This is a genomic window from Paenibacillus sp. IITD108 (genome assembly GCF_036541265.1).
GTDB lineage: Bacteria > Bacillota > Bacilli > Paenibacillales > Paenibacillaceae > Pristimantibacillus.
Genome location: NZ_JAZHCT010000008.1, coordinates 115,344 through 228,185, shown reverse-complemented (window position 1 = coordinate 228,185; position 112,842 = coordinate 115,344). Strand labels below are relative to the sequence as shown.

The 112,842-nt window shown below is 44.3% G+C and carries 87 protein-coding genes and 1 rRNA gene (1 of these 88 cut by a window edge); 15 read left to right on the top strand and 73 right to left on the bottom strand.

Going from position 1 to position 112,842, the window contains the following annotated elements; translation table 11 throughout:
* From V1L65_RS10000 to V1L65_RS09950, 11 genes are all read right to left on the bottom strand, one after another.
* A 16S ribosomal RNA gene (locus V1L65_RS10000) occupies positions 1-78 on the bottom strand; the annotation flags it as partial.
* 1,331 nt (positions 79-1,409) lie between these two features.
* Entirely contained in the window at positions 1,410-2,738 is a 1,329-nt protein-coding gene (locus V1L65_RS09995; protein ID WP_331698994.1) for an LLM class flavin-dependent oxidoreductase, read from the bottom strand.
* Positions 2,739-2,769: 31 nt separating this feature from the next.
* Positions 2,770-3,228, bottom strand: a complete 459-nt coding sequence (locus tag V1L65_RS09990; protein ID WP_331698993.1) for a DinB family protein — start codon at positions 3,226-3,228, stop codon at positions 2,770-2,772.
* 52 nt (positions 3,229-3,280) lie between these two features.
* Positions 3,281-4,453: an amidohydrolase gene (locus tag V1L65_RS09985; protein ID WP_331698991.1), complete on the bottom strand. Its 1,173-nt coding sequence runs from the start codon at positions 4,451-4,453 to the stop codon at positions 3,281-3,283.
* 18 nt (positions 4,454-4,471) lie between these two features.
* Positions 4,472-5,488 (bottom strand): LLM class flavin-dependent oxidoreductase, encoded by a 1,017-nt coding sequence (locus V1L65_RS09980; protein WP_331698990.1) that lies wholly within the window; start codon positions 5,486-5,488, stop codon positions 4,472-4,474.
* Positions 5,489-5,511: 23 nt separating this feature from the next.
* Positions 5,512-6,264, bottom strand: coding sequence for an amino acid ABC transporter ATP-binding protein (locus tag V1L65_RS09975; RefSeq protein WP_331698989.1), 753 nt, complete (start codon positions 6,262-6,264; stop codon positions 5,512-5,514).
* Positions 6,261-6,971 carry an amino acid ABC transporter permease gene (locus V1L65_RS09970; RefSeq protein ID WP_331698988.1) on the bottom strand — a complete coding sequence of 237 codons (711 nt, stop codon included), beginning with the start codon at positions 6,969-6,971 and terminating at the stop codon, positions 6,261-6,263. Before V1L65_RS09970 ends, V1L65_RS09975 begins: the two co-directional genes overlap by 4 nt.
* Positions 6,968-7,753, bottom strand: a complete 786-nt coding sequence (locus V1L65_RS09965) for an amino acid ABC transporter permease (RefSeq protein ID WP_331698987.1) — start codon at positions 7,751-7,753, stop codon at positions 6,968-6,970. The genes V1L65_RS09970 and V1L65_RS09965 overlap by 4 nt, the downstream gene beginning before the upstream one ends.
* A gap of 34 nt (positions 7,754-7,787) precedes the next feature.
* The gene (locus tag V1L65_RS09960) at positions 7,788-8,651 is read right to left on the bottom strand and encodes a transporter substrate-binding domain-containing protein (protein ID WP_331698985.1); all 864 of its coding nucleotides are present in this window, start codon (positions 8,649-8,651) and stop codon (positions 7,788-7,790) included.
* Between the two features lie 19 nt (positions 8,652-8,670).
* Entirely contained in the window at positions 8,671-9,177 is a 507-nt protein-coding gene (locus tag V1L65_RS09955; protein ID WP_331698984.1) for a GNAT family N-acetyltransferase, read from the bottom strand.
* Positions 9,178-9,288: 111 nt separating this feature from the next.
* Entirely contained in the window at positions 9,289-10,173 is an 885-nt protein-coding gene (locus V1L65_RS09950; RefSeq protein WP_331698983.1) for a LysR family transcriptional regulator, read from the bottom strand.
* A gap of 360 nt (positions 10,174-10,533) precedes the next feature.
* On the opposite strand from V1L65_RS09950, the gene V1L65_RS09945 reads away from it, so the two are divergent.
* Complete coding sequence (locus V1L65_RS09945; RefSeq protein ID WP_331698982.1) at positions 10,534-10,962, top strand: SRPBCC family protein; 429 nt, start codon at positions 10,534-10,536, stop codon at positions 10,960-10,962.
* Positions 10,963-11,420: 458 nt separating this feature from the next.
* Here V1L65_RS09945 and V1L65_RS09940 read toward each other — a convergent pair whose 3' ends face one another.
* The 14 genes from V1L65_RS09940 to V1L65_RS09875 form a co-directional block, all read right to left on the bottom strand.
* Positions 11,421-12,098, bottom strand: a complete 678-nt coding sequence (locus V1L65_RS09940; protein ID WP_331698981.1) for a ThuA domain-containing protein — start codon at positions 12,096-12,098, stop codon at positions 11,421-11,423.
* Between the two features lie 156 nt (positions 12,099-12,254).
* Positions 12,255-13,127 carry a Gfo/Idh/MocA family protein gene (locus tag V1L65_RS09935; protein WP_331698980.1) on the bottom strand — a complete coding sequence of 291 codons (873 nt, stop codon included), beginning with the start codon at positions 13,125-13,127 and terminating at the stop codon, positions 12,255-12,257.
* On the bottom strand, positions 13,124-15,346 hold the full coding sequence (locus V1L65_RS09930) for an alpha-galactosidase (protein ID WP_331698979.1): 2,223 nt from the start codon (positions 15,344-15,346) through the stop codon (positions 13,124-13,126). The genes V1L65_RS09935 and V1L65_RS09930 overlap by 4 nt, the downstream gene beginning before the upstream one ends.
* 15 nt (positions 15,347-15,361) lie before the next feature.
* Positions 15,362-17,746, bottom strand: a complete 2,385-nt coding sequence (locus V1L65_RS09925) for a glycoside hydrolase family 95 protein (protein ID WP_331698978.1) — start codon at positions 17,744-17,746, stop codon at positions 15,362-15,364.
* Positions 17,743-18,699, bottom strand: coding sequence for an aldo/keto reductase family protein (locus tag V1L65_RS09920; protein ID WP_331698977.1), 957 nt, complete (start codon positions 18,697-18,699; stop codon positions 17,743-17,745). Before V1L65_RS09920 ends, V1L65_RS09925 begins: the two co-directional genes overlap by 4 nt.
* Positions 18,696-20,561, bottom strand: a complete 1,866-nt coding sequence (locus V1L65_RS09915; protein WP_331698976.1) for a cache domain-containing sensor histidine kinase — start codon at positions 20,559-20,561, stop codon at positions 18,696-18,698. The genes V1L65_RS09920 and V1L65_RS09915 overlap by 4 nt, the downstream gene beginning before the upstream one ends.
* Complete coding sequence (locus tag V1L65_RS09910; RefSeq protein ID WP_331698975.1) at positions 20,558-21,580, bottom strand: response regulator; 1,023 nt, start codon at positions 21,578-21,580, stop codon at positions 20,558-20,560. The genes V1L65_RS09915 and V1L65_RS09910 overlap by 4 nt, the downstream gene beginning before the upstream one ends.
* Positions 21,581-21,797: 217 nt before the next feature.
* Complete coding sequence (locus V1L65_RS09905; RefSeq protein ID WP_331698974.1) at positions 21,798-23,402, bottom strand: extracellular solute-binding protein; 1,605 nt, start codon at positions 23,400-23,402, stop codon at positions 21,798-21,800.
* Positions 23,403-23,514: 112 nt separating this feature from the next.
* A complete protein-coding gene (locus tag V1L65_RS09900) occupies positions 23,515-24,384 on the bottom strand; it encodes a carbohydrate ABC transporter permease (RefSeq protein WP_331698973.1) in 870 nt (289 codons plus the stop codon).
* A gap of 16 nt (positions 24,385-24,400) precedes the next feature.
* Positions 24,401-25,354 carry an ABC transporter permease gene (locus V1L65_RS09895; protein ID WP_331698972.1) on the bottom strand — a complete coding sequence of 318 codons (954 nt, stop codon included), beginning with the start codon at positions 25,352-25,354 and terminating at the stop codon, positions 24,401-24,403.
* 9 nt (positions 25,355-25,363) lie between these two features.
* A complete protein-coding gene (locus V1L65_RS09890) occupies positions 25,364-25,555 on the bottom strand; it encodes a hypothetical protein (protein WP_331698971.1) in 192 nt (63 codons plus the stop codon).
* Positions 25,539-26,561 (bottom strand): glycoside hydrolase family protein, encoded by a 1,023-nt coding sequence (locus tag V1L65_RS09885; protein ID WP_331698970.1) that lies wholly within the window; start codon positions 26,559-26,561, stop codon positions 25,539-25,541. Before V1L65_RS09885 ends, V1L65_RS09890 begins: the two co-directional genes overlap by 17 nt.
* Entirely contained in the window at positions 26,548-28,545 is a 1,998-nt protein-coding gene (locus tag V1L65_RS09880; RefSeq protein ID WP_331698969.1) for an alpha-L-fucosidase, read from the bottom strand. The genes V1L65_RS09885 and V1L65_RS09880 overlap by 14 nt, the downstream gene beginning before the upstream one ends.
* A 725-nt stretch (positions 28,546-29,270) precedes the next feature.
* Positions 29,271-33,824, bottom strand: coding sequence for a discoidin domain-containing protein (locus V1L65_RS09875; protein ID WP_331698968.1), 4,554 nt, complete (start codon positions 33,822-33,824; stop codon positions 29,271-29,273).
* A 275-nt stretch (positions 33,825-34,099) separates the two neighbouring features.
* Here V1L65_RS09875 and V1L65_RS09870 point away from each other — a divergent pair, with 275 nt between their 5' ends.
* Together V1L65_RS09870 and V1L65_RS09865 are read left to right on the top strand one after the other, a co-directional pair.
* On the top strand, positions 34,100-34,957 hold the full coding sequence (locus V1L65_RS09870) for a metallophosphoesterase family protein (RefSeq protein WP_331698967.1): 858 nt from the start codon (positions 34,100-34,102) through the stop codon (positions 34,955-34,957).
* Position 34,958: 1 nt separating this feature from the next.
* Entirely contained in the window at positions 34,959-35,732 is a 774-nt protein-coding gene (locus V1L65_RS09865) for an endonuclease/exonuclease/phosphatase family protein (RefSeq protein ID WP_331698966.1), read from the top strand.
* 695 nt (positions 35,733-36,427) lie between these two features.
* Here the strand turns inward: V1L65_RS09865 and V1L65_RS09860 are convergent.
* The 18 genes from V1L65_RS09860 to V1L65_RS09775 all read right to left on the bottom strand — a co-directional run bounded on the left by V1L65_RS09860 (position 36,428) and on the right by V1L65_RS09775 (position 64,983).
* Positions 36,428-37,684 carry a Gfo/Idh/MocA family protein gene (locus tag V1L65_RS09860; RefSeq protein WP_331698965.1) on the bottom strand — a complete coding sequence of 419 codons (1,257 nt, stop codon included), beginning with the start codon at positions 37,682-37,684 and terminating at the stop codon, positions 36,428-36,430.
* A 90-nt stretch (positions 37,685-37,774) separates the two neighbouring features.
* The gene (locus V1L65_RS09855) at positions 37,775-39,448 is read right to left on the bottom strand and encodes a response regulator transcription factor (RefSeq protein WP_331698964.1); all 1,674 of its coding nucleotides are present in this window, start codon (positions 39,446-39,448) and stop codon (positions 37,775-37,777) included.
* A 23-nt stretch (positions 39,449-39,471) separates the two neighbouring features.
* Positions 39,472-41,205, bottom strand: coding sequence for a sensor histidine kinase (locus tag V1L65_RS09850; protein ID WP_331698963.1), 1,734 nt, complete (start codon positions 41,203-41,205; stop codon positions 39,472-39,474).
* Between the two features lie 38 nt (positions 41,206-41,243).
* Complete coding sequence (locus tag V1L65_RS09845) at positions 41,244-42,128, bottom strand: carbohydrate ABC transporter permease (protein WP_331698962.1); 885 nt, start codon at positions 42,126-42,128, stop codon at positions 41,244-41,246.
* 40 nt (positions 42,129-42,168) lie between these two features.
* Positions 42,169-43,074 carry an ABC transporter permease gene (locus V1L65_RS09840; RefSeq protein WP_331698961.1) on the bottom strand — a complete coding sequence of 302 codons (906 nt, stop codon included), beginning with the start codon at positions 43,072-43,074 and terminating at the stop codon, positions 42,169-42,171.
* A gap of 124 nt (positions 43,075-43,198) precedes the next feature.
* Positions 43,199-44,866, bottom strand: a complete 1,668-nt coding sequence (locus V1L65_RS09835; protein ID WP_331698960.1) for an extracellular solute-binding protein — start codon at positions 44,864-44,866, stop codon at positions 43,199-43,201.
* A 518-nt stretch (positions 44,867-45,384) separates the two neighbouring features.
* A complete protein-coding gene (locus V1L65_RS09830; protein WP_331698959.1) occupies positions 45,385-47,103 on the bottom strand; it encodes an extracellular solute-binding protein in 1,719 nt (572 codons plus the stop codon).
* 23 nt (positions 47,104-47,126) lie between these two features.
* A complete protein-coding gene (locus V1L65_RS09825) occupies positions 47,127-48,725 on the bottom strand; it encodes a response regulator transcription factor (protein WP_331698958.1) in 1,599 nt (532 codons plus the stop codon).
* Entirely contained in the window at positions 48,700-50,502 is a 1,803-nt protein-coding gene (locus V1L65_RS09820; RefSeq protein ID WP_331698957.1) for a sensor histidine kinase, read from the bottom strand. Before V1L65_RS09820 ends, V1L65_RS09825 begins: the two co-directional genes overlap by 26 nt.
* Positions 50,503-50,841: 339 nt before the next feature.
* Entirely contained in the window at positions 50,842-53,547 is a 2,706-nt protein-coding gene (locus V1L65_RS09815) for a family 78 glycoside hydrolase catalytic domain (protein ID WP_331698956.1), read from the bottom strand.
* Positions 53,548-53,619: 72 nt separating this feature from the next.
* Entirely contained in the window at positions 53,620-56,574 is a 2,955-nt protein-coding gene (locus V1L65_RS09810; protein ID WP_331698955.1) for a hypothetical protein, read from the bottom strand.
* 62 nt (positions 56,575-56,636) lie between these two features.
* The gene (locus V1L65_RS09805; RefSeq protein ID WP_331698953.1) at positions 56,637-59,795 is read right to left on the bottom strand and encodes an S-layer homology domain-containing protein; all 3,159 of its coding nucleotides are present in this window, start codon (positions 59,793-59,795) and stop codon (positions 56,637-56,639) included.
* 21 nt (positions 59,796-59,816) lie between these two features.
* On the bottom strand, positions 59,817-61,163 hold the full coding sequence (locus V1L65_RS09800; RefSeq protein WP_331698952.1) for an ABC transporter substrate-binding protein: 1,347 nt from the start codon (positions 61,161-61,163) through the stop codon (positions 59,817-59,819).
* Between the two features lie 57 nt (positions 61,164-61,220).
* On the bottom strand, positions 61,221-62,063 hold the full coding sequence (locus V1L65_RS09795) for a carbohydrate ABC transporter permease (RefSeq protein ID WP_331698951.1): 843 nt from the start codon (positions 62,061-62,063) through the stop codon (positions 61,221-61,223).
* 11 nt (positions 62,064-62,074) lie between these two features.
* On the bottom strand, positions 62,075-62,974 hold the full coding sequence (locus tag V1L65_RS09790) for a carbohydrate ABC transporter permease (RefSeq protein ID WP_331698950.1): 900 nt from the start codon (positions 62,972-62,974) through the stop codon (positions 62,075-62,077).
* 131 nt (positions 62,975-63,105) lie between these two features.
* A complete protein-coding gene (locus V1L65_RS09785; protein WP_331698949.1) occupies positions 63,106-63,264 on the bottom strand; it encodes a hypothetical protein in 159 nt (52 codons plus the stop codon).
* A gap of 107 nt (positions 63,265-63,371) precedes the next feature.
* Positions 63,372-63,503 (bottom strand): hypothetical protein, encoded by a 132-nt coding sequence (locus V1L65_RS09780; RefSeq protein WP_331698948.1) that lies wholly within the window; start codon positions 63,501-63,503, stop codon positions 63,372-63,374.
* Positions 63,504-64,041: 538 nt separating this feature from the next.
* Entirely contained in the window at positions 64,042-64,983 is a 942-nt protein-coding gene (locus V1L65_RS09775; RefSeq protein WP_331698947.1) for an NAD(P)/FAD-dependent oxidoreductase, read from the bottom strand.
* A 192-nt stretch (positions 64,984-65,175) separates the two neighbouring features.
* Here V1L65_RS09775 and V1L65_RS09770 point away from each other — a divergent pair, with 192 nt between their 5' ends.
* Positions 65,176-67,068 (top strand): S-layer homology domain-containing protein, encoded by a 1,893-nt coding sequence (locus V1L65_RS09770; RefSeq protein ID WP_331698946.1) that lies wholly within the window; start codon positions 65,176-65,178, stop codon positions 67,066-67,068.
* Between the two features lie 229 nt (positions 67,069-67,297).
* Here the strand turns inward: V1L65_RS09770 and V1L65_RS09765 are convergent, their stop codons facing one another.
* Together V1L65_RS09765 and V1L65_RS09760 are read right to left on the bottom strand one after the other, a co-directional pair.
* Positions 67,298-67,585, bottom strand: a complete 288-nt coding sequence (locus V1L65_RS09765) for an AraC family ligand binding domain-containing protein (protein WP_331698945.1) — start codon at positions 67,583-67,585, stop codon at positions 67,298-67,300.
* A gap of 124 nt (positions 67,586-67,709) precedes the next feature.
* Positions 67,710-68,474 (bottom strand): alpha/beta hydrolase, encoded by a 765-nt coding sequence (locus V1L65_RS09760; RefSeq protein WP_331698944.1) that lies wholly within the window; start codon positions 68,472-68,474, stop codon positions 67,710-67,712.
* 134 nt (positions 68,475-68,608) lie between these two features.
* On the opposite strand from V1L65_RS09760, the gene V1L65_RS09755 reads away from it, so the two are divergent.
* Positions 68,609-69,214, top strand: a complete 606-nt coding sequence (locus V1L65_RS09755; protein WP_331698943.1) for a class I SAM-dependent methyltransferase — start codon at positions 68,609-68,611, stop codon at positions 69,212-69,214.
* A gap of 94 nt (positions 69,215-69,308) precedes the next feature.
* Here V1L65_RS09755 and V1L65_RS09750 read toward each other — a convergent pair whose 3' ends face one another.
* From V1L65_RS09750 to V1L65_RS09730, 5 genes are all read right to left on the bottom strand, one after another.
* Positions 69,309-69,611 (bottom strand): MTH1187 family thiamine-binding protein, encoded by a 303-nt coding sequence (locus V1L65_RS09750; RefSeq protein WP_331699000.1) that lies wholly within the window; start codon positions 69,609-69,611, stop codon positions 69,309-69,311.
* A 106-nt stretch (positions 69,612-69,717) separates the two neighbouring features.
* Entirely contained in the window at positions 69,718-70,233 is a 516-nt protein-coding gene (locus V1L65_RS09745) for an SRPBCC family protein (protein ID WP_331698942.1), read from the bottom strand.
* Between the two features lie 157 nt (positions 70,234-70,390).
* Positions 70,391-71,083, bottom strand: coding sequence for an aspartate/glutamate racemase family protein (locus V1L65_RS09740; RefSeq protein ID WP_331698940.1), 693 nt, complete (start codon positions 71,081-71,083; stop codon positions 70,391-70,393).
* A gap of 38 nt (positions 71,084-71,121) precedes the next feature.
* A complete protein-coding gene (locus V1L65_RS09735) occupies positions 71,122-72,492 on the bottom strand; it encodes a DHA2 family efflux MFS transporter permease subunit (protein WP_442955684.1) in 1,371 nt (456 codons plus the stop codon).
* Between the two features lie 159 nt (positions 72,493-72,651).
* Positions 72,652-73,083 (bottom strand): MarR family winged helix-turn-helix transcriptional regulator, encoded by a 432-nt coding sequence (locus V1L65_RS09730; RefSeq protein ID WP_331698938.1) that lies wholly within the window; start codon positions 73,081-73,083, stop codon positions 72,652-72,654.
* A gap of 148 nt (positions 73,084-73,231) precedes the next feature.
* Between V1L65_RS09730 and V1L65_RS09725 the strand changes: the two genes are divergently transcribed.
* A complete protein-coding gene (locus tag V1L65_RS09725; protein ID WP_331698937.1) occupies positions 73,232-73,747 on the top strand; it encodes a MepB family protein in 516 nt (171 codons plus the stop codon).
* 314 nt (positions 73,748-74,061) lie between these two features.
* Here the strand turns inward: V1L65_RS09725 and V1L65_RS09720 are convergent, their stop codons facing one another.
* Both V1L65_RS09720 and V1L65_RS09715 read right to left on the bottom strand, forming a co-directional pair.
* Positions 74,062-74,472 carry a hypothetical protein gene (locus V1L65_RS09720; RefSeq protein ID WP_331698936.1) on the bottom strand — a complete coding sequence of 137 codons (411 nt, stop codon included), beginning with the start codon at positions 74,470-74,472 and terminating at the stop codon, positions 74,062-74,064.
* A 204-nt stretch (positions 74,473-74,676) separates the two neighbouring features.
* Positions 74,677-75,273: a xanthine phosphoribosyltransferase gene (locus V1L65_RS09715; protein WP_331698935.1), complete on the bottom strand. Its 597-nt coding sequence runs from the start codon at positions 75,271-75,273 to the stop codon at positions 74,677-74,679.
* Positions 75,274-75,469: 196 nt separating this feature from the next.
* Here V1L65_RS09715 and V1L65_RS09710 point away from each other — a divergent pair, with 196 nt between their 5' ends.
* Both V1L65_RS09710 and V1L65_RS09705 read left to right on the top strand, forming a co-directional pair.
* Complete coding sequence (locus V1L65_RS09710; protein WP_331698934.1) at positions 75,470-75,895, top strand: MerR family transcriptional regulator; 426 nt, start codon at positions 75,470-75,472, stop codon at positions 75,893-75,895.
* Positions 75,896-75,950: 55 nt separating this feature from the next.
* Positions 75,951-76,157, top strand: a complete 207-nt coding sequence (locus V1L65_RS09705; RefSeq protein ID WP_331698933.1) for a hypothetical protein — start codon at positions 75,951-75,953, stop codon at positions 76,155-76,157.
* 579 nt (positions 76,158-76,736) lie between these two features.
* Here the strand turns inward: V1L65_RS09705 and V1L65_RS09700 are convergent.
* From V1L65_RS09700 to V1L65_RS09675, 6 genes are all read right to left on the bottom strand, one after another.
* Positions 76,737-80,738 (bottom strand): S-layer homology domain-containing protein, encoded by a 4,002-nt coding sequence (locus tag V1L65_RS09700; RefSeq protein ID WP_331698932.1) that lies wholly within the window; start codon positions 80,736-80,738, stop codon positions 76,737-76,739.
* 267 nt (positions 80,739-81,005) lie between these two features.
* Entirely contained in the window at positions 81,006-81,890 is an 885-nt protein-coding gene (locus tag V1L65_RS09695) for an NAD-dependent epimerase/dehydratase family protein (RefSeq protein ID WP_331698931.1), read from the bottom strand.
* Positions 81,891-82,567: 677 nt separating this feature from the next.
* Complete coding sequence (locus V1L65_RS09690; RefSeq protein WP_331698930.1) at positions 82,568-83,722, bottom strand: MFS transporter; 1,155 nt, start codon at positions 83,720-83,722, stop codon at positions 82,568-82,570.
* 117 nt (positions 83,723-83,839) lie between these two features.
* On the bottom strand, positions 83,840-84,706 hold the full coding sequence (locus V1L65_RS09685; protein WP_331698929.1) for an AraC family transcriptional regulator: 867 nt from the start codon (positions 84,704-84,706) through the stop codon (positions 83,840-83,842).
* An 82-nt stretch (positions 84,707-84,788) separates the two neighbouring features.
* Positions 84,789-85,352 (bottom strand): general stress protein, encoded by a 564-nt coding sequence (locus tag V1L65_RS09680; protein ID WP_331698999.1) that lies wholly within the window; start codon positions 85,350-85,352, stop codon positions 84,789-84,791.
* A 20-nt stretch (positions 85,353-85,372) separates the two neighbouring features.
* The gene (locus V1L65_RS09675; RefSeq protein WP_331698928.1) at positions 85,373-86,260 is read right to left on the bottom strand and encodes a LysR family transcriptional regulator; all 888 of its coding nucleotides are present in this window, start codon (positions 86,258-86,260) and stop codon (positions 85,373-85,375) included.
* A gap of 117 nt (positions 86,261-86,377) precedes the next feature.
* Between V1L65_RS09675 and V1L65_RS09670 the strand changes: the two genes are divergently transcribed.
* Both V1L65_RS09670 and V1L65_RS09665 read left to right on the top strand, forming a co-directional pair.
* Entirely contained in the window at positions 86,378-87,556 is a 1,179-nt protein-coding gene (locus V1L65_RS09670; protein ID WP_331698927.1) for an MFS transporter, read from the top strand.
* Between the two features lie 243 nt (positions 87,557-87,799).
* A complete protein-coding gene (locus tag V1L65_RS09665; protein ID WP_331698926.1) occupies positions 87,800-88,366 on the top strand; it encodes a beta-class carbonic anhydrase in 567 nt (188 codons plus the stop codon).
* Positions 88,367-88,556: 190 nt separating this feature from the next.
* On the opposite strand, the gene V1L65_RS09660 is transcribed toward V1L65_RS09665, so the two are convergent.
* From V1L65_RS09660 to V1L65_RS09645, 4 genes are all read right to left on the bottom strand, one after another.
* Positions 88,557-89,468, bottom strand: coding sequence for a polysaccharide deacetylase family protein (locus tag V1L65_RS09660; RefSeq protein ID WP_331698925.1), 912 nt, complete (start codon positions 89,466-89,468; stop codon positions 88,557-88,559).
* 199 nt (positions 89,469-89,667) lie between these two features.
* Positions 89,668-90,912, bottom strand: coding sequence for an MFS transporter (locus tag V1L65_RS09655; RefSeq protein ID WP_331698924.1), 1,245 nt, complete (start codon positions 90,910-90,912; stop codon positions 89,668-89,670).
* 200 nt (positions 90,913-91,112) lie between these two features.
* Complete coding sequence (locus V1L65_RS09650) at positions 91,113-92,216, bottom strand: glycerol dehydrogenase (RefSeq protein WP_331698923.1); 1,104 nt, start codon at positions 92,214-92,216, stop codon at positions 91,113-91,115.
* 105 nt (positions 92,217-92,321) lie between these two features.
* Positions 92,322-93,218 carry a LysR family transcriptional regulator gene (locus V1L65_RS09645; protein WP_331698922.1) on the bottom strand — a complete coding sequence of 299 codons (897 nt, stop codon included), beginning with the start codon at positions 93,216-93,218 and terminating at the stop codon, positions 92,322-92,324.
* Positions 93,219-93,319: 101 nt separating this feature from the next.
* On the opposite strand from V1L65_RS09645, the gene V1L65_RS09640 reads away from it, so the two are divergent.
* Positions 93,320-93,499, top strand: coding sequence for a hypothetical protein (locus tag V1L65_RS09640; protein ID WP_331698921.1), 180 nt, complete (start codon positions 93,320-93,322; stop codon positions 93,497-93,499).
* 36 nt (positions 93,500-93,535) lie between these two features.
* Complete coding sequence (locus V1L65_RS09635) at positions 93,536-93,670, top strand: hypothetical protein (RefSeq protein ID WP_331698920.1); 135 nt, start codon at positions 93,536-93,538, stop codon at positions 93,668-93,670.
* A 136-nt stretch (positions 93,671-93,806) separates the two neighbouring features.
* Here the strand turns inward: V1L65_RS09635 and V1L65_RS09630 are convergent, their stop codons facing one another.
* A complete protein-coding gene (locus V1L65_RS09630) occupies positions 93,807-94,475 on the bottom strand; it encodes a Gfo/Idh/MocA family protein (protein WP_331698919.1) in 669 nt (222 codons plus the stop codon).
* Positions 94,476-94,719: 244 nt separating this feature from the next.
* Between V1L65_RS09630 and V1L65_RS09625 the strand changes: the two genes are divergently transcribed.
* Entirely contained in the window at positions 94,720-96,147 is a 1,428-nt protein-coding gene (locus tag V1L65_RS09625; RefSeq protein WP_331698918.1) for an extracellular solute-binding protein, read from the top strand.
* Between the two features lie 390 nt (positions 96,148-96,537).
* Here V1L65_RS09625 and V1L65_RS09620 read toward each other — a convergent pair whose 3' ends face one another.
* The 4 genes from V1L65_RS09620 to V1L65_RS09605 form a co-directional block, all read right to left on the bottom strand.
* Positions 96,538-97,671 carry an SGNH/GDSL hydrolase family protein gene (locus V1L65_RS09620; RefSeq protein WP_331698917.1) on the bottom strand — a complete coding sequence of 378 codons (1,134 nt, stop codon included), beginning with the start codon at positions 97,669-97,671 and terminating at the stop codon, positions 96,538-96,540.
* A 91-nt stretch (positions 97,672-97,762) separates the two neighbouring features.
* Positions 97,763-98,419, bottom strand: a complete 657-nt coding sequence (locus V1L65_RS09615; protein ID WP_331698916.1) for a GAP family protein — start codon at positions 98,417-98,419, stop codon at positions 97,763-97,765.
* Positions 98,409-99,185, bottom strand: a complete 777-nt coding sequence (locus V1L65_RS09610; protein ID WP_331698915.1) for a MerR family transcriptional regulator — start codon at positions 99,183-99,185, stop codon at positions 98,409-98,411. Before V1L65_RS09610 ends, V1L65_RS09615 begins: the two co-directional genes overlap by 11 nt.
* Positions 99,186-99,213: 28 nt before the next feature.
* Positions 99,214-99,360 (bottom strand): hypothetical protein, encoded by a 147-nt coding sequence (locus V1L65_RS09605; RefSeq protein WP_331698914.1) that lies wholly within the window; start codon positions 99,358-99,360, stop codon positions 99,214-99,216.
* A gap of 222 nt (positions 99,361-99,582) precedes the next feature.
* Between V1L65_RS09605 and V1L65_RS09600 the strand changes: the two genes are divergently transcribed.
* Positions 99,583-100,245: a DUF4097 family beta strand repeat-containing protein gene (locus V1L65_RS09600; RefSeq protein ID WP_331698913.1), complete on the top strand. Its 663-nt coding sequence runs from the start codon at positions 99,583-99,585 to the stop codon at positions 100,243-100,245.
* A 53-nt stretch (positions 100,246-100,298) separates the two neighbouring features.
* Here the strand turns inward: V1L65_RS09600 and V1L65_RS09595 are convergent, their stop codons facing one another.
* From V1L65_RS09595 to V1L65_RS09570, 6 genes are all read right to left on the bottom strand, one after another.
* Entirely contained in the window at positions 100,299-102,425 is a 2,127-nt protein-coding gene (locus V1L65_RS09595; protein WP_331698912.1) for an alpha-galactosidase, read from the bottom strand.
* A 42-nt stretch (positions 102,426-102,467) separates the two neighbouring features.
* Entirely contained in the window at positions 102,468-103,292 is an 825-nt protein-coding gene (locus tag V1L65_RS09590) for a carbohydrate ABC transporter permease (protein ID WP_331698911.1), read from the bottom strand.
* Positions 103,292-104,164, bottom strand: a complete 873-nt coding sequence (locus V1L65_RS09585; RefSeq protein ID WP_331698910.1) for a carbohydrate ABC transporter permease — start codon at positions 104,162-104,164, stop codon at positions 103,292-103,294. Before V1L65_RS09585 ends, V1L65_RS09590 begins: the two co-directional genes overlap by 1 nt.
* Before the next feature lie 106 nt (positions 104,165-104,270).
* On the bottom strand, positions 104,271-105,644 hold the full coding sequence (locus tag V1L65_RS09580) for an ABC transporter substrate-binding protein (protein WP_331698909.1): 1,374 nt from the start codon (positions 105,642-105,644) through the stop codon (positions 104,271-104,273).
* 214 nt (positions 105,645-105,858) lie between these two features.
* Entirely contained in the window at positions 105,859-110,193 is a 4,335-nt protein-coding gene (locus tag V1L65_RS09575) for an S-layer homology domain-containing protein (protein WP_331698908.1), read from the bottom strand.
* 25 nt (positions 110,194-110,218) lie between these two features.
* Entirely contained in the window at positions 110,219-111,592 is a 1,374-nt protein-coding gene (locus V1L65_RS09570; RefSeq protein ID WP_331698907.1) for an ABC transporter substrate-binding protein, read from the bottom strand.
* 193 nt (positions 111,593-111,785) lie between these two features.
* Between V1L65_RS09570 and V1L65_RS09565 the strand changes: the two genes are divergently transcribed.
* Positions 111,786-112,842, top strand: partial view of a sensor histidine kinase gene (locus tag V1L65_RS09565; RefSeq protein ID WP_331698906.1) — the 5' portion only. Its footprint extends 773 nt past the window's final position; the window shows 1,057 of its 1,830 coding nt (coding positions 1-1,057); its start codon is at positions 111,786-111,788; its stop codon lies beyond the right edge, outside the window.

Below are 112,842 nucleotides of genomic sequence, written 5' to 3'. Positions count from 1 at the left end.
AATTACACTCCGCTCGACTTGCATGTATTAGGCACGCCGCCAGCGTTCGTCCTGAGCCAGGATCAAACTCTCCAAAAAAGTTTGAAAGCTCATTTCGTTGCTAGCATCATTTCGGAAAACGGGGTTTTCCTAATGATGTGTATTGCTTATCTATTCATCCGAGGATGAATAGGGCATTTCACTCGTTGTTCAGTTTTCAAAGAACAAAATTCTTCGTTTGTCGTTCGCCTTATCTCTCAGCGGCGACTTTTATAATATATCACATCTGCCTATCTTATTGCAAGTACTTTTTTAAAAAAATTTTAAATTCTTTTTTTGAAAGCTTTATTTATGTACCTGCTCGAATCGGCGAACTCTAATGTAACATAGACTTTATAGCGAGTCAATACTTTATATTAGAAATATGTAAACTTTGTTCTAATCATATCGAATATTGTAGTTTAATAGAATAGGGAGGTGTGATTAGGCAGAGAAGCTGTCCCATAGACAGTCAATAACCTGCAGGCGATGATAATGAAGTGGCTGTTGCGATGATACGAAAGAAAGACAAGTACTTTGCAGCAATGGCAAACTTTGTTTTGTGGAATCGGAACGAGCAAATATATGCTAAAGCTAACTACATTTCCTCAGACTGTTGAAAAGCTCTACAACGGCTTAATAGTCTGCATTAAGGACCACCTAGAGCGGAAATCGAGATGCTTTCACTTTTTAACGAATCCTGAATACGCTATTTCGCATAAAATGCCTTTTTTGAAATTCTAATGCATCACAGAGACGCAATCTGTGAACAAATGGTCCTTTGGGCAGCGTTTTATACCCAATAAGCACGCTACGATTCGTTACATTTTCAAAACAAGCTTTTTCGGTGTAATAACGATACTAGGATTCGTTAGAGTTTCCAAACTACTTTTTCAACAGCCTGATTTCCCGTACTTAGTTTTAAGAAATTCAGCTTTTTTGTGATTCTAAGGGGAAAAACTGCATTTAGTTTGGTGCGTTTCGCATAATATAGGGTAATTCTATAATACTAGATGCATGAAATACATGTAGAATCGTTTATTCGATAAAAAAGCAGAATCTAGATGCATAAAATGTACTTAGCTATCACGAGCGCTTGCCCATTCTTCATATTACTTTTTCATCAGACTGAAGGTTTACTCCTAACGGTTGCCACAGACGTTAATCATGCGAAAATGAAGCAATAAATTTTCTAACGGTTGCCATCGCGCTTAATACCGTTTAAATCACTGATTTCTTCGAAAAATGGCACAATAACGCTCATGGCAACCGTTCTAGTTTCGAATCGGCTAAAATAAGCGAATTAGCAGCACTTGCAACCGTTAGAAAAAACCACCGTCTTTACTTATATATAATAGAAGAACTTTAGAGTCTCATCTAAATGCTACGTTTTAGCTTCCGGCCTGCACCCGTGAATAGCGATTTTCCGGAAATGGCAGTCCTAAATTGCCACGCAGCGTATCGCTCTCATATTCCGTTCGAAACAATCCGCGCTGCTGCAATAGCGGTACTACCTGATCCACAAACTGCTCAAGACCGCCTGGGTATGCTTCAGTCAGCATAAAGCCATCGGCTGCCCTTTGCTCAAACCAAAGCTGGATTTGGTCTGCGATTTGTTCGGGAGTACCTACAAAGCTTCCTCTTGGTGTTGCGCTGCGAAGCGCCACTTGACGCAAGGAAAGCCCCTTTTCCTTGGCCTCCTGCTTTATTTTATCCGTACCGCTCTGGAAGCTGTTCTTTCCTAAATCGCCAAGCTCCGGGAACGGCTCATCCAGCGGATATTGCGAAAAGTCATGATGCTCAAAGTATCTGCCCAAGTAATGAAGCGCATTTTCTATCGTAACAAGGCTGGCTATCTCTTGGTACTTGCGCTCCGCCTCTTCAAGCGTGTCCCCAATAATAGGGCCGATGCCCGGGAATATAAGCACCTCGTCAGGATTGCGGCCGAATGAAGCGGCTCTTGTCTTTACCTCATTATAAAATTGCCTCGCTTCCCCTATCGTTTCATGCCCGGTAAATACAGCATCCGCTTCCTTTGCAGCATAGTTTTTGCCTACCTCAGAAGCTCCTGCTTGGAAGATGACAGGCTGCCCCTGCTTGGAACGGGCAATATTAAGCGGTCCTTTTACAGAAAAGAACTCCCCTTCGTGGTTAAGAGCGTGCATCTTTTGAGAATCAAAGAATACTCCGGCTTCCTTGTCACGAACAAATGCATCGTCCTCCCAGGAATCCCATAGACCGCGGGTTACCTTCAAATACTCAGTTGCGATCCGATAGCGCTTATCGTGATCCGGATGCTCCTTTTTGCCGTAATTAAGCGCTGAGCCTTCAAGGGGAGATGTAACGACGTTCCAGCCGGCACGGCCTCCGCTGATCACATCAAGCGATCCAAACTGGCGCGCAACGGTAAAAGGCTCGCTATATGATGTCGAAAGAGTCCCTACTAAGCCAATGTTGCGGCTGACAGCTGCCAATGCGCTAAGTATCGTCAGCGGCTCGAAACGATTAAGAAAGTGTGGAATCGATTTTTCATTTATATATAACCCATCCGCTATAAATATAAGATCAAGCTTGCCTTCCTCTGCTTTCTGCACCCAAGACTTATACAATTCAAAGTTTACACTGGCATCTGTCTTCACATCAGGGTGACGCCACATGGCCATATTGCCGCCTACTCCATGAAGCAGCGCGCCCAGCTTTAATTGCCTTGCTTTCGCCATGCTCTCTCTCCTCCTTGAATTTTTCTTTTTTTTAAAGCTGACTTTTAATACGGCTGATCTGTCCCAAATGATTTTGAACATGAGCGGCGAAGCCATCAATAATAGAAGCTACACTTACTTGATCTCCCTTGAAATTAGCAGCGCTCTTGTTCCAATCCTCCTCGCCTAATCGAGCAAAAAGCAAGCTATTGTATTGAAGCAGGCTATTATACACCGACAGTACATCTTCTGCTTTCCCCTCATTGGCGTATTGCCCGCTCACCCACGCATCTTGACCAAAGATGGGCAGACGATTTTCAGTAGCAGCAAGCACATCCCTTGCTCTGAAGGAAATAACGATGCTATGATCCACAAGATGAGTAAGCACCTCTAAGATACTCCAGCTTGCTGGTGCAGGCTTCCATTTCAACTGCTCTTCAGATAAGTTTTGGATAGCTGCTGTTAATTGACTATAGGTGTTCAAATAGCTGTCGATCCGCAAATGACTCATATGACTCCTCCAAATCTAAAATTCATAACTGCCTGCCGTAAAAACACACGCCTTAAGCGTTTCCTGCATTATGACGCGAGTTCAAATAGCCCACTGCGATCTGGGAAAGATAAGCTGCGCTAAACGGCAACGCGCGCTCATCCACATCAAAAGCGGGATGATGCCATTCCTTGCTGCCGGATGTACCAAAGAATACAAATAAGCCCGGCACTTCTTTCTGGTAGACGGCAAAATCCTCGCCGGCAGGCGACGGTACCGGCCTTACAATTTCCAGGCCAATTGCAGCAGCTGCCTCATCTGCTAACTTGACCAGCGACCAATCATTGACTACAGGAGGCGGCCCCTCCGTCCAGCAAATCTCGGCTTTTGCTCCCAGGGCAGCTGCCACTCCTTCTGTTACCTGCACAAAACGGGCAAGTACATCTTCGCGGACCTTCTCATCAAATGTACGGATAGTGCCATCGAGCAGCGCCGTTTCGGGAATTATATTCCATGATGTTCCGCTATGAATTTTGGTAACACTAATGACAGCACTTTGCAAAGCACTAACGTTGCGGCTGACGATGGATTGCAGCGCTGTAACGATATGCGAAGCCGCTACGATCGGATCGACGCCGGACTCTGGTACGGCAGCATGCGAGCCCGCTCCTGTTATACTGACGGTAAACCCATCAGCAGCTGCCATAAGCGGACCGCCGGCAATGCCAATCGTTCCTACGGGAAGATCAGGCTTGTTATGCAGCCCAAAAATGGCTTCAACTTCGTGCAAGGCACCACTTCGAACAACCTGCCTTGCCCCTGATGCTTTCTCTTCCGCAGGCTGAAATATTAGTCTGACTGTTCCATTCAGCTGCTTTTCCTGCTGTTTTAGCATATAAGCGGCGCCAATTAAGGAAGCAGTATGGTAGTCGTGGCCGCAGGCATGCATTTTGCCTGGATAAACTGACGCATAGGGCAATTCGGTTTCTTCTTGTATGGCTAGTGCATCGATATCCGCACGAAGAACGACGATCGGTCCGCCCAGCTGACCGCCAATTTCTGCGACTACTCCAGTCTTTAAGCCATAATCCACGACTCGTATACCTTCACTCTTAAGCAATGAAGCTATATAGGCTGTCGTTTCTGTTTCTTCATTAGAAAGCTCAGGATGCTGATGCAAATGACGTCTTATCCTAGTTAACTGTTCGCTGAACGCCTCTGACTTGAGAATGGCTGCTTGATTCATAAAGCTTCCCCGCTTTCTTTACTGACTTACGGCCGCTTCTTTCAATGCCTCGCTAAGCAGCTGAAAAGAATGAAGCCGTTTCTCGTAAGGAGTTACATTCGTGGTCACAATAAATTCCTCTACATCGAATGCCTTCTGAAGGTCAAGCAATTGCGTGCGTATCGACTCCTTGGTCCCTTTCACAACGGAAGCTCCCAGCTCTTCAATGGTATATTCCTCGCTGCTTTGAATACCAAATTCCTCGGCCTGCTCGCGAGTAGCAACCGTGAGCTTTTTGCCGCTCATAAGCACAATGCGATACAGCTTTAGAGCACTTGCCAGCTCAGCAGCCTCCTCCTCACTGTCCGCGGCCAGCAAAGCAAGAGCAACTATAGCCAGAGGCTGATTGCCGGAAGCTGAATTGAATTTTTCGCGGTAAGTACGAATAGCTTCCTCCGCAATTACTTGATTGCCATTTATAAATAGAGAAAACACATACGGCAATCCCAGCTCGGCTGCAATTTCAGCGCTGCTTACGCTTGCGCCAAGCAAAAATAATTCAGGAGCCACTGCCGGAACAGGGCCAGCCTTCAGCCCAGCAAGCGGATGACCTTCCTCCAGCCTGTTATGCACATATTTCTCAAGCTCGATAATTTTCTCTGTCAATTCAGCCTGATCGACAGCCCCCAGCTGCAGTGCCTGAGTGCTGCGCGGCAGCCCGCCCGGAGCGCGGCCAATGCCAAGATCGATCCGGCCTGGAGCGAGAGAGGAGAGCACATTGAAATTTTCGGCTACCTTATACGGACTGTAATGCTGCAGCATCACGCCCCCCGATCCGACCCGGATCCGCTCCGTTTTAGCAAGCAAGTAGGAGATTAAAACCTCCGGTGACGATCCTGCCACTTGCTCCGAGTCATGATGCTCCGAAACCCAAAAACGGTGAAAACCCAGCTGTTCACTTAGCTGTGCCAGACCAACCGTATGGCGGAAAGCTTCCTCCGCAGTTTCCCCCGGATAGATCGGACTCTGATCTAATACACTAATCGTTATAGCCATGGGATTGCCTCTCCTCCTGTATCCTATATGGAATAATTTAATTCTGGCGTAATACGTTTTAGAAATTGCTTCGTACGCTCCTCCTGTGGATGGTTAAATACTTGCTGCGGCGTACCTTCCTCAACAATTACTCCGCCATCCATAAAAACGACGTGGTTGGCCACATCGCGGGCAAAGCCCATCTCATGCGTCACGACGATCATCGTAATGCCTTCCTTGGCAATTTTGCGAATAACGGCCAGCACCTCGCCTACCAGCTCAGGGTCAAGCGCCGAGGTCGGTTCATCGAATAAAATGACCTCCGGCTCCAGCGCCAATGCTCTGGCAATGCCGACACGCTGCTGCTGGCCGCCTGACAGCTGGCTCGGATAAGCATCCAGCTTGCTCCCAAGACCTACCTTCTCCAGCACAGCTGCACTTTGCTTTCTTGCGTCTTCCTTGGAGAGCTTTTTCACAGTAACCAGACCCTCCATTACATTTTCTAGCGCAGTTTTATGACGGAATAAATTATATTGCTGGAATACCATCGCCGACTTTTGCCTCAGCTGATGAATTTCCTTGCGTTTGGCCAGCCTGCAATTCAATTTGAAATCACCGATTGCGATTTCCCCGCTCCCTGGCTTCTCCAAATAATTAACGCAGCGCAGCAGCGTCGTCTTGCCCGAGCCGCTCGGCCCAAGAATAACAACGACTTCCCCTTTGGCAACATTCAAATTAATATCCCTTAGTACTTGATGGCGTCCAAATGATTTGGCAATATTCGAAAGCTTAATCATGCTACCCCACCCCGATTGTAAAGATTGATCCTTTTTTCTAGCCATGCCGTCATACGCTCAATTAATAAGGTAAGCCCCCAGAAGATCGCAGCAGCCGCCAAATAGGATTCGAAAAACTTCCAGTTGGTCGATGCCACGATTTGCGCCTTGGCATTAATATCTATGACCGATACGGTAAAAGCGAGCGTGGACCCGTGCAGCATGCCTATGACGGAATTGGACAGGTTCGGCAAGCTCGCGGCGATCGCTTGTGGAAAAACAATGCGGCGCAGTGCCTGCCAAGTCGTCATCCCAATAGAATGTGCCGCTTCCAGCTGCCCCTTATCTACTGCCAGCAATCCAGAACGGACTACCTCAGACATATAAGCCCCGGCCGTAATCGAGAATGATATATAAGCAAAGCCGATCATAGGTACAGATACTGAGCGGAAGCTCCAGCCGAAATATTCAGCAAGCCCGTCGATGAGCACTGGCAGTGTAAAATAGATAAGCAGCAAATGCGTCAGCATCGGCGTTCCGCGAATGAAGGTTACATAGCTTGCTGCCAGCGTGTTTAAAAAAGGAACTTTGTAAATTCGCACAAAAGCAATTACCGTCCCGATCATAAAACCTGCGGTTATAGAAACAATAGTAATTAATAGCGTCGTTGGCACAGCGCCAAGCAGTTCAACAAATGCTGTCCAAATAAATGAAGGATCCAGCTTCATAGGCTTGCTCCTCCTTTGCTTGATTGCAAATCTGCTATAATTCGGCGAAACGATCGGCTTTTAAATTTATCTAGCCAGCTGCGCGATGCATAATCTATTCGTTCATGACGCAGCAACCGCCGTTCTGCCGCAAGCAGCAGCCGCTCGAGAATAAAGCTGATAGCGAGATAAATAAGGGCAAGCGCCAGATAAGCTTCAATAAAATGCTGTGTCAAAGTGCCAAGCGTCTGCGCCTTGCCTGTCATTTCCATAACCCCTAGCGTAAAGGCAAGCGAGGTATCCTTTAGCAAAGCAAGTAATAGATTGGAAAATACCGGTACAGCTATAGCCAGTGCCTGCGGCAGCACCACCCGCGTAAAAGCCTGCGGCCCTGTCATTCCCATCGCATATGCCGCTTCAACCTGCCCCTTATCAACCGCAAGCACAGAAGCGCGAATCATCTCAGACATAAAGGCTCCTGTATGAAGCCCATAGGTCAAAACAACAAACAGCAGTACGGGCGCTCTTGTCACATCCAGATGGAGCAGCTTCAGCACCTCAGGCAATCCGTAATAAAATAAAAACAGTTGAATAAGAATAGGCGTTCCGCGAAAAAAAGATATATAAACCTCTGCGGCTGTCTTTAATACCGGCACCTTATACAGTCGGGGAAGGGCAATGAGAAAACCGACGATAACAGCAACAGCAAGCGAGCCGCCAACTATTACCAGCGTTGTGCTTAGCGTAGACAGCAGCTTTGAAAAAGAATAGAACACAAAGCTCCATTCAAACGGCTTCCCCATTAATCAACCCTCCCCTCATTTTTACGAAAATCATTTATTGAGCTGTGTCCGCAGTCACATCCGCCCCAAGCCATTCCGTGCTTAGCTTGCCAAGCGTGCCGTCTGCCTTCAGTTCTTTAATTACGCCATCGACAGCGTCAGCCAGCTTCTGGGACGCTTCATCATCCTTGCGGAAAACATACAATATATCTGCGGAAGAAAGCTCCTTCCCGGTTGTTTTCAGCTTGCTTTCCGGATCAATAACCGGAAGCACGAAGTCTGCAAGCAAAGTTGCTTCCACGCGCCCAGTTGTAACCTGGCTTACCGTATCATTAGCTGCACCGTTCGAAAAAACGACGTTTATGGCGTTATCATTTTCTTTGTTATAGTTCTCCAATATTTGAGCTTGCGCGCTTGTTGCGCCTACAAGCACCTTCTTGCCCTTCAGGTCATCCAGTGATTGAATGGAATCATTGTCCTTAGCGACAACAATCCGGTTTCTCCAATGAGCATACGCCTCTTTATTAAATAAATACTTTTGCTCACGCTCAGGATTTTTTTCCATGACGTGGGCCAGCAGGTCAATTTTTTTCGTTTCCAAGCTAAGCAGCAGGTTGCCGAACTCCATCGTCTGGAATTCAAACTCATACTGCGGCAATCGCTCATCGATAATTTTTAGAAGCTCGACATCAAATCCAGTCAGCTTGCCGTTTTCGTCGAGAAAGCATACTTTCGGAAAACCTGTGCCAGTTCCTATAATGATTTTGCTTGGCTTTTCAACTTGGCCTGATCCATTATCCGATTTGCTGGATGCCGTTTGAGACGGGCTTTTTTCATTGCCTTTATTGCCGCTTGCGCCGCATCCAGCAATCGCAGCCGCTATTATCAAAGTAAATACCAGTACAATTGTCCTCTTCATCCTGCTATCCCCTTATCTTTTATATTGTGCTTGCTTCGCATATGAGCTGTTTCTTCATTAAATATAAAATGCCATCATCCGGATGGGGCATGATCTCCAAAATACGCTCATAGCCTCTCCGCTCATACATTTGGACAAGGAATGGATGCTTCTCAGCTGTAGCAAGCGTAACCGCCGAAGCGCCAAGCTTGCCGCGAATGACATGCTCCTCCACCCAGCTTAACAGCTTGCTGCCTAATCCCCGGCCCTTGTAATCCGGGTCCAAGGCAAACCATTTCAGAAATGGATGCTCTGTCAGCTGCTTCACTTCATCCTGCCTGGATAGCGTGACAGTTGCTACAATATCGCCTGCGTATTCCAATACATAACAATCGTTGCTCACAATGTTGTCCTCAACAACAGCCACATCAGCAGTTGCTGCCGGCCAGTGAAGACCAAGCTCTCTGATTAACTGATAGGCGCGAAAAATAATATCCTGCAGTTTCTGCGCGTCCTTCGGATCTGCCAATCTAAATACTTCGCTCATCATCCACCTCCAATTTGTATAATACCTATAGATTTAGTTGGTTTTATTGTAATTAACTTTATCACCACATTCGTCTGTGCGCTAATAGAGTTTTTCTATTCCACCATAGTATTAATCAATCTCGCTGCCGCTGGACTCATGCTCGAGCAGAGCAGTAATATATTCCGCATTTTCGCCATTAAGCGCAATAAGACTCGTTCTTAATGAAATGCCCGCAGTCTCCGAAATCGAAATTGGAATTAATCGGCCTGCTTTAACTTCATCCTGCACGCTAAGCGCAGGCAGGAAGCAAATGCCTGCCTTCTGGACAACAAGTTTCTTGGCTGTCTCCAAATTATCCACCTGATACACGATTTGAGGCGGCTGCTCCAAGCTTTTGAACACGCGCTGCAGCCTCATCCAGTCCAAGGAGCCGCATTCAAAAAATACGAGAGGCTCAAACTGAATATCAAGAATAGATGCATGGCCAGCCTTAGCTAAGGGGTGACCTTCGTAAACATACAGCGAAATCGGGTCTTCATAAAATAAGTAAGATTGGAAAGCGGGATTCATCACTTTACGAATAAAAGCCACATCAATTTCCTTAGCTTTCAATTTTTCAATCAAAACGTCGGTAGGCTCGGTTGTCACTTTAAATAGCATATGGGGATATTTTTGCTTAAGATGAGTCAGCAATTGAGGCAATAAGTAATTAGATACAGAAACCGTGCTGCCAATTTTCAGCTCATGCAAAATTCTGGCCTTGGATTGCAGCTGATGCTTTCCTTTTTGAAAGGTTTGCAATATTTGCTGAGCGTAGGGAAGAAACTGTCTTCCTTTATCCGTCAAGCTGACCTGCTTCCCGAGCCGGTCAAACAGCACACTGTCCAGCTCACGCTCCAGCGACTGGATTCTCGCTGATACAGTAGGCTGAGAAATAAACAGCACCTCCGCCGCTTTGTTGAAGCTGCCATAGTGATTAATGTAGACAAAGGCCTCAATATTTTCGATGTTCACTTTTATTCCCCCATTCATCCATTATTTTTAAACTAATAATTTCTATAGGATTACAATGAATTGTAAGCGCAAAGCTTTTATACTTTGCGGTAATTGTGTATTTATATTATTCATATGCACATTTATTGTCAACGCATTTCATCCTAACTTTTGGACGTTTGTGCAGTGAATGGGTGAATTTTAAATATCTTCAACCTTAATTTGGCTTGGTTTCGTTATAGACAACAAGGAATATAAGAATACCTCATCGAATAAGAAAAATATGTTACTGCAACCTAGCAACCCAAAAGAAACTATTATATTCATCTTATGTTTTATTAAGCATCAAACATAAAGATTGCAGTTAGAAAGGAGTAAGACATGGCAAATATCGAGCACTTGCAAACCGTTCATGTTCCGGCGTCGAAGGTGTATGAAGCTTTAACCACCGCTGAAGGACTGTCGGAAATATGGACCAATGAACTCATTGTTAATAATCAGATTGGCTTTGTTAATGAATTTCGATTTGGCAGCAATGACACAACTAAGATGAGAATAGAGGAATTGATTACTAATCAAAAAATCGTTTGGCAGTGTATAGATTCAGATCCAGAATGGATTGGTACGATTATTTCCTTTGATATTCAAGAGAAGAACGGGAAGTCTTTTATTACTTTGCGCCATACGAACTGGAAAGAAGTAACGCCATTTTATCGCTCCTGTAACTACAACTGGGCTATTTTCCTTTATAGTCTCAAGTCCTATTGTGAAGATGGCGATGGTATCCCCTATCAAAAACGTAAGTTTTAATCATTAGCATAGTCTAACACGCGCCTTTCCAAAGACAACGGAGTCGTTTATCCTTGTTTCGCGGTCACACGTTCCGCTATTTGCCTAATAACCGTCATTTTTTCATTTTCGCGGTCACATATTCCGCTATTCGGGTCCAAATGAGGCTTTTTCTGCGATTTATAGATCAATAGCGGAACGTGTGTCACTTTACTGTCTCGAAACTGCGATTTTGGTCATAATAACGGAACGAGTGACCAGCTAGCTAGGGATGCTGCCCCTTTTCAGTCCCAATCTTGCATTATCCCTTTTGCTTACAAATGGTTGCCACAATGATTGACATTCTCCTCAACAGTATTACCTCTTCACAAACAGCACTCAAAAAAAGGCAGCCAGCAAACCGGGATAATTGCTGTCCAAAATGCAATCGTATCGCCGCTTGCTGCTGCCTTATCTCACACTTTATCTAATCTAGCTATCTACTGCTTCCTTTTTCCTGCCCAATCCACAGCATTCGCAATTGCCTTCCTAATGTCAGCGTTCCAATAGGTTGGGTGAGTTTCATGCCCAGGCCGGAAATAAAAGACCCGGCCCCAGCCTCTGTAGTAAGCGCAGCCGCTGCGCATCACCTCGCCGCCTGTGAACCAGCTGACAAACACAAGCTCGTCCGGAGCAGGAATATCAAAGTGCTCACCGTACATTTCCTCCTGCTCCAGCTCGAAATATTCGCCCAAGCCTGCTGCAATAGGATGTCCCGGGTTGACGATCCACAATCTTTCCTTATCATCGGCTTCCCGCCACTTAAAGCGGCAGGTCGTGCCCATCAGCTTCTTGAACAGCTTGCAGCCTGCAGCTGAATGCAGCGCAATAAAGCCCATGCCGTCCAGTACGCGTCTATATGCGCGCTCGACTACCTCATCACTTACTTTGCTGTTCAGTATATGTCCCCACCAAATAAGCACATCGGTCTGATCCAATACTCCCTTCGTCAACCCGTGCTCAGGCTGATCAAAGGTAGCTGTAGTAATCGTATATTCACCATTGCTCAGCAGTCCCTCTGCAATTGCTCCATGGATGCCATTCGGATAAATGCTGCGAACTTCGGGTGCCGTCTGCTCATGCCTGTTTTCATTCCAAATTGTTACTCTTAAAGCCACAAGCCTGCTTCCTTTCTACTATTATATGATCTTCTAGATAGTCGCCTATATGATCTGCCAGGTAGTCGCTTATATAATCTGCTAGATAGCCACCCATTTGCCCTGCTCTGCTGATCTCTCAGCTCCATATACTAATGCCTCTGTTTTCAAATATTCTTAGGCCATCGTTTCGGGTACAGGACCGCCCTGCAAATAGTTAACGAATTGCTCCAAACAATTAGGATGCTGTATATCAGTGAAATCATTGACTTTTACGGTTTCTTTTCCGCTTGCCTTCAGAATCAGGCCATCAGCGCCGAGACTGACCGTTCCGTCATCTCCTTCCAAGGTCCAATAGCCGTGCCATGGCGTTTCCTTTGCTTTTGCATGAACCCTCGCCGTATAGACAGCTGATATATCCCCGCTCAATTCTACTAAAATATGAATATGTTCGTTATCCAGCGGTTTTTCTGCAAAAACCTTCAAGCCTTCCTGCCCCGTCAAAAAGCGCAGCAAATCCATATGATGCACAACGATGTCATGGAGTAGACGGACATCATAAGTTCTTCCTTCCAGCCCGTTTCTGCCAAATTCAATATGAACGGCTTTCAGCTTTCCGATAGCGCCGTTGTCCAGCCAGTTTTTCAGCTTCCGCATCCGTGCCTGGTTGCGATAGTTCTCCGCTATCATAAATGGTACGCTGCACTGCTCAGCAATTGCTGTTATTTGCACACTTTCATAATAATTGTAGGAAATAGGCTTCTCGCTTAATACAGGCAAACAGTGCTGAAAAGCTGCCTTATTTACTGCAGCATGAATATGCGGAGGGGTTACATTAATGATGAATTGCGGCTTTTCTTTTTGAATAGCCTTCTCTAGAGAAGTATAGAAGGGCGGCGCCGCTTCAACGCTATAAGCAGCCAGTTTATCCTTCATCGCAATATTCGTATCAACGACTGCCAGCGATAATTTGCCAAAGCGCTGCACGATGCGATACCATCCGAAGCCAGCCTCACCCAGCCCTACAAGAATAGCCTTCATTTCCTTCATTCAGGCACCGCCTTAAACCGCCACATCCCGCTTTTAAAATCACCCTTGTCTCCAGGAATCGTAAGCCCGTAGTGCATCAGCTCGTCGCCGCCACATACAAACTCCACCGGCACCCTTTCCGGATCTGCGAAGCCAGCTTCTGTAACGCTGTATTTCTGATTAGGGTCAAGACCCTTCATTTGTATGCGGACAATCGGGTCATTAGCTGTTTTCAAAACGCGAAACCACATGCACACAGCTTCCGTTTGCAGCTCATTTACAAATATCCATGCGGTTTCATTGCTTTCAAAAGGACTGCTCAGCCTGTAGAAATCACCTTGCTGCACGAGCGGCCGTATCTCTTTGTACAGCGCCACCTGCGTCTTCATTTGCGCTTTTTCCTGGTCGTCAAGCTTTGTTAAATCCAATTCATAGCCGAAATTGCCTGACATGGCCGCATGACCGCGCACTTCCAGCGAAGTCAGCCTTCCTACCTGATGGTTGGGAACATCTGATATATGAGCGCCGATACTGCTGACCGGATAAACGATGCTTGTCCCGTACTGAATTTTTAGACGTTCAATAGCATCGGTATTGTCGCTTGTCCACGTTTGCGGCATATAGTAGAGCATTCCCGGATCAAAGCGCCCTCCGCCTCCAGAGCAGCTTTCAAACAAAATATGAGGATAAGCAGTCGTCAGCTGCTCCATAACCTCGTACAAGCCAAGCATATAGCGATGCGCCGTTTCTGCCTGCCTGTCAGTAGGCAGCAGCGCCGAACCGATTTCCGTCATGTTGCGGTTCATATCCCATTTCACATAGCTGATCGGTACATTGGTCAATATGTCTGATACCATTGCCACGATTGCTTCCCGCACATCCTTGCGTGAGAAATCGAGCACAAGCTGCTGCCGCGCCTCAGTACGCTCATAGTTCGGCACATGCAAGCACCAATCAGGGTGCTTGCGGTACAGCTCGCTGTCGGGAGAGACCATCTCCGGCTCAAACCATAGCCCAAACTGCATCCCCTGCTGCTTAATACGGTCTGCCAAGCTGGCAAGCCCGCCCGGCAGCTTGCCTTGATGCACCGTCCAATCGCCAAGCGAGCTCGAGCTATTGTCACGCGCTCCAAACCAGCCGTCATCAAGCACGAACAGCTCAATGCCAAGCTCGCCCGCTGCCTCTGCAATACTCGTAATTTTCTCTTCATTAAAATTAAAAAAGGTAGCTTCCCAGTTGTTCGCAACGATCGGTCGCAGCTGGTCACGATATTCCCCTCTGCACAGCCTTGTACGGTACAAGCGGTGATAGGCGCGCGACATCCCGCCGGTGCCTTGGCTAGAATAGACGAGCACAACCTCCGGCGCTTGAAAGCTTTGGCCCGGCTCCAGCAGCCAATTGAACTGAAAAGGCTGAATGCCCATGACAACTCTTGTTGTCCGGTACTGATCAACCTCAACCTGTGCGCTAAAGCTTCCGCTATATACCAGGCTGAAACCATACACCTCCCCAGCATCCTCATCCGCTCCTTTGGATAGCAAGGCTATAAACGGATTGAATGGATGGCTGCTCGAGCCGCGCCTGCTGTCAATCCCCTGAATACCCGGCGCCAAGCTGCGGCGGTCTAAATTTCTCTCGCGCGACCAGGCTCCCGACAGCTGCAGCATATCAAATCCGGAATGGGCGAAATCAACGCTTACGCTAAGCGCCTGCTCCAACGTCATGTTCGATTTACTGCGATTTTCATATCTGACAGACCTGGCAATCGCATTATGCTCATGAAATAAGCTGTAGCTCAGCCATACTGCTAAGCCTGAATGCTCATCAAACAGCTCCATTTCCAGCGTATCCGCCTCATGATCGGCCTCCGAATAAGTAGCAGGAAGTCCATCAAGCGACGGTTTTCCTTGCAAAATACGATAGGAACGGTACGTCAGCCTCGTAATCCCGGTTCCATTTGCAAGCCGCGCAGCATATACTGGCTGGCGTGAATCACCGTAGCCATAGCCGGGAAACTCCTGCATTAGCGTATCAAAGGATCGTTTGCGATTGCCGGCAAAAGGCGGGCTGAACGAGGAACGCGTCCGGTACTGCACCAAATGCTCAGCATTCATATCATGAAGTTTTGCGCCCCAATATACATGCTCTAGAATGCCCTCTTCTACTACTCGAAAAATATAACTGCTTTTGCTGCCCTGCAAATGAAAGAGCATCCGCTGCTCATCCACTATTATTGCCATCTGTGATCACCCACTTCATTCATTAGCTATCTGAACCGTATAGCATAAATTTGCAGCTAAACTCCATTTATAAAGCCAGCTCGCGCCGTCTGCACTCTCTATTCCTTTCAAAGCTTGACCGCCCGAAATCATAGTCTGCTCTGCCCTATCTCCTGCCGGTATATTTGTCAGTGCGCTATCGAGCGAAATATACAATCTTTCAGCCGAACGCATACAAATTTCACGATCTTCTGTTCCAGTAATAGAGGCTTTCATTAGCTTATTGTTAGACCATTTTATATCCACAGTTAAGCCGCCTCTTGCCCTTAATCCAGTTACAATGCCGCAGCTCCATTCGGCAGGCAACGCCGGCAGCAGCTGCAGCTCCTCCTTATGGGATTGCAGAAGCATTTCAGCAATAGCCGCCGCACCGCCAAAGTTCGCATCGATCTGAAAAGGAGGATGCTCGGCAAACAAATTAGGGTTTGTGGACAGGCTTAATAAGGCACGCAAATGCCGATGAGCCTCCTCACCTTCATGTAAACGAGCCCAATAATTCACGATCCATGCCCTGCTCCAGCCCGTATGGCCGCTTCCTGCAGCAAGCCGCTGCTCCAAAGTTGCTTGCGCGGCATTAGCCAGCTCAGGCGTATGATGCTTAGTTATTAATTCACCTGGATGCAGGGCGAACAAATGTGAAATATGGCGATGCCCCGGCTCCGGCTCCTCATATTCCTGCTGCCATTCGAGCAGCTGGCCACTAGAGCCAATCTGTGGCCTTGGAAGCTTGCTAGCCACCTCATGGACGCTCGCAATAAACGTTTGGTGTTCTACTGTTGCTTTCAGCAAGCCCTCATCTTCCAGTTCTCGCGCAGCTTCTAGCACCGCAACGAACAGGGACTGAATAAGCTGCGTATCCATAGCGGGCCCCATGCATAAATAACCAACTTCACCGTTAGACAGCATATATTTATTTTCAGGCGACACGGAAGGGCCGCTTACATATTGCCCTGCAGCATCCATCGTTACATAATCAAGCACGAATTGCGCAGCTTCCTTCAAAACAGGGTACGCTCTATCGTTCAAGTATGAGCGATCAAGCCCGTAACGGTAATGCTCCCACAAGTGCAGCGCCAGCCATACGCCGCCCATCGGCCACGTATTGGCGCGCACGATCATGCCGTTAATGTTCGTGTCCGCCCAAATATTTGTATTATGATGGACTACGAAGCCTCTGCAGCCGTAAAGCTCCGACGCTGTCCTGCGCCCGTTCTCGCATAGGCGCTCTACGAAATCTATGAGCGGCTCATGGCATTCCGCTAAATTTCCTGCTTCTGCAATCCAGTAATTCATTTGCAAATTAATATTTATCGTATAATTGCATTCCCAGGGCGGTTGGTAATTATCGTTCCAGATGCCTTGCAAATTGGCAGGCAGCGTGCCTTGCCGCGAGCTGGATATTAGCAAATATCTGCCGTATTGAAAATATAATGCCTCGAGAGAAGCATCCGCTTCCCCTGCCTGAATCCGCCGCAGCCGCTCATCCGTCGGCAAGCTTTCGATATACTCCTGCTTTTCCCCGAGCTGCAGCGATACACGGCTGAACAAGCGGGCGTAATCGGCCAGATGATCCCGCTTCACTTGCTCATAGCCCTTTTGAATCGCATCGCTCAATTGCTTCTTCGCTCGTGTTACCGGGTCCGCATGGCGGAACGATGTTGCTGCCGCTATATAAATCGTGACGCTATCGGCGCCCTCAACCGATACAAAATCACCGGTCAGTTCTGTTTGACCGCCCTCGGCAGCAACGCGAAAGGCCGCCGCATAGATGACGCCTTCAGGACCGCATTGCCCGCTCATAACAATGCCATCCTGTCCGATCGGCTGCGAGCCAGGATCAAATGGCCTGCGGCTTAATTGGCTGTAAAAGGAGACAGCGCCTGGCTGATCACAAGTTAATCGGATAACGAGCACCTGATCAACAGCAGAAATAAACAGCTCTCTGCGATACACTTTGTCATCAATCTGATAGGATACCGAAGCTGCAGCTTTTTCCAAATCAAGACTTCGCTCATAGTCCGACACTTTACCGTTCTGACCGGTAAACCACATATTGAAATTGCCAAGCGGCTGAAAAGGCCCCGCATATTTGGGTATGGGAGTAAAGGCCTTCCTGGCAAGATGCTGTGCTTCTGCAATCTTGCCCTCCATAACTAGCTCCTTCACGCGCGGCATAGCCGCTGCAGCATCCGGATTGCTGCGATCCAGCTTGCCGCCATACCATACAGAGTCTTCATTGAGCTGGATAAGCTCCTCTTCAACCTTGCCGAACACCATTGCGCCTAATCGACCATTGCCGAGCGGCAAAGCTTCCGTCCAGCGCGCTGCGGGCTGGCGATACCATAAACGGTTAGCCATCATATTTTCCCCTGCAAAATCTGTTCGATTTCATACTGGTCATCCAGACTTAACTCAACACCTGCCGCTTTTACATTCTCATCGATTTGCTCCAGCCGGGATGCACCAATAATGCAGCTTGCCACGTTGCTTTGGCGTAAAATCCATGCCAATGCCAGCTGCCCCATTGTCAATCCGTTGCGCTCTGCAATAGGAACCAGCTTCTGGACGATGTTCAAATTAGTTTCATTGAGAAAACGCGGCATAAACTTATTCGACTGGGGGTCGGTGGCGCGCGAGCCTTCCGGCAAGGCTGCTCCTGGCTTATATTTGCCCGTAAGCACGCCCTGTGCCAGCGGCGAGAATACGACCTGGCCAATGCCTTCCCGCTCGCTGAGCGGAATAACGTCCTTTTCAATATCTCTTACAAACATACTGTATTGCGGCTGATTGGATATAATGCGATCGAGATTGAATTCTTTTGCAATCGAAACTGCATCAGATAGCTGCAAAGCGCTCCATAAGCTAACGCCTGCATATAATATTTTGCCCTGCGTAATTAAGTCATCCAGTGCGCGCAGCGTTTCTTCCACCGGGGTTTCCGGATCGAACCGATGACATTGATACAGATCAATATAATCCATGCCAAGTCTTTTTAAGCTGGCGTCGCATTGCTCGATAATATGCTTGCGTGATAAGCCGCGTGAATTGGGCCCTTCACCCATTGGAAAAAACACCTTAGTCGCAAGCACGTACGAATCGCGACTATATTTGGAAAGCGCCTTGCCGACAACCCGCTCCGCAGCGCCATCCAAATATTGATTCGCCGTATCAAAAAAATTAATGCCATGCTCTACAGCCCGGTCAATGACCGCTTCTGCCTGCAACTCCGCAACTGAGCCGCCGTAGGTTAGCCAGCTGCCCAGCCCGATCTCGCTAATTTTCAATCCGGAATGGCCAAGTCTTCTGTACTTCACAGCTTCTCCTCCTCAGATCGATGCTGCAATCGCTTCGGCTTGATCGGCATCGATGCGATTGGCATCATCATCGTCATTTTCGTACCTTCTCCATGCTTGCTCTCTATTTTCAGGCCACATTGCTCGCCAAAAACCATTTGAATTCTGCGATGAACGTTGGCAAGGCCGATGCCTCCGGTCCATTCCAAAGACTCGCTCATCTCATCGCTATTCTCCTTATGCTGCAAACGCTGCTCCAATAGCCGCAGCTTCTCCTCGGATATGCCTGCACCATTGTCCTCGACGCTAAGCCAGAACATGCCGTCCTGCTCGCCGGCATCGATTCGGACCCAATGATGCTCCTCTATGCTATCCGGGAAGGCATGCTGGAATACATTTTCGATCAGCGGCTGAAGCGTCAGACGCACCATCTTTCTCAACAAATATTGCGGCGGAATAGCTACATCCAGCTCAAACTCCCGCTCCGTGCGGTGCTTCAAAATAACCATATAGTTAAGCACATGGTTCAGCTCATTGGCTACCGTTATTTCCTCAATATTCGTCTGTACCGAGTAACGCAGCATATAAGCCATTGACTTCACAATTTCTTGAATTTCATCTGAATCCTGAATCGCCGCATAACACGTTATCGTCTCCAGCGTGTTATATAAAAAATGCGGATTAATTTGCATTTGCAGCGATTGAAATTCTGTTTTCTGCCTGACGTACTGGGCTTCCTTCTGGCGCAGCTCGCTCTCATACACCTGCTCCACCAATTCCGACAGCCTGCGCACCATGACATTATAGCGCTCCATAAGCTCGCTTATTTCGTTGCGGCGCTTCGGCAGCGGAATCGTGAACCAGTTTCCTTTCTCCGTATACGTCATACCGCGTTTCAATACTTTAATAGGGCGCGTAATAGAGCGTCCGAATTGATAGGATATCCATAGTGCAAATATTAGGGTCAAAACCGCAATCTGTATCGTTGTCATGCGAATATTGGAAATCGGCTTCTTCAAATCGCCGACTGGAACCGAAGCGACAAGGCTCCACTGCGTATGATTGGATGTGCGCTTGACATACACCCTCTCCTCGCCTTCCTCATCGATGTCCGTAAACGAAAGTACAGCCGGATCAGACAATTGCACGCTTAATGAGCTATCGATCTGCTGCCCCATTTTGCTGCTTTGCGGGTGATATACAATTCGGCCGCGCTCGTCTGTAATAAAGAAATAACCGTTCTCTCCCAGATCGATGCCATGCCATAGCGTAGACAGCTCATCGGCGTTAATTTCAATGGCCAGCACGCCCCGGTACTCTGGCGAGGCCAAGCCCTTGATTTGCCTGGCCAGCCTGACGACATGATTGTTGCTGCTTGGAAATATACTGCTTGTGACAAAGCTGACGCTGCCATCCTTTTTCGTAATATCCAGCAGCTCCCGCAAATGACTTTGCACCGTTTTAGCAGAAAAGGTTTCGACATTCATACCGTTATTAAACCCGTAAACCCCATTCCCGCTAAAGCTGATCGCATAAATCGAATTGACCTCGAGATCGCGGATAAAGATCGGGCTAAACCCCACGTCCTTCAATTCATTACTGTAATGATAGTAGTCATAGGGATCCGGTGAAGACGGCAGATCGATAAATTTTTTCATGTTTCTATCCGTTAGTAGCGACAGCATCGAACGCTCATAAGCCATTACGTACAAATCGGTATGATTAAGCGCATTGTTGACGATCTGCTCCAGATGCTGATCATTCAATGTCTCCAGCTCCTTGGAGGATTTGGAGTACGTAAAGAAGCCAAGCGATATAAGCGACAGGGAAATAACAACAAGAAAGTAAAAAAAGAGCTGGCTGACCAGTGAGCCTCTCATCATTTGATGCCTATCATTTGCCGATACTCGGAAGGAGTATAGCCTGTCGTCTTTTTAAACATTTTTGCAAAATGCGGATAATCCTCGTAGCCGACTGTCGCTGCTATGTCTACGATGCGGATATGCGGAATCGCCAGCAATTCTTTCGCTTTAATCATCCTTGTTTTAATGCGGTACTTCACAAACGTTTCATTGCTCATTTTTTTGAACATGGCGCTGAAATAGGTCGGCGTAAAGCCTGCCATCTCAGCCACCTCGACAAGTGAAATATCCTCCGCCAAATGCTCATCGATATACATTTTTATTTCTTCCAGAGGGTTTTTGTAATAGCCTGTTCGCTGCTTCGTCAGCTCGTCATATAGAAACTGCAAATATTGCGATATATATTGTATAATTTCCGCTTTCGTGCGAGGGGTGCTGTTAGTTAAAGGAATTGTCTGTGCTTCAAAGCCTTTTTCCTGCAGCCTGCCCTTCAGCAATCCAAGACAATCCTGTATTAAGGTATTAAGCTGCGCAGCATTTAATGAAGACGTTTCGATCATATGAATCCAGTAGGAATTAAGGGAATCCAGCTCCTGCTCGTGAAGCAGCCAGATGCTTTGCTCTGCCCGTTCGATCCATGCCAAATAAGGCGATAATGAAATAACTTCATTCCCGCGCTGATCAATCAGGTCGCCGATAATTTTATTCAAGTCAGCCGAAGTAAGCGGCTTTAGCAAATAATGCTTCACACCGTAAGTAACACATTTTTGGGCGTAAGCAAAATCGTCATAACCGGATATCACGACCATTTGAATATGCTTATAGTGTTGGTGGATATGCTCACAAAGCTCCAAACCGCTCATTTTGGGCATGCGAATATCAGTAAGCACAATATCCGCCTCAGCTTCCCTCAGCATTTCGATGGCTTGCTCCCCGTTGCTCGCCGTGCGGATTTCAGTAATTGAGAATCTCTTTTGATCGACCATTTTGACAAGCCCTTTTCTAATGACTGGTTCATCGTCTACAATTAAAAGCCGCATAACTTCCTCCCCCTATTCTCAAACTCGTACAAAACAAGGATAAACGGCTTTCGCCGATCCTAAATATAGGAACATGTATAAAGTGAAAACTTATACTGTCCTATAATTAAAAAAAACGGTTCTATTCCGATGCCGGCAGAGGAGCCGATATCGGAATAGTCGCGTATTTTCACTTAGTGAGAACGTTTACATTCAAGTTATTTCATTATACAATAATTTATTGCTTTCTGCCCTGATAAACGACGCCGTCATTGTTGCGGTAGCGCTCTGTCGCTTCCTTAATAATTTCATTTCCGCCTTTTTTCTTCCATTCCTCGATTACCTTTGGCCAGTCGGATACAGGAGCCTTGCCGTAAATAATTTTAATAATGTTATCTACGATAAACTTCGAAGCAGTGTCGCCGCCAGCTGCCAGATCTGGATATTTGTTATAGCTCTCAAGGTTTGGATTAAAGACGATTGTGCCTACCCCTTCTTTGGAAAGGATATTGTCAAAGCCAGCAATGAGGTCCGGGCCATCCGGGTTAAGCTCAACGAACTTCTTATTATAGGTCAGCTCATGCACGAACCATAGCTGTGATTGGCGGAAGCCTTGCTCATCCACGCCGCCTTCTGTCTCAGGAAGCTTGTAGTTGATTTTGTCGCCTTCCTTCGTATAATTCTCACCTTCGATCCCGAAAGTAAAGAACATATCCGCTTCTTCTGTCAGCATCCAGTCAAAAAACTTAATAATTTCAATTGCTTTTTCTTTAGGTACTTTGCTGTTGATAAAATATGTTGTGGAGATTGGCGATGCAAGCAAATGTCCGCCTGCGCCTTCATAGCCTGATGGTGAAGGCACAATATCAATTTTAGCATTTGGATCCGCTTCTCTTGCTTTTGATCTCCAGTTGAGCAAACCATCTGCATTGGAAGTCCACATGCCTGCCTTGCCCGCTGATAGATTGCGATTGTAGTCCGCTTGCGTTACCGATGCAAAGTCAGCTGGAATGAGGCCTTCGTCGTACATCGTTTTATACGCTTCCAAAGCTTTCGTCATGTTCTCGACATCGAAGAATTTCGGCAATACTTCATCTCCGACAACTTCCAGCTGGTAAGGCATAACATCATAAGCGCCGAAGAACGTGTCCGCATATTTGAAATTCTCACGGTACTGGTACGGATTCTCTACGCCAAGCTTCTTGAATGCGCGCAGTACGTCCATATACTCATCAACCGTTTTTGGAAGCGGCAGTCCCGTCTTCTCCAGCAAATCCATTCTTAGGAAAGTAGCACGTCTAGCCGGATTTTCCAGCCAGGAAGGAATACCATAAATTTTGCCATCATGCTTCACGTACTCCCAGGCATCCTCTGTCACTTGTGCCATCAGGTTAGGCGCATGCTCCTTGAGCAAGTCATCCAGCGGCATGAACACGCCTGCTTCAACTGAGCCGGACATAGACGGAGTAGTCGGTCCTCCGCGCAAATTGCCCACTACATCAGGAACGGTGTTGCCGGCAAAAATCAAGCTCATCTTCTGATCAAATTCCTTGTGCGGAATCGGAATAATATCAAGGTCTGTGTTCGTCAGCTTTTCAAGCTCCAGCACCCACTTGTCCTTGTTAATATCCGCTGAAGATTCGAAATACTTATTTCCGCCTGTTGAGAAAGAGATTGAAAATTTGGTAGGCTCTTTCTTCTGATCAGTAGCCTCCGGACTAGGGTTGCTTGACTCAGACGGATTGTTGCTTGCCGCCGGCTTAGGATCGGCTTTGCCGCCGCAGCCTGCCAGCAATGTCGCAGACAGCACCGCTGTAAGCGCAATACTCGTTATCTTTTTCATACGATCTCCCTTTCTTATTGTGCAAATAGTGTAAGAGCGCTGCTCTTGTTACTAGATTAAATTAATCCTATTTTTAGCGGTATTGGTAAAATTATTATCTATCTGTGTTCTTTTACGATTTTATAGATCCTATTAACATCCCTTTGATGAAATACTTTTGCAGAAACGGATAGACCAGCATAATAGGCAGTGTTGCCACCACAATAACAGCCATCTTCATCCCCTCAGGCGAAATATTAAGCAGCGAATTGAAAGTGTCCATTTCTCCGAACTGATCGGTAATTACGATCTCCCTGAGCCGCACTTGAAGCGGATACAATGCACGTGTATTGATATAGTATAATGCGGATGAATACGAGTTCCAATGAATGACGGAATAAAATAATCCCATCGTCGCCATAACCGGTTTAGACAGCGGCAATATAATGCTCCATATTAGGCGCAGCTCGCCGCAGCCGTCAATTCTTCCCGAATCGACAAGCTCGTTAGGCAAATTCAAGAAAAAGGATCGCATAATGAACAAATTGTACGCGCTGATCGCACTAGGAATAATAAGTGCCCATAAGGAATCGAGCAGCCCCAGTGAACGTACGAGCAGATAATTCGGAATAAGCGGAGCGCTAAAAATAAACGTAATCAGCGCCATCAGCAAAATGTATTTTCTGCCGATATATTCAGGGCGCGATAGCGGATAGGCAAGACTCGCCGTTGCAATCAAATTGACGAATGTTCCACCTACCGTTACAATGACGCTTACGACAAACGCACGCCATACCGAGGAATCCTGAACAACGACTGCATAATTGTCCCATGTAAATTGGACAGGCAGTATGCCGACCTTGCCTGCATTGATCGCAAGATCACTGCTCAGCGACTGAGCGACAATATGCAGCAGCGGCAGCGCCATACCTAATGAAATGATCGTTAAGAAGATGTAATTGAAAACTTGAAATACTTTTTCACCACTTGTCAACTTTTGCATCTATTGTTCACCTGCCTTAGTAGAGAGATTCGCCGGTTGTTTTCTTGCTCAGCATGTTGCCGATCATAACAAGGGCAAGCCCGATAATGGATTTGAACAGCCCAATTGCTGTTGTAAAGCTGTATTGCTTATCTAATAGACCTGCTCGATAAATATACGTATCCAATATCTCACCATTGGATGAGTTCAAGGAATTCAAAAATACATAGACACGCTCAAAGCCAAGATCAAGGAAGTTGCCGATGTTTAGCAGGAATAAAATAACGATAGTCGGTAAAATAGACGGAATCGTAATTGCAATTGTTTGCTTCCAGCGGTTCGCACCATCGATTCTTGCTGCCTCATACATTTCTGGATTTATTCCAGCCAAAGCAGCTAAATAAATAATGGTACCCCAGCCTGATTCCTTCCAAATGCCAGAGCTAACAATAATCGACCGAATATAGGATTCTTCACCAAGAAAATAGATTTTACTTAAACCAATCGCTTCCATTATTTTGTTAACAACGCCGGTAGTAGGAGACAGAAGACCGATTGCGATCCCCCCGATAATGACCCAGGATAGAAAATGCGGCATATACACAACGGTTTGCAGCAATCGCTTATAAAAAATTAGCCGGACTTCATTTAATAACAGTGCTAAAATAATTGGAATCGGGAAAGCAAATACTAGATTGTACAAGCCTATTAATACGGTATTTACGAAAATTTGCATAAACTCGTCATACTCAAACATGCGTTGGAAATGCTCCAGCCCTGCCCATGGGCTGTTCATAAGTCCTTTGAACAAATTATAGTTTTGGAAAGCCATTACACTTCCGCCAAGCGGAATATATTTGAACACGATAAAATAAAGAATGCCGGGAATCGATATAAAATAAATAGCTTTGTATTTACGGAATATCGTCCACATTTCCCGCCTTGTACGAGCGTACTTAATGCGATCTGATGCTTGAATTTTACTAGCCATGGCTGCCTCCTAATTGAAAGAATTGATGCCTACCGTATTCAGCCAGCGCTTGGCAATCAAAGCGTGGCCGGCCAATGTAGGATGTACGCCGTCCGGCGCTAATTGCTCGTATGATGCCTTGTTAGCTGCTTCTGAGAATGCATCGTCAAGCTGCACTACGCCGATAAACAATATGACCTCATGATCATGAATCTCCATCATTCTTCTTCCCTTCCAGCGGAATAACCATGTTCCAGGTTTCCGTGCAATCATGAAATCCGTTGCTGCCATCTGAAGTAGCCGCGAAAAGATGTGTCGGCTCGCCATTCTCAAAATAGAGAAATGGCCTTTCCAAATTTCCCATTAGCCGCGTGCTGCCATCATCCCATTCGATCAAACGAGAATATGCTCGTTCTTTGTCGTCGATAAACCAATGAACGCCATCTGCAGATTTGGCGTGTACGCCGCTATATTTCTCGCCGCATATACTTCCGTCCATATCTTTGGCAATCATCTCAAATCCATTGCCCGACTTCCAAATAAATGGATCCTCAATATGATATTGCGGAGGAAAGATCGGCTCCTCACTAATGGTGCGATAAGGTCCTCCATAATGCGGCGCCTTTGCTACTCCGATCGTCATTTTGCCATGACGGTTGCCTTCGTATCGGCGCGCCTTGTAGATTAACAGCACCGAGCCATCCTCCTGAATGCACGGCGCCGGATTCGAGGTCAAATAGCTGTCGAACTTGCCTGGCCGGACATCTACTATCGGCTGATCGCTTCGCTCCCAAGGTCCAAAGATACTGGATGAAGTGGCTATTCCGATTCGTTTATTGGAACGGGCTACTATCGTAAGCGGATCATCTAGCTTGAGCGAGGCGTCTGGCTCTGGCAATGGATGAGTTGTCCCCATGTAAAAGAGAACATATTTATCGTTGTACTTGACGATATGCGGATTATGAGTGCTGCGTCCGTCCCAATACTCAGCTCCCCGCGCAGGCAGTACAGTTTCCTCATACACATATGGCCCTTCAATCGTATCCGATGCTGCGCGAACAATTTCAGAGGCGACAAGCCAGCCGGGATGCATAGGCAGGCTTGTCGGCCAGCGCGATGCAAACATATGATAGCGGCCATCCTCGCCCCGTATAACCGATCCGCACCATACCCAGTAGCCTTCCATGCGAAAGCCGCCATTTACAGGCGCCGGTTTAAAGCGAAACATGCTGCATCTCCTCCTTCTTTACCTGCTTCAAAGCAACGGCTGCCAAATTCAGTAAATACTGTCCAGGAATATGCACAGGCCGAATCGTAAGTGTATAGATGCCGGGCTCATGGAATTGAATAGTGCCAATGTCCTCTTGGCGGAATTCGTAGGCACCGCCAGTGTTGGTTGTAACGGCGGTCAATTGAGCTGTTTGTGCAGCAGTTTGGATGGATAATTGGTCGGCTGACCGTTCAGCGGTTCGTTCGGCTAGTCGGTCAGCAGTTTGTTCGGCTGCTCCGAGTGGTAGCTTACCTTCTTCATGACTAGCCGACTCTTCAGTATGCTGACCCGTTGCTTTACCAGCTGTACTTTCTGCTGTTTGCCTCACTATTTCCAGACAATATTTTGCGCCTGCATTTTCCTCATCAGCCCCATAGTTGACTTGAACTGAATAAGAACCGGGAGAGGCAACGCGAATTTGCCATGATATTTTGTCTTGTTCACTCGCCCAATTGGTTATATTTTCTCTGCCTTTCTTGCCGGTATCGAGGCGCAGCGAAGGACCTTCCAGCTCTCCATCAAAAGCAGCAAGCGTATTGGATTGAGACTCTATTAATCTTGGGATTGGATTAGCCAGCAGTTCGCCTTCAAAACGAAGTCTGATTACAACGATTTCGCCATTAGAACGTCGTTCAGACTCTAGCAGCTTAACTAGCCAGTCCTGATCATTGAGCCGCTCATACTCAAGCTCCTCCGCCGCAGCTCCGCAAAAAAGCTCCATTTTCACAATCGAATTCCTAATGCCTGGCACGATTAGTTGGCCATCACTTGGCCATTCAAATAGATGCAAATACAAAAGCTTTTCCTGCAGCTTAGCTGTGCATCTCCCCCATTGCGGCTTGCCAATCGGACTTGCCGTTGTGCCATAAATGCTTTCGCCATTCACACTAATCCATTGACCGATTGCTTCGAGCAGCTTCGTTGATTGAGCATCAAGCTGACCACTTCCCATAGGACCTATATTCAGAACATAGTTACCGTTCATGCTAACGACATCTATCAGGTGGCGAATTAGCTCATTGGCGCTTTTCCAATTATGATCTGAGTGGCGATAGCCCCATGAGTCATTTAATGTATGGATCGATTCCCAGTCTTTTCGTGTAACCTTTACACTTAGCTGGTTGTCGCCAGGATTGCCATAATCGCCAAAACCGTCGCCACGCACCCGTTTGTTAATGAGGCAGCTTGGCTGAAGCCGATGAACAAGTTCAATAAATTGATGCCCTTGCTCATCGGAAATCTTATGTCCGCAGTCAAACCACATAATGCCAACATCGCCATACCGGGTCAGCAGCTCCTCGACTTGAGGAAATGCCTTTTCTCGCAAATACCGTTCATAGCGTTGACGCTTATCTTCATCGTCAATCCATGATTCAAGCGAATCCCACGCGCCGATATTGCCCGGGTAATCAAGCGTATTGCCTTGCGAATCAGGATGATGCCAATCCATCGCGTGCGAGTAGTAGATACAAAGCTTGATGCCTTCCTTTGCGCAGGCGTCTGCCAGCTCCTTAACAGGATCGCGTCCAGTGTTCGCCCATTTTGTAACGCTGTAATTTGAAACCTGCGAATCATACATGGCAAAGCCATCATGATGCTTAGCTGTCATAATGATGTATTTCATGCCGGCTTGCTTCGCCAGCTGTACCCAATGTTCCGCATGAAATGAGGATAAATCCATGCTTGCCGCTACTTGCTCATAGTCACGAAGCGGAATCTTGCCCCTTAACTGAATATGCTCGGCATATGTCGCTTCAACTTCTTTGCCGTTCCACTCTCCGCCCAGCACTGAGTATGGTCCCCAATGAATAAACATGCCGAATCGCGCTTCTCTCCACCACTGCATGCGAGGATCGCACTCGTCGGTTTCATTTAGGACAGTCTGCGGCATTTGTCTCGCATCGGCTTCTGCATTGTCGAGCAGCATATCCTCAGCTTTCATTCCGCTCACTCCTTCTGATGCTTAATAAGCTATCTATTGTTTCGATTAAAATCTTTAGACGTTACAATAGCTAGACAAAGGCGGACGCTATCGCTTCTCCAGCTCCAACCTTGCCCTCCGTTTTTTCTCAAATGATTATTTTTTAACGGTTGCCACGAACGCTATTCAAGCTAAAATAGCGGATTAATTTTTCTAACGGTTGCTATCGTGCTTAATTACCCAATAAACCGTTGATTTCTTCGAAAAATGGTACAATAACGCTCATGGCAACCGTTAGCGCAATTTTAACAAAGTAAGACGCTGTCCAAGGCTGTCGTGTTCACTAATGGTTATCACATTGAAACAACATCCTCGTATTTAAGGAGAGGTTACATTTGTTACTGGGATAGTTACTGGAATTTCAGCAATTACAGTAGATTCATCAGTTTCAGTAGTCCATCAGCTAAAGCTATTCCAGCAGGTAGACCAGTTTCATAAGTTCCATCAATTTCAGCAGTTCAGCAATTCCATCAGTCGCAACGGTTTCATCAGAAGCAGTATCATCGGAAGTAGTCATAGTCGTAAAAGTAGCTATTTAGGTACAAAAAAAAGAATTCGCTCTCCTGAATGTAATGAACCGACAAGCTTGCAGTCTATCAGTCGTTACATTCATTATAGGAGAACGAATTCGTCATCAAGTAGAGTGATAATTAAGATGGGTATGTGCTTTTTTATGAATTTATTTTTTATTTATTTATAAATTCCATGTAAGCCAGCAGACGCATAGCAACTAGCGCAAATTCCCCGCGATTCATTTGGTTTTTTGCCATGAACGGATTTGCAGTATCGCTGCCCAGCACATTGATTGCACCAAGCTGGCACACTGCATCTTTAGCCCATGAAGCCGCGTTCTGACCGCTAGCACAGGCTGCATTAGATGCGGCGGGCTGCTCGATTTGATTCATTTTTTCCATCAGCAGCAGCGCGCGATGTAAAATAACAGCTGCTTCTTCCTGGGTAACGGCTTGATTTGGCCTGAAATCACCATTGCTGTAGCCTTGGATCAGGTTATGGGATGCAGCAGCGGCTACATCGCCCGCATACCATGCTTGGTCAGCTACATCTGCAAACGACACGCTGTTTTCACTCATCTTAAGATTGAGCATGCGTACGACAAGCGCTGCCAGCTGCGCACGAGTCACAGCATGATCCGGGGCGAATATATTTTCTGACTTGCCATGCAGTATTCCTTTGTTCGCAAGTAATCTAATCGCTTGCTCAGCGCGATGACCTGCAAGATCGGCAAATGTTTTATTCTGTGTGATTAGCATGTAATTATTGCTGTTCGCCCGACTAATCCGTACCTGCCAGCCTTTATCCGTCTTTTCAAATATAGCCGGTATAAACTTAATCACGTTCGCGGCCGAATCAAATGCTGCAATTGTCGAATTAGATGGATCCAGTGCAATATCGCCAAGCAAGATTGTAAGACTTCCGTTATCTAACAAATCGATACTGCGACCGTCAGAAGAAGCGCTGAATTGTACAAGCAGCAAGCTTCTATTAGAAGTGAATTGATTTGCGGCCGCAAATGCCGACATCTGCTCTTGAACAGCAGCGGATACTTCTTGAATACGAAGCTGATAAATAATATTATCCGATTGCATTTCATTTGCAGCTCGCTGCAATGCACGGCTGTCGATTGGCAGCTCTACTGCACCAAACGGCGTTATGGCTTGAATACGCGGCTGGGCAACTCTTTCTTGCAAATACTTAACGACTGCTGAAGAAAGCTCAATGATTAAGTTACCTTTATCAGCTGACGCATCGATAGATAAAGTGCCCTCAACCAAATGCTTTTTGGCATATGCTTCAATTGCTTCTTGATTTAATGTGAGCGTAGTCTCATAATCGCCTTGCTTGCGGGCGATGCCTTGCGGTTCTGTAACGACATACGAGCCACCGTTGCCGCCATGATGCCCCCCTTCAGTTGTGCCATCCGGATTATCAAGAGAGCCTCCTCCTACTGCCTTTTTCGCCATTTTGATTTCAGTCGCTGCATAGCTGATTTGCAGCTTTTCAGCCAGCTGCTGTACATATAAGCTTTCCGGGCCATTCACGCTAGTGGTTGCATATTCCCAATAGCCATTGCTGCGCGGGCGCGGATCATACTCGTTAGGAACGAGCGCTTCAACCACTTTCCCAATATTATGAGGCTCATGTCCGATTACATAGTTTTGCGCGGTTGGCGGCTGCTGCGATACTAATCCGCCCTTCGTATTCCACGATACATAATTGGCGCCTGACCAGCCATGCCCGCTTCCAAGCCACGCACGATCGCGAATGTTGATTCTCGCATCGACGTTGTCGAATAATCCGCCAACAGACCAGCGGTGATGGGGCTCACTTGTATTGTATTCTTTTACTGCCAGGCTATCGTATACAACGTTAGGTCCTTGTACGCGGCTGTCGTACACAAATGCATGTCTAGACGTTTCTGCATAAATACGCTGTACAAAGTTAAGCTGTCCTTGAATAAATAAGCTGTACCTGCGGCCGCCGGTAATGATGCTGACCATGTCGTATACTTCCGCATCCTGTACCGTGACCCATTTTGCTTCGCGCCCAATTTGGACTAGCGCGTAAGATAGATGGTGACCAGAAACATTGCGCACCCATGCATTCTTTACAGCATTCAGCATAACAAAACGTTCCGCATGATCTTCATCGGCAAAATAAGGCTCATCTAAAAACTCGTTGTCCATTTGAGTATCTGTAATGGAAGGATCATATTCGGATACGGCGCGAATCTTTTCGATACCGATATTTTCGATCCGATTTACATCCGTATACTTATAAAGCTGTCCGCCTCCCCACTTGCGTTCAATCGCATTAGCAAGCGGTGCATCAATCGTAATCGTGTTGCCTTCTATCTTTGTTATAACTCGATCAAAATCAAGATTGAACGGCGTCCATTGCAGTGTTCCGCTCGTTGTGCCCGGGCGCATATAAATATGATCCATACCTATTTCGTGAATCCAATCTTCATTACCCTGACGTCTTATCATAACGGTATCGCCAACCTGATATTGGCTTGCATCCTCTACACGGAAAACAGTTGCGCCAGATGGCACATACAAATTGCTAATCTCAGTCTTAGTATTTTCAACTAACACTGGAGCAGATTTAGGGCCTACTTCAATCAGATTTCTCCGACTGGTTCCTGTCCCCAGCAAAATCGTGCCATCCTCGTCCTCACCCATTCCACGCAGCACGACGCCACTTTGATTAATATAAAGCGTGCTCGCAATTTCAAACGTTCCTACCTTCAGAACAACAGCACCGCGGAAGCCATTCGCATCAAGCGGCATAGCCGATACTTGATCGATGGCTGCTTGAATGCGGGCCGTATCATCCCCAGGCCCAGGCTCGACTACTACCTTCGCCTGCACATCTGGCAATGCTGTTCCTCCAAGCCCCTTATAGCCTACATTGGAAAAGTCGATAATCTGATTGCCTTTGTAATCGGGCACATAGACCATTTTGTCAGCGCTGTTCAAATAAGCGATCTTGCTTTGCCCCGCCGGCACATCTCCTGCCTCCATAACCGTAAAATAAAAGGAGTCATACACGGGCTGCAATGCCGGATTGTTATTTTGGCTGTTTGGCTCGATCGTCAAATGAATTTCGTAGCTGCCTTTCTCCATAACATTTCCAGGTATTGCAATCGTATAATTCGTTGTACTCTTCGTTAATGGAATATCGTCAATTGCAATATCAACCGGCACGCCATCACGCAGCAGTTGTGCATAAAGAGTCCCATTTACATTCGACTGTACCGATACTTCCGGATACTGTGCACCAGGCGCAATAACGGCTGGCTCGCCAATTGCGACCGCCATCGTTGGATGAGTCAGCGACGTATTAGCGACGATGGCTTCCTTCAAAAACTTCTCCTCATCCTCAACCACCACCCAAAAATCTGGTGTCATCAGTATTTGATCGCCTACCAATATATAAGCATATACACGATTGGCTCCTGACTTTAAAGCTGTAACCATGCCTGACTGGCTGATCGATATCGAGCCTGAGGACCCCACGAATGATCTCCTTACACCTGTCAGCTCATTCTCCTGGCCTCCTGCAAGCTTGCCCTTCAGCTGCAAGTCAAAGGCCTGCCCCTTTTGCAGTACAACTTGCTCATTTAAAGCGTAAGGAGTCCCATCCTCCTTAACCAAATAAATGCTCTCCAAATCTTGCGGAGCCGGTACTACGCCTGTTGTATGATACACTTCAAATTCCGCCACCTGAAAATTTGATGTAGCTGCGAGATCGACATTCAGCTTAATATGCGATCCGGACACAGCATCGAAAATGACATCCTCAATGCCTTGAATCGGTCTGACATTGCGGTCCCGGACTAACGCCTCCTGCCAGTTCACGCCATCATTCGAATATAAAATTTGATACTTGTCAATTGCTCCGGCATTAAAAGTAATAACAATATGATTGAACGTAACGGTTTGCCCCAAATCAACGCTCATCCAAACATTTTTATCATCTTCGCGGTCTGTTTTTTGCGGCTGCCAAACCGTCGTAGCATTTCCGTCAAAAGCATATTCCGCCTTTGCCGATGACAAATCGCTGCTTCGCTTCACATTCGTTTGCCCCAGCACCAAATTGCCCGTCAGCGGTTCCGGTTGCGGTTCAGGTTCGCCTGTGCCAGGCTCTTCTGATTCTGTTAAAAAGGCTTGCAGCTCATAATACTGAGTATCATTCGGGGCACTTCCCACGTTAGTGTTCGGAACCATTGAAAAATCAACTCGCATATACAAAGCTGTCACCTCATCAAAAGCAGCTGCAATTGTCTTCGCAGTGCTGCTTGAGCCGGAATAGGCTTGGTCATAGGCAACATTCCAATCTTCGCCGTTACTGGAATATTGGATTTTAATATTTGATATATACCTGTCCCTGTTTACATGAATGCTCACCTTATCGAATTTCTTTGGAGCCTCAAGCTTAACCGCAATCCAAACATTCAGATCATCCAATCGATCCGAAGCAAGTGCAGACCAGTAAGATTCCGTACCTGCACTTAATATATTAGCCGCCCTTCCATTTGAAGTGTCGCTGCTCTTATCGTGAATGGTCGCCCCTTCCAATACATTTACTGGTGAAGCTGAGCTTGCTGATCCCTCCTCTGCTGCAGCAGCTTGACTGGAAAAACCTGCTGATACAAGCTGTCCTGCTATTAAAAAAACGAGACAAATCACAAAAAACTTTGATCGGTAACTCTGCAAAATAAAGCACATCCTTTCCTAGTATTTTGGAATCGCTTTCAACCCTACTTTAAATTGTAGACACAACCTGTTATGCAGTATATGGAATAACTTACGGTCCACCTGTTGTAACTTACGCTAAAGAGATCTCAACTATCGTGTTAGGCAGTGCCGCGTTCAATATGTCTACCAATCTATTTTCAACAGATAAATAAGTGTTTAAGACATTTCATACTCGTGAGGATATGATAAAATTGATAGAATGACAGCTTATAAACTACAGGAGATGATATAACGTGGCCAAGTTTTTATTTTTAACCGATACGCATATCGGCGCTTCGCCAATTGGTTTTCATCAGCAGCCGGCATACCCGGAGCATATGGAGCAGCTTATACAGGAAATTAAAAAACTGGCAGAGCAAGGGGAAATTGATTTTGTGCTGCATGGCGGCGATATGGTGGACAAATGTACAGAAGAAACATTAAAGGAAGCTGCGCGCCTGTTCGATTTGCCTGTTCCTGTCTATCTTTCACTTGGCAATCATGATCTTGATTGCGAGGATGCGCTGGATAAATGGCTTCGTATTACACCGCAATTTTTTATCGGCAACAAACCGCAGTATACGATCGATGGTGGGGACTGCTTCATTCATGTCGTTCCTAATCAATGGGAGCCCGGCTATTCCTACTATTGGAAAAGCGCGCAAGATGTATTTTTTGAAGAGGATCAGTTGCTGCAATTGGATTCTGCTCTTGAAAAATATAGGCATCAGCCACAGCTGCTGTCCATACATAATCCGATCTATGGCGTACCGATGGAGCAGAGCGGCAAGGATCAAATCATTCATGGTGTATCGGACGAATTTTCAAAGTTGGTGCTGGGCCGCTTGAGCCGTTTTCCTAGCATTAAAGGTGTGCTGTCAGGACATAACCACATCAATACGTTAAAGCAAACGGAGCAGGGCGTTTTTGTAACGGGCAGCGCCTTCTCTGAGACTCCTTTTGAATATAAAATTGTCGAGCTGACGCAGCACTCGCTTTCAGTCGAAACGAGGACGCTCAGCATCCCGGTATCCTTTGAGCCTGTCTATAATGAAGAAAAAAGCTATGTTCAAGGACAAGAACAGCATCGTGCATGCACATGGAGGTTTTAAAATGAAAATCATACAGTATAATGTGCTGGATGGATGCCAGGAGCCCGGGCGGCTTTCCCTGCTTAAAAATTGGATAGCCAATCAGCAAGCGGACATTGTAGGGTTTAATGAATTAAATGATTGGACGAAGGAATCACTGGCTGACTTTGCCGAGCAGACATACTTTTCCTATTCCTATCTGTTTGAAGACCAGCCCAGCAAATATCGCATAGGCCTTATGTCCAAAACGCCGATTGAGTATAAAGGCTGCTTAACGGAGCATTTTTGGCACGGTGTGATCCACGTCAAAACAGCAGGCATTAACATTATGATTACACATCTGTCTCCTGCCGAATCGGTGTCGAGGGAAAAAGAAGCTGCGTTAATAGCCGCTCATATGGTCAATATGCAAAACGAGCCAGCCCTGCTGATGGGAGATATGAATACATTGTCTGCTCATGACAGCAGGTATTATACGGAAGCGAATATGCTGCAGCTGCTGAATGGCAATGAAAAGCTGAGCTTGAAGTTCTGCCATCATGGAACGATCAACTATAAGCCGATGCAAATATTGCTCGATTCCGGACTAACGGATGTGGGTACGAGCCACGGCTTCCAGCATTCCGTTCCGACTCAAATGAATGAGGATGCAATGCATGCAGCCAAATTGCGGCTTGACTATGTTCTTATCAATAAAGCTCTTTTGCAGCGGAATCCTGCCGCATCCATTTGCTATGATCAAGAAACTGATCTTATCTCGGACCATTATCCGATAGTGTGCACTTGGAGCAGCTAGGCGTGCCAGTAACCCGGAAGCTTGGGGCTAATGACGAAAAGTGTGTCCGTAAAAGTAACGCTAATGATGAGAAGTGTGTCTGCAAAGTAACCCTATCGCTATTGATCGAACGTGTATCTGTAAAAGTAACCTGGTCAGTGGTTCCGCTATTTCGCTTAAAATGCTCCATTTGGCCGACTAAAGTGACAGACGTTCCGCTATTGCACAAAAAATTCGTAAAAAAGGGCAGCAAATACGCCAATAGCGGAACGTGTGTCCGCGAAAATTGAAAAACAGCGGTTTTGGAGCAAATAGCGGAACGTGTGTCCTCGAAACTTGGAAAATAGGAGACTCGGGGTCGAATGTGGAACGTAACATATGCGAAACTTGGCAAATGATAGTTTGGGGCCGAATGAGGAACGCGTATCTACGAAACTTGGACATCTGCTGTTTATAGCGGTTCTGCTCTAGAGATGAAAAATGCTCCCCTCATGGGAGCATTTCACATTTGAGAAAACTACACAGAGAAGAATGGACAAATAGACGTGGGCAGGGTATCCACTGGAGGAGCGATAGCGTCCGCCTTTGTCTGCGCGAAATATCCGCTAATCTGTTGATTTCAACAAAAATTTGGCGAAGACAACAGCGGCCGCAAGGGATACCCTGCTAACGAGAAATTAATTTGTCCTACTCAAATGCTTGCCTTTCACGAAAGCTTATCCATTGAACTCCGAAAGCTTAATGCTTCTGCCCGAATCAAGACGGGACTGCTCTGATGCAAATGCGATCAAGTGACTTTGCAAGGAAGCGGTCGCAGAAGTGAGTCCATGCCCCGGATTTTCCTCGAATTTGCGCACATTTTGCAGGAAGGAGCGGACCATGCGATGATCGCCGCCGCCGTGGCCGTCACCCTTCACGCTGCATTTGATTTCGATCTCTTCTCCGCTTACATAGCGGTAGAGCGTAAACGACCCCTTATCCATATCTCCGATAATTTCGCCTTCGGTTCCCATTACCTGTACGCGGCGTGTTCCGCTTTGGGTAAGACCGGACATAATAAATGAAGCGTTGGCGCCATTCGCAAACTCCATATTAACAATTTGATGGTCTACCACATTGTTATCGCAGCGGTATACGCAGCGTCCAAAAGGCCCTTCCTTCATCGCGCGGATAATCCCCTCTTGGGTAAGATCACTGGTCATGTAGCGCGCCCAATTATCCGCCGGCTGCTCCAGATACATTTTAATGCCAGAAAATGCACACTCCCGCTCCACCGCACAACCGTCGATACAGCGTTCAGTAGATCCAACAGGCGCATTCTTGGGCCGGAAGTGCATTAAAGAACCGAAAGAGCTTACAGTCGTACAAGGCTGATCCATTAGCCAAGAAATAATGTCAAGATCATGGCAGGATTTTGCCAAAATCATTGGACTGGATTCCTCGGATTTGCGCCAGTTGCCGCGCACATAGCTATGGGCCATATGCTGATAGCCTACATTTTCGGTAAGCTGAATCGTCGCAACCTTGCCCAGCTCACCATCCTCGATACATTTCTTAATGCCCGACCAAAACGGAGAGTAACGAAGCACATGCGTAACAACAAGCAGCCGTTTATGGCGAAGCGAGGCTTGCTCCAGCTCCACACATTCCTTAAGATCAGGGGACATCGGCTTCTCCAGCATGACATGATAGCCCAGCTCCATCGCCTTCATAGCCGGAATATAGTGCATTCTGTCCAAGGTAGCGATAATCATAACATCCGCTATCTTTCCTTGCTCGAAAGCTTTATCCCAAGAGTCGTATACAAATTGTTCATCGATGTTATGCAGCTTGGCAAAGCTCTCCCGTCGTTGTTGATCCGGCTCGGCCACTGCTACAAACTGCAGCTCGTTAGGAAACTTCTCGGCATAAGGTCCATAAATAAATCTGCCCCTGCTTCCCGCACCAAGCAGCACAGCTGTCAATTTCTTCAATGTGTTTCCCTCCAAATACATGTAGTACTATTAATTGTACTTGCGGGCAGAGAGAAGAAAAATAGATCATTGCTTACATTCCATATACAATTATTGACCTTTGCTTGATGCATGGCTGCGCATCGACCGAAAATCCTGGGGCGTCATCTCGTTTTGCTTTTTGAAAAAGCGGATAAAGGCCAGCCCTGAGTTATAGCCCAGCTTGAACGCTATTTCATTCACCTTTAGTGAGCTGTTAAGCAGCAAATCCTTGGCGATTACATTACGATAATCATTCAAATACTTCGATAAGCCTATACCGGTCATTTGCTTGTATAAACGAGACAGGTAAGAAGGATTCAAGCTGACGTGATCTGCAATGGCTGTCAAGGAAATATCGCCGGACATATTTTCTTCAATATATTTATGAACCTTATTAATGACTTCTGCAGGCAGCTCTGTCCCTTTCAGCGTTTGCCATTCCAAAAAACTGTTGGCAATTTGCCAAAAATCATCCACAAGCTCATCCCATGAGACTGAATCGCTTTGCCTGAACAGCAAATCCAAATCCATGTGCGTATTCAAATATTCGCGCAATTCATTATTTTTATGAAGATAGGACAAAAATACAGCCGATAACGAGTGATACAGCTCCACCTTGCGTTCACTTGAGGTTTCAGCAGAGCTCCATATTTGTGTAAGCTCCGAAAACAGCTGATTGAATTGCTCATGGTGATTGTTTTCCAAACAGCTGGACAGCAGCTGAATACGAGCCTGCAAATAACTGTCATTATAGCTTTTGTCGGCAGTTTCTGACTTTTTAATATCGGCATCAGTCATTATCACTTCATGAAACAAGCCATGTCCTTGCGTCAGCCCGTATTTCAGTGTATAAAACCGGTCAGAAAGCTCCTTCCACGGCACAGTTTGGCTGCCAAGCATAAAGGATACCGACAGACTTAACAGTCTGCTGCAGGTAGATTGAATCGTTTCCAGTATGCCGCTTGTGAACCGATGTGTACGGCCCCATGCTGGTGATGTATGATCAGACAGCTCTTGAGCTGCCTTCGGCTGAATAATCCATACGATCTTGCTCATTTCAAAAACAAGGGAAAAGGAGCGAACATGAGCGCTTAAGTATTCATCTCCGACATTTTGAAAAGCATAGGCTAGAAGCGCTTTGTCAGGCGCTGTGACCATTTCCTTCCAAGCATCAATTCTGCCGATCAGCAAGTATACAGGCAAATTGACATCAAGCGGAATGTCCATCTCGGCAAAGGCTTCCCGCAGCTGCTCCTCCGTAAGCTGGCGGCCCTGAAACATTCCCCACATATATTCTTTTTGCAAAGAAGGCAGCGCCTTTCTCATCTTGGACTGAGCACGTATTATCATTTGCGCCTGATCCTGTTCCTCCTCGATCTTTTTAATGGCTCTTTCTACTGCATCTACAATTTTGTCATCGCTTTCCACTTTGAGCAAATAATCAAAGGCTCCTAATGTTATAGCACTTTTCGCATAAGAAAAATCATTATAGCCGGTCAGGAAAATGACCTTGCAAGCAGGCCACTGCTTTTTAATTTCCTCTAAAAGCTCAATGCCCTCGATGCCTGTCATTTTAATATCAGACAGCACGACATCAATCCGGTACAAGGCAAGCAGCTCCAGTGCTTCCTCACCAGAATAAGCCTTCATGACTTCCAAATCCAAATGCTCGGTTTGCTCGAACAGCTCCAGCATACCGTCTACAATAACAGGCAAATCATCAACAACCAACAATCTGTACACGGCATTTCCTCCTCAGTTCATGCTCAATTCATGCTCAGCTTTATAATGACTTGCAAGCCTCCCAGCTCCGAACGTGCCAAAGTTATACCAAATCCCTCTCCATAACGAAGCTGAATTCTGCGATGCACATTGAGAAGCCCTGTCATCTCTTCCAATTGGTTTGCCCCGTAACGAATACGCTTATCAAGCGCTTCTATCTGTTCATCGGTCATGCTTTCTCCGTTATCTTCTACAAAAATATAGAATGCATCATCCGATTGTTTACTGTGCACCCACAGCTCGCCGGCGCCAAGCATGTTGCCAAGCGCGTACTTATACGCATTTTCAATAATCGGCTGCAAAATTAAGCGCGGCACTACAATCGGCCCATCTTCCGCCTCGAACAGTACATCGATCCGGTCACCGTAGCAAATCCGCTGCATCTCCACATAAGTGCGGGAATGGCTGAGCTCCTGCTCAAGCGTAATGTCATCGTCGTTATCCCTTGTAATAAATTGAAAGTATTGCCCGATATATAAACAAAATTGATAAGCCTTCTCCTTCTGCTTATCGGATTTAATCAGACGGCACAGTACAAAAAAGCAATTATATAAAAAATGAGGATTAATTTGTGATTGCAGACGCTTCAGCTCTGACCGCTGATTGCGTATTTGCTGCTCGTAATTCTCCTCTATCAGTGTTTTCAAAGATTTGACCGTATCATTAAAAGCTTGATACAAATAGCCGAATTCATCCTTGCCGCTGCTGGCTACAATTGGCTCCAGCCTGTTTTGCTGAATTTTTCTGAAGGAATGAACGAGCCTCATAAGCGGACGGTAGATAAGCCTGATTAAGAAATAAGCAAAAAATAATACAATTAGCACAGCCAGCGCGCATGCCCACCAGAACAGCTTCTGATAGACCTGCAGCGAGCCCAGTATCATATGCTCTGGAATGCTCGTAATGACATAAGAGTTCCATACCGCTGAATATTTATATACCGTCAGAAAACGCTTCCCATCATAAGTTACTGTTTCATATCCCTCATGATCCTCTTTGAGCTGCTTGCTCTCAGCCAGCTGCTTCATTTGCTCATATAATCCAGTATCGTAGCCGCTTTTTATTTCCCAGCCGCGCTCCAGATTGAAGAGCGCCGTCTGTCCGCCCCGGCTGTTGCCGATTTGCGTAAGTGTCTCTTTAATTTTATTATCCGAAAGCTCTACACCGACAATATATAGCGGATCCTTCGCTTTGCCGGCAGGATACTGCATCGTAATAAATATTTTTTCATGCCAATAAGTAAACGGTTCTGTATAAAGCCTTTTGTTAGGCTGCATGGCCTCAAATTCAACCTCGTCCATAGACGGTTCGTAACCGGCGCTTAGTATCGTTCTAGAAAGCAGCGGGACATAAGCCTTTGCTTCACGAATAAAAGGACTTGAGTTTTTCATCAAATCCAGTCGGTGCTGTATATCTAATATTTTGCGCGACCTTTCGTAGGAGCTCATCTCTCCACCTGTAGCCGCAAGCTCCATCAAATCACGGTCCATCACATAAATAGGCAAATACCGGTTAATACGATCTGCTTCTTTATCTAGAGAATCCAAATAAAAGCGGGTCGTATTCATAATGGAACCGGATATTTCATTTCTTATATTTTTTGCTCCCTGTTCATTAATCATCCATGTGATCGCCATAAGCGGAAGCAAGGCTGCCAAAAAGGCAGCCATAATTTTTTTGAATATAGAGGAGTCCGTTAAAAAGAATACACTTTTCATGTCTCATTCTCCTATGCGAAGAGTTAGGGAACTTTATCTTATTCCTTTACGCTTCCCATTACAATCCCCTTAATAAAAAACCGCTGTAAAAATGGATAGACGATCAATATCGGAAAGGCTGCAACGAAAATTTGCGCCGCCCGGCTTGTTCGGTCCGAAAGCTTCAGCATCAGCTCTACATTTTCCGACTTAATAAAACGGAAGTCCATTTTGATAATAACCGTTTGCAGGAAGGTTTGAAGCGGATAATTTTCAGGATGATTCATATACAGCATACCGTCAAACCAGCTATTCCAATGCCCTACCATCGTAAACAGTCCTGTAGTCGCAAGCGCAGGCAACGACAGCGGTACATAAATTTTCCAAAGTGTAGTAAAATGTCCGGCTCCATCGATCCGTGAAGATTCCTCAAGCTCTTTGGGCAAATTACGATAAAAATTCAACAGCAAAATGACGTTAAAAACATTGATCGCAATCGGCAGCACCAACGCGCCCAGCGAATCGATAAGTCCAAGGTTCTTAATAGTCAAATAAGTCGGAATAAGTCCGCCGTTAAACAAAATCGTAAATACAAAAATCCATGCGTAAACCGTTCTCATACGCAAAGCGTTCGTATCCTTAGACAAAGGATACGCTGTAATAATGGTAAGCGCCATACTCAAAATAGTACCAATTATTACACGCTGAATCGAAACACTGAAAGCCTTCAAGTATTCAGGCTTCCCGAACACGTTATCGTAAGCAGCCGTCGTGAATTCAACCGGCCATAATGCTACCTTTCCCGCTGCTGCAGCAGGGCCGGAGCTGAATGAAATTGCTAATATATGGATAATAGGCATTAAACAAAGAAATGAAATAAATGCTAAAAATAAAAAGTTGCAAGCTATAAAAACTTTTCTCCCAAACGTAGGTTTAATCGCCACGATGTTTCTCCTTTCTGTAGCCCCGCTGTTCTAACCGCGATTAGAATATGCGGTAATTCGCTATCCGGTAAGCCATTACGTATGATACGGAAATGAATATAAAGGATACGACTGATTTCAATAAGCCGACAGCTGTTGCAAAACCGAATTGAGCTTGCTGAATACCCATTCGATAAACAAACGTATCGATAATATCGGCACTTTCATACACTGGGGCGCTGTACAGGTTGAAAATTTGATCAAAGCCGGCGTTGAGCACGTTACCGATATTTAACGTCAGCATCAAAATAATAATCGGCATCATCCCAGGCAGCGTCACATGAAAGGTTTGCTTCAGGCGTCCAGCACCGTCAATTTGTGCCGCTTCATAAAGCGTTGGATTAATACCTGTCAATGCCGCCAAATATACAATCGTTCCAAAACCGAATTCTTTCCATACATCCGAAGCGACCATAACATAAGGAAACCAGTTATTATCTCCCAGAAAGAAGATTGGCTTGATTCCGAAAAAACCGAGCAGCTGATTAAAAACGCCCGAAGACGGGGATAAAATATCAACCAAAATACCGCTCAGCAAAACCCACGACAGGAAGTGAGGCAAGTATACCAACGTTTGGAACGTCCTTTTAATCCACTCTCTGCGCAATTCATTAAGTAAAATCGCGATTGTGATCGGTACGAACAACCCCGCAATTATTTTCATAACAGCAATATATACCGTATTGAAGAAGATACGGCCGATATCCGGATAATCCATCAATAACTTAAAGTTTTTCCAGCCTATAAAGGGAGATCCGAATAAGCCTCTATTCGGTACATATTTCTGAAAAGCCATGATAATGCCTGACATCGGCACATAGCTAAAAATTATAATAAATGCCAAACCTGGCAGCAGCATCAAATGAAGCGGCCATTCCCTCTTCCATAGGCGTGCTAATCCATTCATACCTTTCACCTCGCTGATTCACTTGCATGCTAAGCATTTTGTTACTTTGTTGCTCCGCGCCAGATTGCTTTTTGAAAAAAGGAGGGATTGCATGAAACCAATCCCTCCCCGGCTCTGTCATCTGCTATTTAACCGATTTGTACCACTCGTTAACTTCCTTGGTAATTTCATCGCCGCCAAGCTTTTTCCACTCTTCAACAAACTTATCAAATTCGTCAACAGACACTTGGTTCATTATAATTTTGAAAAATACTTCATCACGTTTTTTAGTTAAAATTTCTTGGCGGTCGGCCATCGTTGGAGTAGGCGCGCCATAGAATTTGTTTTGCAAATATTGCTTATTCTTTTGAATTTCTGGCGCAAGCGAGAATGCTCCCTTTGGACCGGAGATCAAAATTTCCCACCACATAGATGCATCGCCGTTCAAATATTGCATCGCGCGGGCATAACGTCCTTTTTGATCTGTCGTTTCAAGAATGCTTTCATCTTTATTCTCAATTGCTTTAGGTAAAATTTCACCGTTATTATCAATCTGTCTGCCTACGCGAAGCGGATTGAGCAGCCAGTAGTTAGCGCCTTTCTCCACACGGTCTTTGCCATATTCATAAACTTTCTGATCCTCTGTAGGATTTAGAGTCATTTGAACCCAGTGGTTAAGCAAACGGATAACGCCTTCAGGATGTTTAGCTTTTTTGGAAATGACATAATATTCGTCAACGCCAATACCAATTTGGTTTAATGTAGGGTTATTGTCTGCAGAAGGGATCGGGAATGCGCCCCATTCTTGAACAACCTTGCCGTCTTTAACTGCGCCTTGTGCCAGCTGTGCCGGCGTCCAGGAAGCTCCAAATACCATACCGATGCTGCCGTCGTAAATAAGCTCAGCTGCTTTCTCAACATCTTTTACTGCGAATTCAGGGTCAATCAAGCCTTTTTTAAACCACTCCTGCAAAGCTGCAAGCGCTTGTTTCGTTTCAGGCTGAATATCACTGTTCATCAGTCCGCCATTGCCATCTTCCATCCAAATGTTTTCGTAGGCATGGTAACCGTTCAAAAATGCTTTAAGCCCTGTTACGCCAGTTTCATTGCTGAATGGATTTTTGCTTACTGCAATACCGAAAGCTTCTTTTGTACCGCCAGGGTTTTTAGCTTTGAACGTCTCGGCAATTTTCATAAAGTCGTCCATCGTTTTAGGCTCAGGAAGATTAAGCTCCTTCAGCCAATCTGTGCGAACAAACAAGGTTTGATATTGGAATGGATTGTAGGAGCTTGGAATCCCCATCATTTTTCCGTCAAAAGTAGCTGTTTTCATTTGCATGCCGCCGTCCATCGTCAGAAACTTTTTTGTTTCTTCCGTTGCATGCTCGTTATAAAGCTCTGTCAAATCCATGATCATATCAGCTTCAGTAAGCTCTTTAAGCTGTGTAGCATTGACTAGCAAGAAATCCGGAAGGTCATCGGATGCGATTGTAATTTTTACTTTTTCTTTAAATTGGGTTATATCGGCCACCCATTTATTTGTAATTTTTACGCCAATATCTTTTTCGTAAGCATCATAAACCGAGTTTTTGTCAAAGCTTTCCCCTTCATCAAACTTCAAGTAAGGATCGCTTGGCGAAACCGTTGAAACCTCTAATACTTCATTGCTGCTTCCCGTATCTGTTGTTTGAACCGGCTCCTTGGATGTCCCCGGCGTGCTGCTTGGCTCAGGCGTTGTTTTGCTTCCGCAGCCTGTAAGCGCTAAGGTCAGCGCCAAAGAAACAATCGCGAGTGCCTTTTTGCTCTTCAACATATTACCCCTCCATCATGTTTGTTGTAGTTTTCGCTGCAAACTGTGCAGCTGCCTTTCATATTTCTAGTATAAAAAGTAGTCCCCGGCTCATCTAGATACTAGTTTTTACTTTCGTATACACCTGTTGACACACGGTTTCAGTATACACAAAAACACACGTATATTGCTTGATGCCCTGTCTATAAGGAATCGACAACTTTGCTAGATGGTCAGACGTTCCGTTATTACGCCTAAAACCGTAGTTTTGAGGTGGCAAAGTGACAGACGTTCCGTTATTGATCCATAAATCGCAGAAAGTGCCCCATTTGGAGCTGTATAGCGGAATGTGTGACCGCGAATTTGAGAAAGTGGCGGTTTTTAGGAAAATAACGGAACGTGTGACCATGTCCATTCCTTGTGAGCAAGATTTGGTAAGCAAAAGAAGAGGGTAACAGAGAGCAAGTTTGGGACTGGAGAACAATTTAAAAAAAAGCGTGCCCCCAGGTTGACTTATCAACCTTGGCGGACACACTTCTTTTCTAGGATCCTTGCATCGAATCATGCCATTCATTTACTTCCTTGGTGATTTGGCTGCCGCCAATTTCCCACCAATCGCGAACAAATTTATCAAAGTTTTCGATAGGATCTCCCATAATAATTTTCGTAAACACTTCGATTTCGATCTTTTCTAAAATTGTATTTTTCTCAGCCATCGTCGGAGTCGGCAACCCATAAAACTCGTCGTAAACGAGTAAATCATCCTTTAGATATTGATTAATGACTGAAAATGACCCCTGTTCGCCAAATACACGTTCATAGGCCCACTCCATCGCTTCGCCTGTTCCATTAAGATGAGCTTGAATACTGTTGTAGGTATGCAATTGCTCCATATTCAGCTTCGATGTATCTTTTGTTCGCAGCGCTTCCGTTACTTTTAAATAAATGTCCAGATTTTTTCGTGATGGCCATGCTTGCACAGCCGCGTAGTTATGATGTTCAATTCCATTGCTGGAATACAGCTTCTCAAATTGCTCAAACGTTGTATGATCGCCCCATATCCGTTCTACAAACAAATTCAGCATTTTAATAAGCGCTTCTGGATGGGCGGCCCCTTTATTCACCACATAATACTCTGTAGTTGCCGCTTTAATTCCCGGACGCGCCGGCTTGCCGTCAGCCGAAACAAGCGGATACGCCTGCCACTGAATCGTCCTGTCGTGTTCCTTGCTGGACAAGATCGGCCATAACGGATTCCACATTTGCCCAAAAACAATTCCATTATTTCCTGCTGCTGCAGCTTCCGCCGCCTTCGCCATATCCTTAACCCCAAATTCCCGATCCATTTGCCCCTGCTTGTACATTTTTTGCAGCTGCAGCAATGCCGTTCTTACTTCCGGCTGAATGCTTCCATACACAAGCTTGCCTTTGTCATCTTTAATCCAAAACATTGGATAGGCATGATAGCCATGCATAAATCCTTCATATCCGCCATAACCGTCGATCAAATCCTTCGTTAATATTAGCCCTACCGTATTTGTTTGCTTATTTCCATCAGGATCAAATTTTGAGAAAGCTGCTGATATTTTGATGAGATCATCCATTGTTTTCGGCTCCGGCAGCTTCAGCTCTTCCAGCCAGTCTGTACGCACCCATACTAAATGGGCATAGTCGATAGCTGACTGGGTATTCGGAATGGCCATCAGCTTGCCGCCAAAGGTTGCGGATGGAAGCGAGGTTGGATTCTGTGCCAAAATCTCTCTCGTTAGCGGCGAAGCATAGCTTTCGAATATTTCGGTCAAATCCATAATCATGTCTGCTTCAATTAAACGTTTGAGCTGATTAGCATTCACAGCAAAAAAATCAGGCAAATCTCCTGAAGCAATCGATATATTCATCTTCTGCTCTCCGGAATGATGACTGACTACCCATTTATTTTTCAAGTTAATGCCAAGCGAATTTTTGTAATCCTCATACCAGACATTGTCATGAACGGACTGCCCCTCAGGAAATACAATACTTTCCCCCAAAATACGAACCGTTGATATTTCGATAGGCGGGTCATATTTGCCTAATGGATCGGCGGGGCCATTGCGTTCTTCGTCGGGCGTCTTTATCTCATTATCCATGTTGTGCTCAGCTTCCTGATCACTCCTGTCAGGCTCCTTCTCCTTATTCTCTTCCTTCGTGCAGGCATTCAAGACAAATAACATTAATATTGCGAGTATAAAGAGATTTCTTGATATGATTCGATAGGTCATTATGCTTACTCCTCCTGCCTGTTCTACTTAAGAGAATCGCGGAATTCCTGCGGCGTCATATTGACCATTTTCTTTATAAATCTCGTGAAATACGGTGGTGAATAGAAGCCTACCGCGCTTCCAACCTCATGTATTTTCAAATAGGGCTGACGAAGCAGCTCTCTGCATTTGTTAAGTTTTACTTCATTAATATATTCAGACAAACTGATGCCCGAGCTAATCTTGTAGAGCCGGGATAAATACGATGGATTCAAATGCACGATCTCAGCAAGCTGCGTCAACGACAGATCCCCATCAAGATGCTGCTCAATATATTGATTGATTTTCTCAACGACTCCCATTGTACGTTCAGCCAGCTCTGTTTGCTTCATCTCAAACAACTGATTGGCTGCCTGCTGCAGCTCCAGCATGACTGCATCCAGCTCCGGCTCGCGTGTGTGCAACAAGGCAAAATCAAGATTTATATCGAGTCCCCATCGATTCGTATAGGATAGCAGCAACGAACAAGTTGTGTAGTACATTTCGAGCTTTCCTGAGAAATTGGATGAAAATAAAGCAAACATTTCTGAGTAGACTTGATTAAATTGCTGCTGCTGGCCATTCTCCAGACAATCCGCAAGCAAAGCGAGCTTTTTAAGCTGTCTCCGCACATCACTTTCCTTTTCCTCATCTGTTAGCTCTGATGAACTTAGCGTACTGCTGTCATCCGTCAGCAGCATTTCCTGATGATGCCCAAAGCCTAACCCTAACAATTTTCTCAACCGGTAATAGACAAGATGCATCTCCTCCCATTCCACCGGCTTGCTGCTGACTACAAAGGAAACCGATAGCGCTAGCAGCTCTCTGCACGTATTCTGAATGGTTTCCAGTATGGCCAGCATAAATTGGCCCGAGCGTTCGCTTCGGATATACCAAAGCAAATTTCGTGAATCGATTAAGAGCTGCTGGCATACTTGCGAAGATGCGCCCTGGAAGTATTCTGCTGCAATGTTTTGTACGGCAAATAAAAGCAAGGTGCGGTCTGCATAGGAAAGCTTGTCCTCCCAATGATCAACTCTTCCGATGACCAGGTAATACGATGTGCCCAGATCGAGCTCGATTTGCAGCTCCTGCATTTGGCTGCTCTTCAGCTGGGCTGCTGTAATATCTCCTTCCAAATGAGGCAGCAAATATTCTTTCTGCAGTACAGAAAGCGCCATATTCAGCCTCTCACGCGCCTGCTTCATAAAGTGATGGCTGCGCATATCCTCCTTGAGCGCTTCAATTGCTTTCTCTACAGCACCGACAATCGCTTCGTCATATTCGGTTTTAAGTACATAATCAACACTGCCGCTGCGCAGTGCGGCCTGGATATAGTCAAAATCATCGTAGCCTGTCAAAAAGATAAATTTGCAGTATGGCCATTGCTTCCCTACAGCCTGCTGCAATTCAATGCCGCTCGTATGCGGCATGCGTATATCGGATAATACGATATCGATCTTAGTGCGATTCATCCATTCCATTGCTTCTATTGCTGAATAGGCTTTAAAAAGCTCCAGCTCAAGCTCAGGCATTTCATGAAATAGTTCAATCAAGCCGTCCACTATATACGGTTCATCATCCACAATCAAAAGACGCCACATGGTCCTCTCCACCTTTCAATGGTATACGGATATTCACTTGAAAACCGCCGAGCCTGCTGCGCATACATTGAAGCCCCCACTGCTCCCCGTATTTGATTTGAAGCCGGCGATGAACATTGATCATGCCCGTTGTTGCGGCATCGGCATCATTCGTTCGCAGCATCTGGTTAATATCTGTGATCGCTTGATTGGTAAGATCATCCCCATTATCTTCTACTATAATTTGCAAATATTCCTCGAACATCGTAAACGAAACTATAATTTGACCATCTGCAAGCTTATCCTCCAAACCATGGTTGAATGCATTTTCAACAATAGGCTGCAGAGTTAGCCGCGGAATAATCAAGTGCTCGCAGGAATCGGGGACTTCCTCTATGTGCACAGTAATCCGATTCGAGAAGCGCAGCGCTTGAATTTCTCCATACGTTCTCGTCATTTTTATTTCAGTCTGCAAATTTACATTCTCATTATGATCGCGTGTTATATATTGAAAATATTCACCTAAATATCTGGTGAATCGCGTCACATTATCATAATCTTGAATTTTGGCCATCCGATAAATAATAAAAAAGCTGTTATACAAAAAATGAGGATTGATTTGCGATTGCAGCTGCTTCAGCTCAGAGGATCTTGCACGATATTTCTGCTCATATACTTCATGAACTAAAACATTCAAATGGTTGACCATGTCGTTAAACCGGACATATAAATAGTTGAATTCATTGGAAAAGCTATATTTCAAATGGACGCGCAAATTGCCGATCTCAACCTGCTTAAATGCAAATAGAAGACTTTTGAGAGGCCTATGTATCATTCGGTAAATGAAAGAAGAGAAAATGATAATAACAAATAATGATGAAATGGTTAACGCCCAGTACCATAAATTGTACTGCTTAATAGGACCTAAAATCTCGCGTTCGGGGGCATAAGTAATCAGAACGACTCCAAATTTTTCCGATATTCTGGCTGTAGATAAATACGTTTCTCCGCCAACAGTAAGTGAGTCAACAGCATCATATGCTGCTGCCTCCCCTTTCTGTTTGGTGTACATTTTCGTAAACGGGTCAATCATCACCTCTTGCCCGCTGGAAACATGCCAGCTGCCGTCATCGCTGATCAGAAATGCCCCGCCTTGCCCGCTGCCCACAAATTTAAGCAGTGATTCCACAATACGTGCTTTTGATAGTTCGATACTGATCATAAAATTCATTTTTGTTTTCTCGGTAAATACGGAATCCGGATATGGCGATGACACCATTAAAAATAGCTTGTCCTCCCAATGTACAAGCGGCGACAATTCGTTCTTTTTTGCAGCGAGCAGCCCCTTATACTCGTCTTGCAGCATCCGGTCATAATATTCGCGCGAAGTAGACGAGATGGATATGGAGCGATCGATATCCGGGATATGCGCACTTGCCTGTTCAATGTATGCACTGGATGTCTGCAACAGCTTCAATCGATTGGTCACTCTAATAACAGCTTGTATTTTCTCGATATCCGACATAGCGGCAGATGCAATGGAAAGCTTCCCTAAATCCTCATCCTCAAGGTACTCCATCTTAATCCCATTAATACGCTCAAACTCGGTTTCAAGCGAGCTCAAATAATATTCGACCCTCGATAGCATCGAATTGGAAATTTCTTTTCGGACGTTAATGGAGCCTGAATAATTCATACTCAAGCTTAAGGTGAATAAAGGCGCAAGAACAATAAGAAAGGCCAGCACCAGCTTCGTATAAATGGACATTTCAGGAACCTTCATCTTGAAACGCTTCATTGTATAGGCCACCTTGTCTTGAAATGTTATCCCGACTATAATTTAGGCTCAAAACAGAAATCAGTGCTTAACGAATCCTGATTTCGTTACAGCCCCTAAAAGGTGCCGTTTTGAAATCTAACGAATCCTCACGGCCTTATTTGCCCCAATATCACTCAGAAGAGAGTAAAATGCACTCCTAACGAAACCAGTCTTCGTTAGAATCTAAAATAGATCGAATTTCGTAGAATAAGGCTTCTCTGCTTCGTTAGAAATCGCGCGACATCAGTCAAGCGCTGACTATAAGATTGAACTATGATTTATGTGCATATAATACCATAAAGTAAAGGCAAACCGATTCTAATCGCCTGTAGATACAAAATTATATACCCCTGGACCTGCTTCAAATACGGCGTAGCCGTCTTCATCCTTCACGTAATTCGCTCTTGCCGATGACTCAACGACCTGCCCAAACAGCTTAGGAACAAAAATAATGGCCAATGTATGGCTTGGAATTTGGACGGTCAACTTAAACCGGCTATTACCCTGCTTCCAGCTTGCATGCAGCTTCCCTGCAGGAATACGGATAGCGGCGGCGGCGGCTTCCAGCAAGCGAGGCACATAAGGCTTAATTTGCACTTTACGATAGCCCGGCTTCAGCATCGATATGCCAGCAAGCTTCCTGTAGAACCAATCGTCTATCGAGCCAAACATATGATGATTGCGCGAACGTCCCTGCTTCTCCCATGTTTCCCAATGCGAAGTAGCGCTCTGTTCGATCCAATAGCCCCAGCTAGGATAGGTAGACTGATTGGCAATCTCATAGGCCAGTTCATGATGACCATTATCGGACAGCACATGCAAAATAAACTTTGTGCCGATAATTCCTGTGTCCAAATGGCCATTGCATTGATTCTGAATATGATCTACCAAATTTTGCAGCACAGCAGCTTTCTCTGTATTTGGAACAAGTCCGAAGGCAAGCGGCAAAATATTTGAGGTTTGCCGATATCCCGCTGCAATCTCTGTCTCATACACTTGAGCATGTGGATTATAAAAATTAGCATGAAACGCCGTACTCAGCTTTGCTCGAAGATCGGCAAAATAAGTCTGTTCCTCTTTTCGATTCAACAGCTCTGCCATCTTTACGAACGTATCTGTCATTTTGAAGCAATAGGCCGTCGATACTAGACTTGCCCCCTCCGGGCTGTTGCCTATGCTTGGACAAGCCTCGCCTGCCGGAGCGAACCAATCTCCAAGCCCCTTTTTCATAATGCCTTGCTCCAAATGTGTTTCCATGTATAATAAATAGCGTTTCATCGCAGCAAAATGTGTTTCCATCATTCGGACATCGCCGTAGCTTTCATAGCAGTACCAGCATATTTCAAAAAAAGCAGCATCCCATGCGGGCACCGGCCCCTTTACCAAATCCCAGCCAAAGGTCGACTCTTCATATCCCCATCCGCTAGTCGGAACGATCGGGGCCAATTCCCCTTGCTCCGTAATCGATTCCTCTATATCGCGCATCCACTTGGTATAAAAAGCGGCCATATCGTAATTATAGATGGCAGCCTCCGCAGAGAGCATGGCATCTGCCGTCCAGCCGTTTTTTTCATAAACAGGCGTATCCGTCGGAATACTGTGCAGATTATTAACGATCGACATGATTGAGTTATGATGAATCGCATTCAATCTTTCATTCGAACATGTGAACGACCCGGTATGCGCTACCGAGGAATAAACATGCTTTGCTGTCAATGCTTCACTCTTTAATTCGCCTGGATATCCCTTCACCTCTACAAAGCGGAAGCCTTTGTAGCTGAATCTGGCTTCCCACTTCTCGACGCCTTCCCCGCGCAATATATACTTATCCCGCTGCAGCACCCCTTCGATATCAGGATGCTCGACATGGATTCGGCCGCTCCCGTCCAATTCCTCGCCATAGCACAGCTCAACCGCCGTTCCCGCACTGCCTTGTACCTGCAAGGCAGTCCAGCCTGTCAACATCTGGCCGAAATCAACTAAGTAATGCCCTGCTCCCAATTTGGTGATTGCTGATGGCGTAAAGGTGTTCATTACTTTAATTGGAGGCAGCATTTGTGCGCTCAGTCTTCCTCTCGGCTCTCTTGCGATCCGAGCCTGCTTCCACAAGGAATCATCAAAACCGGCCTGCCATAAATTCGCTATTTCTTCCCTTGCATCATAAATTTCGCCTGCCAGCAAACAGTCCGACTGAAGCGGACTATCTGCTGTTTTCCAGCTTTCGTCGCTGCCAATTAGTTGCGTTGTTCCATCCGCATATGCGAGATGAAGCTGTACAATGCCCACCGGCTCATCATGCCACGGAGATTGCTCCCACCGCCATACATCCTTTGTCAGCTGTGAGAACCTGCCTCTGCCGAGCAGCATGCCGATAACATGGGTTTGGGTCGCAGCAGTATGGCTGTTTTCAACGAAAGCCTCGGTCACATCATATGCCGTGTATAGCACGGTCTTCTCATAGTTGGTTACGCCTGGGTCAAGGACATGGTCCCCTATTTTTATACCATTCATAAAAAGCTCGTAATAACCTAATCCGCTAACGAAGACTATAGCCTTTTTAACAGGCCTGATCGTCGTAAACGCTTTACGCAAATAAGGCGCAGCATAAGCTGGCCTTTCCTCTTGACCTTCATGAAGATTCTCAGAAGCCCCGGCTGCTGTTATCCATTTCGCCTGCCAATCTTCCTGCACAAGCAACCCCATTGTCCATGAAGATATTTGGCTGCAGACTGTCTCCTCGCTGCCCGCAAACCATACTTTCACCTTCCAATAGTACGTTGCAGCGGACTGAAGCTTCTTCCCGTTATATGGGATTTGATTGTGGCGTGAGGACTCGATTATCCCACTGTTCCACATATCTGCATAGTCTTCCTCCAGCAGCTTGGCAGTCGTCGCAACATAAATTTGATAAGCTCTCTGGCGGACCTCCGATCCTGCCTCCAGCTGCCAGCTTAGCCTTGGACTGAGCGTATCTATAGCAAGCGGTTCAGTCAAGTATTCCGTTTGCAAGTTTATAATGATCATCTAAATTAGCCTCCTAAACTAAAAAAGAAAGCCTGATTTCTACATCTGCTAGAAATTCAGGCTATTTCTTTATTAAGGAATCGGTATAGGATTCCCTGTTCCAATTTCGTAAATATGAACGGACAGAGGCGCAAACGTATCGCTGAATTGATTGCCTGACCAGGACAGCGAACGTCCCTCATTCCAAACATGAATTGGCGATCCGCTGATGTCTGGTGCTGTAAAAGCAGCTTGGCGGGATTGCGTGCTGTTATTCACGGCGATTACATAGGTATTGCCATTATAGTTCTTAGTCATCACATGCAGCCAATTCTGTGCCGGATAGCTTACCTGCGGCGCTTGAGCTTCCGAAAGTATGACAGGAGACATATTTTTCAGCTCCTGTGCAACTGCCTTGACATTGTCCAAAAGCTCGCCATAAGTTTTGCCGCTTGCATCCTGCTTTAAATCAAACAGCGAGTAAAATAAAATCCCCTTTGCCCCTTCCGTAATATACTGCCAGGACATATTTTGCATTTCTTGTTTGGTTGGCGGTCGTACAGCTCCCCATTCCGGTTCGTAATTGCCCAGGTTATGTGCCTGAACAACTGCCCACTGACCTTTTTTCAACAAATCCGCTGTTATTTCTTTTTGCATGGAACCAACTGCACTTAAATCGTCGGTTGTCTTCCCATACACCGGATACAAATCAAACCCAAATATATCGGTAGTATGATGAATCGTAAAAGGATCTGGCTTGCGGAAATCAACCACATAGGCCGGGTGATTCGGGTCTGATTCCAGCACGGCCTGATAGTGGGCCCGCAGACGATTATCCGTCAGCGTCTCATCGCTTAAATACCAGGCTAACAACGCCGGATGATCTTTGTAGTCCTGCACATGCTGTTTAATAAAGTGCACCTCATCCTCCTCCGATTGAATAAAGGAAGGAGTAAATGGAAAATTGTAAAAGAAGTCTTTTAATGAGAAAATGACATTCATTCCATAATCATGGGCCAGGTCAAGCTCCGCTGAATTTGGATAACCGTAAGGCATAATCGTATTGATCGCACTGCCTTGCAAATCATCCAAATCCGATTGAGACGTATGATCCGTATAGATGCCTATTGGAAAAAACAACTCCCCGTCCTTCCAGAACCTTCCGAAATCATCAATATAGGATTCTGGCAGCTCCAAGGCTGTATTCACTTTAGTAATCGGCCATTTCTCAGAATAGCGATAACTGCCCTCGCCTGTTCGTTTCGCAGCAATGACTGCTGTATATTTTCCAGCAGGCAAGTTTGCCGTATCGAGAACAGCTTGGATATTTAATTGTCCCGAAAAAACTTGCTCCGCCACAACCTGATTACTCGCATTTACCAGTTGAGCAACCGTCGTATAGGAAGCGGCAGGTATGCCCGTTGCCCCTCTTGTCACCACTTTAACCTGTGAATTACCCCCAGGAATCAAGTAGCCGCGATAATTGGGCGTATCCAGCTTAGAAGTAAATAACGGCGGGCGGGATTCTGTGACAACCAGATCGTCAAACCACATCGTGCCCTGGCCGCCATATGCAAAAATCGTAATTTCAATCTCCGCTGCATTTTCATTCGCTATAAGTGTCGGAAGCTTTAAATGCTGCCAATTATTTAATGTATTAAGCGGATTATTATTTTTTTGCTCGATTACATTAGCGTTCCCGTCGAGGAAGCTGATCCGCACCATTGCTCCAGCCCATAGGCCTGACAGCTGCGATGTTTTGATCCATGCGCTCACATCATAAGCATAGCCAGGCTTTGCCGGCAAACGGATCGACGGGCCTGCTCTTTCGGCGCCTTCCTGTCCGGGGTTGTTAGGTCCCTGCGGCGTTACATACTTCAAGGATCGCAGCCCAGTATACTTCTCACTAGTATCATAAGTTGTCGCGGACATCAGCCAAGCCGAGTCTTGTGTATCTTCGAAGGAGGTCGAATAAATCGTCCTGGTCTGCGGTGGAACAGATTCAGTAACGACCAGATGATCGAACCACATCGTACCCTGACCGCCGTATCCAAACAATGTAATTTGAACCTCCGCTGCATTTTCAGCAGCGGTAAGGGATGGCAGCTGCAAGTTTTGCCAATTGCCCAGCGTGTTAAGCGGGTTATTATTTTTCTGTTCAATGACTTGATTGTTGCTGTCCAGAAAGCTTATCCGCACCATCGCACCGGACCAATCTCCGACCAGCTGCGTCGTTTTGATCCAGACGCTGACATCATAAGCATAGCCCGGTTTTGCCGGTATACGAATGGACGGCCCCTCTCGCTCTGCTCCCGGCTGACCTGGTGTGTTAGGTCCTTGCGGCGTCACATACTTTAGCGATTTTGCTCCTGTATACTTTTCACCAGTATCATAGGATGACGCTGCCATGAGCCAAGCAGCGTCATTGCTGTCCTCGAAAGAAGATTCATAGGCAATCTTGATGGCATCAAGCGGCGGGGCTGTTTCTGCGATAAGCAAATCATCGAACCAGATCGTTCCCTGACCGCCGTATGCAAACAGTGTAATTTCAACTTCGGCCGCACTTTGCGAAGCAATAACAGTAGGAAGCTTCACTTTCTGCCATTTGTCTTCTGAATTAAACGGATTGTTATTTTTCTGCACCAGCACATTGCCAGAGCTGTCGAGCATACTTATTCGCACCATAGCCCCAGCCCAAAGACCGGATAATTGCGTCGTTTTTACCCAGACGCTGACATCGTAGGCATCTCCAGGGTTTACGGGAAAACGGACGGATGGACCTGATCTTTCAGCGCCCTGCTCCCCGGGGTTGTTCGGGCCCTGGGGAGTAACATATTTTAGCGACTGCGTTCCGGAGTGCATCTGGCTGGTATCGTAGGATGAAGCGCTCATCAGCCAATCCAAATCATTACTATTCTCAAAAGAAGTTTCATATAAAGTGCTAATCGTATTTGCATAAACAACAGGAGCTTGATTCGCAAACAGGGAATAGAGAGAAGCTTGCAACATGACAAGTGCGCAAATCGCGATACTCAGTTTTCGTATCATTATACCTTCACCTCTTTATCGAATGGGAATCACTATTATTCAGCATGATCCAGCACAGCTTATTATGAATTAGAAAGCAATCTTAAAAGAACTACAACACTTTCTGCACGAGTTAATCGATCGTTTGGCGCAAATCGGTTGCCGTCACGGCCTTCTATGAGACCAAGCTGCTGGACGGCTTGCACAGCCGCCTTAGCCCAGGAAGGAATAGCGTTGTCGTCAGCAAAGCCTGTGGCAGACGTCTCGGCCTCGGTTAATTGCAATGCCCGGCTTAGTATAGCAGCCATCTCGGCTCTTGTAATTACTTCATTAGGACGGAAGCTACCATCGGCATAACCGTTAATAATTCCGGCATCAACAGCTCTGGCGATAGCTGGTATTGCCCAATCGCCTATCTTCTGCTTATCGGTAAAGGCGAGCTTGCCCTCTTGATTAAAGTGCTTCAGCTGATTCATGAGCATAACGATGAACTCGGCCCGCGTTGTGCTGCCATCCGGCTTGAAACTGTTATCCGGGTATCCTTTTACGATTCCCGCATGAACCGCTTGTCGTATAGCTGCCTCTGCCCAGTGCCCTTTAATATCTGATAGAAGCTTCCCAGCATCATCGGGAATCGGATCAGGTTTCTCTTTTGTTATTCTATTAATAATGATATAGAACGATTTTTTAGTTTTGTCTTCTGCTTCTACAACGAGCTCAAACTTATTTTGTCCTGGAGCAAGCTCTACCCGGCCGCCTTCTTCAAGCTCCTTGCCCTGCAAAGTTATTTTTGCTGCGGCATGTGATGGAATTGCCGAAATCTCAGCATAATCCGACTCTGTTTCTGCATAGTATTCATTTCTTTCTGTACTGAACGATGGAGTCAATGTTAGCTCCTTCTCATCAACAACTACTGCAATGCTCTTCAAATCAGCATTTCCTGATGGTATCCAGCCGACCCCGCTGCTGCTCGGAACCCGTAAAGTAGTTGCTTCCTTGGACAGTCCTCTGCTTTCATTGTCATGCGTATTTACTGCCGTTACGGTAAACGTGTACGTTGTATTTGCAGTAAGACCGCTGACAACAAATTGCTGCTCGGCACCGCTCACTTCGCCTTTTTGCTTGCCATCAACATAAATGCGATACGAAGCAGCATCATTTTGAGCTTCCGGCCAGGACAGCTTGACGCTGGTTTGGTTTACATCCGAAATCGTCAGCGAACTTTCAGCTTCCCATTCCGGTACTTCAGGTCCGGGTATGGACTCCCCTGTACCAATTTCATAAATATGGACTGCTAGCGGTGCAAGAGTATCGGTGAATTGATTGCCGTTCCAATCAAGTGCCCGATCCTCATTCCATACTTGAATTGGCATGCCGCTTGCCTCTGCTGCCGTAAAAGTTGCCGACTGCTCTTGCTTGCTGTTGTTCACCGCTACGATATACAAATTGCCATTGTAGCTTTTTACCATCACATTCAGCCAGTCCCCAGCGGAATAGTCTACCTGCGGTGCTTCATCTACCGATAGAATGACAGGCGCCATATTTTCAAGCTCCTGCGCTACAGCTTTTACATCGCCGAGATTTTCCTCATATGTTTTGCCGCTGACATCTTGCATTAAATCAAACAACGAGTAGAACAAAATCCCTTTAGCTCCCTCAGCAATGAACTGCCAGGACATATTGCGCATTTCTTCCGCAGTTGGTCCTCTAGTAGCCCCCCAGTCTGAGTCATAATTTCCTAGATTATGTGCTTGCACAACCGCCCATTGCCCCTTATTGAGCAAATCTGCAGTCATTGCTTTTTGTAAATCGCTAACTCTTTTGAGATCATCATCAGCTTTTCCATAAACAGGATACATATCGACCCCATAAATATCTGCACCATAGTTTACAACATAAGGATCTACCTTGTTGTAATCCACGATATAAGCCGGATGATCCGGATCCGTTTCTACCACTGCCTTATAATGGGCAGGCTGACGTTTATCTGTTGGTGATTCATCATTTAGATACCAAGCCAACAGTGCGGGATGATTTTTAAAATTTTCTACGAATTGCTTAATGTAAAGAACTTCGTCCTCCTCAGACTCGATAAAACCAGGTGTATTTCGAGTGTTGTAAAAGAAATCTTTTAACGAGAATATCACATTAATGCCATAATCGTGAGCCAAATCAAGTTCTTCTTTATCTGGATAGTTGTATGGCAAAATCGTATTTATCGCACTGCCCAGCAAATCTTCCATTTCATTTTTTAAAACATGGCCCGCATAGAAGCCGATCGGGAAAAACAATTCTCCGTCTTTCCAAAACCTTCCATAATCATCTACATATGATTTGGGCAAATCATCTGCGGCATTTACTTTTTCAACAGGCCATTGTTCCGAGTAGAGAACATTGCCGCTTTCGTCGGTCCGTGCTGTCGTTATAACCGCTTCGTATTTGCCGACCGGCAAATCTGACGTATCAAACACCGCTTCGACGTTTAATTGGCTTGCAAATACTTGCTCCTCAACGACCTGCTCGTCGGCATCAACCAACTGGACCGTTGTCGTATAAAGGCTTGCTGGAATCCCAACCGTTCCTCTAGTCACTACTTTCACTTCAGGATTGCCGCCTGGAATAAGATAGCCGCGGTAGTTAGGCGTGTCCAGCTTTGATGTGAACAGCGGCGGCTGGGACTCGGTTACGACGAGATCGTCAAACCACATCGTTCCCTCGCCTCCATAGGCAAACAATGTAATTTCCACCTGCTTCGCATCTTCGCTCGCTACAAGAGTTGGAAGATCCATTTTTTGCCACTTATCCAACGAATTAAGCGGATTGTTATTTACTTTTTTAATGACTTTTTCGTCACTGTCCAAAAATGCAATACGAACCATCGCACCAGCCCACTGTCCTGCCAGTTGGGTCGTTTTTATCCAGATGCTTAAATCATAGGCGGAACCAGGATTAGCAGGAAAACGGATAGACGCCCCCTCTCGTTCTGCTCCTTCCTCGCCAGAATTATTAGGTCCAGGCGGCGTGATATATTTTAACGAATGCGTTCCTGTACGTTTCTCGGCAGCATCATAGGATGACGCGTGCATAAGCCAATCCGAATCACTCGGATCGTCGAAAGAAGTTTCATATACAGTTTTGATTGTATCTGCATAGACAACAGAATCCGGACTTGCAAACAATGAGTTTAGAGAAGCTTGCAGCATAAATATTACAATTAGTGCAGTGCCCAGTTTTCGCACCATTTCTCCATTCACCTCTTCGGTTTATTGTTTATCAAGGACAGCTTGTGCAGCTTTGTCGCCCTTCGTCAGCAATTCATCAATGGTAATCGTGCCTGCAAAATATTCATCAAAAACGGTACTAACCGCGCCCAGCCATTCCTCCCATACCGGGCTGTCTCCTACATCTCCTGCATGCTCTAAATTATCAAGGAAGGCCAATACATGCTCTGGATTTCCTGTATGGCCAGACAGTATTTCTTTGGCAATCGCTTTGTTAGCCGTAAGCGCTTCACCAAGGCTTCCGTTTAATCTTTGCGGCTCTTCACCCAAGAAGTATTTCATAAACAGCCAGCCGGCTTCCTTTTCCTTGTCTGAAGCCTTGTCGTTCAGCACCCATGAGTTTGCTACAAATGCGCTATAGTTGACGCCTCCGTTATGCCCTTTCGGCATGAGAGCGACGTCGTAATTTATACCTTCCTTATCGTTAGCCAAACGTCTCGAGAAATTATCATAGAACATAGCCGCATAGCCCCGCGGGAACCATGAGCCAGGGTCTAAAGTTAGCTCGCCTTCCATTTCAATAAAGCTCGGCGTCAAGCCCTCATCCCAAAACTTCTTCATATATTCGACTGCTTCTTTAACTTTAGGATCGCTTGCAAAAGTGCTTATTTTTCTACCCTTATCCAGCAAATCCCCGCCAAATTGACGGATCATCGTATACCATCCATAGCGGAAATGATTGCCCAGCCCGATGCCATACTGCTTCTTTTCCTTATTCGTCAATTTTTGAGCAGCCTGATAGACATCCTCTGTTGTCCAGTCACTCGTCGGATATTCAACCTGTGCGGCGTCAAACATATCTTTGTTGTAGTACAAAGCATTCACCTGAATCCCTTGCGGCACTGCAAAATATTGCCCTTGCGGATTGCGGATTTCCTCAAATCCGTAATAATCATTCATACTGATCTCTTTCAAATAATCGGTTAAATCAACAATCGCATTCTCACTGGCATATTGCGGAATATAAGGGCCATCCAGCAAAAACACAGTAGGTCCTTGACCCGCTGCCAGGTCGACCTTCAGATTCGTGTAATGGCTAGTCCAGTCTGTGCCTGTATCTTCTACTTCAATGTAGTCATATTCCTTCATGAAATTTTCTATAATTTTATTGAATGTTTCTCTAGCTGTTTCATCAGCATAGTAAGCTACCCTGATCTTGACTGGGTCCTTTCCTTTATCCGTTTCCTGCGGCGAAGCAGATTCCTGTTTATTGCCCCCGTCATTGCTTGCTTTGCTGCCGCTGTTGCCTCCTTCGCCGCCGCTGCATGCGGATAATAATAATACGATTGCCAAAACAACGGGCAGGAGCAGTCTTACCCTTTTCTTCATGATGTGACCTCCTCAAATTCTATAAATTTTTATATATTAAAGGAACCAAGTAAGCGGTTAGCCTTTAACACCAGATGAAACGACGCTCTGTGCAAAATATTTTTGTGCAAAAATAAACAATAGAATAACAGGCATCACCAAAATAACATTGCCGGCCATTTCCAGCTCTGGCCTCGAATTATATTGTCCTGTCGAAATATCAAGAATGCGTAATACCATCGTCCACAGCTCGCTGTTTTTCCCGATAAATATCATTGGGAACAGGATTTCGCCCCATTTTTCCTGGAAAACTAGAATGCCTAATGTAACCATAGGCGATATCATAAGCGGCAAATGAATATTCCAATAAATGCGGAACCAGCCGGCCCCATCCATTTTCGCTGCTTCGTCAAAATCCTTCGGAATGGAGCGGTAAAACTGTCTTAACAGCACGATACCGAAGGCGGTAGCGAGAAAGGGCGGTACAATCAATGGGTAATGCGTACCCAACCATCCCATATGCTTAAAAATTATAAATTGCGGAATCATCGTAACCTGTGAAGGCAAAAAAATAGAAATTACAGCAAATCCGAATATCAGTTCTTTGCCTGGAAACGGTATGCGCGCCAGCGCGAATGCGACGAGACTGCAGGATAATACAGTTCCGACCACCCCGAAGGCAGTTATTTTGAACGTATTATAAAAATAGAGAAAAAAACTATGCCCCTTCTCGGGAAACAGCAGCACTCGATAGTTCTCCCATTGCGCCTTGGCCGGCAGCCACTTAAAAGCATTTAAAAACTCGCTGTTTGTTTTTAATGATGCGAGAATCATCCAGATGAACGGCAGCAGCATGCTAGCTGCGCCTGCTAATAGCACAATCACACTTGCGATTTCCCAGCCTTTTCGTTTGTTGATCAAGTTTATCTCTCCTATTCCTCGTAATGGACCCATTTCTTTTGACCCCATAAAACGATAAGCGTCACAGCGATCATAGTTAAAAATGACACCCAGGCAATGAGAGAGGCATATCCCATATCAAGAAAACGGAAAGCTTTTTCATATAGATAAACCATCAAATGTGTCTCGGAATATTTTCCGTATCGATCGAACACCATCGTAAATTGCTGGTCAAAGTTTTGAAAGGCACTGTTAATTGAAATAATTAGTATTAGAAAGGTCGTAGGTGACAGCATCGGCATCGTAATATAACGAAACTTGGCCCAGTTGCTTCCTCCATCTATATCAGCAGATTCATATAAACTTTCAGGAATATTTCTCAGCCCGATATAATAAATAAACATGGCATAACCGAGCCCTTTCCATATCGCTACAAACGCTAGCGTCGGGATTAGCGTAGGGGAACTGATTCCGAGAAAAGAAATTTCGGATAACCCGAACCATTTGAGGACTAGATTAAAAATGCCGACACCGGGAGCCAGCAGCCAAATCCATACCATGCCAATAATGAACCAGGAAGGAATGGCCGGAAAATAGTAAATCGCTCTTAAAACCGTCGCAGATTCCCCTTTAATATAAGTGCCTGCACTATGCAGCATGGCTGCAAATATTAAAGCTAGAACAACTTGAATCGGCACATAAATGACAGCGAAATACCAGGTGTTTTTGAAGGCGGTAATGAATAGAGGATCTTTTAAAAGCATGCGAAAATTGTCCAAGCCGTTAAAGGTTGGAGCTGAAATGACTTTGAATCTAGTAAATGAATAATAGAGTGAAATAACAGCCGGCGTAATAAATAATGCGCACGCCCCAATTAAATAAGGCAGTACAAATAGATACCCGGGTAATGTGTTAGATAATCGGCTTCTCATGTGTGCTCCTTTCGTGGCCATCCTATGTGCGACGAATTTGATCTGGTCTATATAAAAAATTATAGGAGACACCGTATGAATACTCTATTTCACATTTTCTAGATTCGTTATCTTCTCATTACTTGTTTTAATTAATGTATAACGACAAGCACCACTTTTGCTTTAGTTGACTTTAAGCCGAAATATTCAAAAATTATGGAAAGAACCGACCACCATATGAGCCCGGTCATCGCATTCGTAAAAGATGGCTCTATTTCGCCGGCTAAATCCGCTGCGATCGAACCGATCATAATACCCGTCACATAATCAAGGATAAACGGCTCCGCCGTCCTTTGGACAGGCGCGTTTACCGATGAAATATAAGAACAGATATAAGGTTACAAAAACTTGTACTTTTTTATATTTTAAAAAAAGTCAGCTGGCTCAGCTGCTTTCTGCCTAGTACGCGAGCCAAAGTAAGCAGCACACAAAATGCTGCTGTCGCTCTAAATAACATTTGACCCTCAGCTTCCATCGAAAATTCAAACATGTCCCCTCATCCTTTATGAAATCGATATAAGGGTAATATCCAGGCTGTTGAAAAACCGAAACAAGTACTTTGCAACGATGGCAAACTCTATTTTGTGGAAGCGCCGATTTGAGGTGGCACCGACCAATTCTGTATGAAATTTCATATATAATTGTGTTTTTTGGGGCATTTCAGCGTATTGTGTATGAAATTTCATATACATTGAGACGTTTTGAGGTGGCACCGACGAATTCTGTATGAAATTTCATATACAATTGTGTTTTTTGGGGCATATCGGTGTATTGTATATGAAATTTCATATACATTGAGACGTTTTGAGGTGCACCGACCAATTGTATATGAATTTTCATATACAATTGTGTTTTTTGGGGCATATCGGTGTATTGTATATGAAATTTCATATACATTGAGACGTTTTGAGGTGGTGCAGACACGCATAGGGTTGTTGAGTTTCGTTATAAGAGAAAATTAGCTGTTTTCATTGAAATAACGCTCGGCTTCGTCAGAAAAGTTACTTTTTCAACAGCCTGAATATTACCTATTTATGTCTAGGAACCGCTATGCCTAACAAGCTTTTATGTATCCAGATTGCCGCCTGCACCCCATCCCCCATCGCAATAGCAACCTGCTCTGAGTGGGCAACTACATCTCCAGCGCTCCATACAAACTCGACGTTTGTCATTTTTGTTCTAGGATCTACTAAGACATGCTTGTTCTCATGCAGCTTAACGCCCAGTTTCGCAGCAAGCTCCGACCTTACTTCATTGCCGCCAAATGCGACAAAGCCTTTGCGGACGTGAATGCTTTCTCCGCTCTTCAATGTAACCTCACTTAGATGACCGTCACTTTCCACCAGTCTTGCAATTGGCTCGCTTCGATGCTCAATTCCCATTGCCTGCAATTGACCACTGAGCTTCTCATCAATGGGCGTACTCTCGTGGTTAATGAATACAATGTCTTTCGTCCAGTAAGACAGCGTCAGCGCCATCTGCGCACCCACTTTTCCTGCTCCCAGTACTACTGCTTTTTGATCCATAAGCTCATAGCCGTCGCAATCTGGACAAACATATATGCTTCGTCCAAGGCAGGGCAATAGACCAGGCAAATCAGGCATCCGATCTACGATGCCCGTAGCTAACAGAAGCCGTTTGGCATAAACTGTCTGCCCATCCTCCAGCCCAACCCGAAACCGTCCTTCCGCAAGAACGGCATCTTCAACCTTGCCTTGCCTAAACTGAACGCCTGTTTTCTCCGCCTGCTGGCGTCCCCGCTGGCGCAGCTCCGCACCGCTGACCCCTTCCGGCCAGCCGAGCAAGTTGTTGTAGCCCCTGCATTGCACGGAGCGACCATCCCCAGCATCAATAACGAGTACACGGCGATTGTATCTTCCCAGCTGAATCGCTGCTTGCAGACCGGCTATTCCGCCGCCAATGATGGCACAATCATAAACAATTCCCATATCTTTTGACCTACCTGTCATACAGATTTATTTAGAACCTATATAACCATTATGTCGAACGATAGCAGAGCCTAAACCTTATTGCTTTCGGTATTTGAAATGTTTTTGATCAAGTTCGACAAAAATCTGCATAGGTCGAAGGAATTAAGCATCCAATTGTAGAATATTTCCTCTCGAACACTAATCATATTTCACCCAGAGAGGATGTTTTTGTTGCACACTTCACCTTTGCAGCGCACTTGGAAAAAGCTGCTGTTGCTCGTCATTAGCCTAATGATTGTCCTACCTGTATTTGAACAGCCTGCTGCTGTTAAAGCTGCATCAACAGATGTGCAAAGCACACTAGAATCACGCACAAAGTCACAGATCGTAGAAAAGTGGCTAAAGTATAAGCCAATGGAGCTCGGCCGAGATTATATGAACGGTACGCATATTTTCACAGTAGAGCCAAAGCTGACTGCTCCATATGCAGCAGGCAAGCTTAAGGATTCCTATATCAAGGACGGCATCAATGCCGTCAATTTCATACGTTATCTGGCGGGCTTGCCGGATGACGTGGAAGCAGATTGGTCGATTGAACAGCAGCAGCAGACTGGCGCGCTCGTCAACGCGGTCAATCAAGTCATGAGTCATTATCCTCAAAAGCCCGCAGGCATGAATGATGTGATGCATCAGTTGGGCTATGATGCCAATAGGTCAAGCAATTTATATTACGGCAGCCCAACCTTTTATGACAATGTGCTGGGCTATATGTCCGACAGCGATTCGAATAATATTGACCGGGTCGGGCATCGCCGCTGGATTCTTAATCCGCAAATGAAAAAAACGATGTTTGGCATGGTTTTTTCAAGATCCAGTTCCGATTCATCGAGTCTGGGGGTCCGGCATGCCACAATGTACGCCTTTGATAAGCAGCGTCCTGCCGAAGATGTCTCCTATAATTACATAAGCTGGCCTCCTGCCGGTTATACGCCCATGGAAGTATTCGCCGCGTCAGATGCCTGGTCCGTTTCAATCAACCCTAATCTTTACGACCGTACAAAAACAGAGGATATTACAGTTACCTTGACACGTGATAGCGATCAAAAAAGCTGGAGCTTCAATCATAACGATCGGGATGTGAGGGGAAAATTTTTTAATGTAGAGACTAGTTATTTTGGGATTCCATTTTCGATTATATTCAGACCTGATGCTTTAGAAGCTATGAAAAATGATGAAGCATTTCATGTCAGCATTAATGGACTCTATACGAAAACTGGCCTGTCTGCATCAGTTGCATTTAAAACAACCTTCTTCAAGATGTTAAGCACTTATACAGCCCGCGATTCAATAGTCATGGAGTCGGGGGAGACATTAACGCCGCTTATCGAAAACGCAATAACTGGCTCTACTATGGACTGGAGCAGTTCGGATCCGAAAATTGTAAAGGTAGATAAAAACGGTAAGCTAACAGCAATTGCCAAAGGTGATGCAATCATTTATTTTAACAGTTACTTAAGAGACGGCAGCATGCTAAATGTGTCCGTCGTTGATTCTGATCCATCAGATAAAGTAAGTGCTTGGGCAGCGAAGGAAGTAAAAAAAGCCAAGGAAGCAGGTCTTGTACCTAGATGGTTCTATTATAATTTTCAATCCCCTATGTACCGGGAAGGCTTTGTCGAGTTCACGTCGAGAATGGCAGAAACCGTGCTGGGCATAAGCTTATACGAGCAAAAATATGAATACGGCCGTTCTCCCTTCCAGGATGTTGATTACTGGGCAGTGAGCTGGGCTGCTGACAACGGAATTATTAGCGGTACAGGCAAAAATAAGTTCTCGCCATATGATTCCATCAGCCGAGAGCAAGCAGCTAAGCTATTGCTGAATGTCTATCATTACCTTGCTGAGAAAACAGGGCGAGTGCCAGTTCAGAAATCAAGTCAAACTATTTTCAGCGATGACAGCAAAATATCCGATTGGGCAAAAGCCGATGTGTATGAGGCAGTCAGCTTAAATTTACTGAACGGTGTGGACAACAATCGTTTTAATCCAAAAGGCAGCATTACGACCGAGCAAACGATTATTATTCTGTACCGATTATTTGAGCAGTTTTATGAGCAATCATGAAGCTCGGGGTTTTTCTGACTGTCTAGAGGCAGTTGATTCATTGATGTGTGACTGCAAGGGGAGTTTTGAGAGTTGAGGCGAAGAAAATCCTGCACTTTTGCAGCATAGTTTGGAGATGGCGCAGCAATCATGCGCGAATAGCATGCCGGCTTCAACCAGCTAGTTATGAAGTAAAAAAGGAGGCGTTCAGCCTCCTTTTCACTTATCTCTTACCTCTTATCTTTACATATCACTTTATTTTAAGCAAAAGCAAATTACAATCCTCGATCGCCTGCAAGCTATGCTGCTCCTTCGGATCCATATGTAATATCGTAGAGGAGATCAGCTCCTGCTCCCTGCCTTCAACCATAAACAATACTTTTCCTGATTGAACAATAATCAAAACCGTATGAGGCGCGTCATGTACTGGAATCCCTTCCCCGGCTGCCAATTGAATCGAAACTAAATCATACTGCTCATGCGAAGCAATTTTGGTCAGCTTTTTTTCAGTGCCAGCAGGTATTGTGTAAAGCTCCATTATGATCCACTCCATCCCTTTAGTTTTATATTTCTATTATATCAAATTCTTGTACATGAATTTTTGAACAGAATGTGGAGCTTACTTCTTCTTTCGAACCAGCTCATCTTACTAAAAATTACCCTCAATCCAACGGCAGCCAATCCATTACTTCTTTAATCGCATATTCCCAATACTCCCAGTTATGATCTCCGGGTCCCTCTCTATAGTCCAAATCCGTCTTTAAGCTGAGGGCATAATTTTTAAAATTGACATTGTCTTCATATAAATAGTCCTCGGTTCCGCACATTTGCAGCAGCTTGGGCAAGACTGCCTGCTCGCTTTGACGATCCTTTAGCAATTTGTACAGATCATGCTCCGTATCCTTCAAGCTATCTACTTCCCCAAAAATCGATTTCGCATTAAATCCATTAAATACGCCATCCTGCAAAAAGCGGTTAATATCCATAGCGCCGGACAAGCTTGCAGCAGCAGAAAACAACTCGGGGTTAGTCAAAGCAAGCTTGAATGCGCCATAGCCGCCCATGGAATGACCAGCAACAAAATTGTCTTCCCTTTTATCTGACAGCGGCAAAACATTTAACATAAACGTTCTCAACTCTTTTTGCACAAAGGAAAAATAGTTGTGACCATATTTCATATCCGCATAAAAGCTGTGATCAACAGAAGGCATCACTACAGCCACATTTCTATTGCTTGCATATCTTTCAATATTCGTAAATCTAGTATAAATGCTAGAATCATTCGAAAGCCCATGGAGTAAATATAAAGTCTTAAGCTTCGTGTTAGTCCGGCTTGTAAACAATTGTTCACTTTCCGGCAAAACAACGGTTACATTCGTTTGCATGACTAAGGTCGGCGATTTAAAATGCATGTGCAGCAGTGCCATTTTGTTCGTCAGCTCCTTTATTTCATTAGGATTCCTTTACGGGCTTTTAAATTGGTATAATAGCTTTAACTGGTCTTTTATTCGGAACATTGGAACTTACTATAAAATATTTAACGGCGCAAGGTGGGAATTAGGTGGATAAACAAAAGTTAATACGTATCTTCGATAAGCAAGCAACCCTGTACGAAAATAAAAAAGATGGCCCTGCACAAAAACGTTGGCGTCAGCAGCTTTTAAGCCATGCAAAGGGCCAGGTGCTTGAGCTTGCCGTTGGGGCAGGCGCGAATTTCCCTTTCTATCCGCCTAAAGTAAAGATTACCGCAACTGACTTCAGCGAGGCGATGCTGGATAAAGCAAAAAAAGCGGCAAGGCTGCACCGCATCGATGGCCATTTTATATGCTCCGATATTGAGAATATGAACTTTCCCGATCATTCCTTCGATACGATAGTTTCTACTCTATCATTCTGCAGTTACGACAATCCTTTATTGGTGCTGAACAAAATCAATCGCTGGTGCAAGCCGGGCGGAACGCTTCTATTTATGGAACATGGGATCAGCTCTAACGTGGCGGTTTCCGCTGTCCAAAAAACACTAAATCCGCTTCTATATCGCTTTTATGGCTGTCACCATACGAGAAACATTATGAAATTAGTACGAGAGTCAGGGATCGCAATCGATAAGACGGAAAGCTACTGGTTTAACATGGTTCATCTTATTTGGGCAAAACCGAAGCTGTAATTCGCACAGCTATTATTTATTAACCGGATAATGGCATGCAAGCGGCAGTCAACTCACTGCAATCGAGTCTTAATCTGCCGCTGCGCCGAACAATTTACAACAATTTTTCTTGTACGGAACGAAGCTTCTGCTCTGTGGAGCCTGCTTTGTCGCGCCTGTCGTCAATTTTAATAGATGTTGATACTCTTTGTGCATCGGACTGAAAAGGTGCCTCATGTATGGCGCGAATAGCTGCAAATACAGCATCAAGCGGTCCCTCGATAATCGTGCTCATGGACGTTAAAGTATACTCGATCCCTTGCTGCTCCTTCAGCACCCGCTGCAGATCAGCTACATACCCGCTCAAGCTGGTGCTCCCTGTTCCTATTGGAATTACAGTTACTTCAGCAATGGCCATCATACTTCCTCCTCAATTTATGATTTTTTTTGCAAGCTTGCTTAATAGCTATATATGAGACTGTGGATTAATTGTAGGCGGATGCTGCCGCTTCTCCATTTCATACTCACTTCGCTAATAGCTTGCTCAGCTTATCCCAGCCTTCATTCAAGCTTATGACAAGCCCCATATTCAATACTTTCTGCAAAGAGGCTTTGTCCGGAAAATCAATTTCATTAATCAGCCTCGTTCGATCCTTATCCTCAACAAATCGAACTGTAACTAATGTTGTGGACATTTTGGAAACAAGCTCTCCCGCTTCATCCGAGAAATACTCCTCATATTGAATGGAGGATGGTGCCTCAATCGTTTTATACACCGCTTTTGCCCATGAAATCGTTCCGAAGTAGTCCTTCGACTCATCCATACATTTCAAGCAGTAGTGCCAGGTGCCATCCTGCTCCGGATTAAGCTCGCAATAATCAAGCGCCCAGCCATGAGGCCCCCACCATTGCTTAAGCAGCTCAGCATCCGTATAAGCCTTGAACAAAGCTGCGCGCGAAGCTTTAAACGTCCGTTCGAGCAGCAGCGTTCTGCCGCGATTTTTAGTTGTTGCTTTATTTAGTGTTTGTTTTTTTAACATATGCTCATTCCCTTAAATTATCATTAATCTCCCCTATTTTACCTGTTTTGCTGCACAAATACGAGTACCGGGGCTGCATTAGCGTATCCTTCTGTTAAAAAAAGAACCCTCATTAAACCTGCTCAAAGCAGTGTTCAAAGGGATTCCGTATTATCGTTTAAAGCAAAGCCATTTCAGCCGCTTTCTTGGCATGTACAATCGTGGTATCAAAAACCGGAAAGTCAAATTCCTCGGGCTTAATTAACAAGCCTATTTCCGTGCAGCCAAAAATAATGCCTTGTGCCCCAGCCTCAATCAGCTGAGCAATGAGCTCCTTATAATATTGCTTGGAGCTTGCCTGAAAGTCTCCCAAGCATAATTCCTCAAAAATAACTCTATTCACTTCAATCAGCTGCTCTTCCTCAGCCGGTATAATAACCTCAATGCCTTGTTCGAACAGCCTATTTTTGTAAAAATCTTGTTCCATCGTATATTTAGTGCCTAGTAAAGCAACCTTTTGAATATGTTTCTTTTTAATTTCAGCAGCAGTTGCATCCGCTATATGAAGAATCGGAATTGTGATGGACTGTTCAATAATAGGAACAACCTTATGCATCGTATTTGTGCAAATCATAATAAAGTGAGCGCCCGCTTTTTCTAAGCCTAAAGCTGCTTCTGCCAGTATTTGTCCTGCCTTCTCCCAATTTCCCGAGGCTTGACATTGTACGATTTCCTCAAAATCGACACTGGACAAAATGCATTTGGCAGAATGCAAGCCGCCTAAAGCGGTCTTGATCTCTTCATTAATAATGCGATAGTATTCCGCAGAGGATTCCCAGCTCATGCCGCCAATTAAGCCGATTGTTTTCATTCCATTTCCGCCTCCTTATCTGCTCCTCATTACATATATTATACACGCACACGCCTAACAAACAATGAAGAAACAAATCCGATTACAGCAATAACCGCTATAAAAATAAAAGCATACTTAGTTCCGGCAGCCAGCAGCTCTGGCGATGTAAAGTCTGCGTTCTGGTTCATAAATCGATTTTGTCCGCTAACCATTAACGTAATTGCAAAGGCTGTTCCCGTTGCACCGGCGATTTGCTGAAGTGTATTCATTACAGCGGCGCCGTCCGCGTACAGGCTGCGAGGCAATTGATTAAGGCCATTCGTTTGTGCAGGCATAATAATCATTGGTATTCCCATAAATAAAATAACGCAGGCAGCGATAATTTTCCACACGGGTGCTGTATCTGAGATTGACAGTAGGAAGCAGATGCACGAAATAACCGTTAACAAAAATCCGATCGGTACAAATCTCCGTGCTCCAAACTGATCAAACAACCGTCCTACAATTGGGGAAAGCATAGCATTGACGGCACTTCCCGGCACAAGTATAATGCCAGCCATCGCTGCGCTGAACAACAAAGAGCCTTTTATATAAAGCGGCAAAAGAATAGCTGTTGATAAAATAAGAATCATACCTAAAAACACCAGTAACGTTCCTAATGCAAACATTCGATATTGAAATACGCGCAAATTAATCATCGGCACTTCCATTTTTATTTGACGACGTATAAATATTGCAATCGCAAGCGCACCTATTACAAAAGGAATCCATACCTCCGCAGATAAAAATGACTTTTCAGAAATGTTGCTTAAGCTATAAATTAATCCGCCAAAACCAATCGTCGAGCATGCAATGGAAGTCACATCAATAGCAGGCTTTGTAATGCGTGAAACATTATCAATCGGTCTTAGGCCAAAGATGACAAGCGCTGCGTAGAAGATCAGACTAATCCAAAAAATATAAGGCCAGCTCCATGTATCGACAATGAAGCCAGCTGCTGCCGGTCCAACTGCTGGCGCTGTTGTAATAACGAGCCCCATAATGCCCATTACAGCGCCACGCTTTTGAATAGGAAAAATGAGTAAAATAACATTCATCATGAGCGGCAATAAAATGCCAGTTCCAACGGCTTGAATAATACGGCCAGATAATAACAGGCTAAAACTTGGCGCCAACGCAGCCAATATCGTGCCCGCAATCGAAAAAGCTAATGAAGTGATCACAAGCTGCTTGGTTGTAAACCATTGAATAAGCAAAGTTGATATAGGTACCAGAATGCCCAATGTTAATAAATAGCCTGTCGTCAGCCATTGTACTGTAGCTTCGGAAACAGAAAATTCACTCATAATGTTGGTTAACGCCATATTGAGCGCCGTTTCACTATATAAGCCTATAAATGCCGCAAACATAAATACAAATGCCATCATTTTTGGTTTTCTTACTTGAACAATTTGTGCTGCTGAAGTTGTCAAAATAAACGTCCTCTCTATCCATAAATATTGCTCTATCTTTCTAATGTAACTCTATGAAATGAACCTGCCAATCATATAGTTGATATATCAACTATATGATTCACAAAAAACGGCTTAACTTTTCCTTACACTAGACTGTACCTTCATTAATAGAGCTGTTAAAGTTTGCTGCTCCTCCATTGAAAGACCTTTCTCGATCGCATCATTAATTTTAACGCCTACTTCATTAATAATGGGAGCAAGCTTTCTCCCCTCTGGGGTGACATATACTTTAACAAAACGCCGATCGAAATCACTGACTGCTTTAGTGATATACCCTTTGGACTCCAAGCTTGCCAGCATGCGTGCAACGCTGGCTTTATCCTTTCTTAACTGCAGGGCAATATCATTTTGAGACAGACCTTCCTGCTCCAGCAGCAGTGACATCAGCAAATGCTGTTCAGGCGCAAGCCGATATGGAGAGAGCAAGCCAGTAATATATTGGGCAATCTCCAGGTGCAGATCACGAATGATTAGGCCAATATGACTATTTTTCGCGTCGTCCATACAGCTTCTCCTTCTATTAGATGATCTATCAACTATAAATCTACTTTATTTTTGAGTCAACCTTTTATTTGGTTCATCTATCCTCTTTTTTAATGAAGAGATATAATAAAGCTAACTATTGACCCTGCATGAAATAAGGAGAATAATAATGAAAAATTTTTCTAAGGCGTTAACCTATGTAAAAGAAATTTTTTATGAACCTAACCACTTAATTATAAAATCTGTTCAAGAAGAAGCTCAAAATTCTGATTATGGTGCCGGAGTATTTCAGCTTAATTCTAAATCGGTTAGATTTAGAGTGGCAAAAGTAACACCTAACAAATTAGGGCAGTTTGTTGCGTTTTGGGAAAAAGATTTAAATAATAAAAACCAAGCATTTTCATATGACAATGCTACTGATATATTAGTTATTAATACCTTTTCTAACGATAATCAGACTTTTGGGCAATTTGTTTTTCCAAAAGAGGTGCTTGTGAAACAAAATATACTTAAAACTGCTACTGCAAAGGGGAAAATGGCACTTAGAGTTTACCCTAGTTGGGATACTCCGACTAGCAAACAAGCCATAGAAACACAAAAATGGCAGTTGCCGTATTTTGTTGTTTTAAACAAAAATAATAGCATACATGCCCAACAACTATTAAGACTATATTCAGACTGTTGAAAAGTTCATATCTGACGAAGCTAACAAAGTACTTTTATAATGAAGCTAATGAGACTGTCGATTCATTGTGGATAGTTGCAACAAGCAATAGAAAGGGGGGGCCCTGCGATCAAGATGGGGATACCGACAGCTGTTGTAATCTCATTTTTACGAATAAATAACCCCTGTAAGGGAAATTAGCCTACAAAAGAGGACGCTGCCGCTTCTCCATTCCCATTCTTGCTCTCCGTTACCCTTTCTCATTGCTATCAATCATTGTCCACAATGAATCGACAGCCTTCTAACAATTGTTATTTCAACGACAATAGCCAATTTTATAATGTATATGAAATTTCATACACATTAACCCGAAATGCTCCAAAAATCACAATTGTATATGAAATTTCATACACAATACCCCGAAACGCCCCAAAAATCACAATTGTATATGAAATTTCATACACATTAACCCGAAACGCCCCAAAAATCACAATTGTATATGAAATTTCATACACATTAACCCGAAACGCTCCAAAAATCACAATTGTATATGAAATTTCATACACATTACGCTGAAACGCCCCAAAAATCGCAATTGTATATGAAATTTCATACACAATAACCCGAATTGCTCCAAAAATCACAATTGTATATGAAATTTCATACACATTAACCAGAAATGCTCCAAAAATCACAATTGTATATGAAATTTCATACACATTACCCCGAAACGCCCCAAAAATCACAAATGTATATGAAATTTCATACAGAATCGGTCCGCGCTACCTCAAAACTACCTCTAGTTAACACATTTCGCGATAGATGGTTTTTTCAACAGCCTGACTATATACTATATCTGTTTAAGAGAAAAAAGAGCGAATATCAGGTGATATTCACACGGCTCAATAAAACTAATTTAAACTTATTTTTCGATCCAATTACTCCCTAGCTTACTGACTAACGTCCTCATAGTCCGCTTCCAAAAAATCTATATAGCCTGGTGCCATGGAAGCAATTCTCGCTAAAGAATGTACCCGTATGCCCCTTTTTTCTATCAAGCCGCGGCCTTCCTGAAAGCTTTTTTCGATTACACAGCCTATCCCGACAAGCTCAGCACCCGATTCCTCGACAATATCAGCCAAGCCGATAAGCGCTGCGCCAGTAGCTAAAAAGTCATCGATTATTAATACTTTATCCTCTGCACTCAAATAATTTTGAGACACACTAATTTGATAATCTTCATTTCGCGTAAAAGAATGGACCGGCGCTGTATATACCTTCTCACTCAGCGTAACTGCCTTCTTCTTTTTTGCATAAATAAAGGGTACTTTAAGCGCAATGGCTGTTGCCATTGCAAATTGAATGCCGCTCGCCTCAATTGTAACAACCTTCGTAATCGTTTCATTGCCAAAAATACGTCCGAATTGCTGCCCGATTTCAACCGCTAGCTCCGTATCGACCTGGTGATTAAGAAACGCATCCACCTTGAGCACCTTATCGGATAAAATCAGCCCTTCTTGGCGTATTCTCTCTTCAAGTAATTTCATGTGATTTGTTCGCCCCTTTGATAAAATAAAAATAAGGCCATATTCCGGCAATGATACCAGTCTAGTTTAGCTCATCCTGTAATTCTACAGGATCAATTTCATCGCTTCAACAGTAAAATTTTCAACTTACAAGACGAATTAACTATTGACCCTGCACCTTGGTTCAGGGTTCATAATGAGAAAAGGAGGGCGGGAGATGATCAATCTGACCATTAGCGAATTAGCAAAACAATGTAACGTTAACGTTGCAACCGTTAGATATTATGAAAAAAGAGGATTAATAGCGACTCCGCCCCGAACGGAAGCCGGATACCGCATGTTCTCTCTCGAGACCGCAGCAGACATTAAATTAATTAAGCTTGCACAGGACTTAGGATTTACACTTGAAGAAATTAAAACCATTCTAGTGATTTATAAGACAGAGCATTACTTTCCAACAACGGATATGTATCGATTCGCCAAGAGCAAAATAAAAGAAATTGAAGAAAAAATAAATCAACTGAACAATCTCAAATTCCTACTTGAGAAAGCTGTGAATGATTCAGACTCAGCGCTGCCGCCTCCTAAACCATTATGTCCATTGATGAAAATATTATCTGAAGGAGAGGGTAAAAATAGCTAAAAAAGTAGAAATTTTCACTGCCGGTTCATATTTATGCGATGACGTCGTTAGCCGAGTGCAAGGAATTGTATGTAAGCGATGTGAGGTTATTGTTTATGACTTAAACAAGCTGAATGTGACCGCTGATGCCAAAGAAAAGGCTGCCAACTATGGCATTCATTCCGTTCCGTCAATTGTGGTAGATGGGAAACAAGAAGATATTGAGCTGTTGAAAAAAAACAACTTGCTGCATCAATGGTTTCGTAAAAAAGCCGTTGATTAATGAAAAAGTAACCAGCTTCACTCTTGTCGAGGCTGGTTGTCTTTTAACTTGCCTATCTGCTTAATACGACACTATTACTTTCCTCAATCCACATCACCTTCAACCCGAGCTGTTGGGCAAGAATAAGTATGGATGTAAGCCTTATTTTTGAATTTTTTAAAGTGTATCGCTTCATCCTCAGTCTCTTATTCACCGCCTCTCCTAGCTGGTCAGTCGTTCCGTTATTTCGCCCAAAATCGCCGTTTTGAGGCGGCAAAGTGACACACGTTCCGTTATTGACCAATAAATCGCAGAAAAAGGTTAGTAACGTTATACCTGTCTACAATAAATAACTCCACTCATTTACGGCCAAAAAAGTAGCTCACCGAGCATTAAAATATTTTTCATTTTAGTTCTCCCTATGTAATTTTAAAAAGCTTACCATATAAATATAATAGCGGATCTTTGTTTTTAGGATTGCAACGCAAAGCCTGTCCCGCTTCTTATTTAATATAAGCTTAAGTAGAAATCACGCTATTATTAAATACCAAAAGATCCACCCGCTCAAAGCAGGTGGATCTGTGTATGAAATATAGTTAGTTACTTCAACATTCTAATGATAAGCGCAACCGCTTCCGCTCTTGTGATTGACTCATTCGGAGCCAGCAAAATGCCTTTCTGTCCTCCGCGGCCTTCAATAAGCCCTTCTTTCACAGCAGCTATGAACTCCCCAAATGCCCACTTCGGAACATCATTCGCATCTGCAAATTCAAGCGTTCCATTCGGATCAATCGGCACCTGTAAACCTCGCACAACCATAACGATAGCTTCCGATCTCGTCATTTGTTTTGCCGGACGGAATGTGTTGTCATGAAATCCGCCTATGATCCATCTTTTCACAAGACTTGCTACATAAGGCTTAGACCACGCCGGAATTGCATTAGTATCGGCAAATAAAAGGTTGTCCTCATCGCCTTCTAACTGCAAGGCACGAGCGAGCATCGCAGCAAATTCCATTCGGGTTACTTCGCGATCTGGACGGAACGTTCCATCTGCGTATCCATTTACAATCCCCCGTTTAATCGCTTGCTGGACAAGTTCATTCGACCAATGACCCGAAATATCTGTAAACGAGAGCGTTGGCTCCTGCGGAGGCTCTGGCTGTTCGGGTTGTTCAGGTTGTTCAGGCTGTTCTGGTTGTTCAGGCTGCTCTGGAACGTTAGGAATATACGGATATTCCGGTGTGCTTGGCTGGCCATTGCTTTCGGTAACAGTCATCACAAATGGCTCTGATTCAACCGAGACGCCATCAAGCGTTACTTGGACTGTAATTTGCACAGTGCCAGCGCGTTTAGCCTGCACATTCCCTGCACTGTCGACCACCGCAACGGACGGATTACTGCTCGTATAAACTTTTTTAGCACCAGTAAGCTCTCGTGTTGTCCGGCCTTTTTCAAGTATGCCTGTTAAAGAAAGCTTTATTTCTTTGCCCGCTTCGATCTGGGCGGCTTCTGCCGAAACTTGTACACCCGTCAGCTTTAGCAGCAGCTCTGGAATCGTATACCTATACAGATTCGGACTCTCTGGCTCGGTGAACATATAAAAGCTACCGAAATCGTCCTGTGCCAGTTTACGAGCACCGGTTGCTAAAACAGTCACTTCTTTTGTCTGTGCATCTACTTTGAAGAAATGACCTCCAACTGTGGCATAGACGTTACCGTCGCTCCCTGTTTCCATAGAGCCGTCAATCCATCTTCCAGCTGCGTTCGGAAAGGCGTTGTTGCTGTAAATGACTTGCTTTGTATCGATATCAAAAATAAACAATGCCCCGTTAGCAAGCCCCCACACATTTCCGTCAGGACCAATATGCAGCGCTGTTATCGCCTTTTTTCCTGGTACAGGAACGAGTTCAAACACCTTCTTCTTCTCCGATATGTCCCAAACAAACAGTACAGCCTCGCTTGCTGTCGGTACTCCGCCTTGTCCGCCATAAATCGAAGTCCCTCCATAAAGAAGACCATCTTTGTAGGCAAATGACAATATGCTCTGATCTGGAACAACTTCATTATCGGAATAAAGATCGGGCTCTCCGCCGTTTGCCAGATCATAGACAGCCAGCATCCCCCCCAGCATACCGTTTTTTGGAACCGTTCCGACAAACAACTTATTCAAATCTTCTGCGCCTTCAATGGCAAAAGGCCTGTCCTGATTCAAATCCCCCAGAGTGAACAAACGATTCGGATTAAGATGATCAGCATTCGAGCGATTCCACGGCTTATCCGGATCATATTCGTAAATGCTGGCGTTAGGATAGATTCCGAGGTACAGCTTGTTATGAATGGATGTCAACCCTTCACCTTGGCCAATACCATCCAAGTACATACTTTCTCCTGACGATGGTGTATAGACACCTAGATTTCCTTGTAAGTATCCTGCCGTATAAATTTTCCCGTCCGGTCCTTTCGTTATTTCATGAATGTTTACAGGCTCCGCTGGCACTTGTACATCGGTCAGCTTTACCTTACCTGTTTCAAGATTATATTTATACAGCTTACCTGAATTACCGGACAATCCAACCAAGCTATACCCTGGAAAGCCTTCTTCATTCAACTGAACAAATTCATAAGCAATGGCAGCGCCTTCAATAGAAGCTCCAAGCGACTTGTACACATTTGAATCCAAATCGTATTCGAACAATTCTCCTCCAGCTCCAGCAAAATATATTTTGCTAGCTATTGGCGATACCGGAGATACGCCCCTCGACAAATTAGTGAACGTTGCTGCAACTACTCCCGTGTCCCCATTCCTCGTCTCAATCAATTCGCCGCTTGCGATATCGATAACGAATGTTTCGTTCGCATTGTTCGCTTCTTTACGGGCAAATAGCTTGCCTCCTGCAATGTTCAGGTCGTATACGGATACAATATTTTCAAAGCCTTCAGGCAGCAGATCCCTCTTTGCTCCAGTCGAAAGATCATATTCTAAAAGGCGTGGTACATTGCCTACACCTGCATAGATTTTATGATGCTCCTCGTCGTAGGCAACAACGCGCGTCCAACGCTCACCTGAGGTCAATTTCGACATCGTTCCATAATCCTCAAATTCGTTCAATGCAGGATTATATGCGTACAAATGAGCTGTCGGATACGTGCTGCCGTACATGATGCCGTCATTCCCTGCAGCCATCGGATATAGGACAGAATCCTTGGTAGCGAATGGATGTCCGAGATTCGTCAATTTATTAGCAGCGGGCTCGTATCGATACAGTAAACCTAAATTGTATGCCCCTAAATATACCGACCCGTCACTAGACATCGTGACCGACCATGCCCCTGACGTATCCGGCATCGGAATGCTGTTCACAACCTTCTCGGTCTCCAAATCAATAACCGTAAATATGGACGGGGCTCCGGCCACTACGGTGAAAATAACGTCGCGCCCTTCGCCATCCTTCCCGATTGCCCCGCGCATTAGTGTTGCTTTTCGGATTTGCGGTCCAAGATCGTCTCCAATTATGCTGATTGCATTTTCCGGAATAGGCTCTTCTATAATTTCATGTTCTCCGCGCAGCAGCTGGACATCATCTATATAATAGGAATACGTCTTCTTATTGCTGCCGGCTAACAGAATTGCTGCATATTGAGCACCTTCCGGTGCTTGGGCGGTTACATACTGATCGAACCAAACGTCCGTAGGACCCGATTTGATGCTCCACGCCTGTTTGCCCATATAGACGTGATCCGCATCAAAAAATCTGACATACATATCCGCAGAACCGTTTTCAATCCAGGTACGAGACTTCGCCGTATAGGTAGCCCCTGCCTCGACTGGAATGAAGTCGCTGATGACATTTAAAAATTTTTCAGGTGTATTCGTCAAATGAAGGCTTTTGCTTCCTTGGCTGTAACGATCGCCAGTCACGTAGAATGACGAAGCATCGTCCGGCTTCGTCTTGCTCCAGCCCGGAATAATACCGTCTTGTACAGGCTGTTCAAAATCACCATTGCCTACTCGCTTCGTAACACTGATCTCATCTACATAGAAACGAAGATCCTTTTTATTTCCTGTTATTAATGACACCTTCAGCTTCTCTCCCCCTGGCTGCACCTTGAACGACCTTTCGTGGTAGTTCCATTGGTCGTGCCCTGTGGTCGCATTTAAGTAAACGTGGAAGTTCTGCTGTGCCTCACTCTTGACAAGATTGCCATCCCCATCATATACGTATACGTACAAACCTTCCATCGTTCCTGTCTGCAAGAGTACTTCTGCAGAAAGCGTATATTCTGTATTCTCTTCTATGTCTATGAAATCCGACTCCAAGTTGATTGCTTTATCTCCTGCTTTCAGGCTAGCCAACAAACTTTGGCTGCCTGCTTTTGCCTCATCGCCAGCTATCGTTGGCTCGCCGGATATAATTGTCCAATTTGGAATCTGTTCCCCTTCTTTTGGTTCCTTCTCAAAACCAGCATTTGCAATTGACAAGCTGGATTTCGGAATCAGTTCAGCTAGAACCTTCTCTTGCGGCACCCCCACGAAAGAAAGCGCTGCCAAAAAGAAGCATAAAAATAAACATACTCCTCTTCTTACTTGTTTGTTGTACAAAATCGATTCCTCCTTAGGATAAAAAGTCTTATAATTCAAAAAACCTGTATACGTGTATAATACATGTATACAGGTTGTAATAAAGTTCGTCAAGGCATAATTTGTAGAATGAGTCAAAATAACTAATATTTTCATTTCTCGGTTCATGCAGCTGTGCTTGGATCCCTATCATATATTTTCACTTTACCGCTAACAGAAAAAGGCGAAGATTATATTTAATCCTCGCCTTCTTCTTTGTTCTCGGCTCAATAATGAACAATTATTCCGTCAAGTATTTTTTGTTGTAACAAGCGCCTTAATTAACGGCTGCAGCCAATCGTGCAAATTTGAAAAACGGAATCCATCTTTTGCTGCTTTGTCATTTATCATTAACCACGAAGCTGGAATGGCATATGGCGAGCGGATATCTTCAGGTCCAGCTAAAGATATTTGGGCAGCTTTGCCTACTTCTTGTTCGATTAGCGCTATTAATTCATGTAACGAAATTTTTCCGTTTGAAGCTGCATTATAAGATCCTTCGATTCCGCTTATGCCCGCCCACTTTAAAAACTGTGCTGCCTCCGCCGCTTGAATAAATGGCATTTCTGCATCCATGTCTAAAAATCCAATTGGTTCTTCCCTTGCAATACGTTCCACATGGAAATGCAATCGGCGTGTATAGTCATCCTCTCCCATTACGATTGGGAAGCGAACGGCTGCAACAGGAAATTCGGCATATTTAAAAAACACTGCTTCAGCTTGGCGTTTGCCTTCCCCATAAGTGAAATCTGTTTTATCGCCCATTATAATTTTATAGCTATAGGGATCAAAATCGACCTCGCTCTTTTCTGCCCCATCTGCCTCATACACTGCGAGTGTAGAGGTGAATACAAGTCTGCCAATCTTCCCGTTAAATATTTCACAAAACTCAAAAGCTTCATTAGGCGAGTAACAAATATTGTCATATACTATGTCAAATTTACGCCCTTCAAACTTGTTTGCCAACTCTTCCTTATTCGTACGATCCGCTATAATATGTTCTACTTTATTACCAAATGGATTTCCTGATTGACCGCGTGTCATAATTGCTACGTTATGCCCGTCTTCAATAAATAACTCCACTAATTTACGGCCAAAAAACCGTGTCCCGCCCAGCACTAAAATATTTTTCATTTTATAGCTCTCCTTACTAGTCAATTTTATTATCAAATTCTAACCACTTTAATGAGACTGTCGATTAATTGTGGATAGAGCAACAAGCAATAGAAAGGGAGGCCACTGCGATCAAGGTTGGGATTCCGACCGCTGTTGTAGTCCAATTTTTGTGATTAAATAACCCCTGTAGAGGATAAAATTGACCTACAAAGGCGGACGCTGCCGCTTCTCCATTCCCAATCTTGCTCTTCGCCCCTTTCTTATTGCTTATCAATCGTTGCCCACAATTAATCGACAGTCTCAAATGATGCGTTGCTATTTGCGGTGCGGTCATCCATGACCGTTAGAACCAAATAGCAGTCTTTTTGCTGCATACGCGGACATTTATGACCATTAGAAGATAATTCCGTCGAATTCTCAAGCTTTTTTCCCTCTAAGGGACATTTCTGACCGCTAGAAAGTGGGAGTTGGCGAAAAATGAGCGCTAACGGTCAAAATTGTCCTCATCATTACGCATCATTACGTATCATTAGAATCAATTCGAGCTCAACAACTACATCGAATTCTTTAATGATTGCATAATTTCCTAAACAATTAGAAAAGCCGAGCAAATACCAGAAAAATCCTAGATCTGCTCGACTTTGTTCTGCACTACCTTATTACTGCGAAACATCTGTTAATTCATAATTGCTTCATTATCTTTTCTTTTGATTCCGATAATCCTTATAAACTAGAACAGCAACAATAATAAAACTTAAACTAACGAACCGAAAGATCAGCTCTAAACTTATCCATTCTGCTAAAAAACCTAATCCAAACGCGCTGATTCCAACTCCAACGTCAAAACTGGAAAAGAAGGTTGCGTTGGCAGCACCGCTTTTTTGTTCACTTACCTTTTGAACGGCCCAGGTTTGCAAGCATGGCATAACCGTTCCATACCCTGCACCGAATAGTATCGCTGCAATAATAAGATAAAGATCATTGTCCGCATAAGAAAGCACAACCAGGGATAGAAATCCTAGTATAGCGGAAACAATAATAATCTGCCACGGTCCTTTTTTGTCATACCATTTCCCTGTAAAAGGACGCAATAATGTTGCTGCCGTTGCATTAACTAGAAAGAAAAGAAAAATATGCTCTAATCCTTTTTGCTGTCCAAAAAGAACTAAAAATGTGATAATCGCTCCAAAGCCCAGGGTTGTAATAACCGTTAACAATGCGGGAAACCAAACTTCTTTTTCAAAAATCATATCCCAAAATTGAAATGGCCGTTTCTCGCGCTTTTCCGGAGCTGGCGAATAAACAAATTGAAGAGCAATGACAGCCAGCAGGCTCAGTGCCGCTGATGACCAAATTAATATATCGAAAGAAAAAGAATTGTAGATAAAGATTCCTATGCTCGGTGCAATGATCGCTCCGATCGTTGTTGATACAGAAAAATACCCCATTCCTTCTCCGAGCCGCGACTTAGGAATTAAATCGACTACCATTGTACTATTCGCTGTAGTGGATACTCCCCAAGCTGCTCCATGAAAGAGCCGCAACAACAGAAAAAGCCATACGATATTGAGGTAGGGGTAAATAAACGTTATTATCAATAAAGCTGCGCTTGCCCCAACCGCAAGACTTTTCCGCTTGTTATCTATTAAATAGTACCCTGCAAACGGTCTAATTAAAACAGCGCCTATAGTAAATACCGTTGTCACTAAACCTGCTTGAATAGATGATGCGTTCATACTTAACAAGTAGGCTGGCAATATAGGAAGAAGCATTTCAAACCCTATAAATACTAAAAAATTGCTTATAAATAAAAATAGAAAAGATCGATTAAAGATTTTTTTATTTGGCATTTCAAATTCCTCGCTTCTAAATTATAATTGCTAATTCAGAAGCGCTTGGAACACTGAAACATTTTTCAATTGTCTAAGCTTTTTAGTCAACTGACTCACCTCTCATGTAGAAGCTTATTATAGCACAGGAATCCATATCTCGCTTTTAAAATGCGGTGATTGTAAATCTTTGCTTTCATTCCACAGCAGCTCTGGCCCTTCAGTCTGCTCGAAATTAGAGGAAGGAAACCATTCTGAATAGATGCGTCCCCACACATTTTGCAAGGCATCGGGAAAGGGGCCGATCGACTGGAATACCGCCCACTTAGAAGCAGCTACTTCAAGACATTTGAAATGACTTGGACACTCCTTCGTTGTTGCTGCCCCAATATAATGGTCCAGTTCTCCCTTTTCCTCCATTCGCTCTTCCGAAAAGTTAACCGAAGCACTAATCAATCCATTCGGCTCTATATTCGAAAGCTCCTTCAGCTGCTTGATCATCTGCTCATTCATGCTCTGCCACATAGCATTAATCTCAGGATTTACACCGTTGAAAATAATAGGCACTCTTTTATGCAAACCGACAATACGAAATGCTTCCTTCTCTACAATACGGTAGTTCATTTCTTCAGCTCCCCGAATAGTTAGTTGGAAGGTCATTGGTGGAAAGGCTTTAAGTGATTTACCGTTATGCCTGGCTTCTGACGGATTGATTCCGTGCATATTTTGAAATGCTCTTGCAAAAGAATCTGCGGAATGGTAGCCGTATTTGATCGCAACATCGATCACCCTGCTGTTATGATCTCTGAGCTCAAATGCGGCAAGAGTAAGACGTCTGCGCCGGATATACTCGGATAACGAAACACCTGAAAGAAAAGGAAACATTCTTTTGAAATGATATTCCGAGCTGCAAGCCCGCTTGGCCACTTCTTTGAAGTCGATTTCTTCCGTAAGATTATCCTCAATATATTGCATAGCGTTGTTCACATTTTTAAGCACATCCATGTTCATAACCTCCTTACTCTCAAGATATCAGAAGCAAAATGAAGAAACCCGACAATTCGTGCACCTTTTTGCAGCATCCTCTCTATACATCATGCGTTATTTTTTTGGTCAAAATAGTGTTTTGTCCTCTGCTCAGTCTTTTAAAATCTTTACGCAAGCATGACTGCTTCAGCCTTCTTGTTATGAAAAGATATTTTAAATCTGAACGATTATCATAGGAAAGCTGGACATGGAAATAATTAATGTATTCGATACAGGCAAAAATATAAATAAAAGCTGAAACAGAAAGTCCGCTTATAGGCAGTGCCGGAGCCCACTTCACGACATCAACAATAAAGCCGACAGGAGCGGCGATCATCCAAGCGGTATTCCATTTTATTAAGCTTTTTAACTGTTTGACCAGCTTGATCGGAGTTACAGAATTCTTTTCCGTTTTTAATCTTTTCCATTTTACATACCAATACACTGTGCCTTGCAGCAACAAAAATTCCAAATAGATAAAGGAAGACCAAAAGGATAATAGAGAATACAGCTTTAATCCTGGAAAGGTTTGATTTACAAAAAAGCTAGTCACAATAAATATAATGGATGAAAATAACTCGCCTGTATATAAATAAGAAAGTCTTTTTTCAATATGCCACAAAATGGATAACCTCCGCAAAGTTTTTATCTAGCTGCTGTGTGCTGAAAAAACTGCTGCAGTCTTTTCATGAATGTTTGTGCGGCTACACTCATATATTTATCGTTACGATAACAAATTTCCAAATCTCTAATCGGCGCGTTTTCAATTTGAATCTCACAAATGCCCAATGACTGAAAACTTTCGTACAGAGAACTCGGTTGAATAGTCGCCCCTACTCCTTCCTTCACTAGCCGAAACAAAGAGGTTACGGATCCCGTATCCATCATCGTCTCAATCGTAACGCCCCGCTCCTCCCCCCATGCCTCGATCAGTTCACGCCCAACATATCCCTTTGGATACATAACAAATGGAAGTCCCATTAATTCTTTCGGAGAAATCATCGTTCTGCCCGCAAGCTCGTGCTTATTATGAACAAATAAACTGTAGGTTTCAGTATAAAATGGAATTCGTTTTAATCGGCTGTCTGGTTTGCTTGTAAGACCAACCCCGATATCTGCTTCATTGTCCAAAACCATATCTACAATCTCAATCGATGGATTTACTTGAACCTTCGTATTTGGAAATTCTTTATGGAAATCAACCAGCAAGGCTGTTAATCGATAATCAAGATCGGAAGGCAGTACAGCAACTCTTAATTGCCCTGCATGCAGCTCTGTAAGATCAGTAATAGCGTTTTTAGCATTTTCAAGCTGCTGCATAATGTCTAGTGCATACCGCTCAAGAATTGCGCCCGCTTCCGTCTTCACTGTCTTTTTACCAATGCGGTCAAATAAGGGCACACCGATTTCATCTTCTAACACACGTATTTGCTGACTTAGAGTAGGCTGAGAAATTCCGATTTTATAGGCCGCTTCAGAAAAATGAAGCTCCTTGCACAAGGTAAGAAAATATTGCAGCTGCCGAAATTCCAACGTGAAAGCTCCTTCCAGCTATAGTCCCAAGCTATAGTTTTTATAGAAAAAATAGTATTGATCTATTATACATGCCATCATAAACTTAATTCTATAATAATTGAAGGAAGTGTTGAAATGCGTTTTATTTACCTCATCATCGTGATCTTCTTACTCTCATTGAATTTACGGCCCTCGATTACATCGGTAGGCCCTCTACTTGATATCATTAAAACAGATCTTGGCATGAGCGGCATTACAGCTAGTTTGATTACGACCCTTCCTGTATTTTGCATGGGGTTATTTTCATTATTATCCATTAAATTAAGCAATCGTTTAGGGATCGAAAAATCATTGCTATTTGCCATGATCCTTATTTTTGCTGCAACCTTGCTTCGTGTCTTTTTTCATAGCAGCGCATTTTTGATTGTAACTGCATTCGTTGCCGGCGTTGGCATAGGTATTTCAGGACCGCTTATTTCGGGGTTTGTTAAGAAGCACTTTCCAGATAAGCTTGGAGTCACTAGCGTTTATTCCTTGGCGATGGTTATTGGCGCTGCTGTTGCGATTACCTTCTCGATTCCATTATTCCATGCGTTTAATGATTCTTGGCAATTATCTTTAAGCTTTTGGAGTATTTTAGCTTTGGCTGCAGCGCTCTTCCTTATTCCACTTCTAAAAGGAAAACCTGATCATCAGGCATTCGCGCTTCCTTCACTGCGCATTGCGAATAAACGAGTGTACGCGTCTATCTTGTTTTTTGGCTGTATGGCAGCTATTTTTTACTCTGTTACAGCTTGGCTTGCTCCCTTTGCACAGTCAAAAGGAATGAGCTATGCGGAATCCGGGCTTCTGCTCACATTATTCACACTCATACAAATTCCTATCAGCTTTTTATTTCCTATGCTCGCAGGCAAAACCGTAAGCAGAAAGCTTTTGCTGCTTTCATGCTGCTTATCAGAAATGATTGGCATCCTATTATTGTTAACCTATATTTCGCCGTGGGCTGCTGCGATCTTCTTAGGAATTGGGGCTGGCGGCCTGTTCCCTCTCGCATTGCTGATTCCAATTGCCGATTCGAAAAATACAGAGGAAGCAACCTCATGGTCTGCTCAGATGCAATTTGGCGGATTTATGCTCGGATCTATTGGCCCTTTAGTATTTGGTCTTACTTTAGATATGTTCGGCAGCTTTACACCTGCGTTGGTTGTCGTTTTGGTTACGATTCTGGTTATGAGTGCGGCGATTGTAGGAATGGAGAAAAGGAACCCTCGCCCTTCACCATCCGAGCCTTTATTGCCTGCAAGTAATAATTAAGCTTGGGCGGTCATTCATTCAATGCCAAAGCCGCAAGCCTTTCCCCTACCGGAGTGCAGACAATCCGCAGCTTTGAGCAGGTAGCAGGCACAGTTGGGCTGCTAAGTGCATTTTGTACATCTAGTTTCTCCTTTCTTCGCAGTCGCTACAAGCTCTAAACAGCTTTCTTGTATATTGACAAGTATGATAAAATCATAAATAAAATAAATTACAGCTAGGATTAGTTGGAAAGGTGTTTTTAAAATGATGCTGCTTGACGAAATGATTGAACATAACAAAAAGTTTGTGAACAACAAAGAATACGAGAAGTTTCAAACATCAAAGCTGCCAAATAAAAAATTAGTTGTTGTGTCATGCATGGATACAAGACTTACAGAACTTTTACCGCAAGCAATGAACTTGCGCAACGGAGATGCAAAGATTCTTAAGACAGCAGGCGCTGTAGTTTCTCACCCATTCGGCAGTATTGTTAGAAGTATTATTATTGCTATTTACGAGTTGAATGCCCATGAGGTTTGTATCGTAGGTCATCATGATTGTGGTATGGCCAATGTGAACCCGGAGGAAACAACTAAAAAAATGATTAGCAGAGGAGTATCAGAAGAAACCATCTCTACCCTCGATTATGCTGGAATAAAATTCAAGGACTGGCTTCGCGGATTTGATTCTGTTACCGAAAATGTTAGGCAAAGCGTTGAAGTGATTAGAAATCACCCGTTAATCCCCAAAGAAGTTCCAGTTCATGGTCTTGTTATTGATCCGGAAACAGGAGCGCTTGAAATTGTTGTAAATGGCTACAAAGAATTATAAAAACAGAATAGTATAATACTGCTTCTGCTCCAGGGGATTGAGGACACTCGTTCCGCTATCGACTCATATTTCAGCCTTTTTTCTGTATTTTCTGAGCAATAGCGGAACGTCTGTCCTTTTATCCCGTAAATTGGGCAATAAAAGCACAATAAAGGAACGTCTGTCCAGCTTACGCAAGCAGTTACGATAATTACTTTTGAGATAGTACTTCCGGTACAGTTACAAACTCAAACCCTTTCTCCTTCAGTATCGGAAGCTGTTCGTCGAGCGCTGCCGTCATGCCGCTCAAGTCCTGAGTCCAATCTCCTGCGCAGTGCATCAAGATTATTGCTCCCGGATACAAATCCTTCAACAAATTATGCTGAATCTCTTCGGATGAAATTTGCCTCCAGTCCTGTGTATCGACAGACCAGCCAATTACACTTTTTCCCATCTCACCAAGCTTCTCGACATAGGTCTTATCCAGTCCGCCATAAGGAGCACGAAACAGCGTTGGAATATAACCGACCGTATTGTTAATCCATTTATCGGTCTCCTCCACCTCCCAGACCATTCGCTCGACGCTTTCCGAGTATAATTTAGGATGCCAGAACGTATGATTTCCTATTGCATGTCCTTCTTTATGAATGCGCTCAGTTACGTCGGGATGCGCTTTAACTCTGGAGCCCATTAAGAAGAACGTCGCTTTCACATCATGCTTTTTCAATATATCTAGCACCTGAGGCGTAAATCGGCGATCTGGTCCGTCATCGAACGTGATGGCAATCCGATTGGATGACGAAGGTCCATTCAGCGCTATAATATCTGGATACAATTGGGCCAAGGTGTGATTGTTCGCCGGGCTTTTGGGACGTTCTCTTTTTTCCGTCCCGCCTTCCAGCCGCGGCGTTTTGCCTGCTTCAATTTTGGTTTCATTCTGCTCATGCAGATCCGAAAGCTCATGAGAACTCCCTGCATTCCCTTCCGGCAATTCGTAAGTCCGCTCGCCTAACGGCTGAATGCCGCGATCCGGGCTTTCACCCTTTGTTAGTCCACTTTCTTGACCGCACGAGCAGAGCATCACCGCGCTAATTACTATGGCGATATACTTAAACTTGAACATTCTGGTTACCTCCCATTCAATGCCTTTTACGTCAGTATTCGAATTTTCCGCACATCATATTCCTTTTGCGCAAAAGGGTCGACATAATAGGTAGGTATGGGTTAGAATAACCAGCAGCTTTCATTTGAAACACTTTCAGAATATTTGCAATTAAAAAGGAGCAGAATCCTGTCGGACTCCGCTCCTATTCTTTTCTCAATTACGGTTCTTGCAATGCCGGTTTGCCTGCTTCGACCAGCACTTTGTTTCGATCCAGGAAAATGGCAAGTATAATAATGAATATTCCGGTGCCTAATAGCAACCATTCAATTTTAATGAAATCTGCAATTGGTCCGAATATAAGCATGCCAAGCGGCATCATTGAGGTCGAAATCATCCCCATGATCCCAAATACTCTGCCTAAATAATCTTCTTCTACCTTCTCCTGCAGCAAAACAGTAGCCGGTGTATTAAATAGCGGCATGGCTACTCCGAACAAAGCCATGAAAACCAAGTAAATCCAAAAATTCGGGATAATCCCAAGTGCAAATGTGCAAACGCCCATTACAACACTAGCAAGCGCCAATGTTTTTATTTTGTTTTGAAAGCCTCCCCAAGAAGCAATGACTGCTCCGCCGGCCATCATGCCAATTGAAAAAGCAATTTCAATTGCTGTCAGCCGCCACACATCATCGCCAAAGCTGCGTGCCACCTGTAATGGAGTCAAAAAAGCTGCGGGAGCCATCAATACAAAAAACACGGCAAAGAACATAAAAAATCTTTTCAGAAATACGTGGTTGTTCACATATTGCAAGCCTTCTTTAAAATCACTAAAATAACTCGTTGCTTGTTTGACCATGGCTTTCTCATGCACAGCGACCTTTACAAAAGCAAGCAAAGTGACAATGGCAATCGCAGCAGTAACGACATCAATAAATAATATCATTTCAATCGAAGCCATCGATAATAATGCCGCACTGACCATAGGCGATACGAACATAATTACAGCTTGGATACTGCCGTTTGCGCCATTTACCTTTATCAGTTTATCCTTTGGCACAATTTGCGGCAAAATCGCCCCTACGGCAGGCGTCTGGATTCCCGTTCCAAAAGCACGAACGGCCGCCATCACAAAAAACAGCCAAATCGCTTCGTATCCCATTAAAAAAAGAATGGCAAGTATTAATGTAGCAAACGCTATTAGGCCATCCGCCAAAACAATTAATTTTTTTCGATTATAGCGATCCGCCCAAACCCCTGCAACCGGTGATAATATAAACGTCGGTATAAATCCGCAAATGATATATAGGGTCATCATAAGGCCTGATTCTGTCGTTAGCGTTATGTGCCACATCATAGCGTATTGAACCAATGATGAGCCAAAAAGCGATATCGTCTGGCTGCTTAAAAAGAGAATAATATTTTTCAACCAATTTTGTTTTAGATTATTATCTGCTATATTCATAAATTAACAACACCTTTCAATCGTTTTTATTGCACGGAAGAAAGGTTAAATCTTAATCTGATTGATGCTGTCATTAGGCAAACCCCCGTTTCCTATAAGCTCGGTAATATAATATCAAAAGAGTTTTAGTAACACAATTAGTTTTAAAGCTCCACTTTGAACCAATCGTCCAAGGCGGAGCTTAATGTCAACTTCTTCTTCTAATCGTGATAATATTCCGCTAACGCATTAGCTGCTATAATCGCTTGATAAACATCCTCTGGCGTTACTGGATGCGGCATATTTTTCATCGTATCCCCTTCGGCACATGCCTGCTCTGCAGCCTTGCGCCATTCTTCTTCCCGAAACTTGTCCAGCCCCAAATCTTTCAGCGTTAACGGCAGGCCTATTTGTTTAATAAACTGTATTACTGTCTCAAGCTCTTCTTTTGGCGCATTTTCCAATACGAGCTGTGTCAGCAAACCAAATACAACCTTCTCGCCATGCTGCGCATGGTGAAGTGATGGAACAGCAGTCATGCCGTTATGAATGGCGTGGGCAGCAGCCAGTCCGCCAGCTTCAGCGCCTACGCCGCTCAAGTAGATTGTCGCTTCGATTACATTTTCCACTGCAGGGGTAGAGATGCCTTGATCTACAGCAATTTTAGCTTGAAGACCGTATTCCAATACAGTTTCGTAGCACATTTGAGCGAGCCCAAGTCCGGCCAGGGAAGGCTTTAGATTAACAAGATTATCACCATTTTTATTGTAACAAGCACGGGCTTCAAAATAAGTAGCAAGCGCATCTCCAATGCCAGCTACGAAAAACCTTGTTGGAGCAGCAGCCAAAATTGCCGTATCTGCAAGCACGGTATCCGGATTTGACGGCAAAAATAAATAGTGGTCAAACGATCCGTCTGTATTATAAATGACAGCAAGTGCCGTGCATGGCGCATCCGTCGAAGCGATTGTCGGAAATATAACAACTGGCAGATGCTCATAATAAGCCGTTGCTTTAGCTGTATCCAGCGTCTTTCCTCCGCCAATGCCCACAATGACATTAACGCCTAATTTTCTAACTTCAGCGCGGTGACGATCTATTTCCTCTTGCGTTGCCTCATAATTGAATTTAGCAAAATGACTTTTATGCCCTTCTGCTGCAAAAGAATGGCCCGCTTCCTCTTCCGCGCGCTTCAAAATAAACTCATCGCAAATAACATACGCATGGTCGCCGTAAATCTTTGTATATTGCGCCAACTCACGCAGCAGATGCTGACCTAAAATGAACTTTTTCGGTGATGTGACCGACTTTACTGTCTTGGACATGGCAAATAATCTCCTTTGACTTGGATTTATCCGCCTTATTATTCTCTTCAACCAAAGGAAAATATGCCTAGCAAAGAAACGGCAAGAATCGTACGCCTTGCTCGTTTACAATTTCTCGACACTCTCATGCAAATGAGATAAAAACTGTTTGGCAGCTGGCGAGAGATGTTTGTTACGGTGATAGACGTAACTGACACCTCGATTAAATTGGACACCTCGAATTGGAATCTTTATTAATAAACCATTTGCGACCTCTTGCTTGATGGCAAAGCTGGTAATGATGGAGATGCCAAGTTCATGGATTACGCCTTGCTTAATACCTTCTAAATTGCTAATCTCTAAATATTTAGGCGGATTAAAGCCATGCGCTGCAAATTGATTTTCTAAATAGGTTCGGGTTGCGGATTTATCAGGCTTGATAATAAATGTTTCATTGACCAAGTCCTCCAGATTGCAATCTTTCTTTGCCGCAATCGGGTGTGTTGGCGGGACGACAAGGACAAGCTCATCTTCATAAAAGGTTGTTCGCTCGAAGCGTGTTTCGTCGATTACAACGCGATCCGAAATTATTAAAAATTCAACCTTGTTAGATTCCAGCATCTGAATAAGATGGTTGGAAGATGTAATGTTCATGTTGATCCTGATGTCCGGAAAAGCTTTTGTATAGTTTCTCAGTATTGCAGGAACCACGTAAACACCGACAAAATTACTGGCTCCAAATGCCAATGTTCCGAATGAGAGATCTTCCAGCTGCTTAATGTGATCTCTTGAGGCATGAAGCAAATTGATCATTTGCTCTGCATAGGGCTTGAAGCATTCTCCTTGTTTAGTAAGGTATAATTTTTTTCCGATACGATCAAAAAGCGGTACCCCTAAATCCTCCTCAATGCTTTGAATTTGCATGCTGACTGAGGGCTGTGAGCAATAGAGACGCTCTGCAGCTTCGGTGAAATTGAGACATTCCGTAAGGGTGACAAAGGTGCGGAGCTTACTAATATTCATTAATTATTCCTCCTCAAGCCTATAAGCTAAGTTGATTAATTATAACAAAACGTTGGCGGGTTCGCCCTGTTCGCCCATTCAACAGGAGATTATCAAATGGGATGGTTCGGCTTCGAACTGAGTACAGAGCAAACGTTCCGCTTATTCGAGCAATGGTGCACGAGGTTACTGGTGTATTCGACAGCGGGACGATTCATCCCCCCGGTTACGCCGAGGTGTTTGCCCGTGAGCATCACATTCATCCACCGAACAGCCCGTCAAGCCATACAGCCAACGAATGAGTGCTCCCCCCTGCTCGGCAGATCGCTTAGCGGCAATTGCCGCCAAAGTTAAACGGCAGAACGGATGCCTTCGAGGCTGACTTTCGCGAATTTCGCAATGAATACAGCTCACCCGAAGCAAGAGCAATATTGCTGCAAGCGACGTTAAATAAATGGGGATTGGCGTCGTAATCCATAAAATCAACAAATTAATAGCTATTAATAAGAGACTGTAATTGTATCGCAGCATGTCTTTGCAGATGCGGCTAATGAAACGGTACTCGATGCGCTTTAAGCCTGTGCCATGCGTACCTGATGTGGCAGCCTATTATGCATTATGGGAAAACTTTTGGACATTATCAAACCGGAATACAGCAGCCACATTATCAACGACACCGCTTTTCTGGTAATAGTTCCCTCCCGCCGCATAGACTTCCACCGGATCACCACCTGCAACAAACCGTAGAATATCCGCGGAATGGCAGCCCTGGCTGATCACATTGCCACCGCCTTTAATAGGATCATTTGGCCAAATCTGATCTCCCCAGCGGTCATCCATCATCTGCATGGACACCATTACCGGCTGCGGTATGAGCTCCTTCGCTTTCCAAAGCAAATCGTAGTATCGCATCTTAAATGCAGTAAACAAGGTCTTGCCTGACTTCACCACCGCTTCGCCTATAGCTGTACATTGCTCCAACGTCATAGCCAGCGGCTTCTCCACAAGCACATGCTTGCCGGCTTCCAGTGCGCGAATACAATATTCGGCATGAGTATCGTGCATCGTCGTCACATAGATCGCGTCCAGAGACTCATCCTCAAATAATCGATTTGGATCGCTTGTCGCATACTCGCCTCCGAACTCCTCCAACATTCTGTGCGCATTCTGCTCAAATACATCGCAATATGCCGATAATTTCATTCCTTCCAGCTCTACAATACACGCTGCATGAATCCGTCCCAAATTTCCACATCCGATAATACCAGCTTTGATCATGGTGTGACCTCCAAATTTAAAAGTAAACTCACTATTCACTTGTTACAAACCCCACCCTCTTTCTGTACTTCACATCTACATTATATCTTCAACAATTTCATCTTATCACCTAAATTATTTTACTGTCAATTACTTCATAACTACTTTATGTCGTAGTTGACAATGCGGCTAGTATTAGCCTTTAGTTTATGATATGTTATACTACAAAAGTAGATATGAAGTAATGTTTGAAAGAGGAGACGGTATGGAAGACAGACCAAGTCGGAAGCAATTTAAAGCTCGTTTAGAGCTAATGGTGCGCGAGCTCCGCAAAGATATTCTGAGCGGCAAATATTTGCCGGGAACGCCACTTCCCTCAGAGGTTGTTTTGGTTGAACAATATGCGCTAAGCAACAACTCCGTCCGCAAAGGGCTGGATCTGCTCGTTCAAGAAGGGCTTATTATTAAGAAGCACCGGATCGGCAGCATCGTTGCCTATCCTCAGCAGTCCAAAATCACGATCACGCTGGGCTGCAGTCCGTCAATCGAGCGCGACATCTCGTTATCCCGCATACTAGAGATGTTTCACAAGGCGCATCCGGCCATTCAAGTCAATGCCGTCACGATTACGAGTCCCGATTCCTTCAATTATTTGAAGACCGCTCAAACCTATCTCGAGCATGGGATAATCGATGTGATGACAATTAACAATATCAATTTCCAGGAAATTAGCGAGCATGATTGCACGCACTTGTTTGAACCGTTAATGCCACAGATAAATTTGTATCCTTTTCTGAACGAAACCTTCACTTACGAAGAGCAACTTTTTGTTCAACCGCTTGCCTTCTCGCCTACTGTACTGGCTTTCAATAAATCGCATTTCCGTGAAGCTGGCCTATTGGAGCCGGATAGCAGTTGGACATGGGATCATCTAATCAGAATGGCTAAGAAGCTCACTTCTGAAGATCGTCACGCCCTATTCTTCCATGTTCTCTCAGAAAACCGCTGGCCGGTTTTTTTGCTGCAAAGCGGGATTTCAATGGCAGATAGCGCATCAGGCAACAAAGCGTTCACCAACCCAGAGCTGCTTGACAGCATTCAGCTTATGCGACAGCTTATTAATGATCGTGACGTGTTTGCCCCCTACTTATCCAGTCATAGCAACGATGCCGAGAAATTAATGCGGCAAGGAAAAATATCGATGACCGTTCAAAACTATTTCAGTATGAATGAGTTCAAAAATACGGATATAGAATATGACATCTCGCCTTTACCTTTTATGCATACGCCAACTACATTAACGCACATTATCGGAATGGGCGTTAACCGTAAATCTGCTGTAAAAGACGCTGCGAAAATACTAGTACGCTATTTCGCATCTGAACAAGCCCAACAAGCGATTCGTGATCTTACGCTGAGCATACCTGGGGTAAAGCCAATTGCTGAGACGGCTCCCTCTTCCAACAGCAGGCTGAATCGTCCGGCGAGCTATTCCCTATTCAAAGAAATCATTCCGACATTCCGCACCCATCGCGATCTTGGGTTAACGGTTCGCGGTTTTAAAAAGATGGGTGAAATTTTGAAGCTGTTCTTGTCTGGGATGCTGGATAAGCCTGCACTCTGCCGCATGATGGAAGAAGAATTGCAAGGGGAAATAATTTCAGATTCTTCTCTCAAGAGGTTAAGTCGCTAATAATGGAGACAAAGCCGAGCGATAATCAGTAGAAAATCCTGAATCATTCGGCGTGACGGCATTCTGGAGTGTTGAGAATGGTTATCCGCTAATGATGTTGTTTTTGGAGTATTGTAACGAATCCTGGGAGACTGTCGATTCAATGTGTGCAACTATTGATAAGCAATGAGAAAAGGGAAACGGAGAGCAAGATTGGGAATGGAGAAGCGGCAGCGTCCGCCTTTGTAGGCCAATTTTATCCTTTACAGGGGTTATTTCATCAAAAAAATGGGACTACAACAGCGGTCGGAATCCCAATTTTGATCGTAGTGGCACCCCTTTCTATTGCTTGTTGCAACTATCCACAATTAATCGACAGTCTCCCTGGGGGCGCTATTTCGCAGGCTTCGACTACTCAAGAATGAAGCCTTTAAAGTCGACCTTCGATGATGATCCAGTAAATACTTCCAGGTGATATAAGCCTAAATCCAACTGATCGAGGATCGTTTCACCACCGTTCAAGCTTCGGATCTCACCATTGATTTTGACGTAAGTATCGGACGAGCTTCCTGTATATGCCTTCAGCTCGAGTTTTCGCTTAGCGTTAACGAACACCCAAGCGGACATGATGAGAATGTCCAAAGTGTCAGCCTTCGTATAGTCGACATAAACTTTGAAACCGTCCGAGGAAACATCGGGCAGCGACAACCAGTCGTCGGGTACGCTGTCTTTGATTTTTTGACTGGAATAATCGATTTTCGTATAACCGTCTACTACGATTGTACGGGGGCAAAGACAGGAGAAAAGTGCTCCTGCTTCGTACTGATGGCCGATGTCTCCAAAGTGCAGTTGATCCGAAATAATTCGCTTCGTGCTGACCGAGGAATACAAGAGGAACTTTTCCGTATAAATGTTCATGTCAACGAGCTGAAGCCTGTACGCTTCCGCCAGCTCTCTCTTCACCTCATTGGCTATGCACGCGATATGTTCACTTGTTCTCATCGGGTAGTCGTTAGTATATAAAGTTTTTACCCCCGGTTCGACGATCGCTTGGGTCGTTAGTAGAAATGGTTGGATTCCCTTGGCGTAACACCAATCAATAATTTGTTTGACTGCCGTTTTGAAGCCGTCCCGATAAGCTTTTTCGTTCGGATAGAGCAACCGATCGTTTATCCCGAAACCGATTCCGATCATTCGTACATCTTGATAAGCTGAGGAGCCACCAAACTGCTCCTCCAGAATTGTTGCCGCCCAGCTTGCATTCTTTCCGCTAAAACCCGAGTTATAAATGCGCAAAACTTCGTTGTTTGTCGCTTGACGAAGCAATTCCTCCAATTTTTTCGAAAAAGCGTTCGGCGAAGTGCCGTCTATTCCAATCGTATTGGCGACCCAATCCGTCGTATTCACTCCGTCCACCGTACTATCCCCGAAAAAAGCAACTGGGAACTTGTTTCCTTGTAACCATTGTGTCCATGCATCGTTAAATGTACAAATTTTTTGTGGTACTCGTAAATCTGCTGATTCCATTGCTGGGTAAGTGTCCAATGCTGCACCTCCAATATTAGTACTTTCCTTAATTTATTTTGCTACTTTTTATATTCACCTTTAAAAATATCCCCCCTCCCCTTGTTATTATTTACAAGTAGTCCAAGCTTTGAAAAATCAAAATCAACCCTACAATGCACATGATCCAAGAAGCAGCTGAGCCTGAGTGCTTCAACAGCTTCATTTGAAGCTTTTCCAGTGGTCTGTGCATCAATCCTCTCAATAATAAATGAAGTAAAAATAAAATCAATGGCGGCAGCACCATCATAAAATTATAACCGGCTAAAATAGGGAGCCACTGATATGCTTTTAAATCTGAGGTTGTCATGAGACCAATAGCAGCGAAATATGGGAACGCCATACCTACTTCGATTAATGATGTCGTGAAGCCGAGGGCAACCATCGACATTTTACTTTTGGACTTAGGCCTCGGCAAATCCGACTTTTTGCTCTTAGGGTAATAAAAGCTGGCTATGAACAGTCCTCCGCCAGTTATCAGCATAATCCAGCTTACAACCCTATTTTGAAGAATAGTAGAAAAAGCAGTCATGACAGCATCCAAGCCTAACATCACAAAAATGCCTGCCAAAAAATAAAATACTGCAACTGATAATAAATATATCATTAAGCGTGAGCTTAAACGCTCTTTTTCAGTTAACAGCAGGTATACCGTGACCCCCAAAGTGGCAGGACTTAGCATGTCTAATAGAGCTAATCCCCCTATCATAAGAAGCAGTTCAACGCTCACAATATTCCTCCTTGCTGGCAGATGAATTCATAATAGATATGTGGATTTCATATGCTCGTTCCATATAATCCAAAACTTCTTTTTCTATCGGATAAAGTCCAAGCTTTTCAGATTGGCTTTCAGACTTTCTTATAGCCCACAGCTTATCAACAAACTCATCTTCCCCTTTGAACTCCTCTTTTTGTTTTTCAAGCATTCGGCGTATTATGTTTTGCACTTTTGTTGAGGCAGGATCATCCGTCATATGTCGTTTAATTTGGCCTAACAAAGCAATCCACTCCATAGAATCAGGATCTTCACCCTTCATTTTTGGCAACCTTGACCACAATTCAAGCTCATTGTTATTAAACATGCTCTCTCTAAAAGTCTGCAATCTTGTTTTATTTTGATTCGATAACTGGATGAGGTTCTGTATGGCAAGATGGTCGTCTCCGCCTTCTACTGCAATACTATTGATCAATTCACGCAGAGATGATTCCATACTCTTTAATCTTTCTTGTTCTTCAATGATATAATCGAGTTGACTTTTTAAACTAATCGACCAATTCCATTTAGAATCAGACAACATAGATTTAATATCTTGCAAACTGTAACCCATTCCTTTTAAAAAATGAATCTGTTGAAGCTTTTTCATATCCTCATCCGAATATAGCCGATGCCCCCCTTCTGTTTTGGAAGTGGCTGTCAATAAACCGATTTGATCATAATACCTTAATGTTCTTACAGTGATTTTAGTCTGCTTCGCAACTTCTTTTATATGAATCAAGCACATGCACCTCGCGGTTAAATTATTATTACTCTTTGTCTTTATATAATCTAAGTTTAATTAGGTATCCCAAACCTAGTCCAACTAATACTCCGGGCAGCGCTTGATCAATTATAAGCCCAATCCCAGCACCTATAATAACACATGCATAAATAACAATATCTTCTTGCTTCATATTTTCTAACATCCTCTCGTTGCCATTTCTTCTCCCTGTCTTAAAGGACTCACTCATGGAGAGTTTTAATATTGGATTCATTATACAAAATGACGTAACGTCACTTTCAAGTGCTAATTATTTTGTTAAATTGTTCTTTTAGTAAAGTTCAATAAATTTACCTTGATAGTGACGCTGCGTAATCTAATATAATTGCTGTCACAATTATGAAGAGGTGATGAAATGAAAATATACTTTACTTGTCTGATTTTAACAGGAATTCTTTTTTTAAGTGCCTGTGCTAATGAAGAACAAGAAGAAATACATGCTGTAGCACTTAAAGAAGTAGAAAACATCCATATTGACCATGGCAGTACAACATTAAAAGTAGAATCAGCAGATATTGAGTCCGTTGAAGTTGGCTTGCTCTACAACAATAATGGATCGGGTATTGTGATTAATGAAGGAAAACAATACATCAAAATTCGGCTGAAAGGTGATATCAGACGCCTATTAAATATCGGTAAAATGCCTGAGCTGCTCATTCGAATTCCTGCTAGTTATACAGGGAATATAACGATTGACGGATCTTCTGGCAATGTAAATATAAAAAATATGAACGAACAAAAACTCGATATTAAAGGCAGCAGCGGAAATGTAGCGCTAGAATATGCACATATAAACAATGACATTCATGTTTCTGTCAAAAGCGGCAACGTTCTATTAAAACTGAATGACAAGAACTCTAATGCATACTGGCTGTTGAAATCAGGCAGCGGAAGACGATCTGTAGCTATTCCTTTAGAAAATATTCAGCGTAGTAACAGGAAGACAGAGGGGCAAACGGGGGATGGTTCAGTTAAAGTGCAAATCCATACAACCTCCGGGAATATAACGATTAAATAAATTATACAGAAAGTCCCGGTGACAAAATATCACCGGGACTGCTTTCTACTTTTCTACACATTAATTGCAAGAATACGAATCAATACACTATCAAAATCGCCGCCTAATGCAAGCGGGACGCCAATATTCATCAGTCCGCTTCCGCTCATAACGAACGGATCGCTCGCCTCCACCCGGTATGTCTGATCAGGCTGCAGCCCTTGCAGACGAAGCCGCGGCTGAAAGTTCCCGAATTGCTGGGCATGTAAAAACGCGAACACGACAGCTTCACTTGCATCATCATTGACATATTGAACGGCTGTCGTCGATCCTGTTCGCGGCGACAGCAAGCGATACTGCTTGCCTTGTTGAATCACTGGACGCAGCTGTTTATAAAGAGCTATCCATTCCTTCGCCTCAGAAAGCTCGGCATCTGACCACTTATTCAAATTGCCGCCAATGCCAAGCGAGCCCATCATTGCGGCATGAAAACGATATTTCAACGATACGCTGCGTTTATTGGCATGACCAGGAGAATCCGTTACCCAGCACATCATAGATTGAGCCGAATAGGTATAGGAGAAGCCCTCTTGTATTTTCAAACGATCAAATGCGTCGGTATTATCGCTAACCCATGCTTGATCGGCATAGCGCAGCATGCCGAAGTCGACTCTGCCGCCGCCGCTGGAGCAGGCTTCAAATGTAACCTCTGGAAACCTAGCTCTTAGCTCATCCCAAATCTCGTATAAATGCTGTACATGTCTAACCCAAAACTCGCGCTGCTCTGTCTCTGGAACATGCAGCCCGCCTGGCTCGCTAATGGCGCGGTTCATATCCCATTTCACGAATTTGATATTATTTTCGGATAACAGCTTCGTCATAAAATCGAGAATAAACGCCTTTACTTCCGGCTTGGATAAGTTAAGCACGAGCTGATTTCTAGCCAATGAGCTTTCCCGATTCGGAAAATGATAAATCCAATCCGGATGAATGCGATAAAGATCGCTGTCCGGATTGACCATCTCCGGCTCCACCCATATGCCAAAGTCCATCCCTAGCGCATTTATGCTTTTAATTAATTCCCCTAAGCCATTTGGAAACTTCTCCGTATTAATATGCCAATCGCCAAGACCAGCCTTGTCATGATTTCTTTTTCCGAACCAGCCGTCATCGATAACGAATAGCTCGACGCCCATAGCCGCCGCTTTTTGCGCAAGCAAAATTTGCTCGCTAATATCAATTTTAAATTCAGTAGCTTCCCATGAATTATAAAGAATCTTCCTATACTTCGACCGTTCGTTCACAGGCATAATATATTGCAGCTGATAACCGTGCAGCCTTCTGCTCATGCCTCCAAAGCCTTCGCCCGAATAGCCGCCGATAAATAGAGGCGTTTCGAACGTCTCGCCCGCCTTTAAGCTCCATTCAAAATCGAAATCGTTAATGCCGCCCGCTACTCTTACGTTGCCGAACGCTGTTTTTTCAGCTGTTATTTTCCAATTCCCGCTCCACGCAAGCGCTCCGAACCAGACAGCTCCTGTTCCCTCATCTGCGGACCCGTCATCCATTGCAAACCAGGGGTTGGCATGATGGCTTGTAATACCGCGCCGGCTTTCGATTATTTTTTTCCCTTCATGAATAATACTCGTTTTAACTTGATTCTCTTCTTGCCATTTGCCCGCAACATAAGTCATTCTGCTTTCTTTCATCGCCGGAATAGACCATACCGCTGACTGCGCAATTTCAAGCTGGATAGGATCTGCTCCATGATTGATCAAGCTTGCTTGGCGTTCAATCAGATCATAACCGGATATAACGGAATAAGTCAGTTTAACCTCCAATGGATAATACGCATCTTGCAGATGAATAACGAGTATATCGCGATCATCCAATTTCCAAAGATCATAGCTTTTATACTGCAGCTTCAGATCCCTTACCCCGTCGTGAAACTTTACTTTAAGTGCAGGTTCGGTAAAGCTTAGTTCGCCCCAAGGGCTATACTCTTCTTTTTCCCGCTCTACCTCCGCGTCAAAATGAGAATGATAATAAGGCTGCAGCAATTGCGCCAAATCGTCTATTTTCACTTTGTTTCCCCAATGAATATGCAATAAGCGGTCCTGAGCATCCACTCCAAAACCGTAGCACATATTACCCGATGACAGTAAAAATAAGTTCTGCTCAGTATTTACTTGAATAGGCACAATACTTCTCCCTCTCTGTTTCCTTCAAATATTTCTATAGCGTTAACCTTTAACCGCGCCTGCCGTCATGCCTGAAATAATATATTTTTGTCCTATCGCATACACAACAATAATAGGGAGCAGATTTAAAATCATAGCCGCAGACACCAAATTCCAGGAGCTGATATAGGTGCTGAAATAATTGTACATCACCATAATCATTCCCCATTTGTCTGAGGAATTAAGAAAATAAAGCGGGATAATAAAATCATTCCAGCAGTTCAAAAAGTTAATAATGATCGCCGTAACCGTGACGGGCTTCAGCAATGGAAATATAACTTGAAAAAACAATCTTCCGCCGCCGCAGCCATCGATCACAGCAGATTCATCAAGCTCCTTCGGTATGCTGCCGATAAAGCCAAAATATAAAAACACTGTAAAAGGTATAAATATCGCAGAATAAAGCAAATAAGCACCTGTATACGTATTAATAATGTTCAGCATTTGCATAACCTTCATCGTAGTCACATAATTCATCGGAGCAACAAGCCCGAGCAAAAAGATGGAATAGATGACCATGTTAAATCGTGACCGGTTCCGAGAAATAACGAACGCAGCCATAGACGATACAACGAGCGTTATGAGAGAAGCAGCCGTCGATAAAAACAAGCTGTTTAAGAAAGACGAGTATATCCGTTTGTCCTTTAATACTTCCAGGTAATTGCTGAATAAAAATTCAGATGGAAGCGACAGGCTCATCGTTGCAGCTTCTGTGACGGATTTAACCGAATTCAACAACACCATCAAAAAAGGAACGATGATGACAAGGCTCAGCAACCATGCGAATGCTTCCTTAGAGATGTTTACCAATCGTTTGCGCTTAACCATTATCGATCCGTTTCCTTTCTTGTAAATATCATAATAATGCCAATTGAAATAATGGCCAGGAAAATAAACATAATAACACCCAAAGCTGTACTGTATCCATAATTACCCATAGAAAATTGATTGAATATCGTAATATTAATAACTTCGGAAGATCTTCCTGGTCCGCCATTCGTCAAGGCGAAGATAACGTCGAACACTTTTAATCCCGAAATGACACTTAATAATGTATTAATTAAAATAGAAGGCGCGATTGAAGGAATAATTACTTTTGTGAGCTTATTCCAATAGTTGGCCCCGTCCATATCGCTCGCTTCAATTGTTTCCTTCGATACCGTTTGCAGTCCAGCCAAGAAAATAATCATGACAAAGCCGGCTGCCTTCCATACTTCAACACCGATAGTCGACCACATCACCCATTTCGGATCCTCCAGCCACGCTTGCGTCAAGGAGCTTAATCCAATAAATTCAAGCGCGTGGTTCAATATTCCATTAGTTGGATGCAGCACTTGTTGAAACATTAAACCAACAATTAAATTTGAAATAATAATCGGCAAAAAATAAATCGTGCGTAAAAGCCCTTTTGTTTTAATTCCTTCGTTAAGCATTAAAGCTAATCCCAAACCAATAGCAACCTTCAGGATCGTTGTGAAAAATGCGTACATTAGTGTGTTTTTAATAAATAAAAAGCTGCCGCTGTCATTAAAAATTTCTTTAAAATTTTCTAAACCGATAAATTTAACATTATCGCTCATTGAATTCCAGTTCGTTAAGGAATAATAGAAGCCCATAAAGCTTGGAAGCAAAAATAACAGAAAAAATATAATTAGAGCGGGCAAAATAAACTTTTTGGAATATATTTTATTTACGTACATAGCGTTACCTCATTTATGAATTTCTCATACGAGAGTTGCAACAAATTGTTGAAAATGGCTGGCGGGACGTACCTTGAAGTAATCGTCCAGCCAGCCATCAAAGCCATTACTGGTTTTGAGCGTCAAACAGCTTTTTACGATCGTTGTCAATCGCTTCTAGCACCTGGATCGGGGTCTTGCTGCCGAGCATCAGCTCTTGAATATACTTGCCGATAATGGTGTTATCCCAGTAAAGCAGGCCATATTCCATATCCAGCCCTTGGCCGCCCGGCGCGTTTTCAAGGATCGTTTTGCCAGCTTGCGACGGCTTGCCCGCTACATCCGTGAACGAAGGATTAGACTGCAAATCAGGACGGCCGTCATAGAACGTATTCAGGTTTTCCGGCTTTGCCATAAAGTCAAAAAACTGCTTCACGCTGTCCAAGTTTTTGGAATCTTTGTAAGCTACGCGCATATTGCCGCCTGCTGAATGCGAATACATATCATTGCCTGCCAGCGGGATCGGGAACATTTCCCATTCATTTGCTTTTGAATCCGCATATTTTTCAGCAACCTCACCTTGATAAGACTGATACATCATAATCATGGCCGATTTGCCTGTGCCCATTGCCTCATAGCTGGAATCCCAAGCATTGGACAAAGAATTTTTACCGAAGTAGCCTTTGTCATACAGTGTTTTGAACTCCGCCAAAAATGACTCAAACTCTTTTACATCCGCAAATTTCATCTCTTGATTGTTCAGCTTGTCGTACAAGCCCGGGTTAGCTTCTGCAGCCTTTGGACCGAATTGCGAGAACCAGATCGCCCAATACCAGGCTTCCTTGCCAACCATATAAAGCGGTGTTTCAATGCCGGCTGCTTTCAATGCATCTGCAACCTGCATCAGCTCTTCCATTGTTTTTGGAACCTGCAAGTCATGCTTCGCAAACAGCTCTTTGTTGTACAAAATGCCCCATCCATCTACGTTCCACGTCATGAAGCCGCTAATTTTATCGTTGATCGTCGTGCCTGCCTTGGCATAAGGCGCATAGCGCGATACCCATTCTTCATTGGACAAATCGGCAAAGTATTTTTCCGGCAAATATTTATGTGCTCCTGAGCCTGCACCGACCATGAATATATCCGGCACTTCGCCGGAAGTCATTTTGGTTTTCAAAACGTTGGCGTACTGATCATCGGGCACCACCTGCAAATCGACTTTAATGCCCGTTTCTTTTGTAAAGGCTTCTATTAATTCCGAATCTACCTTTGATCCTTTATTCACCCAGTTTTGCGAGGCGACAAAGGTCAGCGTTACATTTTTCTTCTCTTCACCGTTATTTGTCGCCGCAGGCGTTTCCGAATTGCTTGATGAGCCTGGATTATTGCTTGGGCTATTGCTTGGATTATTGCCTGTTTTTGATCCGCACGCCGCCAGAACAACAACCAGGCAAAGCATAAGCAGACTGATGATCCATCCTCTTGATCCCATTTTTTTCATTTCTGAACCTCCCGTTAGTCATTGATCTGATCTCATTCCTACAAATAAATTGTAATCCCTTTCAAATCGGTATTGAATATCGATTACTGACATAAAACTGTGGATATTATTGACCTCTTGCATTTCTGCTTTCATTAAGCAAACCTATTTTCAAAAAAATAGACTTCCCGTCATGTTCAAACTGAACATCTGGGAAATCTATTTTTTATTTCGCTTATTCTGTTAATGCCATTGCAATTATACGATACAGCATAACAGCAGTCTCAGCACGTGATGCTGTTTTCTTTGGCAGCAGTTGATTATTATTTCCAGTAACCAAATTTAAATGAACTAGCGTTGCTATACTAGTTTTCGCATAGCCTGCCACTTGCCCGCTATCTTTGAATGAATCTAGCAGGGCCTGCTTCGCTGCTTCATCATTAAGCTTTGTAAGACGCAGCACACGATCCAGAATTACAAAGAGCTCCTCACGCGTAACTTCTGCCTCAGGTCTGAATTCGACAGACGAAACTCCTTGAATAATCCCTAATCGCTTGGCGATAGCTACTTCGTTATAGTAATATGCCGATTCGCTGACATCAGCGAAATTGGAATCCGCCTCTGCTGTCAATTGGAACATACGCACTAGCATCATAACGAGGTCAGCACGCTTCAAGCCTTTCTGAGGGGCAAATTGTTCAGAGCCTATTCCATGCAGCACGCCTCGAGCCGCAAGAGCCTCAATTGCTTCCTCAGCCCATTCATATTTTAATATATCTTTAAATTTCTTCTCTGAATATACAACTTCATATTCGTATTCAGCTGAACCTTTCACCTTTACAATTCCAGTCTTGGCATCATAATGGCTAAAAACAACGGCTGTTCTCGTTCCATCTTTACCTACTTTTACAACGGAAACGGATCCTGGCACTTCAAGCTGTCCAGCCGTCGGCTTGAATAAAAGCTCAATAATTCCCTCTTTCGCTTCTGGTTCTGGTTCTGGTTCTGGCTTAGGTTCTGGATCCACTGGCGTCACTACAGGACCAGTCCACCCTCCTCCGCTTTTCGGTTTGACTGTCACATTGGCTATTGCTTTTATAGCTGTCCCTTCAACTGTTCCGCTTACTGTAAAAGCCCCTTCTGCTTCATAGTCGCTAGGCTGGATCGCCTCCCATACTACAGCGGCATTCGCAGTACTTCCATCCGAATAAGTGACAACAACGCTTGACGGCAGAACCGGTGCTGTTCCTTTAGTCGTTTCTACGTTTACAGCAGCTATTTTTTCTATTTGGGCAATGCCTGGCACAAGCACTTCAAATTCAACAGTTTCCGCTTTACTGTTATCATATTGGCGTGTTACCTCAAGCACTACTTTCACCATTGTATCCTCTTTAGGAGCAATAATTGCTCCGTCCGGCTGAATGATATCTTCATGATCGGAGTACTTCACAGCAATCGTAAAACCAAATGGCATATCAGGAAGCGTTAGCACCTTGTCTTGTTTGGCAGGAGCTTGAATCGCGTCCACTTCGTCTGCAATCGTATAAGGACTGATGGATTGTACAACGATAGCGCCCATATCCGGTGCATAGCCATCTGGATTATACAGTTCGACTCGATTCATGCCTTCCTTCATCGGCACTCTAATCTTCTTTCTCTGGACATCCTGCCAACTGGAGCCTGTTAACGATACGGCTATGCCTTCTCCGTCATTTGCCCGAACAAATACGGTTCTTGGCTGAGCAGTTGCGTATTCTAACGTAAGCTCATATAAGCTGTCACCCGGCAGCATTATATTTGTAAAAGCGGCAATATTGTCGTTTCCTTGCTCGCCGCCTACATATCCAAGAGCATAGCCTGTCATATAAAATGTATCTTCCTTAAGTCGCGCTTGGCCAGACAGGACAGCATCTTTCGGGCTATACACCTGTTCTATATTTTTAACGCTTCCTTCTGGCACAGTAACGGCAATTGGCGCAGTATAAGCGATCGCTCCGTCTGAAAGACGTTTAACCTGGAGCACAATCATTACTGTTGTATCTGCCATTGGAGGAGCTATTCTTCCATTTAAATCAATGACATTCAGCTGATCCGACTTTGCCATCTCTACTTTATACCCTTCTGGAACCGTTGGCCATTTAAGTTTCTGAACATCTCTTTCAATCGTCGGTACAGAAGTTATACTGGCTGCAAGCTCTTGCAGCGGATCGAGGACTACTGGTGCATCTGCCGGTGTCAAATAGAACGCCTGCCCTGGCAGCAAAGATAGACGAATTTCTCCATCCACGATAGCCGCGTCCTGTTGGATAAGACGTGGCAGCCCCATTCCGATTTCAAATATATGCACGCGCTCAACATCCGACCATTCCAACGGCAGCTTCCAGCTTCTTTCTGTGTACCCAGATTCGCTGAATGCGATAATTTCACGCGTTTCCTTCTTCCACAATGCTGGAACAAATACGTCTGTGCCATCAACTAATAACACTTCGCCTTGCTTAATTATGGGCTTGTCATTTACTTTAGAACTAGTCACTCCACCTGAGAACGCAATGGTATTGGTAGCACTGTCATAAGAAAGCCGGTCAAATTGATTCAAATATTGCCATGGCAGCGTCGTTTGACTGAACTCCTGCAAAAAGCCGGTCAAATGCGTTTTATCCTTCATCACAATATCTTCACCATGCATACTGACGCCTAATAGATCATGGCCTCCTCTACCCCCGACCGCAACCTGCGCAGGCAATTCCATCTGGCTTTCAAGCGAGCGCCAGTCTGCCCACCACGCCATCGGCTGTATGCCATAAAGCGGATCTTCGCGATAAAGCTGGAAATATTCGCTAGTAAAATCTATCCCTTGGTCACGCCAATAGCGAATAATTTTTTTCTGTGTTTCCGTGTCTTGACGGAAGGTTGTTTGATGATATGGGGAAGAATAGTCATCAGGATTCGGCTCACTAGGAATATAGTTAGTTACGAATGCATCGATATGAATAGTACCTCCACGCTTTAGTTGAGGAAGCATCTCCAACAAATCATCGATATTTCTTTTCAACACGCCCGATTCCCATGCACGCGTTAGGTTAATGCGGTAGCTTTGACCGCTCACCCATAGCCCGCCTTTAATCAACTCGCCATGCTCATCCTTGCGGATTAAATCCTTCTCTATGAATTCATCCCATTGCGGGCTGTTCTCATAGGCGTCTGTCATATTAATATGGAGGCTCACGGTTGTGTTGTATTTTACAGCTTCATCCATTAACCATTTAAGGCTGTCGAGCGCCGTCGCGTCCTGTTCTCGTTTAAGCTTCGGATTGACTAAATTCCAATCCGGATATTTAGAATCGTGGCCATCATGCTGCCATCCAACCAAATATACGATTTTCGGAATATTACGCGTCATGTTATCCATTTTTTTAATCGCATCGAGTGCCTCTTCTAAATTGAGGTCAACCTGTCCGTTTTTACCCAAAAACAGCTTCATCGTTAAGGTTTGTGTATAATCCCTAATATATGGTCTTGCCGGCTCAGGCTTGATCGTAAATTTCATCTTGTCTATAAAAGTTTCGCCTTCGCGAGATACTGTAACATTAACCTCAATATCTCCAATATCATAAGTGCCAGCCCTGGCCTTTCCGTTCTCCCCGATCACGAAAAGCTTGCTTGGCGCTTCAAATTTCACCGTAGACAATGCATCAGTCAATAAATCAATGGTGTTGCCATCTTCCAGCGTGCCTGTTACTATAAGCTGCGTCTCGCCATCCAAAGGCAGCACATCTTCACTTGCAGATAATGCTATTGAAGCTAGAGGGTTGTCACTCTTAGCTATGAAAGCAACCGTGTGAGTAGTCGTCATGCCATCGAAAGTGACATGAATTTTCGCTTCCCCAGGAAGTGTTGCTGCCTGCTCATAAGTCATTTCTGCTCCCTTGTCCTTAGCCCAATCTGCCAAAATAGCCGATAGTTGCGGGGCCACCGAAGTGCCTTTAGGCAATACAATTAGGTTGGAAGTTTTAAACAGATCATAGTCAGCCGCGGCCAGGTTATCAAGCAGCACTTCAGACAGCTGATTGAGGGATGTGCTCACAAGTTCAACATCTTCAACATTCAGCCAACCGTCAGGCCCGCTCTTAAAAACGATCTCAACCTCTTCCCCTTTTTTAAAAGCGAGGTCAGGCAGCTCCACTAAAGTATACGTATTGCTGTATGCGCTAAACGGAAATGATTTGTCCTTAATTGTCATGGAGCCGCCTGCAGCCCAATTGGACGCATAGGCGGAAAGTTTATATACGCCCGTCTCGGGTATCGTCACCTTTTGCGAAATAGTATGAGTGGTACCTGGATTAATCCAAGCATTCGTGCTGCCAGTACGCGGATTATTAGTAGCAATGCCAGCGGATTGTTCCGGTTCAAAACTCCAATGAGCCTCTCCATCTTCAAAGCCCGGATTCAAAACTAGATTAGATGAACCCGCTGCTTCCGCCTGAGCTTTCCCGGCTGTTAATGTACTTAGCAAAGTAGTAAATACAAGGCATAACATCGTTATTACAGCTATACTTCTTTTAATAGACATGTTGGCCTCCACAATTTAAAATTACTTACTGGTTTTGAGCGTCAAACAGCTTTTTACGATCGTTGTCAATCGCTTCTAGCACTTGGATCGGGGTCTTGCTGCCGAGCATCAGCTCTTGAATGTACTTGCCGATAATGGTGTTATCCCAGTAAAGCAGGCCATATTCCATATCCAGCCCTTGACCGCCCGGCGCGTTTTCAAGGATCGTTTTGCCAGCTTGCGACGGCTTGCCCGCTACATCCGTGAACGAAGGATTAGACTGCAAATCAGGACGGCCGTCATAGAACGTATTCAGGTTTTCCGGCTTTGCCATAAAGTCAAAAAACTGCTTCACGCTGTCCAAGTTTTTGGAATCTTTGTAAGCTACGCGCATATTGCCGCCTGCTGAATGCGAATACATATCATTGCCTGCCAGCGGGATCGGGAACATTTCCCATTCATTTGCTTTTGAATCCGCATATTTTTCAGCAACCTCACCTTGATAAGACTGATACATCATAATCATGGCCGATTTGCCTGTGCCCATTGCCTCATAGCTGGAATCCCAAGCATTGGACAAAGAATTTTTACCGAAGTAGCCTTTGTCATACAGTGTTTTGAACTCCGCCAAAAATGACTCAAACTCTTTTACATCCGCAAATTTCATCTCTTGATTGTTCAGCTTGTCGTACAAGCCCGGGTTAGCTTCTGCAGCCTTTGGACCGAATTGCGAGAACCAGATCGCCCAATACCAGGCTTCCTTGCCAACCATATAAAGCGGTGTTTCAATGCCGGCTGCTTTCAATGCATCTGCAACCTGCATCAGCTCTTCCATTGTTTTTGGAACCTGCAAGTCATGCTTCGCAAACAGCTCTTTGTTGTACAAAATGCCCCATCCATCTACGTTCCACGTCATGAAGCCGCTAATTTTATCGTTGATCGTCGTGCCTGCCTTGGCATAAGGCGCATAGCGCGATACCCATTCTTCATTGGACAAATCGGCAAAGTATTTTTCCGGCAAATATTTATGTGCTCCTGAGCCTGCACCGACCATGAATATATCCGGCACTTCGCCGGAAGTCATTTTGGTTTTCAAAACGTTGGCGTACTGATCATCGGGCACCACCTGCAAATCGACTTTAATGCCCGTTTCTTTTGTAAAGGCTTCTATTAATTCCGAATCTACCTTTGATCCTTTATTCACCCAGTTTTGCGAGGCGACAAAGGTCAGCGTTACATTTTTCTTCTCTTCACCGTTATTTGTCGCCGCAGGCGTTTCCGAATTGCTTGATGAGCCTGGATTATTGCTTGGGCTATTGCTTGGATTATTGCCTGTTTTTGATCCGCACGCCGCCAGAACAACAACCAGGCAAAGCATAAGCAGACTGATGATCCATCCTCTTGATCCCATTCTTTTCATTTCTGATCCTCCCGTTAGTAACTGATCTGTTCTTTCTGCAATTAAATTGTAACCCCTTTCAAATAGGTATTGAATATAAAATACTGACATAAAACTGTGGACATTATTGACCTTTTGCATTTTCATTTTCAAAAAGACAAATAAAATTATTATGTTATAATCAACATGATTATTGGCTGATTGGGAGGATATCGTGTTTACATTCAAAAGTATACAATCCAAATTATTCATCAGTTATTCCAGTTTAATTTTAATTATTTTAATCGGGCTTGGCATATCCTTCTATGTTTCCACAGCAAATGCCTTAAAGAAACAAGCTGCTGAATCCAATCACCAGCTTTCATTAAATCTGTCCGATACGCTTGACTCTCAGTTTAAATACATGGATTCAATTGCAGAAAGAGTCATCAGTGCAGAGCCAGTCAAACAATTATTTTTTTCCAAGAGCACCGATCGAGATATTACTATTCTTCATAATAAATGGGATATTACGAGCATGTTATTTTCAATAACCGGCATTCCTTTGCAATTTTATCAAATGAATCTGTTTGATTTGAGCGGCCACTTCGTCAAGTTTGGAAAAGAATACGATGTCCAAGACCTTGACCCTGCTATTATCCAAAGTAAAAAATGGATTGACCCGATCTTACAATTGGATGGCAGACGAAGTATTTCTATACCTCGCCCTAATGATTGGGATCCATCCGGCACGATCATTATTTCGCTTTCCAGAGCATTCTCCGAAGTTTTCGGCGCCAAGGTTGACAGCATCGTAGAGATTCAACAGGAATACAAACAAATTGAGGCTCTCATCGAGCGATCCGTGAATCAGGATAATCCTCACTCTTCCATAAACACGGCTGTATATGTATACCATTCAGATGGTTTCCTTATTTATCCTTACCAGCCCGAAAATAACAGCTTGAATGAGCTATCCGCTTTTTACTGGGACAATATGCAAAAACGTTCCGAAGCTAAAACCTTTTCAATTAAAAACCCTTTTAATCATGAAACAGACAGCATTTCGTTCACAAAATCAAAGTTCACAGGATGGACTGTCGCATTGGTGCAGTCGGAGGCTAATCTGCTGCAGCCAGTCGTTCATTTTCGCAGCAAATTTCTTTTCTTTGGCGTCATTATTTTATTTATTACAATGATCGTTACATTCTTCGTATCCAAAGGCCTCACCTTGCCTATTAAACGGATTCGAAAATCTATTAAAATGCTCAGCCTGGAAACATTAGAACCGA

Coding starts and splice junctions, on each gene's coding strand:
- V1L65_RS09805 (WP_331698953.1), bottom strand. CDS start 59,795: ATGGTGCGAAAACTGGGCACTGCACTAATTGTAATATTTATGCTGCAA.
- V1L65_RS09975 (WP_331698989.1), bottom strand. CDS start 6,264: ATGATTAAGCTTTCGAATATTGCCAAATCATTTGGACGCCATCAAGTA.
- V1L65_RS09785 (WP_331698949.1), bottom strand. CDS start 63,264: ATGATCGGTTCGATCGCAGCGGATTTAGCCGGCGAAATAGAGCCATCT.
- V1L65_RS09865 (WP_331698966.1), top strand. CDS start 34,959: ATGAAAATCATACAGTATAATGTGCTGGATGGATGCCAGGAGCCCGGG.
- V1L65_RS09780 (WP_331698948.1), bottom strand. CDS start 63,503: ATGTTTGAATTTTCGATGGAAGCTGAGGGTCAAATGTTATTTAGAGCG.
- V1L65_RS09830 (WP_331698959.1), bottom strand. CDS start 47,103: ATGACCTATCGAATCATATCAAGAAATCTCTTTATACTCGCAATATTA.
- V1L65_RS09655 (WP_331698924.1), bottom strand. CDS start 90,912: ATGAATATAGCAGATAATAATCTAAAACAAAATTGGTTGAAAAATATT.
- V1L65_RS09960 (WP_331698985.1), bottom strand. CDS start 8,651: ATGAAGAGGACAATTGTACTGGTATTTACTTTGATAATAGCGGCTGCG.
- V1L65_RS09665 (WP_331698926.1), top strand. CDS start 87,800: ATGATGCTGCTTGACGAAATGATTGAACATAACAAAAAGTTTGTGAAC.
- V1L65_RS09600 (WP_331698913.1), top strand. CDS start 99,583: ATGAAAATATACTTTACTTGTCTGATTTTAACAGGAATTCTTTTTTTA.
- V1L65_RS09645 (WP_331698922.1), bottom strand. CDS start 93,218: ATGAATATTAGTAAGCTCCGCACCTTTGTCACCCTTACGGAATGTCTC.
- V1L65_RS09730 (WP_331698938.1), bottom strand. CDS start 73,083: ATGGACGACGCGAAAAATAGTCATATTGGCCTAATCATTCGTGATCTG.
- V1L65_RS09605 (WP_331698914.1), bottom strand. CDS start 99,360: ATGAAGCAAGAAGATATTGTTATTTATGCATGTGTTATTATAGGTGCT.
- V1L65_RS09690 (WP_331698930.1), bottom strand. CDS start 83,722: ATGCCAAATAAAAAAATCTTTAATCGATCTTTTCTATTTTTATTTATA.
- V1L65_RS09590 (WP_331698911.1), bottom strand. CDS start 103,292: ATGGTTAAGCGCAAACGATTGGTAAACATCTCTAAGGAAGCATTCGCA.
- V1L65_RS09835 (WP_331698960.1), bottom strand. CDS start 44,866: ATGTTGAAGAGCAAAAAGGCACTCGCGATTGTTTCTTTGGCGCTGACC.
- V1L65_RS09695 (WP_331698931.1), bottom strand. CDS start 81,890: ATGAAAAATATTTTAGTGCTGGGCGGGACACGGTTTTTTGGCCGTAAA.
- V1L65_RS09850 (WP_331698963.1), bottom strand. CDS start 41,205: ATGAAAAGTGTATTCTTTTTAACGGACTCCTCTATATTCAAAAAAATT.
- V1L65_RS09710 (WP_331698934.1), top strand. CDS start 75,470: ATGATCAATCTGACCATTAGCGAATTAGCAAAACAATGTAACGTTAAC.
- V1L65_RS09625 (WP_331698918.1), top strand. CDS start 94,720: ATGGAAGACAGACCAAGTCGGAAGCAATTTAAAGCTCGTTTAGAGCTA.
- V1L65_RS09990 (WP_331698993.1), bottom strand. CDS start 3,228: ATGAGTCATTTGCGGATCGACAGCTATTTGAACACCTATAGTCAATTA.
- V1L65_RS09925 (WP_331698978.1), bottom strand. CDS start 17,746: ATGATGGCTAACCGTTTATGGTATCGCCAGCCCGCAGCGCGCTGGACG.
- V1L65_RS09735 (WP_442955684.1), bottom strand. CDS start 72,492: ATGATGGCATTTGTATTTATGTTTGCGGCATTTATAGGCTTATATAGT.
- V1L65_RS09580 (WP_331698909.1), bottom strand. CDS start 105,644: ATGAAAAAAATGGGATCAAGAGGATGGATCATCAGTCTGCTTATGCTT.
- V1L65_RS09985 (WP_331698991.1), bottom strand. CDS start 4,453: ATGAATCAAGCAGCCATTCTCAAGTCAGAGGCGTTCAGCGAACAGTTA.
- V1L65_RS09900 (WP_331698973.1), bottom strand. CDS start 24,384: ATGCAAAAGTTGACAAGTGGTGAAAAAGTATTTCAAGTTTTCAATTAC.
- V1L65_RS09640 (WP_331698921.1), top strand. CDS start 93,320: ATGGTTCGGCTTCGAACTGAGTACAGAGCAAACGTTCCGCTTATTCGA.
- V1L65_RS09775 (WP_331698947.1), bottom strand. CDS start 64,983: ATGACAGGTAGGTCAAAAGATATGGGAATTGTTTATGATTGTGCCATC.
- V1L65_RS09910 (WP_331698975.1), bottom strand. CDS start 21,580: ATGCGGCTTTTAATTGTAGACGATGAACCAGTCATTAGAAAAGGGCTT.
- V1L65_RS09810 (WP_331698955.1), bottom strand. CDS start 56,574: ATGATACGAAAACTGAGTATCGCGATTTGCGCACTTGTCATGTTGCAA.
- V1L65_RS09630 (WP_331698919.1), bottom strand. CDS start 94,475: ATGATCAAAGCTGGTATTATCGGATGTGGAAATTTGGGACGGATTCAT.
- V1L65_RS09965 (WP_331698987.1), bottom strand. CDS start 7,753: ATGGGGAAGCCGTTTGAATGGAGCTTTGTGTTCTATTCTTTTTCAAAG.
- V1L65_RS09840 (WP_331698961.1), bottom strand. CDS start 43,074: ATGAATGGATTAGCACGCCTATGGAAGAGGGAATGGCCGCTTCATTTG.
- V1L65_RS09800 (WP_331698952.1), bottom strand. CDS start 61,163: ATGAAGAAAAGGGTAAGACTGCTCCTGCCCGTTGTTTTGGCAATCGTA.
- V1L65_RS09995 (WP_331698994.1), bottom strand. CDS start 2,738: ATGGCGAAAGCAAGGCAATTAAAGCTGGGCGCGCTGCTTCATGGAGTA.
- V1L65_RS09790 (WP_331698950.1), bottom strand. CDS start 62,974: ATGAGAAGCCGATTATCTAACACATTACCCGGGTATCTATTTGTACTG.
- V1L65_RS09915 (WP_331698976.1), bottom strand. CDS start 20,561: ATGATGAGAGGCTCACTGGTCAGCCAGCTCTTTTTTTACTTTCTTGTT.
- V1L65_RS09570 (WP_331698907.1), bottom strand. CDS start 111,592: ATGAAAAGAATGGGATCAAGAGGATGGATCATCAGTCTGCTTATGCTT.
- V1L65_RS09740 (WP_331698940.1), bottom strand. CDS start 71,083: ATGAAAACAATCGGCTTAATTGGCGGCATGAGCTGGGAATCCTCTGCG.
- V1L65_RS09725 (WP_331698937.1), top strand. CDS start 73,232: ATGAAAAATTTTTCTAAGGCGTTAACCTATGTAAAAGAAATTTTTTAT.
- V1L65_RS09715 (WP_331698935.1), bottom strand. CDS start 75,273: ATGAAATTACTTGAAGAGAGAATACGCCAAGAAGGGCTGATTTTATCC.
- V1L65_RS09905 (WP_331698974.1), bottom strand. CDS start 23,402: ATGAAAAAGATAACGAGTATTGCGCTTACAGCGGTGCTGTCTGCGACA.
- V1L65_RS09890 (WP_331698971.1), bottom strand. CDS start 25,555: ATGATGGAGATTCATGATCATGAGGTCATATTGTTTATCGGCGTAGTG.
- V1L65_RS09935 (WP_331698980.1), bottom strand. CDS start 13,127: ATGAAGGAAATGAAGGCTATTCTTGTAGGGCTGGGTGAGGCTGGCTTC.
- V1L65_RS09670 (WP_331698927.1), top strand. CDS start 86,378: ATGCGTTTTATTTACCTCATCATCGTGATCTTCTTACTCTCATTGAAT.
- V1L65_RS09745 (WP_331698942.1), bottom strand. CDS start 70,233: ATGTTAAAAAAACAAACACTAAATAAAGCAACAACTAAAAATCGCGGC.
- V1L65_RS09585 (WP_331698910.1), bottom strand. CDS start 104,164: ATGTACGTAAATAAAATATATTCCAAAAAGTTTATTTTGCCCGCTCTA.
- V1L65_RS09880 (WP_331698969.1), bottom strand. CDS start 28,545: ATGAAAGCTGAGGATATGCTGCTCGACAATGCAGAAGCCGATGCGAGA.
- V1L65_RS09895 (WP_331698972.1), bottom strand. CDS start 25,354: ATGGCTAGTAAAATTCAAGCATCAGATCGCATTAAGTACGCTCGTACA.
- V1L65_RS09660 (WP_331698925.1), bottom strand. CDS start 89,468: ATGTTCAAGTTTAAGTATATCGCCATAGTAATTAGCGCGGTGATGCTC.
- V1L65_RS09945 (WP_331698982.1), top strand. CDS start 10,534: ATGGCAAATATCGAGCACTTGCAAACCGTTCATGTTCCGGCGTCGAAG.
- V1L65_RS09750 (WP_331699000.1), bottom strand. CDS start 69,611: ATGGCCATTGCTGAAGTAACTGTAATTCCAATAGGAACAGGGAGCACC.
- V1L65_RS09885 (WP_331698970.1), bottom strand. CDS start 26,561: ATGTTTCGCTTTAAACCGGCGCCTGTAAATGGCGGCTTTCGCATGGAA.
- V1L65_RS09820 (WP_331698957.1), bottom strand. CDS start 50,502: ATGAAGCGTTTCAAGATGAAGGTTCCTGAAATGTCCATTTATACGAAG.
- V1L65_RS09685 (WP_331698929.1), bottom strand. CDS start 84,706: ATGGATGTGCTTAAAAATGTGAACAACGCTATGCAATATATTGAGGAT.
- V1L65_RS09970 (WP_331698988.1), bottom strand. CDS start 6,971: ATGAAGCTGGATCCTTCATTTATTTGGACAGCATTTGTTGAACTGCTT.
- V1L65_RS09760 (WP_331698944.1), bottom strand. CDS start 68,474: ATGGCACTGCTGCACATGCATTTTAAATCGCCGACCTTAGTCATGCAA.
- V1L65_RS09815 (WP_331698956.1), bottom strand. CDS start 53,547: ATGATCATTATAAACTTGCAAACGGAATACTTGACTGAACCGCTTGCT.
- V1L65_RS09825 (WP_331698958.1), bottom strand. CDS start 48,725: ATGTGGCGTCTTTTGATTGTGGATGATGAACCGTATATAGTGGACGGC.
- V1L65_RS09650 (WP_331698923.1), bottom strand. CDS start 92,216: ATGTCCAAGACAGTAAAGTCGGTCACATCACCGAAAAAGTTCATTTTA.
- V1L65_RS09955 (WP_331698984.1), bottom strand. CDS start 9,177: ATGAGCGAAGTATTTAGATTGGCAGATCCGAAGGACGCGCAGAAACTG.
- V1L65_RS09930 (WP_331698979.1), bottom strand. CDS start 15,346: ATGGCAATAATAGTGGATGAGCAGCGGATGCTCTTTCATTTGCAGGGC.
- V1L65_RS09575 (WP_331698908.1), bottom strand. CDS start 110,193: ATGTCTATTAAAAGAAGTATAGCTGTAATAACGATGTTATGCCTTGTA.
- V1L65_RS09765 (WP_331698945.1), bottom strand. CDS start 67,585: ATGGAGCTTTACACAATACCTGCTGGCACTGAAAAAAAGCTGACCAAA.
- V1L65_RS09980 (WP_331698990.1), bottom strand. CDS start 5,488: ATGGCTATAACGATTAGTGTATTAGATCAGAGTCCGATCTATCCGGGG.